Source organism: Winkia sp. C0117E2 (genome assembly GCF_056590455.1).
This window is the reverse complement of record NZ_JBWPWD010000007.1, coordinates 1-96,859: the sequence shown is the minus strand read 5'-3', so window position 1 is coordinate 96,859 and position 96,859 is coordinate 1. Positions and strand designations below refer to the sequence as shown.

General features: G+C 56.2%; 82 protein-coding genes, 2 tRNA genes and 1 pseudogene. 27 read left to right on the top strand and 58 right to left on the bottom strand.

Annotated features, from left to right (window positions below):
* Positions 1-171 precede the first annotated feature (171 nt).
* The 5 genes from AC1EKG_RS09895 to AC1EKG_RS09875 form a co-directional block, all read right to left on the bottom strand.
* Complete coding sequence (locus tag AC1EKG_RS09895) at positions 172-1,086, bottom strand: PDDEXK family nuclease (protein ID WP_141740518.1); 915 nt, start codon at positions 1,084-1,086, stop codon at positions 172-174.
* Between the two features lie 323 nt (positions 1,087-1,409).
* Positions 1,410-2,126, bottom strand: a complete 717-nt coding sequence (gene ispD, locus AC1EKG_RS09890) for a 2-C-methyl-D-erythritol 4-phosphate cytidylyltransferase (protein ID WP_004806938.1) — start codon at positions 2,124-2,126, stop codon at positions 1,410-1,412.
* On the bottom strand, positions 2,126-2,677 hold the full coding sequence (locus AC1EKG_RS09885) for a CarD family transcriptional regulator (protein WP_004806940.1): 552 nt from the start codon (positions 2,675-2,677) through the stop codon (positions 2,126-2,128). The genes ispD and AC1EKG_RS09885 overlap by 1 nt, the downstream gene beginning before the upstream one ends.
* A gap of 110 nt (positions 2,678-2,787) precedes the next feature.
* Positions 2,788-3,492, bottom strand: coding sequence for a response regulator transcription factor (locus AC1EKG_RS09880; protein ID WP_048706610.1), 705 nt, complete (start codon positions 3,490-3,492; stop codon positions 2,788-2,790).
* Between the two features lie 18 nt (positions 3,493-3,510).
* Positions 3,511-4,650, bottom strand: a complete 1,140-nt coding sequence (locus AC1EKG_RS09875; protein ID WP_004806944.1) for a sensor histidine kinase — start codon at positions 4,648-4,650, stop codon at positions 3,511-3,513.
* 137 nt (positions 4,651-4,787) lie between these two features.
* On the opposite strand from AC1EKG_RS09875, the gene phoU reads away from it, so the two are divergent.
* On the top strand, positions 4,788-5,462 hold the full coding sequence (phoU, locus tag AC1EKG_RS09870) for a phosphate signaling complex protein PhoU (RefSeq protein ID WP_004806946.1): 675 nt from the start codon (positions 4,788-4,790) through the stop codon (positions 5,460-5,462).
* A 120-nt stretch (positions 5,463-5,582) separates the two neighbouring features.
* Here phoU and AC1EKG_RS09865 read toward each other — a convergent pair whose 3' ends face one another.
* Together AC1EKG_RS09865 and AC1EKG_RS09860 are read right to left on the bottom strand one after the other, a co-directional pair.
* Positions 5,583-6,320, bottom strand: coding sequence for a phosphoglyceromutase (locus AC1EKG_RS09865; protein WP_004806948.1), 738 nt, complete (start codon positions 6,318-6,320; stop codon positions 5,583-5,585).
* Positions 6,321-6,392: 72 nt separating this feature from the next.
* Positions 6,393-6,716, bottom strand: a complete 324-nt coding sequence (locus AC1EKG_RS09860; protein ID WP_004806950.1) for a histone-like nucleoid-structuring protein Lsr2 — start codon at positions 6,714-6,716, stop codon at positions 6,393-6,395.
* A 312-nt stretch (positions 6,717-7,028) separates the two neighbouring features.
* On the opposite strand from AC1EKG_RS09860, the gene AC1EKG_RS09855 reads away from it, so the two are divergent.
* The 3 genes from AC1EKG_RS09855 (at position 7,029) to AC1EKG_RS09845 (ending at position 10,547) form a co-directional block, all read left to right on the top strand.
* Entirely contained in the window at positions 7,029-7,307 is a 279-nt protein-coding gene (locus tag AC1EKG_RS09855) for an Lrp/AsnC family transcriptional regulator (protein WP_004806952.1), read from the top strand.
* Between the two features lie 104 nt (positions 7,308-7,411).
* Entirely contained in the window at positions 7,412-8,041 is a 630-nt protein-coding gene (locus AC1EKG_RS09850) for a TetR/AcrR family transcriptional regulator (protein ID WP_141740519.1), read from the top strand.
* Between the two features lie 28 nt (positions 8,042-8,069).
* Complete coding sequence (locus AC1EKG_RS09845) at positions 8,070-10,547, top strand: MMPL family transporter (RefSeq protein WP_004806956.1); 2,478 nt, start codon at positions 8,070-8,072, stop codon at positions 10,545-10,547.
* Positions 10,548-10,607: 60 nt separating this feature from the next.
* On the opposite strand, the gene AC1EKG_RS09840 is transcribed toward AC1EKG_RS09845, so the two are convergent.
* Both AC1EKG_RS09840 and AC1EKG_RS09835 read right to left on the bottom strand, forming a co-directional pair.
* Entirely contained in the window at positions 10,608-11,246 is a 639-nt protein-coding gene (locus AC1EKG_RS09840) for a nucleoside/nucleotide kinase family protein (RefSeq protein WP_004806958.1), read from the bottom strand.
* A gap of 24 nt (positions 11,247-11,270) precedes the next feature.
* Positions 11,271-11,837: a YbaK/EbsC family protein gene (locus tag AC1EKG_RS09835; RefSeq protein WP_004806959.1), complete on the bottom strand. Its 567-nt coding sequence runs from the start codon at positions 11,835-11,837 to the stop codon at positions 11,271-11,273.
* Between the two features lie 127 nt (positions 11,838-11,964).
* Here AC1EKG_RS09835 and AC1EKG_RS09830 point away from each other — a divergent pair, with 127 nt between their 5' ends.
* Positions 11,965-12,930 (top strand): acrylyl-CoA reductase family protein, encoded by a 966-nt coding sequence (locus AC1EKG_RS09830; protein WP_004806962.1) that lies wholly within the window; start codon positions 11,965-11,967, stop codon positions 12,928-12,930.
* A gap of 489 nt (positions 12,931-13,419) precedes the next feature.
* Positions 13,420-13,878: a DIP1984 family protein gene (locus tag AC1EKG_RS09825; RefSeq protein WP_040315257.1), complete on the top strand. Its 459-nt coding sequence runs from the start codon at positions 13,420-13,422 to the stop codon at positions 13,876-13,878.
* Positions 13,879-14,164: 286 nt separating this feature from the next.
* Here AC1EKG_RS09825 and AC1EKG_RS09820 read toward each other — a convergent pair whose 3' ends face one another.
* The 5 genes from AC1EKG_RS09820 to tmk form a co-directional block, all read right to left on the bottom strand.
* On the bottom strand, positions 14,165-14,773 hold the full coding sequence (locus tag AC1EKG_RS09820; RefSeq protein ID WP_481067847.1) for a hypothetical protein: 609 nt from the start codon (positions 14,771-14,773) through the stop codon (positions 14,165-14,167).
* Between the two features lie 310 nt (positions 14,774-15,083).
* Positions 15,084-15,159 (bottom strand) — tRNA-Thr (locus AC1EKG_RS09815).
* 55 nt (positions 15,160-15,214) lie between these two features.
* On the bottom strand, positions 15,215-16,780 hold the full coding sequence (locus AC1EKG_RS09810; RefSeq protein ID WP_004806967.1) for an alpha/beta hydrolase: 1,566 nt from the start codon (positions 16,778-16,780) through the stop codon (positions 15,215-15,217).
* Between the two features lie 4 nt (positions 16,781-16,784).
* Complete coding sequence (locus AC1EKG_RS09805) at positions 16,785-17,990, bottom strand: DNA polymerase III subunit delta' (protein ID WP_004806969.1); 1,206 nt, start codon at positions 17,988-17,990, stop codon at positions 16,785-16,787.
* Positions 17,990-18,685, bottom strand: coding sequence for a dTMP kinase (gene tmk, locus AC1EKG_RS09800; RefSeq protein ID WP_004806971.1), 696 nt, complete (start codon positions 18,683-18,685; stop codon positions 17,990-17,992). The genes AC1EKG_RS09805 and tmk overlap by 1 nt, the downstream gene beginning before the upstream one ends.
* 323 nt (positions 18,686-19,008) lie before the next feature.
* Between tmk and topA the strand changes: the two genes are divergently transcribed.
* On the top strand, positions 19,009-21,762 hold the full coding sequence (gene topA, locus AC1EKG_RS09795) for a type I DNA topoisomerase (RefSeq protein WP_004806974.1): 2,754 nt from the start codon (positions 19,009-19,011) through the stop codon (positions 21,760-21,762).
* A gap of 65 nt (positions 21,763-21,827) precedes the next feature.
* Here topA and AC1EKG_RS09790 read toward each other — a convergent pair whose 3' ends face one another.
* From AC1EKG_RS09790 to nrdH, 15 genes are all read right to left on the bottom strand, one after another.
* Positions 21,828-22,121 (bottom strand): hypothetical protein, encoded by a 294-nt coding sequence (locus AC1EKG_RS09790; RefSeq protein WP_040315133.1) that lies wholly within the window; start codon positions 22,119-22,121, stop codon positions 21,828-21,830.
* 678 nt (positions 22,122-22,799) lie between these two features.
* The gene (locus AC1EKG_RS09785; protein ID WP_004806978.1) at positions 22,800-24,290 is read right to left on the bottom strand and encodes a methyltransferase; all 1,491 of its coding nucleotides are present in this window, start codon (positions 24,288-24,290) and stop codon (positions 22,800-22,802) included.
* On the bottom strand, positions 24,287-25,534 hold the full coding sequence (locus tag AC1EKG_RS09780) for a variant leucine-rich repeat-containing protein (RefSeq protein ID WP_004806980.1): 1,248 nt from the start codon (positions 25,532-25,534) through the stop codon (positions 24,287-24,289). Before AC1EKG_RS09780 ends, AC1EKG_RS09785 begins: the two co-directional genes overlap by 4 nt.
* Positions 25,535-25,584: 50 nt before the next feature.
* Positions 25,585-26,289 (bottom strand): SDR family oxidoreductase, encoded by a 705-nt coding sequence (locus AC1EKG_RS09775; protein ID WP_040315134.1) that lies wholly within the window; start codon positions 26,287-26,289, stop codon positions 25,585-25,587.
* Positions 26,290-26,305: 16 nt separating this feature from the next.
* Positions 26,306-26,911, bottom strand: a complete 606-nt coding sequence (locus tag AC1EKG_RS09770; RefSeq protein WP_004806984.1) for a response regulator transcription factor — start codon at positions 26,909-26,911, stop codon at positions 26,306-26,308.
* Complete coding sequence (locus AC1EKG_RS09765) at positions 26,889-28,037, bottom strand: sensor histidine kinase (RefSeq protein WP_004806987.1); 1,149 nt, start codon at positions 28,035-28,037, stop codon at positions 26,889-26,891. Before AC1EKG_RS09765 ends, AC1EKG_RS09770 begins: the two co-directional genes overlap by 23 nt.
* 3 nt (positions 28,038-28,040) lie before the next feature.
* A complete protein-coding gene (locus AC1EKG_RS09760; protein WP_004806988.1) occupies positions 28,041-28,847 on the bottom strand; it encodes an ABC transporter permease in 807 nt (268 codons plus the stop codon).
* Positions 28,844-29,791 carry an ABC transporter ATP-binding protein gene (locus AC1EKG_RS09755; protein WP_004806990.1) on the bottom strand — a complete coding sequence of 316 codons (948 nt, stop codon included), beginning with the start codon at positions 29,789-29,791 and terminating at the stop codon, positions 28,844-28,846. The genes AC1EKG_RS09760 and AC1EKG_RS09755 overlap by 4 nt, the downstream gene beginning before the upstream one ends.
* Before the next feature lie 78 nt (positions 29,792-29,869).
* Entirely contained in the window at positions 29,870-31,771 is a 1,902-nt protein-coding gene (locus AC1EKG_RS09750) for a hypothetical protein (RefSeq protein ID WP_040315135.1), read from the bottom strand.
* Between the two features lie 48 nt (positions 31,772-31,819).
* Positions 31,820-32,125, bottom strand: a complete 306-nt coding sequence (locus AC1EKG_RS09745; protein WP_040315137.1) for a thiamine-binding protein — start codon at positions 32,123-32,125, stop codon at positions 31,820-31,822.
* 122 nt (positions 32,126-32,247) lie between these two features.
* Positions 32,248-34,647 (bottom strand): FtsX-like permease family protein, encoded by a 2,400-nt coding sequence (locus AC1EKG_RS09740; RefSeq protein ID WP_481067846.1) that lies wholly within the window; start codon positions 34,645-34,647, stop codon positions 32,248-32,250.
* Entirely contained in the window at positions 34,644-35,375 is a 732-nt protein-coding gene (locus AC1EKG_RS09735; protein WP_004806997.1) for an ABC transporter ATP-binding protein, read from the bottom strand. The genes AC1EKG_RS09740 and AC1EKG_RS09735 overlap by 4 nt, the downstream gene beginning before the upstream one ends.
* Positions 35,376-35,821: 446 nt before the next feature.
* Entirely contained in the window at positions 35,822-37,978 is a 2,157-nt protein-coding gene (gene nrdE / locus AC1EKG_RS09730; protein ID WP_102201856.1) for a class 1b ribonucleoside-diphosphate reductase subunit alpha, read from the bottom strand.
* Entirely contained in the window at positions 37,963-38,394 is a 432-nt protein-coding gene (gene nrdI, locus AC1EKG_RS09725; protein ID WP_102201854.1) for a class Ib ribonucleoside-diphosphate reductase assembly flavoprotein NrdI, read from the bottom strand. The genes nrdE and nrdI overlap by 16 nt, the downstream gene beginning before the upstream one ends.
* A complete protein-coding gene (gene nrdH, locus AC1EKG_RS09720) occupies positions 38,387-38,641 on the bottom strand; it encodes a glutaredoxin-like protein NrdH (protein ID WP_004807003.1) in 255 nt (84 codons plus the stop codon). The genes nrdI and nrdH overlap by 8 nt, the downstream gene beginning before the upstream one ends.
* 457 nt (positions 38,642-39,098) lie before the next feature.
* On the opposite strand from nrdH, the gene AC1EKG_RS09715 reads away from it, so the two are divergent.
* Positions 39,099-39,545 (top strand): S-ribosylhomocysteine lyase, encoded by a 447-nt coding sequence (locus AC1EKG_RS09715; protein ID WP_004807004.1) that lies wholly within the window; start codon positions 39,099-39,101, stop codon positions 39,543-39,545.
* The gene (mtnN, locus tag AC1EKG_RS09710; protein ID WP_257993938.1) at positions 39,542-40,231 is read left to right on the top strand and encodes a 5'-methylthioadenosine/S-adenosylhomocysteine nucleosidase; all 690 of its coding nucleotides are present in this window, start codon (positions 39,542-39,544) and stop codon (positions 40,229-40,231) included. The genes AC1EKG_RS09715 and mtnN overlap by 4 nt, the downstream gene beginning before the upstream one ends.
* Here mtnN and AC1EKG_RS09705 read toward each other — a convergent pair.
* From AC1EKG_RS09705 to AC1EKG_RS09690, 4 genes are all read right to left on the bottom strand, one after another.
* A complete protein-coding gene (locus tag AC1EKG_RS09705) occupies positions 40,226-41,104 on the bottom strand; it encodes an RNase H family protein (protein ID WP_481067845.1) in 879 nt (292 codons plus the stop codon). The two genes, mtnN and AC1EKG_RS09705, sit on opposite strands and share 6 nt — an antisense overlap.
* A complete protein-coding gene (locus AC1EKG_RS09700; protein WP_481067844.1) occupies positions 41,101-42,189 on the bottom strand; it encodes an ADP-ribosylglycohydrolase family protein in 1,089 nt (362 codons plus the stop codon). Before AC1EKG_RS09700 ends, AC1EKG_RS09705 begins: the two co-directional genes overlap by 4 nt.
* Before the next feature lie 42 nt (positions 42,190-42,231).
* Positions 42,232-43,311 (bottom strand): LLM class flavin-dependent oxidoreductase, encoded by a 1,080-nt coding sequence (locus AC1EKG_RS09695; RefSeq protein WP_481067843.1) that lies wholly within the window; start codon positions 43,309-43,311, stop codon positions 42,232-42,234.
* A 71-nt stretch (positions 43,312-43,382) separates the two neighbouring features.
* Positions 43,383-44,696, bottom strand: a complete 1,314-nt coding sequence (locus tag AC1EKG_RS09690) for a hypothetical protein (protein ID WP_481067842.1) — start codon at positions 44,694-44,696, stop codon at positions 43,383-43,385.
* 150 nt (positions 44,697-44,846) lie between these two features.
* Between AC1EKG_RS09690 and AC1EKG_RS09685 the strand changes: the two genes are divergently transcribed.
* From AC1EKG_RS09685 to pknB, 8 genes are all read left to right on the top strand, one after another.
* Positions 44,847-44,930 (top strand) — tRNA-Leu (locus tag AC1EKG_RS09685).
* A 222-nt stretch (positions 44,931-45,152) separates the two neighbouring features.
* Positions 45,153-45,854: an FhaA domain-containing protein gene (locus AC1EKG_RS09680; protein WP_048706976.1), complete on the top strand. Its 702-nt coding sequence runs from the start codon at positions 45,153-45,155 to the stop codon at positions 45,852-45,854.
* Between the two features lie 3 nt (positions 45,855-45,857).
* Positions 45,858-46,379, top strand: coding sequence for an FHA domain-containing protein FhaB/FipA (locus AC1EKG_RS09675; RefSeq protein ID WP_048706978.1), 522 nt, complete (start codon positions 45,858-45,860; stop codon positions 46,377-46,379).
* Positions 46,376-47,665: a PP2C family protein-serine/threonine phosphatase gene (locus tag AC1EKG_RS09670; protein ID WP_048706980.1), complete on the top strand. Its 1,290-nt coding sequence runs from the start codon at positions 46,376-46,378 to the stop codon at positions 47,663-47,665. The genes AC1EKG_RS09675 and AC1EKG_RS09670 overlap by 4 nt, the downstream gene beginning before the upstream one ends.
* Positions 47,665-49,131: an FtsW/RodA/SpoVE family cell cycle protein gene (locus tag AC1EKG_RS09665; protein WP_048706982.1), complete on the top strand. Its 1,467-nt coding sequence runs from the start codon at positions 47,665-47,667 to the stop codon at positions 49,129-49,131. Before AC1EKG_RS09670 ends, AC1EKG_RS09665 begins: the two co-directional genes overlap by 1 nt.
* Entirely contained in the window at positions 49,128-50,576 is a 1,449-nt protein-coding gene (locus AC1EKG_RS09660; RefSeq protein WP_481067841.1) for a peptidoglycan D,D-transpeptidase FtsI family protein, read from the top strand. The genes AC1EKG_RS09665 and AC1EKG_RS09660 overlap by 4 nt, the downstream gene beginning before the upstream one ends.
* Positions 50,573-52,003 (top strand): serine/threonine-protein kinase, encoded by a 1,431-nt coding sequence (locus AC1EKG_RS09655; RefSeq protein ID WP_004807026.1) that lies wholly within the window; start codon positions 50,573-50,575, stop codon positions 52,001-52,003. The genes AC1EKG_RS09660 and AC1EKG_RS09655 overlap by 4 nt, the downstream gene beginning before the upstream one ends.
* Positions 51,985-53,853, top strand: coding sequence for a Stk1 family PASTA domain-containing Ser/Thr kinase (gene pknB, locus AC1EKG_RS09650; RefSeq protein ID WP_285445111.1), 1,869 nt, complete (start codon positions 51,985-51,987; stop codon positions 53,851-53,853). The genes AC1EKG_RS09655 and pknB overlap by 19 nt, the downstream gene beginning before the upstream one ends.
* A 58-nt stretch (positions 53,854-53,911) precedes the next feature.
* Here pknB and AC1EKG_RS09645 read toward each other — a convergent pair whose 3' ends face one another.
* From AC1EKG_RS09645 to AC1EKG_RS09630, 4 genes are read right to left on the bottom strand one after another with little or no spacing between them, the layout of a single operon-like run.
* Positions 53,912-54,418 (bottom strand): nucleoside/nucleotide kinase family protein, encoded by a 507-nt coding sequence (locus AC1EKG_RS09645; RefSeq protein WP_101485879.1) that lies wholly within the window; start codon positions 54,416-54,418, stop codon positions 53,912-53,914.
* Positions 54,415-55,119 (bottom strand): anthranilate synthase component II, encoded by a 705-nt coding sequence (locus AC1EKG_RS09640; RefSeq protein ID WP_048706984.1) that lies wholly within the window; start codon positions 55,117-55,119, stop codon positions 54,415-54,417. The genes AC1EKG_RS09645 and AC1EKG_RS09640 overlap by 4 nt, the downstream gene beginning before the upstream one ends.
* A gap of 9 nt (positions 55,120-55,128) precedes the next feature.
* Positions 55,129-55,284, bottom strand: coding sequence for a hypothetical protein (locus AC1EKG_RS09635; protein ID WP_004807037.1), 156 nt, complete (start codon positions 55,282-55,284; stop codon positions 55,129-55,131).
* A complete protein-coding gene (locus AC1EKG_RS09630; RefSeq protein ID WP_004807038.1) occupies positions 55,284-56,030 on the bottom strand; it encodes a class E sortase in 747 nt (248 codons plus the stop codon). Before AC1EKG_RS09630 ends, AC1EKG_RS09635 begins: the two co-directional genes overlap by 1 nt.
* A 135-nt stretch (positions 56,031-56,165) precedes the next feature.
* On the opposite strand from AC1EKG_RS09630, the gene AC1EKG_RS09625 reads away from it, so the two are divergent.
* Entirely contained in the window at positions 56,166-56,432 is a 267-nt protein-coding gene (locus AC1EKG_RS09625) for a cell division protein CrgA (RefSeq protein WP_048706985.1), read from the top strand.
* An 89-nt stretch (positions 56,433-56,521) separates the two neighbouring features.
* On the opposite strand, the gene AC1EKG_RS09620 is transcribed toward AC1EKG_RS09625, so the two are convergent.
* Positions 56,522-57,031, bottom strand: a complete 510-nt coding sequence (locus tag AC1EKG_RS09620; protein WP_481067840.1) for a peptidylprolyl isomerase — start codon at positions 57,029-57,031, stop codon at positions 56,522-56,524.
* A gap of 189 nt (positions 57,032-57,220) precedes the next feature.
* Here AC1EKG_RS09620 and AC1EKG_RS09615 point away from each other — a divergent pair, with 189 nt between their 5' ends.
* Positions 57,221-57,982 carry a hypothetical protein gene (locus AC1EKG_RS09615; protein WP_048706986.1) on the top strand — a complete coding sequence of 254 codons (762 nt, stop codon included), beginning with the start codon at positions 57,221-57,223 and terminating at the stop codon, positions 57,980-57,982.
* A gap of 142 nt (positions 57,983-58,124) precedes the next feature.
* A complete protein-coding gene (locus AC1EKG_RS09610; RefSeq protein ID WP_048706987.1) occupies positions 58,125-59,480 on the top strand; it encodes a YkvI family membrane protein in 1,356 nt (451 codons plus the stop codon).
* Positions 59,481-59,561: 81 nt separating this feature from the next.
* On the opposite strand, the gene AC1EKG_RS09605 is transcribed toward AC1EKG_RS09610, so the two are convergent.
* The 14 genes from AC1EKG_RS09605 to AC1EKG_RS09540 form a co-directional block, all read right to left on the bottom strand.
* Positions 59,562-60,452 (bottom strand): hypothetical protein, encoded by an 891-nt coding sequence (locus AC1EKG_RS09605; RefSeq protein ID WP_048706988.1) that lies wholly within the window; start codon positions 60,450-60,452, stop codon positions 59,562-59,564.
* A 211-nt stretch (positions 60,453-60,663) separates the two neighbouring features.
* Positions 60,664-62,178: a putative T7SS-secreted protein gene (locus AC1EKG_RS09600; RefSeq protein WP_481067839.1), complete on the bottom strand. Its 1,515-nt coding sequence runs from the start codon at positions 62,176-62,178 to the stop codon at positions 60,664-60,666.
* 83 nt (positions 62,179-62,261) lie between these two features.
* Positions 62,262-62,594 (bottom strand): hypothetical protein, encoded by a 333-nt coding sequence (locus AC1EKG_RS09595; RefSeq protein WP_048706990.1) that lies wholly within the window; start codon positions 62,592-62,594, stop codon positions 62,262-62,264.
* Positions 62,595-62,666: 72 nt separating this feature from the next.
* Positions 62,667-62,960, bottom strand: coding sequence for a WXG100 family type VII secretion target (locus AC1EKG_RS09590; protein WP_004807054.1), 294 nt, complete (start codon positions 62,958-62,960; stop codon positions 62,667-62,669).
* A 278-nt stretch (positions 62,961-63,238) separates the two neighbouring features.
* Complete coding sequence (locus AC1EKG_RS09585) at positions 63,239-64,480, bottom strand: hypothetical protein (protein WP_481067838.1); 1,242 nt, start codon at positions 64,478-64,480, stop codon at positions 63,239-63,241.
* 122 nt (positions 64,481-64,602) lie between these two features.
* Positions 64,603-66,330: a putative T7SS-secreted protein gene (locus AC1EKG_RS09580; RefSeq protein ID WP_048706724.1), complete on the bottom strand. Its 1,728-nt coding sequence runs from the start codon at positions 66,328-66,330 to the stop codon at positions 64,603-64,605.
* Between the two features lie 15 nt (positions 66,331-66,345).
* Positions 66,346-66,969: a hypothetical protein gene (locus AC1EKG_RS09575; protein ID WP_048706722.1), complete on the bottom strand. Its 624-nt coding sequence runs from the start codon at positions 66,967-66,969 to the stop codon at positions 66,346-66,348.
* On the bottom strand, positions 66,966-67,298 hold the full coding sequence (locus AC1EKG_RS09570) for a hypothetical protein (protein ID WP_048706721.1): 333 nt from the start codon (positions 67,296-67,298) through the stop codon (positions 66,966-66,968). The genes AC1EKG_RS09575 and AC1EKG_RS09570 overlap by 4 nt, the downstream gene beginning before the upstream one ends.
* Positions 67,299-67,365: 67 nt before the next feature.
* The gene (locus tag AC1EKG_RS09565) at positions 67,366-67,659 is read right to left on the bottom strand and encodes a WXG100 family type VII secretion target (RefSeq protein ID WP_004807054.1); all 294 of its coding nucleotides are present in this window, start codon (positions 67,657-67,659) and stop codon (positions 67,366-67,368) included.
* Between the two features lie 219 nt (positions 67,660-67,878).
* A complete protein-coding gene (locus AC1EKG_RS09560) occupies positions 67,879-68,394 on the bottom strand; it encodes an FHA domain-containing protein (RefSeq protein ID WP_048706727.1) in 516 nt (171 codons plus the stop codon).
* The gene (locus AC1EKG_RS09555; protein WP_053086192.1) at positions 68,391-72,896 is read right to left on the bottom strand and encodes an FtsK/SpoIIIE domain-containing protein; all 4,506 of its coding nucleotides are present in this window, start codon (positions 72,894-72,896) and stop codon (positions 68,391-68,393) included. The genes AC1EKG_RS09560 and AC1EKG_RS09555 overlap by 4 nt, the downstream gene beginning before the upstream one ends.
* 9 nt (positions 72,897-72,905) lie before the next feature.
* Positions 72,906-77,540: an Ig-like domain repeat protein gene (locus tag AC1EKG_RS09550; protein WP_102201846.1), complete on the bottom strand. Its 4,635-nt coding sequence runs from the start codon at positions 77,538-77,540 to the stop codon at positions 72,906-72,908.
* Positions 77,540-77,920: a hypothetical protein gene (locus tag AC1EKG_RS09545; protein ID WP_048706730.1), complete on the bottom strand. Its 381-nt coding sequence runs from the start codon at positions 77,918-77,920 to the stop codon at positions 77,540-77,542. The genes AC1EKG_RS09550 and AC1EKG_RS09545 overlap by 1 nt, the downstream gene beginning before the upstream one ends.
* Positions 77,917-79,653 carry a serine/threonine protein kinase gene (locus tag AC1EKG_RS09540; RefSeq protein ID WP_048706732.1) on the bottom strand — a complete coding sequence of 579 codons (1,737 nt, stop codon included), beginning with the start codon at positions 79,651-79,653 and terminating at the stop codon, positions 77,917-77,919. Before AC1EKG_RS09540 ends, AC1EKG_RS09545 begins: the two co-directional genes overlap by 4 nt.
* A gap of 254 nt (positions 79,654-79,907) precedes the next feature.
* Between AC1EKG_RS09540 and AC1EKG_RS09535 the strand changes: the two genes are divergently transcribed.
* Entirely contained in the window at positions 79,908-80,978 is a 1,071-nt protein-coding gene (locus tag AC1EKG_RS09535) for an FHA domain-containing protein (RefSeq protein ID WP_004807077.1), read from the top strand.
* A 35-nt stretch (positions 80,979-81,013) separates the two neighbouring features.
* Here AC1EKG_RS09535 and AC1EKG_RS09530 read toward each other — a convergent pair whose 3' ends face one another.
* The 3 genes from AC1EKG_RS09530 to AC1EKG_RS09520 all read right to left on the bottom strand — a co-directional run bounded on the left by AC1EKG_RS09530 (position 81,014) and on the right by AC1EKG_RS09520 (position 85,666).
* Complete coding sequence (locus tag AC1EKG_RS09530) at positions 81,014-82,345, bottom strand: MFS transporter (RefSeq protein WP_004807080.1); 1,332 nt, start codon at positions 82,343-82,345, stop codon at positions 81,014-81,016.
* Between the two features lie 156 nt (positions 82,346-82,501).
* The gene (gndA, locus tag AC1EKG_RS09525; RefSeq protein WP_004807083.1) at positions 82,502-83,956 is read right to left on the bottom strand and encodes an NADP-dependent phosphogluconate dehydrogenase; all 1,455 of its coding nucleotides are present in this window, start codon (positions 83,954-83,956) and stop codon (positions 82,502-82,504) included.
* A gap of 153 nt (positions 83,957-84,109) precedes the next feature.
* Positions 84,110-85,666 carry a UDP-N-acetylmuramoyl-L-alanyl-D-glutamate--2,6-diaminopimelate ligase gene (locus AC1EKG_RS09520; RefSeq protein WP_004807084.1) on the bottom strand — a complete coding sequence of 519 codons (1,557 nt, stop codon included), beginning with the start codon at positions 85,664-85,666 and terminating at the stop codon, positions 84,110-84,112.
* A gap of 307 nt (positions 85,667-85,973) precedes the next feature.
* On the opposite strand from AC1EKG_RS09520, the gene AC1EKG_RS09515 reads away from it, so the two are divergent.
* The 4 genes from AC1EKG_RS09515 (at position 85,974) to AC1EKG_RS09500 (ending at position 89,018) form a co-directional block, all read left to right on the top strand.
* A complete protein-coding gene (locus AC1EKG_RS09515; protein WP_004807087.1) occupies positions 85,974-86,594 on the top strand; it encodes a DUF4126 domain-containing protein in 621 nt (206 codons plus the stop codon).
* A 192-nt stretch (positions 86,595-86,786) separates the two neighbouring features.
* Entirely contained in the window at positions 86,787-87,476 is a 690-nt protein-coding gene (locus AC1EKG_RS09510; RefSeq protein WP_004807089.1) for a hypothetical protein, read from the top strand.
* A gap of 26 nt (positions 87,477-87,502) precedes the next feature.
* Positions 87,503-88,207 (top strand): hypothetical protein, encoded by a 705-nt coding sequence (locus tag AC1EKG_RS09505; RefSeq protein WP_004807091.1) that lies wholly within the window; start codon positions 87,503-87,505, stop codon positions 88,205-88,207.
* A 97-nt stretch (positions 88,208-88,304) separates the two neighbouring features.
* Positions 88,305-89,018, top strand: coding sequence for a hypothetical protein (locus tag AC1EKG_RS09500; RefSeq protein WP_004807092.1), 714 nt, complete (start codon positions 88,305-88,307; stop codon positions 89,016-89,018).
* Between the two features lie 90 nt (positions 89,019-89,108).
* Here AC1EKG_RS09500 and AC1EKG_RS09495 read toward each other — a convergent pair.
* Together AC1EKG_RS09495 and AC1EKG_RS09490 are read right to left on the bottom strand one after the other, a co-directional pair.
* Positions 89,109-89,915: pseudogene (locus AC1EKG_RS09495) on the bottom strand (hydroxymethylpyrimidine/phosphomethylpyrimidine kinase).
* A 74-nt stretch (positions 89,916-89,989) separates the two neighbouring features.
* A complete protein-coding gene (locus AC1EKG_RS09490) occupies positions 89,990-91,948 on the bottom strand; it encodes a CE1758 family FMN-dependent luciferase-like monooxygenase (protein ID WP_004807098.1) in 1,959 nt (652 codons plus the stop codon).
* A gap of 67 nt (positions 91,949-92,015) precedes the next feature.
* Here AC1EKG_RS09490 and AC1EKG_RS09485 point away from each other — a divergent pair, with 67 nt between their 5' ends.
* Positions 92,016-93,086, top strand: a complete 1,071-nt coding sequence (locus AC1EKG_RS09485) for a hypothetical protein (RefSeq protein ID WP_004807101.1) — start codon at positions 92,016-92,018, stop codon at positions 93,084-93,086.
* Positions 93,087-93,199: 113 nt separating this feature from the next.
* Complete coding sequence (locus AC1EKG_RS09480; protein ID WP_004807104.1) at positions 93,200-95,728, top strand: MMPL family transporter; 2,529 nt, start codon at positions 93,200-93,202, stop codon at positions 95,726-95,728.
* A gap of 400 nt (positions 95,729-96,128) precedes the next feature.
* Here AC1EKG_RS09480 and AC1EKG_RS09475 read toward each other — a convergent pair.
* On the bottom strand, positions 96,129-96,859 hold a 731-nt coding region (locus tag AC1EKG_RS09475), incomplete at its 5' end, for a VaFE repeat-containing surface-anchored protein (protein WP_285444597.1).

The window sequence follows — 96,859 nt, the reverse complement described above, 5'->3', positions numbered from 1 at the left end:
CGATCTTTTCTTTTTTTCCCCCCCCCGAAAGCCTATCGTCTTGCTCGCGGCGCATTGCCCCGCTCAAAGCACATCATTTGGTCCAAAGCACACCCTACGGCGCACTTTTCGATAGGCCGCCAACTGTTCAATGTGCTTTCGACGTGGATGCTATTAGCAGCCCTTAACGCACTACCACGAATGCTCTAGCGCTCTCGTTGCCCGAGTATAGGTATGGCGCAACGGCCGCCCAGATTGCTTGCACAACTGCAGAAAATATCTGGCGTTGGCATTACTATCTTGCAAATCGTTCCAATTCGTCCTGATTACCTTAATGCCACCAGACTGAATCAGATTCTGGCGAGAATGCTCGGCATCAATCGTCTGCTGAGTAGTTCGTTTGCTCAAATCCACATATTTTCCAAAACCGTCAATCTCAATCGCAACCCCATATTTAGGGAAATATAGGTCCAAGTAAAAATGCTTCTGAACTGCCCAGACTTTATGTTGGAGGACATATTCCAGCCCAGACAGGTAGGCACTATAGTGCGCCAAAGATTCAGCAGGCGATTCGCAAAGCGGACTAGCTATAGCAAGCAGCTCCCGCGCTCCCCTAATACCGCGGGTAGAGGCATTCCTATTCAGGATTTCAAAGATACTTTGACGCGCAATTGCCGCGTAGCCATCTACATTGCGAGTGCGGAGCACAGATTGGGGGATATACGTGCGAAGTGCCGCATCCAATATTGCGAGCGCCTGCGCCCCAGACGCATTCATTGCTGCCTGGGCACATGTCTCTTGGAGGCTGGAGGCGCAGAGGCTACCTTCTAACTTCGTAGTAGCTTTCGGTCGACGCCGGTGACCACGAGCAAGCGCACTGCCAAAGACGATGGAATCCCCGCCCTCGGAAACTGCCCGCCCGCCAGGAAGTACCAGATGGGTGCTGAGTCCCGAACTGAAATCTATGTGTGGCAGCGACCCAAATACAGGTAGTTCGTGTAGTAACGCTGCTGCTTTGCCAATAAACACCAGTTCTTTCTTACTTCGCGCCTGGATAGCCAGCATCCGTCCTAGTGCAACAAAATTACGCAGCTGCCAACGTCGCAAGCCTGGCGGTATTCGAAAGCAGAATGATCTGCCCGCATCGACAATACTTCCAGTCTCAATGCTTTTGCTGAGCGCGCGGCGACTTACGGATGACTTGCGCAATAGTTCTGGCAACATTTGAATCCGATCTGAGGAGGAGATCTGCTCAGATTGTCGCCATGTACAGATTTTATTTCCAGGCTACTTCTTACACGCCTGTGGATAGTTTTGCTGAGGATAGCTTCTAGAATGCCGAGAGCACACCATTTTATCCAGGGCATACCTTACTGCACGCATTCCGATACGCCGTCGACCATCCGATAGGCTTTCGACACAAATACTGGTTAGAGGGCGGCTACTGCCTCAGCCAACTGCAAATCTAGCGGAACGGTGATCTTGAAAGACATGGAGTCGCCGGGCACTAGCACCACCTGTTCGCCTACTGCCTGCGCTATTGCCCCATCGTCTGTGAACGCACTGACATCGCCAACTTGCCGGTAAGCCTGACAAATAAAGTCCGCATCGAAACCTTGCGGAGTCTGCATTGCCCTCAGCCCACTTCTATCGACGAGGGCGCCCGCCACCTGGCTTGCCGAATTTTGGCTCCCGTCCGCACCCACCTGGCGAATGGTATCCGTGACCGGGACAGCCGGAAGCACAGCATTAGCCCCGGCCTCTAATCGTTCGATGATCCTCCGGAGCACTTCGGCCGGAGTAAATGGTCTTGCCGCATCGTGAATAAGCAGCATCGCGCCCTCGGCCTGCGTATTCGGCCAGGCTGCATTATCGCTGACCGCTTCGATACCGGCACGCACGGAAGTTTGCCGGTCAGTGCCGCCCGGCACGACCCTTACGCCTGGGCCGACGAGCGCACCAAAACGGTCCACCCATTCGACCGGCGCGGTCACGCAGATGCGCTCTACCTGCGGATCCGCTTTGAAAATGTCGAGCGAGCGGGACAGCATGGACCGCCCCGCTACGTCAACCAGCGCTTTGGGGCCCTCACACCCCAGGCGCACCCCCGATCCGGCGGCAGTGATGACCGCCCAACAGGGCCGCACTACTTCGCCTTTTTGGCTTCCTTGACCTTTTCGGCGGCCTCTTCGGCTTCGGCCTGCAAGGTCGGATCAGATTCTGCCAACACCTTGTCTAGCTGGGCGGTGGCTTCCTCCTCGTCAGTTTCGCGAGCAAGCGCCAGCTCGGAAATCAGAATCTGCCGAGCCTTTGCGAGCATCCGCTTTTCACCTGCAGAAAGGCCCTTCTCGTTGTCGCGGCGGGACAGGTCGCGCACAACTTCAGCTACGCGCACAATGTCACCGGTAGCAATCTTTTCCACGTTGGCCTTGTACCGCCGCGACCAGTTAGTGGGCTCTTCGGTGTTCTGTTCCATAAGGACCTCGTGGACTTCCTTGAGCCCCTTCTGATCCACCACGTCGCGCACTCCCACCATTTCGCAGTTTTCTGCGGGAACTTGGATGGTCAGGTCGCCCTGCGCCACGCGCAAAGTCAGGTAAAGTTTTTCTTCGCCCTTGAGCATGCGAGTCGAGACATCTTCGATAACGGCCGCACCGTGGTGCGGGTATACGACTGTTTCGCCGACTTCAAAGGTCATGTTTTTAGCCCCTTTAACCATAGTTTCAGACTTCCATCCTAACATGCGCTAGGCCCGCAGCCCCGCATATCGCTGCGGGCAAAGACCGCCTGGATAGGCAGAACGCCCTATTAGTTGGCTGGGTGGCTGGTAGCCCGAGGACTGGTGATCTTGTAGCCGAGCCCACGTACCGTTACCAGCAGTTTCGGTTTGGAGGGATTGCCCTCGATGTGCGACCGTACCCTCTTGATGTGCACGTCCAGCGTCTTTGTGTCGCCTATAAAGTTGGCGCCCCACAGCCGATCCAGGATCTGCCCGCGAGTCAAGACGCGATCCCGGTTCCGCAGCAACAGTTCCAGCAATTCGAATTCACGAAGAGGCATGGTTACTTCCTTGCCCCCCACCAACACTTGGTGCCGTTCCACGTCCATGCGGACGTTGCCAACCTCTAGCACTTCGCTGTCTAGGGCGTCTGTGCCACCACGGCGCAACACCGCTTTGATGCGTGCGGCCAGTTCTCGATAGGAGTAGGGCTTCGACACGTAGTCATCCGCTCCAACCTCAAGCCCGACGACGCGGTCTACCACGTCGTCGCGGGCGGTCAACATGATGATTGGTACCGAGGACGTCTTCCGGATCTGCCTGCACACTTCGACTCCGTCCACGCCGGGCAGCATCAGGTCGAGCACCACCAGGTCAACATCGTTGGCGGCAAAGGTCTTGAGGGCGGTTTCCCCGTCCTCGCACCCAATTACTTTGTAGCCGTCCTTTTCGAGGTTGAAGGTTAGCGGTTCCAGAAAGTTTGGTTCGTCCTCGACCACCATGATCGTGACCATGGGCTGCACCCCTCCTTGTTAGTCGTCGTTGCCGCGCAGCTCAGATGCTTCGGGTAATACAAGGGTAAATGTTGATCCTGCTCCTTCGGTAGACCAGCAGGTCACAGTACCTCTATGCTCGGCAGCAATGTGCTTTACGATTGCCAATCCCAGCCCGGTGCCCCCAGTTTGGCGAGACCTGGCTTTGTCGACTCGGTAGAACCGTTCAAAAATACGGTTGCGGGCTTTAGCGGGAATGCCTATGCCGCGATCTACTACGGCTATTCGCACCAGGTCATCTTCAACTTTGGCGGAAACGGATACGGGAGTGTTGGGTTCAGAATAGCGGATCGCGTTGTCGATTAGGTTGCGAACGGCAGTAATGAGTTGGTCGCGATCGCCGTACACGCGGGCATAGCAGGGGTCGCCTACCTTCAGGGTTACCCCGGATTCTTCAGCCAGGATGCGGCAGCGGTCGGTTGCTTCGCGCACCACCGAGTCGACCGTTACGGCTATCCCCTTCGCTAGCGGGTCTTCAACTGACACGCGCGACAGGTCCATGATGTCGCGGACGAGGGCGGAGAGCCGGTCTGCCTCTTTTTCCAAGTTCTTTGAAAAGCGGGCCACGGCTTTGGGATCGTCCGCGTTGTCGCGGATAGTCTCGGTGAGCAGGCGGATGGCTCCGATTGGTGTTTTTAGTTCGTGCGAAACGTTGGCGGTGAAGTCGATGCGCATGTCTTGCACCCGTTCGGCGGCTGAAACATCCTGTACCAGGATGAGCACCAACCCATGTGCCAGTGGGGCTACGCGCACTTGCAGGCGCAGTGGCTTAGGCGGATTTCCGCCCTTGTCGACGATTAGTTTACGTTCGCTGACACGCCCCTGGGAGCGCAGTTCATGCACGTCACGCAGCAGCTCTTGGCTCACTACCTGGTCGTTTTGAATGAAGCCGTAGGCGAGGGCGGAGGCACCGGCGCGCAGCACCCTGTCTTTTTCGTCAAGCACAATGGCGCTACCGGGGATTACCGCAAGCACTGAAAGTAGGTCAGAGGAAAGAACTGGCCGTTCAATTTCGATTGGTTTGCGGCGGGATCTTTCAGAAACGAAGTAAGCCACCATAGATCCCACCCCTACAGTGAGGCCCAGGAGTGCCGCGAGAATGGTTACGCCTAAGCTCATTTTTAAAACATACGCCGAAGTAGGACGCGGTGACTAACGCAACTGTAGGATTAACTCATTGTTCACTTAGATACCGACTTCAGTTCACTGGTGACTGGTTAGATAAAAGCTGCACAACTATTGGTCTAAGGAGCCTCATGCGTCAAGAATTTATTACTCAGATGGACACTCTAGACGAGGACCTTCTGCGCATGTCCCGTTACGTACGCCGCGCTATGGAGCGCGCTGTTGAAGCGATGAATACCTGCGATGTGGTGGTTGCAGAACAGACCATCGACGCCGACGATCGAATCGACGAACTAGCCGATCACGTCGATGACCAGTGCGTGCAACTGCTGGCCTTGCAGGCCCCGGTTGCTACGGACTTGCGCATTGTGATCACCTCGCTGCGCGTGTCGCAGACTTTGGAGCGCATGGGCGATCTGGCCAGGCACGTCGCCCAGATCGTGCGCCAGTCTCACCCGAGCAAGCCAGCCCCGGAACCTATCCAGCAAAAGATCGATCAGATGGCCAAGCTGGTTGTGCAGGCGGCTCACAACGTCGTTGATGCCCTCACTGATAAGGACATTAAGCTGGCCGGTAAGATCCAGGACCAGGACGACGCGATTGACGATCTAGAAATCGAAATAAATAAGCTGGTGCTGGATGAATCTATCGAACTATCCAGGCAGCAGATCGCGAATATCTTGCTATTGGCCCGATTCTTTGAACGCTTTGGCGATCACGCAACCTCTGTAGCTCGCCGGCTCGCATTTCAAATTCAGGGCATTGCCGTAGCACATGCCCACGACTTCCCCGCCGAAGGGAACTAAACGGGAAGCTGGTAGGTGCGCCCTCTTCCGTTTACTAGCGGCGAGGGCGCACCTAGATTTTGCTCGCAAAGCGGGCATAAAAAATGGGGCCGGGATAATTCCCGACCCCATTTTTTAAGGCTACTTGCCCTGGTTTGCTACAGCTTCAATCTTTGCCTGTGCATCCGGATCAAGATAGGTGCCGCCAGCCTTTACGGGCTTCAGAGTTTCCTCGTCTAGTTCGTAGTAGAGCGGTACACCGGTCGGAATGTTCAGACCCGAGATCTCCTCGTCAGAGATGCCATCTAGGTGCTTGACGAGCGCACGCAGCGAGTTGCCGTGGGCTGCCACCAAAACGGTCTTGCCAGTTTTCACTGCGGGAAGGATGGTCTGCTCCCAGTAGGGCAGCATGCGTTCCAGAACGTCCTTCAAGCACTCGGTGGCAGGAATAGGTTCGCCCTGGTAGCGCGGATCCTTGTCTTGGCTGAACTCGGAACCAAGTTCGATCTGCGGCGGCGGATTGTCGTAGGAACGACGCCACTGCATGAACTGCTCTTCGCCGTATTCGTCGCGAATTTCCTTCTTGTTCTTACCTTGGAGGGCGCCGTAGTGACGCTCGTTCAGACGCCAAGAGCGCTCCACCGGAATCCAGTGACGATCGCAAGCGTCCAACGCGAGGTTTGCAGTGGAGATGGCGCGACGCAACATAGAGGTGAACAGCAGGTCAGGAAGAATGCCCTCCTTCTTCAGCAGCTCACCTCCGTGAACTGCCTCTTCGCGGCCAGCTTCGGAAAGCGGCACGTCAACCCAACCAGTAAACAGGTTCTTAGCGTTCCATTCGCTCTGCCCATGGCGGAGCAGTACTAGTTTGTAAGTCATACTTTTATCCTTTCACGCTCACGGCATGCACAAAAGAGGACCAATGGCTTAACTGCCACATTGCAGAGTGAATTAGTCTTCGACTTCCTGAGCGTAGCGCTCACGAATTTCTACCGGAATACGGCCACGATCGGGAACATCAAGCCCCTTTTCCCGTGCCCATTCGCGAATTTCTGCAGCCTTAGTCTTGCTTTTAACTGCGGTACCGGAACGACGCCGTCCACCAGTCCTGCGCCCCGCATCAACCCATGGCTGCATTAGTTCTTGGAATTTCTTAGCATTTTCGTCGCTAAGATCGATTTCATATTGGACGCCCTGGTACCCAAACTGAACTGTGGACGCAGCCTGCGAACCGTCAACGTCGTCTAGCAAAATCGTCTTCACCATCTTGGCCATATTGCGTGCTCCTTATTTATCTTCCTATGTCACCATCACCGTATAACGATTAATTCATTTTCTGCAATAGATAAAGCGTGCAGCATTATTATTTTTCATATTGGAAAAATTTTTGACGCTAGCTCGAACACCCCATACCATTCCAAGGAATTTCTCAGGATTGCAAGCGCTTAAGATTAAAATAGACTAATGTTTGCTACCTTACCTGCGATCCCAACCCTTCAACATATAAGGCAACTGGATACCGGTTTATCGCCGGCGCACTCTCGCACCTCTTTTAAAGGTAAGGTTGGGTGAGCTTTAGGAGGAAAAATGCTTACCGCTATTGTCATGCTCAACATAACGCCCGCCAAGATCACCACCGTGGGAAAAAAGGTGGCCGCTATAGACGGGGTAGCTGAGGTCTACTCCACCACCGGCGAAGCCGACTTGATTGCGATCGTGCGCGTGTCGTCTCACGACGAAATAGCCAAGGTAATTTCTGACCAGATCGCTAAGGTCGAGGGCGTGGAAAAACTGATCACCCACCTAGCTTTCCGCACCTACTCACGCGAAGATCTCGACGCCGCTTTCGACATCGGGTTAGATTAGCACCCTTCCGTAAAGTCGACCCTGCATGCTCAAACATTCAGTAGTGTCATAACTCTCAACTGCGCAATTGCACTCAGTGCAAACGGCGCGTACCATCTTCATACGTGAACGTACGACGCATGCCTCGCACCGCGTCCTCATCCAGGGACGCCATACTCGCAGCCATCGATGCCACCATCGAGGGCGGCGAGTTGAGCGAGCTTACCGCTACTGGACTCGCCCGCAAAGCGGGCGTATCCAGGCGCACGATTTTCAACCACTTTGCCTCGTTGGACGAAGCAGTAGTAGAACACTGCGCACAGGTCTTTTCCGCCCTCGGAAATGCAATCTTGGAGCGGGACACAAATCCCGAAACTGCCACGGTTGCGGACCTTTTTCACAACACAGCTAACGCACTTGTAGAAGCCGATCTACCTGAACAAATTGCCTATTTTGATCAGGTAATTAACAGCTTTTCTAGCAGACAAGAAAAAACTAATCAGCTTTTTGGACAGGTTTTTGGCCAGCTGAGCTACGCGTTCCAGACAGGACTACAACAGAAATATCCCAATATTTCCGTACTCGATATACGTCTCACTGTTGGTTCGCTGTTTCTTGCCGTATCGCTGTGCGCCCGCGAGTGGGTTCCGAAATATTCACCGGTTCCCGGCCATCTCTCTAGGAAGGCTCGCGAGGATTGGCAGGAAAATCTGCAGCATGCATTTGCACGCCTAGAATCCGGCCTCGGCCGCTAAAATAGGCACTTTTACTAAAGGAAGACTTATGGCAAAACTGTTGGAACGACTGGGCCGCTTTTGCGCCCAGCACGCCTGGGCGGTTATCGTTACCTGGGTAGCGATACTTGCCCTATCTTTCGTGGGATTTGGGTTATTCCACGGCCCAATGTCCACAACTATCGACCTACCAAATACTCCCACCTCGAAGGTGGCAGACCAGCTATCGAAGAACTTCAAGAAAGCTTCCGGTGGCAGTAGTCAGATCGTTTTTACGGCGACAGACAAATTTACCCCAGAACAGCGCAAAGGCATCGCCCAGGCGCTGAAGAATGCTGAAAAGGTAAAGGACGTCAAGACTGCCACTGATCCGTTCGCCGCACAGCAAAAGCTGGATAGGGGAATGCAGAAGATGGCTGCCGGCGAGCACAAGCTTGCCGAGGCCGAAGAACGGGCCAAGGCGGGTCAGGCTCAACTAGACCAGGGCAAGAAACAGATCGAGGCCGGACAGGCCCAACTCGATCAAGCCAAGGCAGCCATGCCAGAGGCGGAGGCTCAGCTTGCCCCGCAGCAGGCGGAGCTGGATCAGCAGAAGCAGCTGCTAGAAGAAAAGCAGCGGGAGCTAAATTCCGGCAAAGCAAAATTAGACGCTAAGAAGAAACAACTCACTGACGGCAAGGCCATGGCTGACATGGCCGCCGGAACGCGCATGATCTCGAAAGACGGAACCGCCGCCATCAGTTCCATTTCTTTCGACAAAGAGCTGATGGATGTTTCGATGGATTCCAAGGCCGACTTGATGAAGGCCATCAATGACACCGACATGCACGGCGTCAAGGCCCATTTCGGCACTGACCTGGCACGTACTATGCCGCAAATGGTCGGCCCAGGCGAGATAGCGGGAGTGGTGATCGCAGGCATCGTCCTTTTGCTCATGTTAGGCACCCTGATCGGTGCCGGACTGCCCCTAATCAATGCACTGTTAGGGGTCGGTATCGCTGTAACTACCGCAATGGCCTTCTCAGGCATCGTCGACATGTTCTCGGTAACCCCTGTGCTCGGCTTGATGTTGGGGCTCGCAGTTGGCATCGACTATTCCCTATTCATCTTGAATAGGCACCGAAAGCAGCTACTGCGCGGTATGGGCCTAATCGACTCGATTGGCGTTGCCAACGGCACCTCGGGCGGAGCCGTGGTGTTCGCTGGATCCACCGTCATCATCGCCCTGTTGGCCCTAAACGTTACGGGCATTTCAATTGTTGGCATGATGGGCACCGTCGGAGCTTTCGCGGTTTTGACCGCCATCCTAGTGGCAATTACCCTAACACCCGCCCTCCTAAAGCTAATTGGACTACGCATTCTTCCTAAGAAAGCACGTGAGGGGCTCGGTCAGCATCCAAAACCGCACACCCTTCCTGCGCCCATGGGCACTATGCGGGCTACCGTGACCGTGGTGGCGGGTTTGCTGGTGTTGGCAGCTCTTGCTATTCCGTCTTTGAACATGCGTCTTGGGCTACCTGACGCATCCTCGGAAGCGAAGGAATCTGAGGTTCACCAGACCTACAAGATCATGCAGGATAAATTCGGCGACGGCATGAACGGCCCACTGTTAGCCGTTGCGGAATTGGACAAACCGATCGCCCAAGACGCCGTCACCTCGAAACAGGTAGAAATCGGCAAGCAAATTAACAAACTCGCTGAGGTCGCCGCTGTGGTGCCAGTGGGCGCCTCTGACAATCACAAGCTGATTGCCTACCAAGTAGTACCCAAACACGGCCCGTCGGCCAAGCAGACTGAGACTCTAGTACACCAGCTGCGCGACATGGACCACGGCTACAAGATGGGAGTTGCCGGATCGACCTCGGCAATGATCGACGTTTCGGAAGTTATTTCGGACGCGCTTGTACCGTACCTGCTGATCGTGATCGGGCTGTCTTTCCTGATCTTGATGGTGGTGTTCCGCTCTATCCTGGTGCCGCTGACAGCAACAATCGGGTTCGCCCTGTCCGTGCTGGGCGCATTCGGAGGGGTCACCTGGGTGTTCCAGGAAGGACACTTGGCGTCGCTATTCAACATCACAACCCCCGGTCCGGTTCTGTCATTCCTACCGATCATAATGACGGGCATTCTGTTCGGATTGGCAATGGACTACCAGCTATTCCTAGTCTCGGGCATGAAGGAAGCCCACTCTAAGGGGATCGACGCTCGTACGGCAGTACGTGAAGGATTACATTCTGGCCGCACGGTAGTTATAGCGGCAGCGACCATTATGACCGCAGTCTTCGCCGGGTTTATTTTCAATTCCAACCCGATGATCAAGTCAATTGGCTTCGGTCTGACGCTGGGCATAATCCTGGACGCGTTCATCGTACGTCTACTAGTAATTCCCGCGCTCATGCACCTACTGGGAGACGCGGCCTGGTGGCTGCCAAAGTGGTTGGACAAGATCCTGCCGCACCTAGATGTAGAAGGGGCAAACCTATCTGTCCCAGCATCCGCGAAAGGTGACGGTTCCACGGCAGTTTAGGTAGCGATAGGGCAGAAAAGTGGGGGCCTTTTTGGCTCCCACTTTTGCTGTTAATAGCTGCTAGTCGAAGGGCACCAGCAAGTCTGCACTTTGCGCGTCCTCTTCTATGAGGGCGGCGTTGGCTTCGTCCACTTCCTGCACCCATTCGCGCGCAAACTGGGGTGGCTTGCCGTAGCGCATGTGCCGGTTGACGAGCCGCGATATTCGCAGTTCTGGCGGTGTATCCACAAACCACACCTGGTCAAAAAGTTGGTGGATACGATCCCATTCATCCCTTGCTAGCAGCAGATAATTGCCCTCAGAGATGACTACCTTGGCTTCTACGGGTACTCGCAGACCGGCAGCTATCGGCTGCTCCAGATCGCGGTCAAAAGACGGCACATACACGTCCTCGCGTCCAGCTTTGATCCGTTGCAGGGCCGAAAAATACCCCTCGGTGTCGAAGGTATCCGGCGCTCCTTTTCGGTCCAGGGTGCCGCGGTCGGTTAGCACCGCGTCGGAAAGGTGGAAGCCGTCCATGGGTACCCAGGCGGCTTCGGGAATCCCGTCCAGCAGAAGCTTCGTGAGGGTTGTCTTTCCGGCGCCGGGGCATCCTGCTATGCCTATCAGCACGCGCGAGGACGAATTCGCGCACAGCGCTTCGATACGCGTAAGCAGCTGCACCACTATTTCGGCGCGGCTTCCATCAATGCTCTCCACGACCCAAGTCTACTTTGCAAAGGACTATTTTGGCTCTACGCCAAGCCCTTCAATAATCTCGGCGTCCGGCAATGCCTTTAGCAGTTCACCGGTAATAAAGAGCTTGGAGCTGCGCAGGCCGGAGCCGATGCAAGCCCAACCTTCCGTGCACCTGGTGTCGATCAGCAGCCGCCATTCGGAGGGCAACCCGACCGGCGTGATTCCGCCGTATTCCATTCCCGAGGCCTCCACTGCCTTTTCCTGAGGCCAGAAGGACGCTTTGCGCACGTTCAAGGTTTTCTTCACCACGTGGTTGACGTCGGCGAAGGTGTGAGCGCGCACGAGGCAGGCGGCGACTCGTTCTTCGCCGGCGCGTTTGCCTGCCACCAGAATACAGTTGGCGGACAGCGACAGGTCCATGCCGAATGCTTCGGTCATCGCTTCCGTGTCGGCTAGATCAGGGTCGATTGCCACTGCCAGCGCCTGGTCGGCGAGCTCAGGATTGTCGGCCACCACAGCCTCCAGTGCCTCCGCTACCGGAGCTGCTAGTAGATCAAGGTTGTCCAGGGCGGGTTTCGGTTCAACGCTACCAATGCCAGGAATAGTGCTCACGATTAGGCCTTTCGGGTTAGCTTGTCACTACGCTAGCGCGCGGGCGAGCGGAGTTCATCCCTTAGTCCAAATTCTGAAAGTCCTAAGTCTCTTCCCAGTCCAGGCAACGTTTGCGACAATAGGGCTTATGAAAGCTTTTCTACTTGAAGACAGGGATGGGCGAGCTGCGGGGCGCGTTTGCGAAGTGGGCGAAGACGCTCTTGGGGAGGGCGACGCCCTCATCCGTGTCGAATATTCTTCAGTTAACTACAAGGATGGCTTGGCCGCTTCGGGAAAGGCCCCGATTGCCAGGTCGTTGCCGCTGATTGGTGGTTGCGATGTTACCGGCACGATCGAGCAGCCCGGGCAGACCGGCTTGGCGGTGGGTACTCCCGTGACCGTTACGGGCGCTTCTCTTTCTGAGAAGCATCCGGGCGGATACTGCGAATACGTGCGAGTACCGTCTTCATGGGTCACTCCCCTGCCGCAGAACATGGATACGTGGACCGCTTCGGCTTTGGGCACTGCCGGTTATGCGGCGGCGCTGGCCGTACACAAGTTGCAAGCGGTGGGGTTGCCCGACGGACCGGTTGCGGTTACGGGCGCCAGCGGCGGCGCTGGGCTACTTGCTACCGCACTTCTTGCCAAGGCTGGGCGCGAGGTACACGCGTTCTCGCGTAAAGACAACGTGGCTGAGCTGTTGCAGATGGCGGGGGCAGCCCAGATCGAGTCCTACCCGGACTTTGGGCATCGCCCTCTAGAAAAGTCCCGCTGGGCTGGCGGTGTAGACGTGGTTGGGGGTACCACTTTGGATTGGCTGCTGCGTAGCGCCAGCACGGGTGCCTCCGTAGCTGTCATTGGCAACGCGGCGGGCAACAAGTTGCAGACCAACGTGCTGCCCCTGATTCTGCGTGGCATCAACGTCCTGGGGGTTTCTGTCACGTTCCTTGCTCCGGAATTGCGGGCCCAGCTTTGGCAGAATCTTGCCGAGGGCGTCAGCCCGGATCTGCTGCGGGCACTCGTGCATACTGTCCCCCTTGATGAAGTGGGGACGGCGCTGGATACGATCGCTGAGGCAAATGCGCTGGGAAGAACGGTTGTAAAGGTCAAATAGCCTCTTCGACCGGCCAATTTAGCTTTCCTTAGGAAATTCTAAGGTTTGCTTAACGGTGTGTTCAGAATGGATCTTTACAGTATGTGTTGTGAGGCTGATGAAGCCTCCAATGGGGATAACACAGAATATCTTTTCTGAGATGGGGAACGCAGTAGCGGGACGGCAAGGCCGTCCCGCTACTGTTCTTTCAGCCCGGCTACTTTCGATAGCGCTAGGGACAGGCTGCCGCCTTCACACCAACTCAACGCAATTGCCAGGAAATTCCAAGGTTAGTTTGCTGGTATCCCAAGGTTGACTACCTATAGTGGTAGCCACAAGGAGCTAGAAACTTACTTCTAGATGGGGAACAACTTCATATTCTTTTCTGAGATGGGGAACGCAGTAGCGGGACGGCAAGGCCGTCCCGCTACTGTTTTGTTCACCCCTTTTGTCTTTATGAGGCCGAACATGGCGCCTGAAATACAAGTTAGTATGGCCGGGGAGGAAAACATGAAACTTGCTGAAGCTTTATCCGAGAGGGCCCAGATTCAGGCTCGCCTGACGCACCTGAGCCAGCGCGCCCAGAACGTCATTAGGGTGCAAGAGGGCGAAGACCCAGCCGAGGATCCGGCTCAGCTGATCGAGCAGGCCGAGGCGCTGCACCAGAAGCTGCAAAATTTGATTATGCGCATCAACAGGACTAACTCGGCCACTACTTTTTCCGGGGAGCAGACTATTTCGGATGCGATTGCGGCCCGCGACAACGCCCAGCGCAGGCATATTTTCTTCTCCAATTTGGCAGACAAGGCAGCAGCGCGACAGGATCGTTTCACTCGTATGGAAGTAAAATTCATGCCCGCCTACCCGGTTTCGCAGTTGCGCGATCGTGCCGATGACGCCGCTAAAGAATACCGCCACCTGGATTTGCAACTGCAGGAACTGAATTGGACCACCGAATTGGTTGATTAGTTTTTAGTTGGTAGCCGCTACAGCGAATGCACCCCGGACCTTTTCGGTCCACACATGGCAGCCACTGGGGAATGGCTAGAGTTCAACTCTCTACTTACATTTCACTCCCCGGCACGCCTCACATGGGCACTTGGCACCTTGTACATTTCACTACCGCGCATTGGGTAGACGGCGAGGGTGGGCTCGGGGACTAGAAAGGCTTTAGGGGAGGGACGCGGTGCGTTCCTCCCCTAAAGCCTTAAGCCCATGCGTAGCAGCCGAACTGTCTACTATGTACAGAGAAGTGCTACTTGTCTCCGCCCTGAGCTTTGATTGCTGCATACGCAAGCGCAACGTCAGTATCAGTAATCTTGGCTCCCATAACGGAGCCGGCACCCATAAGATCGCCGCGGCAGGTGTGCTCAAGGCCTATGACATGCCCAATTTCGTGGGCCACGACCATCGGCTGGCTTGCAGCAGGAGTACGGTCGATCATCAGGCGGATCCGCTTGCTGTCCCGCCCCCCATACCCGAGGGCGGACCCTTCCCTCCAGTGTTCGTCAACAATAGTGACCGAACGAGGAGTCGGAGCCGATACCATCTTGAACTTCAGTTTGCCCCCAGTAGCCTGTTCCCACATCTGGGCACCCTTTTTGATAGCGTCATTGTAGGCGCTCTGCGAGTACAACTCCATTGTGTTGTTGTAAACGGTCTGCTTGCTTCCGTACAGAATCCGGTCCATATTTGAGAAACTAGTTTTGCCCTGTTTCACTTCCCTGTGCAGGACGTTGCAAGTTGCGGGAGTCATGGGCAGCTGAGCAGCCTGCGCAGGAGCTGCCACCGACAAACCAGCAGCAACCAAACCTAGGGTGAACATGGAAGCGGTCAATTTCTTTTTTGCGCTAAAAGTTTTCACACCTTCAACCTACCAAATGGTAAGCCACCCTACGTCGGTGTTTTTTTGCACATCAATTAGTGTTCTTTAACTTTCAAGTGCAGTAATTGTTTTCCCGGTAGTGCGCCAAGTCAGGCTATCTGCTCATTATGAGCCGCGTTTGAAACTGCTGCTTGCAGCCCAACTTTTATCTAGGGCACAACGATGGACGCCTCGAAGTACCCACGGAGACCGTCAGCACAGACGTAGAAGACCAAATGGCGAGCATTGAAATTGCCCCTTGGGCACACCCGCTAACGCAGACGCCGGCATATCAAAGCCGCCGTAAAAGTGGAGCCACCTGCGGGAATCGAACCCGCGACCTATTCATTACGAGTGAATCGCTCTACCGACTGAGCTAAGGTGGCGCAGCAGGAAAAAGCTTACCTAAGCTTTCACCTGCAAATCAAACCAATGTGGCCGCTATCGCTCATCTAGCTTGCAGCTGACTTCGCTCGCCGGCTGCTCGCCTTGCAGTAGATACGCCTCGACCGCCTTGTTGACGCACTTCGAAATGCCCGTGTAGCCGCAATGATTCCAAGAATCGAGAGTAACCAACGAAGACCCTGGGATCTGCCTATGCAGCGACTGCGCAAACTTATACGGGGTGGCCGGATCGTTCTTGTTGCCCACGATTACTACTTTAGGAGCATCTTTGAACGTGGGATCGTCCGCAGGCTTAGGCTTGATCGGCGACGCCTGTGCGCCCTGAGGCCCATATTTGAAGGTGCTGCCAATCACTGGTGCCACCTTGTCGAGCTGCGCATCTTGCTGAGCCCACGTCTTAGCGTCGCCCACCACCGGGTAATCCAACTGGTTGATGACGCTCATAGCATCGAAGGAATTGTCAGAGTAAGTGCCGTCGGAATTCCTAGACGCATAAAAATCAGCCAAGTACAGCAACTGCGTGCCGTCGTGCAGCCTAATAGCCCTGTCGAGGGCGTCCACCAGCGTCGGCCACGATTCGTAATTGTAAAGGGGCGCAACAGTGCCTTCGGTAGCTAGGGACTGAGTGAGCGGACGGTTCGAATTCGAGGTCCGCAGCGGGTTTCCTGCCAGCGACTTCAAGAACTTATCGATGTCTTTTAGACGCCCTTCCTTGGTCTTCGATTTTAATGGACAGTTAGCAAACTCCTTGCACTCGTCAGCAAACTTAGCGAGCGACTTTTGGAAATGCTCCGCCTGCCCAAGAGAAAGATCAAACATGTCAGCCTTCGGATCTACCACGCCATCTAGCACGATTCGACCCGACTGTTTCGGGAAATGGTTGACGTAGGTAGATCCCAGTAGGGTGCCATACGAATAGCCAACGTAGGTGAGCTTGTCGTCGCCCACGGCGGCACGCATCACGTCCATGTCTTTCGCGGCAGAGACAGTGTCTAGGTTTTTCGTCAGCTCCGCATCCTTGTCCAGGCACTGCTGCCCAAACTGGGCGGCCTGTTCGCGCACCTGTTTGATGTCAGTTCCCGCATCCCCAGTAGAATCCATGCTGCGCCAAGTATCCTTCTGCTCATCCGAGCTGCACACGATAGGTGCCGACGCGCCCACGCCCCTAGGGTCGAAGCTAACCAAGTCGTAGGCCTTCTGCACGTCTGAGCCGATGGCACCGCTAACTAGCCCCGACAAAGATTCAATGCCAGACTGGCCGGGCCCGCCCGGATTAGTAAACAGGGAACCCTTGGGATTGTTGCCAGCAGCCTTCTGCCTAGCCATCTGCAATTTGATTGTGCGCCCGGCAGGCTTGGAATAGTCCAGGGGTACCTCTATAGTGCCGCACTGTAGATTCTTGTCAGAGGAAACCTTCGGATCACACTTGCCCCACTTCACCCGTTGGTCGTAGAACTTTTGCAGCTGCGGCGAGGGCGCGCTCTGCTTATGGTCTTCCCGTTCCTGCCGCGAGGGCTGGTTACTTTGCCCCATTGAGCACCCAGCTAAGAGCGTCACTAAAGCAAAGCTTGCGGCCAGGATTCTGCCAGTCCGTTTCACCATTCAATTACTCCCAAGGGGTTGGCTGGGCGTGCGGCCTCAATGCTACACACATCGCTTCTATTGCTACCACGGGTGTGACATTGTGCGCGAGCCGACGGCGGGCCACTTCAATTGCATCCATCTTGGCTATCGTAGCCGCAGTATCCATCTGAGAAGCCAGGTCAGAAATCACCTCTACCATATCGTCGTTTACAAAATCGACATCGGCTCCTACCTGGCGGGCGTACACGTCCCGGTATAGCGACATTAGATCCGTCATGGCCCGATCGAGCTGGTCGCGCAAGGCGCGGGTGGCACGCCGTTTTTGTTCCTCTTCCAACTGCCGCACCTGCGCCCGCAGCGCTGGCGGAACCTTCGCGTCGGCATCCAACCCCAGCGCCCTTTTCAACTCTCCTAGCTCTGCCGCATCCTTTGTAGCAGTAATGCGTTCGGCCTCGGCCTTCGCTAGGTCCACCATCTGCCCGGCAGCAAACACCGCGTCGGCTACCGAACGTACCTGTGCGGGGCGCAGCAGGGTTTTGCGCCTCTGTTCGCGCGCCTGCGGATCAGTAGCTAGATACTTCGCCAAGCCAATATGGGACTGGGCGGCACGAGCTGCGGACATTGCCACCTGCGGGTCTACCCCGTCGCGAGCAACGATCAGCTCGGCCACCGCCCGCACCGGCGGCACCCGCAGGTTGAGTGCCCTACAACGGGAGCGGATCGTGGTGATCATGTCCTCGGGACTGGGCGCGCACAGCAACCACACCGTATGCGGCGGCGGCTCTTCAATAGCTTTCAGCAGCACATTCGAGGTGCGCTCTACCATGCGGTCTGCGTCCTCGACAACGATAACGCGCCACTTTCCCTGCGAGGGCGCTTGCGCTGCCACCCCTATAAGTTGGCGCGCCTCCTCGATAGAAATAACTACTTTCTCGGTGCGAAGGTAGCGCACGTCCGGATGAGTGCCCCCCATAGTTTGGGTACACCCCTGACACTTTCCGCACCCCACCGTTTCACCCTCGCATTGCAGCGACGCTGCGAAGGCTTTTGCAGCCAGTGAGCGCCCAGACCCCGGAGGCCCTGTAATAAGCCAGGCGTGCGACATCTGCCTGCCCGTATCATCGTTTCCACTGCCCCGCTGACACACAATTTGCCTGGCAGCAGAAGCAGCCTTCTGCAATACCTGCACCTGCTGTTCTTGGCCGACGAGCTGATCCCAAACGCTCACTACTTCGCCTCCCGCGGTAGCTCAATGCCTCGCTGGACAAACCACGGCAACTGCTCGAGGACGCTAAAGATGTCCTCTTTTACTTCTTCTACCGTTTTAGATCCGTCAATGCGGCAGATCCGCCCGTTCGATTCCTGGGCCATATTTAGGAAAGCGGCACGTACCTGTTTGTGAAAGGCTCGCCCCGCGCCCTCGATCCGGTCCTGGCCCATACCGCGTTCAGCTAAGCGGTGGGCGGCGGTGTCTAGATCTAAGTCAAGAAGGACGGTGATGTCTGGATTTAGGCCGTCCGTAGCCCATTCGCTTAGCTGTCTAATCTCTTGTTCCCCCAGATCGCGGCCCATTCCTTGATAGGCTACCGAAGAATCGATGTACCGATCACAAATAACGACTTTGCCCGCCTGCAGCGCCGGCCTAATCTTGGTGGCCACGTGATAGGCACGGTCGGCGGCGTACAGCAGCGCCTCAGTGCGCGGATCTACATCCTGCGGCCCGTTCATCACCTGCCGGCGCAATTCTTTGCCGAGGGCGCTGTCGCCCGGTTCGAACGTAACTAACACCTGCAATCCGGCTTCAATACACGCTTTCTGCAACAGCCGTACCTGGGTGGATTTGCCGGCAGCTTCGCCGCCCTCAAAGGTAATAAAGAGCCCCCGCGGGGCATCTGAAGCATTTTGCGCAAGATTAGCCGTCATGGCCTCTAGCCTAACTGTTCCCACTGACGGCCACCGCATCCCCACCGGTGCCCGCTAGAAAAACAGGTGACCATCCAGAAGGTGAGGACAGACCAGATAGATCGCTTGTGAATTACACCACTCATTATTGTTTTTGAGGGCGGGGCGGAGACCGCCCTCAAACTAACCCCTCATCTGCGGTTTCATCGGGCATTACGACCGCAGCGCCCCGGCCATTACCCGCCCTTTACGCGACAACCGGCAGATAAGCCGACTCGCTCAAGTGACAGGGGGACATAGTACAGTTCAGGCAGTTGGCTTTAATGCATATATAAGGAGAAGCAGTGTCGCAGGCAGACAAGAACTCGAAGCTAGTAATAGTCGAGTCTCCAGCCAAAGCTAAAACTATTGCTGGCTACTTAGGACCGTCTTTTCATGTGCTGGCATCAGTCGGCCATGTGCGCGACCTGCCTAAACCCTCCGACCTACCTGCCGACATGAAGAAAGGCCCCTACGGCAAGTTCGCAGTGGACGTAGACGACGGCTTCGACCCCTATTACGTTGTCAGCCCGGACAAGAAGAAGACGGTTACTCAGCTGCGCAAAGCTCTAAAAGAGGCCGACGAACTCTATCTGGCAACAGATGAGGACCGCGAAGGTGAAGCGATCGCATGGCACCTACTGCAGGTGCTAAAGCCGAAGGTTCCCGTATACCGCATGGTGTTCCACGAAATCACCAAGGATGCCATTTCCAACGCTCTTGCCAACACCCGCGAGCTCGATACTGACCTGGTGGACGCTCAGGAGACCCGCCGCGTGCTCGACCGCCTGTACGGTTACGAAGTGTCTCCGCTACTGTGGCGCAAGGTCCAGGCTGGCTCTTCCGCTGGGCGCGTTCAGTCTGTGGCGACGCGCATGGTTGTAGACCGCGAACGCGAACGCATCGAATTTGTGCCCGCAACCTACTGGGATATTGCTGCTACTTTAGCGAACGACGAGGGCGAATTCGAAGCCAAGCTGGTAGAACTCGATGGCCATCGCCTGGCTACTGGACGCGACTTTGGCGACGACGGCCAGTTGACAAAGAAGGCCCAGCTGGCCAAGGTGCACGTACTGCAGGCAGAGCAGGCTTCCGCCCTCGGCAAGGCACTGGAAAAAACGTCCCCATACACGGTCCAGAAACTGGACACTAAGCCGTACACGCGCAGGCCGGCGGCGCCCTTTACCACGTCGACGTTGCAGCAGGAGGCTTCCCGCAAGCTGCGCATGTCCTCGCGCCAGACCATGCGGGTTGCCCAGACCTTGTACGAAAACGGTTTCATCACCTACATGCGTACTGACTCCACAGCGCTGTCGTCACAGGCGATTGCTGCGGCCCGCAAACAGGCCAGCGAGCTGTACGGAGCCACCTCGATTCCCGCCAAGCCGCGCTTTTACGCAACCAAATCCAAGGGCGCGCAGGAGGCTCACGAAGCTATCCGCCCAGCGGGTGCCCACTTCCGTTCCCCAGACCAGGTGGCCGGGCAGATCAGCGGTGCGGAATTGCGTCTTTACGACCTGATCTGGAAGCGCACTGTGGCCTCGCAGATGAATGATGCTCGCGGGCAAACAGCTACCGTGCGCATCCAGGCCGACTCTTCCGAGGGTAAAGCCACTTTCTCGGCCTCCGGCACGGTCATTACCGACCGCGGCTTCTTGGCTGCTTACGAAGAGGGCCGGGACAAGGATCGCTACGCCAAATCGGCTGGCGAAAACGTACGTTTGCCGAAGCTTTCCGAGGGCGACACGTTGCAGGTGAAGAAGGTCGACTACGAGGACCGCGAGCACACCACTACCCCGCCTCCGCGGTACACGGAAGCGTCCCTGGTAAAAGCCCTGGAAGAACGCGGTATTGGCCGCCCCTCCACCTACGCCGCTACCATTGGCGTGATTGGAGATCGCGGCTACGTGCTACACCGCGGCCAGGCGCTAATCCCCACCTGGCTGGCCTTCTCGGTCACCCGCCTGTTGGAACAGAACCTGCCTGATCTGGTCGACTACGACTTCACTGCCTCTTTGGAGGAGGACCTGGACAAGATCGCCGCGGGCAATGCTGATCGCAAGCAATGGCTTGGACAGTTCTACTTCGGAGCGGATGGATCTGGCGAGGTCGCCGGCCTCAAGCACGCTGTTTCCTCGCTGGGCGACATTGATGCCCGCACCGTCAACACCATTGATCTGGGCGAGGGCGTGGCGGTACGCGTCGGGCGTTTCGGCCCCTACCTGGAAGATAAGGACGGCAAGCGCGCCTCCATCCCGGACGACGTGGCTCCGGACGAGCTGAGCCCCGAAAAGGTAAAGGAACTGTACGCTGCTGCCGCAGACGACGGCCGCGAACTCGGCGTATACCCCAACACTGGGCGCACTATCGTGGCTAAGAACGGGCGTTTCGGCCCCTATGTCACCGAGGTCATTCCCGAGGAGGAACAGGGCACTGGAAAGAAGAAGATTAAGCCCAAGACTGCTTCGCTACTGAAGACTCAAAACCTTGCGGACATTACTTTCGAGGACGCCTTGCAGCTGCTGTCTCTGCCCCGTGAGGTCGGCACTGATCCGGAATCTGGCGAGGTCATTACCGCCCAGAATGGGCGTTTCGGCCCCTACCTGAAGAAGGGGAAAGATTCGCGTTCCTTAGAGACTGAAGAGCAGATGTTCACCATCACCTTGGAAGAGGCACTGAAGATCTACTCCCAGCCTAAGCAGCGCGGTAGGCGAGCAGCGAAACCGCCCCTTCGCGAGCTAGGCACCGATCCGGCCACTGAAAAACCAGTAGTTATCAAGGATGGCCGCTTCGGACCCTACATTACTGACGGCACCACGAATGTGACCGTGCCGCGCGGCGAAAGCATAGAACACCTAGAGGTGGAACGGGCCTTCCAGTTGCTTGCCGACAAGAGGGCGAAGGGCCCGCGCAAGAAGGCAACTAAGAAGACCACGAAGCGGAGCACAGCCAAGAAAACCACAACAAAGAAAACCACTACGAAAAAGGCTGCAACAAAGAAGACGACGGCAAAGAAACCCGCAGCCAAGAAGACAGCTGCGAAGAAATCATCTAAATAGATAGTCTGCTGGCGAGGCCACCGGCCCCGCCAGCAGACCTGGACTGCATACCGAAGGGTTGAGGCTTACCCCTGAGCTCTGCCTCGGCGGCCGCCGTTTGCTCGTCTGAAGGCGACAACACCAATCACAACGGTAATCACCATAAAAATGCCAATGAAATAATTTAGTGAATGGTGCGTAGCTTGTTTAAATGAATCCCCGAGGCTCCACTGCAATAAAATATTGCCGATCAAAATAACTACTTGCGCAATGAAGCACAGCATATAGAACTTAACCGAAGCAGTGGTCTGCCGCTCCCTTGAGTGCACCACCGCACCTCCAATCACGCCGCCACCGATGCCGCATGCATATCGGGGCATACACCGCCCAGTTTCGGGCGCCGCCCCAGATTAACGCCTTGTCGACACTAATTCAAACCTTAATATTTCATTTTGTTAGAATCCCATGTCGCGCGCATTCGGCAGCACTACCATTAAACCCTAATGAGTATTTACTAACGTTTCGCACAAGCTTTGAGCAACCTTCAGAATGCCGCCCCTATTGATTATTATTCAATGATTTGCGCATGGAAGTTGGGGCTGGCCTGGAAGAATCCATCGTCTCTGTGTCGTGACGCGACTTATCCTCCTATTGAGGTCCACGCAAGAAGGCAACTAAGAAAACCAATGAACGGGCCCCGCCAGCCGGCCTTACCAAGCCGGCAAAGTTAGAAGGCTGAAGCAACAACTACTGCGGATACCACAGAGACTAGTAAGGCCGCCACGCCTGTCACAATAAGCGTGCGTCCAGCCCGGTCAGGATCCGCCCTCAACGTATTCCAAGTGGCAAACGCGCAGGCCGCAAACGAGCTGACTGCAATTGCCCCCCCACACGGGGAAAGCAACCGACCGGGCGCGCACGGCCATAATAATTATCCCGATTAGGCAACCAAACGCGATCCCACACAAGGATGCCCCTGCAGTAAAGGCACCCCTACGCCCCGGAGTGTCAAATGCGCCCTCTAACAAAACAAGTCCCCTAGCTTCAAAATCCTCTACCTAAAACCGCACAGGCGAGTCTGCGGTCTCGCGCAAGAATCCTTGCCAGTACAAATCGCGCACCCGCGGCAACAATTCGCGCTCCAATTCGCCCTTATCCGCGTCTAAAAGCACCGAAAGGGCCCCAATAATCTGCCCAATGGCAAGCTCCCCATCACAGGCGCCCGCCAGCCCTGCCAGAGCGGTATCTACCCTAATTTGGCGACCTACCCCGCCCCCTTGGTGCAACATAATCACTTGTGGATCCTGCGCCCCAGGCGTGTAAAAGCGTTCCTCAGTAACGTCGTGAGGCACAACCAACCGCGCCTCCTTTAAAGCCGTGTCTTCTAATCCTCCTCCGCGTTCTCTAGCGAAAGCCGTTAGCAGATGTGAGGCGAACTCGCTGCCCGGCGCCCGGTCGGTGCCCAACGCGTCCTCAAAACGGCGCACCGGGACGCCCTGCCCCCTATGTAGCAGCACGTAACCAAAACCCACCCCCGTAATGCCGCGGCGATCAAAATCGTCAAGCCACAGCCTTTCCCGCGCAGCGTATTCGGCGGTTCCGGGAATAAGCCCCTCGTCACGTAACCACATTTTGGCGTATGCGGCCGGCGAGGCAACTTCACGCAAGCACACCCAAGCATCCAACGGGCTGTGGGACAACCACGAGTCCCAACGTTCGCGCCACTGCCCCGTAATCTGCCAATTACAAATGAGGGCGGCCACCCCACCTTCGCTAAGGTACTCGGGCAAGGCTGCGACTAGCTCGGCAACCAAATCGTCCCCGTCACGCCCGCCGTCTCGGTAGGTGAACCGCTCGCCCTCGCGCGCCTGCTGCGGGGTGATCACAAAAGGCGGGTTAGAGACGATCAGGTCGAAGCGACGCCCTCGCACCGCCGAAAACATATCGGATTGCAAAAGCTCAACGGACTCACCGGCCAGCTGCGCCGCCACGCCTGCCGCTCCAAGAGCTCGCGGCAAAATATCTACGCCAGTAACCGAATCAGCGTGTGCCGTAGCAGCCAACGCCTGCGCTCCCGATCCGCACCCCAGGTCGAGGACGGTACCGAAGTGTTCCCTGGGCGTCCACGCCAGTAGCGAATTCGTTGCCCCGCCCAAGCCCAGCACGTGGTCTGCCGGAAGCGGCACCCCCGGTACCGAACGCGGATCCGAAGGCACAAACCAGGTATGCTCCTTGCCGTCTATGCTGATTTGCAACGGCGACAGGCGCCAGCGAGCGCGCAGCCTCTGCTGCCCGTCACACAAACAGGTAGCTTCTGGCAAAAACTCTTCTACCTGCCCTTTTGAAACACGATGCCCCGTCACGAACAACGCGATCGCGACGCGCAACGCATTCAACTCACCCAGCTGCAACCATCCAGAAACCGCCCTTTGGGTGGGCGATTCTAACCCACGCGCCCAGTCCTGCCAGGCCTCGTCAAGTTCGGCCGCAAATCCCGAGGGCGAAAAGTTGCACTTTCGCAGTGCCGCGTCTAGCTTGCGCAGGCTCACTGATCGCGGCCGTCCGATCCTCTAGACCAGCCCTGCCGGTTCGCGAAGAATGACTTGCCCGAATCCAGATTCCAGCACTGCACCCCATCCTGAGTAGCAGAACAGGCAACCTTATCTTTGAACGCAGTCTGCCCGTAGTCCAAGGGACGAGTGGAACTAGTCTGGGCATCCGTACCACAGCGCAGCACGGCAGCCGCATCGCCCTCAACAGCTAGAGTTGCCTTGCCGTCCCCACAATTCTCTACGCCCGCGCGCCGGTAATCATTCTGGTAGACAGTGCAACTGACGCCGTCGCCCTCGAGCTTGCAAGCAATATTTCCTGAAGGCATCACGAAGGCGCCAGTTTCCACGTACTGCCCACTGACCGGATAGGGGGCCTTGGCCGGGTCATCCCAGCTTGGGCTGTCACTTTCGGTCGGTTCCGAGCTCTTAGTCTCGGGGGCCGCCTGAGTTGTCTCACTCTGGGTTGGTGTGGCCGCTGGCGCCGGGCGCTTACCCCGGTTTTTAAACAACAAAATTCCCGAGGCCACCAACACAACTAGGGCTAGGGCCAGCAGGGTTGCCAAAATCGGTACTGCTTTCGACTTCTTCTTAGCAGCGGGCGCCGAAGTACCCGACGCAGGAGCCGGCTGATATTCGCGTTTCATCCGCTCCTGCTCAAATTTGGGGATAACCACCGTTTCCTCGGGGTTCTGCCTACCCGACCCATATGCCGAAGTATAAGAAATGCTAGGAGCTTCTTCACCGGTGACTGCGCTGCTGTTCGCAGCAACGTGTTCACCGTGGTGCACCTCTTCCTCACTGTCAGCTTCACCCTGCCCGCTAGAGCCCGCAAGCTCAGCCGCGCTCTGCCCCTCTGGCTGATCATTCTGCTCTTCTATCTGGGGGGACGGCTCGGTGTGCGATTCGTCCTCAGCAGGTGCTTGCGCCTGGTCCGTATCGTCTTCGGCAGGAGTGGCGGGCATGTTCTCTGGTTCCTGTTCCAGAGTAGATTCATCCGGGTCAGGCCCCGCAGGTTCTTCCTGGGCAGTAGCACCCTGTTTTTCAAAAAGACGCCGCCTGCGCAACGCCTTATCCACATCGGCATCCCCCAGGTTCTGTAGCCACTCCAGCAAGGCCGGATAGGCCTGTGGGTGCAAGGCAATCTGCGGGCGCAGCTGCGGGAACTCCCCCGCGATCTGCTGCAACCTTATGGGTGCCAGCTGCGGATCCGAGAGATCCTGTTGGGCTTCTTCAAGGGACATAGCTTCTCCATCTGGATAGGAACTATGTGAAGTTTATCAGGATGCCTCTTTCAGGCGGTGGGGGTTTTTACGACCGGCCTAATTTCTAGGTTTTCGATCGTTGCCTCGGCGGAAGTATCGACTACTGCGCGCACCGCCTTGGCCACCGACTCCGGCGCAACATGGTCGGTGGGTTCGTAGCCGTGTCCGGCCTCCTTTTGGATCTGCACTTGCATGTCGGTGTCTACGCGCCCCGGATGAATCGAGCTGACACGCACCCGCCCCCGTTCCTCTTCGCGAAGAGCATCCGTTAGGGCTCGCAGCGCAAATTTCGAGGCCGAGTACACGGCATTGCCCGCTTTCGAATTGTAGCCGGAGCCCGAATTGATGGCTATAACCTGTCCTTTTGCCGCTCGCAGTGCCGGCAGTAGCTGTCGCACAGTTTCTGCCACCGAGGTGACGTTTAGGGTGAGCGTACGCGTCCACACCTCGGGTTCGACCTCGGCAATGTTGCCGCGGGCAGCAGTGCCAGCAGACAGCACCGCCACATCCAACCGTTCCAAACCGAGCTCCGCCACGGCGCCGGCAATAGAGTTCACGTCTAACAGGTCACATACAAAACCGCGGGCATGCGGGTAGTTGGCGACAGCTTTTTCGACGCGGCACGCGTTGGTACCGCCAATGATCAGTTCGTGGGTGCTTGCCAATTCTGCAGCGATTGCGGCGCCAATGCCGCGGGTGCCGCCGGTAATTAGGGCTATTTTCCGTTCACTCATGTTCCCACTATACGGGTCACAGCCACCCATTGTTGTGAGCGCGGCGGGCAGCATCCATGCGCGAGGATCCACCCGTTTTAGCCATTGCCGAGGTTACGTGGTTGCGCACGGTCCCCTCGGAAAGGCCCACTTGACGGGCTACCTGGGCGCTGGTTCCCCCGCCGAGGGCGGCGCGCAGCACGTCTTTTTCCCTTGCGGTGAGCGGGTTTTGGCCCAGTCCCAGGGAGCGGGCTGCCAGGTCTGGATCGACTACGCGCATTCCCGCATGCACCCGGCGAATCGCTTCAGCTAACTGGGCTGCCTGCTGGTCTTTGACAAGGAAGCCGCTGGCTCCGCCCGCCAAGGCTCGCGTTACCCAGCCAGGCCGGTCAAAAGTGGTGAGCATTAGGATGGCTACCTTGCAGGCAGATCCTCTAATTCGCTCCAGAGCCTCGAGGCCGTCCATTTGCGGCATTTCCACGTCTAACAAGAGGACGTCCAAACCTGGCAACTGTGCAACTTCTATGGCATCTTGCCCAGTTTCGCCCTCCCCTACCACGTGTAGGTCGGATTCCAGGTTTAGCAGCGCAACCAGCCCGGCCCGCACCATGGCCTGATCGTCAACCACGGCAACGTTTATCACTACTTTCCCCCTTCCTCAAGGAAAAGTGTAGACGGAATCCCGCCTGATCTTGGCCCCAGCTCAATTCGCCTACGTCTGCTGCTCGCTCGCGCAGCTTTTGTAGGCCCGTGCCCTGCCGGTGGGATTCCTTCTTTTGTCTGCCGTTGTCAATAATCGACAGTTCGGTGGGGCTGATCTGGATTCGGATGCGCGAGGCCGCAGAATGGTGCACTACGTTCGCTACGCCCTCGCGCAGAACGTGGGCGGCCACGGTGTTTGGCGCCCCCTGCGGCGGGTGGCCGTCGTCTTTAATATCGAGGGCGATGCCGGCAGCCTTAGCGAGCTGCCTTGCGCTTTCCAGCTCCTCATTTATGTCCGCCTGCCTGGTGGCAGCAACAACGGCACGCATGTCCGCGAGCGCCTGGTGGGAAAGGTGTTGCACTTGCTGCAAAAACTGGGTGGCTTCCACCTCTCTGCCCGCCTCGAGCATTTTGGCTCCCACCTGCGCGTTCACGTTTATGGCAGTCAAAGTTTGGCCCAGCACGTCATGCAGGTCGGCGCTGATGCGCGCGCGTTCACCCTCCTTCGACGCTTCTACCCGATCGGCCGCGGCCACCGCCTTCGCCCTGTCTTCTTCTACCCCCTGGCGCGCCTTCGCGGTCATGAAGTAGCCGATAACCGTCACCCCCGGTGCTATCAGCATGTTTACGTCACGCGGCCCGGTGATGTAGGTGCTCACAAGCAGGACCACCATCGCAACCCCCAGCACAATAGAGGATCGCCCTATGTAGGCTCTAGGTAGTTGGAAGGTAATTATTGCTGCTAGATAAGGAAAACAGTAGGCGGCCATGAGCGGAACGCCAGAAATGTAAACCACCACTGCGGCCAGTAGGCATATCAGCGCTATGGTTATTAGCACTGCGCGGTCCACACTCCCCGACACTGGCGCCGAATCCGACCGGACCCAAGTTTGCGCATAAACAGCCGTGAAAGCTATCTGCCACCAGATAGTCCAAAAGAGCTCGGAGGCGGAGGCCACCCCAATTAGGGGAAAGATCCACATGAAGATCAGGTATGGCAGCGCCCACGGCAGTGATTCTAAACGCTCGCGCAAAGGCTGGGTCGCCGCCCTCGACGTAGTAAGCATGATCTACCTTTCTGTGCGCCCCTTGCGGAAGTACAACAGTGCGGCTAGGCCGATAAAGACTGTTGAATAAACCCCGATGTTTACCACCCACGACCAGTTGAACGTATTGGCCCACCCGATTAGCGGCGCCCTGACAAGATTGATAATGCCATACAGCGGTGTATATGGAGCCATATCCTGCACCAGCTTGCCCATCTGCTCCAGCGGCATAAACATGCCCGACAGGAACGAGGAAACCAGCAGGATCATGGTCAGGATGAAGTTTGCCGCCTGCTCGTTTACTACCTGACCTATTGCAAACCCCATTGCCGCCAGCGGAAGACAGCAAACCAGTATGAGCAGGTACGTCGCTCCCCATGCCAAAGCAGTCAAATGTGCCCCCGTGAAGGCCCCGACCACGTAGGTCACAAGCGCGGCAAGGCCAGCCTGGCAGACTGCAGAGACCACCTGTGCACCCAGATAAGCTGGGAAAGACAGCGGCGTGAGCGCCAATGTACGCCACCACCCACTGTTGCGGCCGAGGGCGGTCACACAGGCGCCCCACCCTGCTGTAGTGAGCGCCCCATAGCAGGCCATGCCCACCATGATCGCCGCCTGCACGTTTCCGTTACCCACACTTTCATCCGAATACGGCTGGTCAACCGCAAAGAAAAAATACATTAGCAGCGGAATGCCTATTGCACCGCCAATAAACCAGGGGTTACCTATAGTTTGGCCGTATAAAGAGGCCAAAAAGTGGGTAACAGCGCCCTGGAAAGGTTTGGGCGTTGGAATTGCTTTTATTTCGGCTGTACTAAGAGTATTTCTCATCGGGATTCACCTTTAGAGGACGTTATAGAAGTAAAAATGTCGTCCAAGCTGATGCGGGTCATCTGGAAGCCGCGCACGCCAGGAGTTTGCAAAAGACGCAGGGCCAGAGGTTCTAGATCCATCCCCTGCACTAAAAGGGTGTTGCCGCTTAGAGAAATGTCCCACGCCGCCTGTCCCATACGAGCCAGCTGTTCAGGCAGGTTAGAATCCGCCGGGAGGATGGCGCGCACCTGTGCCCGCCGATCCGCATCAATTAGTTCAGATTTCGGTTTATCCATCGCCACCTTGCCCCTATCCATGATGACTATGCGCCCAGCAATGTCTTCGGCTTCCTGCAGGTAGTGGGTGGCGAAAATAATTGATACCCCCTCGGCGGTAAGGGAGCGCATACCTTCCCAGAACTCCTTCCGACTAGCCACGTCCATACCGACAGTCGGTTCGTCCATGAGTAGCAGGCGGGGCTCAGACAGCAACGCCATTGCCAGGCGAAAACGCTGGCGTTGTCCGCCCGAACATTTACTGAGCCGCCGCCCCGCCAAATCCGCAATACCAGCCCTTTTCAACGCAGCATCTACGCCAATGTGATTCCGGTACGGACTGGCGGCCAGCCGCAGTAGTGAGCGGACAGTACCCGAAGTGGGGAATCCGCCCTCCTGCTGGATGACGCCAACTAGACCGCGGCGGATAGCCTCCCGCGGCTCCAGGCCAAAAAGTAGGGCACGGCCCGCATCGGGGTGCCCCAATCCGAGGGCGATGTCCAGCAGCGTGGTCTTCCCAGCACCATTGCGACCAAGAAGGGCGACCAGTTCGCCCTGGCCGATAGTGAGGTCAACACCGTCTACCGCCTGCACCTTGCCGAAGGCGCGACGGGCGCCCTCGATTTGTAGCGCCGGCGGACAGCCAGTTTGGGTATTTTCTAAAACAGGTCTTGTTTTTGTTTCCATGCCTCCAAGCTATTGGCAAAACAAAACCACCAGCTAGGCCTAGTGCAACGAAAACTCCATTGCAAATGTCATGGGATATTAGTCCTCCACAAAGCGGATGGACTCACCGTCCCATTGGACTTCCCCACTGAACGGGATTGAAGGCGCTACGGCGCAGGCAGCGTTGTCATCATGCTTCACCCCAGACGCCCGAATCGTGTCACCCTGCACCCAGAAACGCTGAATCTCCCCCGCACAAGATTCCCCAGCAAAATCCTCCAACATTCCGTGCTGGACCGCGGTATTCCTTTGCGGATCCCACATCCACAGTGCATACCAGAAATGAATATGGGCCGTGCCCGGGTAATAATTCACCCGCTGGATCGAATCTAAGTAACCGTCGCCGTCAATATCTACGTAGAAGGCAGCTTCTGGGACATACTGCAATTTTGCGGGCACGCCGTTAAACGACTCTTCCTTTACTCCATCTTTCAGATCGTAAGTATTAGAAGCACCATTGCGGCCCACATCCCACGTGGCGTTCGCAAAATCGAAGTTCCGGATGGCATCGCCGGCCGCCCTCGCCCGATTCTGTTCGCTATTTTTCTGCTGCGATTCTTCCGGCAGCGCGCCCTCCGCCCCACTAACAACAATTTCTTCAGCGGTAGCGTCCGACCCAGTTATCAAGCCGCCAGTCATATACTCATCCGCAGAGAATCCCTTCGGAAGTACCCACAGCCGCGTTCCCGTCTTCATCTCTATACCCATGATCGAATCGCTGGATTCGCTCATATGCTCAGAGTCCTGGACAAGTAATCCATCCACCATTCCATAAACCCGGGAGCACAAGTATTGCCTGTCCGTCCCGGTCACAGCAAGATAATCGCCTCCATCAGGTAGGAAAAGTAGCTCATCCCCAGGAATTGGAACTAGCGCACCAAGCCCCCGGCCTAGCGCTTCCCTGAACTTGGCGCTGCTGAGCTTATTAGACGAGGCCGGCATACTAGATTTTGAGACCAAATAGGCGGAAGTACCCAGTATTATTGAGCTCTCGCCCTCACCATTGCCGAACGCCGCGTGAACGATGCGACTGCCAAGCTTTACCTCCCCTTCCTTAGCAGGTACCTGCCAATGATTTCCAGCATCACCCACAAGCCAATACCCGTCAGTCATAGCAATTACGCCGCTAATGGGCATGGTCGCCCCCTTAACATGGGTATTTACAATTTTTCCGGTCTTCAAATAGAGCAGCGAAATATCCGAATCCCGCCCCAATTTCTTTGCGAAAGCTAAAGTCTCGGCAGAAAAAGACTGGAGATGCCCCTGCCCCGACACTGTGAGCGCCGGATCATCATATGCACCGGGAGCGTACGCCCTCACCTCTTCGTCCGCACCCTTCGGGTTAGAAACAATCAGATATGTTCCTGCCACCCCACGCACGACCGAGCCTTTCTGGCCGGGAACAGGGACTTTCTTACCCGTTGCAATGTTCACGCCCTCTTTGTGTCCCCACACGTAATCCCCGAAAGAAACGTGCCCTAAGAACGCGTCAGGATAAACCCGGGTAAATGTCTGAAGGATGTTCTTCTCATTCTCGTCCGCCGCTTTCCACGTCGGTGGGGCAATCTGATATTTAGATAAGACCTTCCCCTGCTGGTCAAAGACCGCAATGTTTACTTTTTCTGTCAAATACGCAATCGCCGCCATGTGATTACTCTTCGCAGAATACTGATACTTAGCTAAAGAGAAATCTGCACCCAGATTCGGCTTCTTAAATCTGCGATATTTCTTTATTCCCCTGGAATAGTTGACAGGCACGCTCAAGGCCTCTTGCCGCTGTTTAGCAGTCATAGTCTTGGCAGCGGGCCCCTTACTTACTGCGGTGGGGGCCGGCCTCAGCAGGAAGTAGCCGATCGTCAAGTTGGCGACAACCACTACTGCCAGGGCAATGCTCAGGCCGATTATTAGCATCTTGCGTTTGGATCCGGCGACAACCATCACTAATCTTCCGTGATTAGATATTTTAAATTCTTATTTTGAAAAACGCAGTTACAGCTTTTCTACCTGCGCGTTCACGCGTTCTACCTTGCCTTCAATTTCCCCGGTATGGCCCGGGCGTAGATCCGCCTTGAGCACTAGGGACACGCGCGGGCTAACCTCTCCCACTGCATCACACGCCTTCTGGATGACCGGCATGCATTCTTCCCAGCTGCCTTCCAAAGTCGTGAACATCGAAGTGGTTTCGTTTGGCAGGCCCGAATCGCGCACAACCTTGATCGCACGAGCTACGGCCGAAGCCATCGAACCATCCGGATCGTCAGTTGTGGAAGGCGCAATTGAAAAAGCAAATAACATGCTCCTATTCTACCCTTGGCCACTTCTCTAAAAACAGAGGTCGGAGCGCAAATGGCCGCCTTTCTTAAAAGGTGGAGGGCGCAGCCCAAGTTGGACTACGCCCTCACGCCTATTCACTTTCTTCAGTCAGCCGTTAGCGCCCGCACGGGAGGCACCTTAGCTGCCTTCCTCCCCGGTACCCAGGAGGCCAAAGCCGCCGCAATCAGAGTGATCACCACTGCCGCCGCGATGTAGGCCCAGGGCATGACCACGATCACGCGGTTCACCTCTAGCGGCAGTGCGTGGATTCCGAGGATGCCAAACCCTATGCCCAGAAGGATGCCAATTGCGGACCCGGTGATCGCGATCAGGACCGCCTCCCACAACAGCATCCGCCTCATCTGCCTCCGCAGCAGTCCGAGGGCGCGCAACAGCCCATTCTCGCGGGTGCGTTCCGCCACCGACAGCGAAAGGGTGTTCGCAACCCCAACGAGGGCGACCAATACGGACACCGCCAACAGCCCGACAACCACCGCGAGCGCCGCGTTGATCATCTTCGAATAGAAGGCCCTCTCGCCAGCACCACCAGTAATTTCCAGACTGTCAGAGATCTGGCCAACATCCTTTATCACCTGTTCGATGTTCGCATTGTCATTCAGGCGAATCACCGCGCGAGCATCCTTCGCATTAGGGGCCAACTGCTTTAGCGTTTCGGCGGCCACATTCACCGAGCCGGCCTCCATCGCCTTATTCTGCTTCACCTGCACGTCCTGACATGTCTGGCCGACGCACAGTCGGGAGGCTCCCGTAGGCAGACCGGAAGCAGCCTCGCCCTCGTTATGAGTAAACAGCTTTTCCTTTGCGCGCGATACCGGGTTTCGGTCCGCAACGCCGTACGCCTTCACGTCCCTATCTCCCAGACGCGCCGGAGCCGCCTTCTCTACCTGCATCTTCGCTATGCCGGCAAGACCGCGCAGCTTAGCCACCTGGCCCGCCTGCAAAGATCCACCACGCGACGTGACTACCAGGTCAATGGGCCGCTCGGTATTCAGAGTATCTTCCAACGATGCGCGCATCGAAGTAGCTCCCACCGACATCATCGTGATCAAAGTGACCCCAATAACGATTGCCGTTCCCGTCGCAGCAGTACGGGCCCGGTTGCGGGTCGTGTTCGCCCTCGCCATCTTGCCAATACCACTGCGAGCAATGGTGCCGACCAGCGAAGTGAGCTTCGGCATGGCGGCACTGGCCAACAAGACCGCCCCGAGGAAAGCGGGGATGCCACCCGCTAGCGCAATGACGAACCCGAGTTCTTCGCCGTGGTGGATACCAATCCCCAGCCCGGCGGCGCCGACCGCAACCAGCAGCAGTCCGAAGACGATTCGCCCCCACCGGGTGCGAGCACTACCGCCCTCCTCTTCACTGAACTGCGACAGGGCCGCAAGGGGCGGAACCTTCGCCACTCGTCCCGCTGGCCGCATACCTACCAAATACGTCAGTACCGTGCCGAGGACGAACACGCCCACCAACAGTAGTGGGTTGACCGCGCCTAACGGGATCTTGCCAATCCGCAATGCAAGGACTGCCAGACCCATGCCGAGGATAATTCCGATAATTGAGGAAATGGCGCCCACCAGTAAGGTTTCCTTGCGCAGTAGAGATCGCACCTGCCGCCCGGTAGCCCCGACCGCGCGCAGTAGGGCCAGTTCACGTCGCCGCTGCTGGTAGACCACCTTGAACGTAGTGGACACTACAATGAACGCAACAACCAGGGCTATTGCCGGAAAAGTGAGTAGCACAGCCATCATGACAGCGCCACCGATGCGCATCTGCTGCAGCATTGTGGTTCTGGCCTCGGAGCCGGTTTGCACCTTGACGTCCTTACCCAACACCTGTTTTACCGTCTTGGCCACGCGCTGCTGTTCAGCCTTATTAGGATTCTTGCTCTGACCAGCGACTTTGAGGTTTGCTGCCATGGAGGCATTCATCTTAGTCATGGTCGCTTCAGTAATCACCGAGCGCACGTTACTTATAGCGCCCTGCTTGATCAGCCCAGAGACTTTGAGTGGGAAGTAGTCGCCGCCCTCGATGTTAGAGCGCGCCTTCACCGTCTGCCCCACTTTCACGTGCAGGGTTTGGGCGGCCTGGGTCGTGAGCATGATTTCGTCCTCGCCTGGCCGTTTCCCTTCGTCAGCCTCACGATGAAAGAAGGGCGCTTTCTGTTCTGCGGCGACAAACGCCGTGGTGTTTTCGCTCCCGGCGCGCATCTGCAATACGCCATAGGCTGTCTGCTGGGCCGCGCCAACACCCGGCGTATTTTGCAGCTTTTTTGCAGCCTGTCGCAGGTCTACGGCACCTTGGGGGGTGGCAAACGCCGCGACTCCCTGAAATTCCTCATCCGCGCTCTGCGTAAGGGATTGTTGCAGCGACTGGGTCATTACCAGGCACGCGAACACGAAGGCCATCGAAATGGCGACGGCTAGCCCGGTGGCTAAATAACGCCGCGCGTACGTGCGCAGGTTGGCTTTTAGAAGTGTGTTCACCGGGCACCACCAATCAGGCTGTGATCGGCAGAGATCTTGCCGTCGCACACTTCCAGAACGCGATCGGCCACAGCGGCACAGTCGGCGTCATGGGTCACCATGATCACGGTTTGCCCAAGGTCAGTTACTGCGCGGCGCAGCATGGACAGGACCTCTCTAGAAGACGCAGAATCCAGATTGCCCGTCGGTTCATCTGCCACGATAACGGCCGGATTCATTACGAGGGCTCGGGCCACAGCTACGCGTTGCTGCTGGCCACCTGACATTTGTGAAGGGCGGTGGTCGAGCCTGCCTTCAATTCCTAGAGTCCTGGTAATCTGGGCGAATTGGTGTTCGTTTACCTTGTGTCCTGCCAGCTGTGCGGGCAGCTTTATGTTGGCGGCCGCATCTAGTGTGGGGACCAGGTTGAAGCTTTGGAATACAAAACCAATCCGGTCGCGGCGCAGCTTGGTCAGGGCGTCATCCTTCAGCTGGGTAATGTCTTTGCCCTCAATAAGAACTTTGCCTGCGGTTGGGGTATCTAGCCCTGCAAGCATGTGCAACATGGTCGATTTGCCCGACCCGGAAGGCCCCATGATCGCGGTGAACTTGCCTGCTTCGAAGCCGACGGACACTTTGTCTAGGGCTCGCACCTGGGCGCCACCAGTACCGTAGATTTTCGAGACGTCGACCAGTTCAACGACGGGCTGCAGGAACGAAGCGGCCGGTGCCGCCGAATTATTCGCCATCACAGGCGACTGAGGAATGCTTGTGTTGTTCATACCTCTACGATCGCAAAAGCGCTGGTGAGGCAGAATCGGGAGGGGAATAGATTTCAGGTAGTGCCAGCCCTACCGACGAATAGGTTCGGGGCAAAGCACAATCACGCACTTGCCTGGCATAAGAATAATTTGCTGAGCAGGCCGGGCCTAGGGGCCACAATCATTCGTGTGGATCCCTGGATCCCTCCCCATGCCGAAAGCACATCATTTCATCTAAAGCACACCTAACTGTGCACATTTCGATGTGCCACCGACCATCCAATGTGCCTTCGATAACCAGATGTGCTTTCACGCCCGGCATCTGCGCGAAGTACGAGGGCGAATCCGCCCTCCCCGAATGTAGCCCCCGGAAAACCGCCTGACATACAAGACCGGGCCGCGCGTGGGGCACGACCCGGTCTTTTCCTGATCAGCTACAGCATGCAGGACACGCAGCCCTGCACCTCAGTGCCTTCCAAGGCCTGCTGGCGGATCCGCATGTAGTACATAGTTTTGATGCCCTTGCGCCAAGCGTAAATGTAAGACTTGTTCACGTCACGGGAAGTAACGGTGTCCGGGTAGAACAGGGTTAGCGACAGGCCCTGATCTACGTGCTGGGTTGCCACGGCGTAGGTGTCGATGATCTTTTCTGGCCCGATCTCGTAAGCATCCTGGTAGTACTCCAGGTTGTCGTTGGTCATGTAGGGAGCTGGGTAGTAGACGCGCCCGATTTTACCTTCCTTACGGATTTCAATCTTGGACACAATCGGATGGATGGAAGAGGTGGAGTAGTTGATGTACGAGATAGAACCGGTGGGCGGGATTGCCTGCAGGTTTTGATTGTACATACCATACTTTGCCACGTCGGCAGCTAGTGCTTTCCAGTCTTCTTGGGTGGGAATGAAAATGGTGGACTTTGCCAGCAGCTGCTTGCACTTGTCGGTCTTGGGCACCCATTCGCCCTCGATGTACTTCTGGAAGAATTTTCCTGACGCGTAGTCAGAATCTTCGAAGCCGACAAACTTCTCGCCGCGCTCCTGCGCAATCTTGCAGGAGGCCTTAATCGCCTGGTAGCACACCGCGTAGAAGTACATGTTGGTGAAGTCCAACGCTTCCTCGCTACCGTAATACACGCCCTCGCGAGCCAGGTAACCGTGCAGGTTCATCTGCCCCAGCCCAATGGCGTGGCTCATGGCGTTACCCCGCTGGATAGACGGAACTGACGCAATGTTGGACAGGTCAGACACGGCAGTCAGACCGCGCACCGCAGTTTCGATGGTCTTGCCGAAGTCCGGCGAATCCATAGTGCGCGCAATGTTCAGCGAGCCCAGGTTGCACGAAATATCTTTGCCCACGTGCTCGTATGTAAGGTCCTCGTTGAAAGTGGAGGGCTCGGACACCTGCAGAATCTCGCTGCACAGGTTGGACATGGTCACGCGCCCCTTGATGGGGTTAGCGCGATTGACCGTGTCTTCAAAAACGATGTACGGGTAGCCAGATTCAAACTGGATTTCGGCCAACGTCTGGAAGAACTTTCGGGCGTTGATCTTCTTCTTGTGGATGCGCCCGTCCTCTACCATTTCGCGGTAGTGCTCGGTGACCGAAATTTCGCTGAAGGCCTTACCGTAGACGCGCTCCACGTCATAGGGGCTAAACAGGTACATGTCTTCGTTGCGCTTGGCCAGTTCGAAGGTTACGTCGGGAATGATCACGCCCAAAGAAAGGGTCTTAATACGGATCTTCTCGTCGGCGTTTTCACGCTTGGTATCCAGGAACTTCAGAATGTCGGGATGGTGGGCATGCAAGTATGCCGCGCCCGCTCCCTGGCGAGCCCCAAGCTGATTGGCGTAGCTGAACGCGTCCTCGAGCATCTTCATAACGGGCACCACCCCAGAGGATTGGTTTTCAATCCGCTTGATCGGTGCACCAGATTCGCGCAGGTTGGTAAGACACAGCGCCACGCCGCCGCCGCGCTTAGACAGCTGCAGGGAGGAGTTGATGCCGCGCGCGATCGACTCCATATTGTCTTCGACGCGCACCAGGAAGCAAGAGACCAGTTCGCCACGCGCAGCCTTACCGGCGTTCAGGAATGTTGGCGTTGCGGGCTGGTAGCGCCCGGAGATGATCTCTTCCATAACGGACATGGCCAGCTCTTCGTTGCCACGGCCCAGGTAGAGGGCGACCATGCACACCCGGTCCTCGTAACGTTCCAGGTAGCGCTTGCCGTCAAAAGTCTTCAACGTGTAAGAGGTGTAGTACTTGAACGCACCCAAGAAGGTGGGGAAACGGAACTTGTGCGCGTACGCCGCCTTGTACAGCTTCTTCACGAATTCCCAATCGTACTGGCGCACTACGTCCTCTTCGTAGTAGCCGTTTTCGATCAGGTATTCCATCTTCTCTTCCAAGTCGTGGAAGTAGACGGTGTTCTGGTTTACGTGCTGCAGGAAGTACTGGCGGGCCGCCTGCTTGTCGGCATCGAACTGGATCTTGCCGTCGGGGGAATACAGGTTCAGCTTCGCGTTGAGGGCGTGGTAGTCCTTATCGGGGCTGAGGGCGGTCTCGGTGCCAGTATCGGTCAGATTTTCTGCCAAAACTCTTCCAATCCTTTACGAACAATGGACACGTCATCTCCGGTGCCCAGGAGCTCAAATTTGTACATGAAGGGAACCTGCAGCTTGGCGGCAATAATATCGCCGGCAATGCAGTAGGCCTTCCCGAAGTTGGTGTTTCCACCCGCAATTACGCCGCGGCACAGTTTGCGGTTGGGTTCATGGTTCAAGAACTTGATGACTTGTTTTGGTACCGCGCCCTTCAGGTTTCCGCCCCCATAGGTGGGAACAATCAGCACGTACGGGCGCTCGGCGTACAAAAACGGATCCTTCGGCCTGAGCGGGATCCTGTCGGAATCCACTTCTAGCCGGTCAACGAAACGTTTCGTGTTGTTCGTTGCCGACGAGAAGTAGATGACGTATGGGGCCGATCCTGCGGCCTCCACAGTGTTAGGCATTTGCCACCTTCTGCGAGCCCATAGCAGCAACCAGGGCCTTGATCTTGTCCGGACGGTAACCGGACCAGTGATCTTCCCCTGCCATTACTACCGGAGCCTGCACGTAACCCAAGGCTTTGACCTGCTCAAGTGCGTCGGCGTCCTGAGTGATGTCGACCTCGGCGAAGGCAACGCCCTTGCGCTTCAATGCACGCTTAGTCGCATCACATTGCACGCACATCGGCTTCGAGTAAACAGTGACGGACATTGAGTAGGCTCCTTACTTGTTGGTCTTACCAGCACGTTTATTACGCGCATGTAACTACATCCATGCAATTTAGTTGTAGGCGCTTTCCGCCCGCTCGTACAAACACTACACCTAGTGGTTACCTTTCGCCACGACCACTAGATAACGTGTTTCACACCTTCTGTGGACAAAGTGGCAAAAGTGGTGGACGAGGCAGTGGATACCCCACTTCACCCCCTTTCTATAGGCGCTCTTTCATTGTTGCTTCCACCCCCGTCAAATGGCGCCAGGGCGGCGTCGACGCCCTCTGTCATCCAGACCTATTTGGACTGTGGAAACTTTTATCCACAGCATCCCCCGCCTGTGGATAAATACTTCGTGCGAAACTCGCCACTATCCACGCTCTGGTACCACGCCGCTCCGCGCCCAACCTTCCACTTGGAAACGAACATGGAACAATGGGCCCATGAGCGAAAAGATGAACGTTGAATCATTCAACCTGGACCACCGAACCGTAAAGGCACCCTTTGTGCGCGTTGCCGATCGCAAGCAGCTGCCGGGCGGCGACACCCTGATCAAGTACGACGTCCGTTTCTGCCAGCCCAACAAGGACCACCTAGAGATGCCAACCGTGCACTCCATCGAACATATGGCTGCAGAGCTGATGCGAAACCACACTGACGCCCTCATCGACTTCGGTCCAATGGGATGCCAGACCGGCTTCTACGCCCAAACCCTGGGTCTGGAAATGGACGAATTTCTGCAGATCCTAGAGGCCACCTGCAAAGACATCCTGCAGGCCGAGGCCGTCCCCGCAGCTAACGAGAAGCAGTGCGGGTGGGGGGCCAACCACTCGCTCGAGGGCGCGCAGGAAGCCGTACGCGCATTCTTGGACAAGCGTTCCGAATGGGAAGAAATCCGATGAGCCTACTAATTCAGGTCGCCATGGACATGGAGGCGGCCCCTTTCTTGGAAGCTCTTCCCGCTAAGGAATCCGTCTCGTGTGGGCGCGCAAAATGCTACCTGCTGGATGCGCCCACCCCGATTTTGCTGGCCACCTCCGCTATTGGGCTGGTCAATGCTGCTTCCTGCCTGACCTGGGTGTTGGACAGCGCTGCAACCCAGCTCGGCGTTGACGCCCCCACCGCGGTAATTGCCGCGGGCACCTGTGGCGGACTCGGTGAAGGCATCGAAGTACGCGACGTGATCGCCGGCTCCGCCTACCGGTATGCGGATGCTGACGCCACCGCATTCGGGTACAAGCCGGGCCAGTTGCCTTCCGAACCCGTATCTTTCCCGGGCGGAAGCCAGCTAGTAGAAAAAGCAGGCAAGCTTGCCGGCGTGCGCGTGGGAGAAGTTGTTTCCGGGAATTCTTTCGTTGCCGCCGACCAGACCCCAGCCATGCGCCAGACCTTCCCGCAGGCTTTGGCTGCTGACATGGAATCCACCGCGCTTGCTCAGGTAAGTGCTGCCCGCGACGTAGCGTTCATTTCCGTGCGCGGGGTATCGGATCTGTGCGGGCCACAGGCGGGCCAAGACTTCCACATTGACGGTTCGGAGGCGGCAGCGGTTTCCGCCCGAACCGTGTTGGAACTAGCTAAGCAGCTATAGCCTGCTGGCCTGGTGATACAGGGCCTCGGGCTGGCCGGCGCGCAACTGCCAAATCGTTGAGTGCAAAGCGGTGCCGCCGGCCTCGCCCACCCTGTAGCACACCAGGTAGAGGCCGGCTCCCAGGTGGGCGCACGCCTTCTTTCCTACCTGCGCATCGGGCGGGACCAAGTTGGTTACGTCGGCTATTGCGTCTGCCGCATTTAACGGGTGGCCACTGCCATCGAACCCTCTAAACCCGGAGGCTAGCAGCCCCTGCAGTTTTTCCTGCGTGCCGGCTCGCAACGCCTCGATCAGTTTGTCTTCGGCCTCCAAAAACAGCTCGTCGTTGCTTTTTTGGGGTTCTTCAGCACTTCGCGCAGGAGGCTCTGTCGCTGCCTCTGCCACCGCGTCGCTAGGTGCGGAGCCTGCGGAAAATCCCGGCCCTTCTTCTACCGGGGTGCCGTCACGCATTGCCGTTGCGGCCCCGCGAGCGCGCGTGTCCGCAGCTTCGTTCATCTGGTGCCCTGCGTGGCCTTTCACCCATTTAAAGGTGACCTTGCGGCCTTCCATTTCCTTGTCGAGGGCGACCATCAGGTCCTTATTTAATACTGGTTTGCCGTCCGCTTTTTTCCAGTTCTTCTTTTTCCACCCGCGGATCCATTTTGTCAGGGCGTTGATCACGTATTGAGAGTCTGCGTATATGACTAGTTCTTGATCCGCCAGGCCGGCTTCTCGGGTAGATTCGAGCAGATTCAGCACGGCGGTTAGTTCGCCTTTGTTGTTGGTGCCGTTTTTCCATCCGCCGGCTTTCCAACAGTTTGCGTTTACGTACCACGCCCATCCCGCCGGGCCTGGGTTGCCTAGGCTGGAACCGTCTGCAGCTGCTGTGATCATGCGTCCCCTTCGAGGTCGATTTCGCCTACCAAGGCTTGAGCCATGGCCTCTTCTCCTACGATGCCGGCTATTGCGATGCCGGCTCCCAAATCATACAGATCTGAGGCGGTTAGCCCCGGCCAACCGTGTACTTTGTTCACCCATTTTTCGGGTATTTGTGGTGCTCCGAGGGCGGCCCCCATAAGTGCGCCAACGGTGGCGGCTACCGTGTCGGTGTCGCCGCCGGCTTGCACGGCTCTAGAGAGGGCCCGTTCGAATGCTTCGGTTGCAGGTACTTCTTCTAGCGCGGTCGCGGCTATGGCTCCGAGAGCTGCCTGGAAGGCCGACACTACATACGTGTTGTCCGAGGGCGGGGCAAAGTACCGCTCTAGCGCGTCGCGGACCCATTCACGCCATTGGGCTTGCCGGTGGAGGGGAAGGAGGTCAATGCCGCCCTCTATGTTTATGCGTCCCGCCCAGGTAGATCCTGGTGGCGAGGTGACCGCGTAGCGGACTGCTTCTGCCCAAAGCACTACGGCGTCGCCGGCAAGGGGGTCTGGGTGTGTCAGGCAAGAAACGGCGCGGGCGGCCTCGGCGGTGAGTTGGCGCGACTCGACGCGGCTGAGCCCTAGCACACCGGCCCGCGGCAATATTCCGTTTCCGGCGGAGCGGCCAGTGCGCTTGTGGAAGTAGGCGGCGGAGGCGGCTAGTTTGTGCGCTGGGCTGCGGGCGCCCTCGTCGTCGAGTGCGCCCTGCAAGATGACGCGAGTTTGCGAATCGACGTCTGTGGCTCCGCCTTTCAGCCATCGCAGCATCCGCTCGGCAATGTTGTCTAAGGAGGCCTTGGCTGCCAAGTTAGCGCCCGTTACCGCTACTTCCGCCAGAGCTACCGCCAATTGGGTGTCGTCAGACCACTCCCCGGCGGCGTACGGGCCCATGCCGCCCCCGCGCATCGAGGGCGTAACTTGCACTTTGGGCGCAAATTCGTAGGGCACTCCCAGCGCGTCCCCGCAGGCGGTACCTATGAGCACGCCTGCTGCCCGGGCGGCTATGTCTACGCGCGTGGCCCGGGGCTTTTGCAAGGAGGAAGTTGGTGGTTTCTTCATCACCATCCAGATTAGCGCCCGGTCCGGCGCTAGGCGGTGCGGCTAGCCGAACCAGGCCTCAGATAGCATGCGCAGCGAGCGCAACCGCAGCTGCGGATCGTAGGCGTAGCAGATGATAATTAGCTCATCTAGGGCAAACTCGTCTACGAAGGCCTGCATCTTTTCGGTCACCTGGTCGGGGGTGCCAATTGCGCTGACCGAGGGAAGATGCCGCACGAGCGAAGCTTCCGCCGCACCCAGCGTGCCCTCTAGGTCGTGAGTTGGGGCGGGCAGCTGTCCCGCCCGGCCTCGGCGAATGCGCGATTGCATCTGCAGGCTGGTGGTGTACAGGAATTCAGCTTCTTCCTGGGTGGGCGCCACCATCACGTTGATTCCAGCCATGACGTAGGGCTTTTCGATCTGTTTGGTAGGAGATTCGTATTCGAAGTCTGCCCGGTAGATAGACAGTGCCGCGTCCATTGCTGCGGGCGCGAAGTGGGAGGCGAACGAGAAGGGCAGTCCGAGTTTGGCCGCCACTTTGGCTCCACCGGTGGAAGAACCGAGCATCCACAGGGGCACCTTGGTTCCCTGCCCTGGGATTGCTCGCACTCTGGTCAGTGGTCGTTCGGGGGCAAACGGCAGTCCGAGTGCTCCGGCCTCTGCGCCGCGCACCTGGGTTGCGTATTCGTTCGGGTAAGCGTCGGCTAAGTAGTTTGCCAACTCTTGCACGTCCCGGCCGAATGAGCGCAGGTCCGCCTGCCCTCGATTCAGCGCGGCTGCTGTTACCGGGTCGGTCCCCGGAGCACGCCCCAACCCCAGGTCGATGCGGTCTGGGTACAGAGTCGCTAAGGTGCCGTAGTATTCAGCCACCATCAGCGGGGTGTGGTTGGGCATCATGACCCCACCGGATCCTAGGCGAATGCGCGAGGTGTGTTCGGCGGCGCGTCCCAGCAGCAGCGAGGTTGCCGAGGCCATGAACGCTAGCGAACCGTGGTGTTCCGCCACCCAGTACCTGTTGTAACCGGTCTGATCAGCAACCTTGGCAACCTCAACCGAGTTGTCCAACGCCTGCTTCCTAGTCATCCCCTCGGATACTGGGACTAGATCCAAAATGCTAAGTGGAACCCTATTTTGTTTTGCCATCATTCACCTCACGTATTGCTTATCTCTACGCTACCCGCAGCAAGGACGCTGCCGCCGGGATTTCCGAATGCTTAGATCCGCCTCCTCAGCCCCAGGAACGCCACCCCGATCCCTGCGAGTGCAAGTGCGGCCCCACCTGCTAATACGGAGGAACTACCCGTCTTGGCTAGCGTCCGTTTTTTCGCTGGCGAGGGCGTAATCTTCGGCTTTGGCTGCACCGCGGTTTCAACCTGCACTGGCCGCACTTCCGGAGTCGGGTTTTCCGTTACTTTCGGCGGCGGAGTCTGCTCCGCTTCAGCCGGTACAGGTTCGGGCGACTCAGGCGGCGTGACCTGCTTCGGTAATGGCGTATCCGCTACTGGCGGAACAGGTGGGGTCTCTTTCGGCACTTTCTTTTCCGGTGGAGTCTTTGCCGGAGGAGTCTGCTTGGGTGGAACCGGCGCTGCCGGAACGTCCACCTTCGCGGTCAGCTCCGAGTCATAGCCCGACAGCATCATGTCTTGCGCCTTGTGGTGTTCCCACACGCGGAAGGTGACTGCCGGAACGCCGCCTGCTTTCAGTTCCAGTAGCGTCTGCTTTCCCTGTTGCCGTTGCGGCTTGATCAGTACCTCTTTGGCGCCGCTCTTAAACGACGCCTTATCCGAGTACCGGATTCCGTTTATTACTAGCGGGGCCTGCCCAGCCACCTGCACCTTCACGCCGATGGGGTTGCCCGCAGCCGAAAGCACCCGCACCCCCAGTGCCTGCCCGTGCCATCGGGTCGCAAAGCGGTAGGGGCCAGCATATTTAGCGGCCTCGGCAAGGTAGCGCTTCGCGTCCTTCTTTACTTGCGCTGGCAGCGGCCCCTTATCTGCCAGGTACTTCCTAGAGTTAGTGGAGCTGTGCACCGCGTCCACTAAGCCTGCTAGCGGACGCCAATTTCCGCCCTCGGCCTTTTGCCCCGCCTCCTTTAGGTGCCGCCAGAGCATGTAGGCGATGAGCGGCTGTTTGTCCGCGTCGACAATGTTGGATCCCGCGTCTCCTAAATAAGAACTGGAAACCTTATAGGGCGATCGCGCTCCTACGGTTACCTCGCGATCAAAAAAGATCGGATGAGCTTTCGCTGCAAAGTTGATCTGCGAATCGGTAGCGCAGATCATGAACTGCCCGTTAGCTGCTTTGTGCGCACCCAATTCCAGGTCGGTTCGCCCAACGATTTTCCACGACTCGATCCCCGGTCCCGCGTTGTCGGCAAGCGCCCCGGGAGCGCACACCCCAAACGTCGCTGTGGTAAGCGCCATAGTTACAATGGCGCGGGAACGAAGCCTGCGACAGACCCGCTCCAGCAATGTCGGTTTCAGTAAAGGCGCTTTTTGCCTGCGCAAAGGCTTGTTTTTCGTTGCCATGACCCCAGTGTCGGAAATTCTCCGCAGCGCCCTCCAGCGGACTTCGCCACGGCTGTGGATTACGAAAATGGAACGAATTGTGGATAACCGCACAAAGGGCCAGCTTGCACCCGACCCTCCGATCGCGCTACTGTATACGAGCTGATGCAAGCTCGAGTGGCGGAATAGGCAGACGCGCACGGTTCAGGTCCGTGTGGTAGAGATACCGTGGGGGTTCAACTCCCCCCTCGAGCACAGGTGGTCCCAAGGCGAAAGCTTTGGGGCTTTTTTGTTTTAACTTTCCAGCTTGCTGCCGCTAAGTAGCTGGGCAAACTAGCTAGCAGTTATCCCGAGGGCGAACCCAGATGTTCGCCCTCGCTGGCGCTAAGGTGCAAGATTCCTACTTAACGCGGCATACTAGGGAAGGTATATGACCATTTTGGGCTTTGCGCCTAATTGCACTACTGGGGGTTGACGGTGAGCGTTTTTGACCGTTTTGAAAATGCCGTTGAGCGTGGCATCTCTGGCGCGTTTTCAAAGGTATTCCGGTCGCAGCTAAAGCCTGTCGATATTTCGGCAGCAGTGCGGCGGTCAATGGAAGACAATACGGCCGCGATCAGCTCCAACCGCACCGTGGTGCCGAACGAATTCACGGTTAGCCTGTCCAAGGCTGACTTCGACAATATTGCCGGTAGCGGCGGTGACGTACTAGCCGAGGAAATGGTAAACGATGCCACCCAGTACGCCACGGAACAGTCCTATTCCTTTGTGGGCCCCGTCGTAGTCACCTTCACTAGGGATTCCACCCAGGAAACCGGCACGGTCCGGGTTACCCCGGCTACGCGCCGAGGCCCTGCAGCCCCAGTTACCTCAAACCAGGCCAGCCCGTCGCATCCTATTTTGGAAATTGACGGCAAACGCTGGATGCTCACCGAACCTGTCACCGTTATCGGACGCGGCACCGAAGCTGACATTGTGTTAGCTGACTCGGGTGTATCCCGCAAACACCTGGAGCTGCGCATCACGCCCACTGGCGTAATTGCCACCGACTTGGGTTCCACAAACGGTTCCTACGTCGAAGGCCACCGCATCGACGCCGCCACACTGTTGGACGGCAACGAACTGACGGTTGGACGCACTCACATATTCTTCTTTACCTCCGAGGATCAGGAGGCGTAGGGTTTGGCTTCTGAACTAGCGGTTACCGTAATCCGCCTGGGTTACCTGGTGCTTTTGTGGCTGTTTGTTGCAGCAGCGCTCGGGGTATTGCGCCGGGACGTGTGGGGCACTGTAGTAACGCCGCGCGGCCGAGGCCGCCACGGGAAGAAGTCCGCAGCCCCTTCGCCCTCGCCAAAAAACGACCGCGATTCCGGAGGGATTCCGCGCAGGCGATCCATTACGGGCGCCTCCAGTTCCCCCACGCAGCTGGTAATTACCGAGGGCGCTCTTACGGGCACCAAGATGCCGCTTGGATCTGCTGCCATTGTCATCGGACGCTCGCCAGCATGCACGCTGGTGGTAGACGACTCCTACGCATCTTCCCAGCACGCTCGCCTATATTTGGCCGGCGGGTCCTGGCATGTCGAGGACATGAATTCTACGAACGGCGTCTTCGTCGATGGGGAACGCATCTCCTCACCGCGCCCCGTGGGGTTGGGAAACCAGATTAGAATTGGGCAAACTACATTGGAGCTAACACGATGAGTCTTACTTTGCGTTTTGCTACCCGCTCTGATGTGGGGTTGGTGCGGAAGTCGAATCAGGATTCCGGTTACGCCGGACCTCACCTGTTGGTGCTTGCCGATGGCATGGGCGGGCCTGCGGGCGGCGACATTGCCTCTTCTATCGCGGTGGCACACCTGGCGGATCTGGACACTGACGCCCACGGCGCCGACGACCTGCTGAACCTGTTGCGCACCCGCATTTCGGACGCGCACGAGGAACTGGTTGACCGTTCTTCCCATGATGCCGATCTGCACGGCCTCGGCACTACTTGCATCGCTGTTTTGCGCAGCGGCAACAAGCTGGCCATGACTCACATTGGCGATTCGAGGGCGTACCTGCTGCGCCAGGGAACGCTTACGCAGGTAACTACCGACCACTCGTTTGTGCAGTACCTGGTACAGTCCGGGCAGCTCACCCCAGAGCAAGCCGAGACCCACCCCCAGCGCAGCGTTCTTCTTCGCGTACTGGGCGATTCGACCTCGGATATTACGTTGGACGAATCCATTAGGGAAGCCGTCGAGGGCGACCGGTGGCTGCTCTGCTCTGACGGCCTGTCTGGTGTGGTTAGTGCCCAGACGATCGGCGAAGTCCTCCACGGGGTCGAAGATCCGGCAGATGCATGCGATCAGCTAATTGCGTTGGCATTGCGCGCGGGTGGGCCCGACAACGTTACCGTCGTAATCGCAGACGTGGTCGATCCGGACCATCTTGGCTTTGAGCCTTCGGCCTCGCCCCAGATTGTGGGAGCAGCGGCTACGAACCGCTTGGACCGCACTAGGGACGCAGATTCGGCGGCAGGTAAAGCAGCCGCTTTGACTGGGCGGGGGGACCCTTCGCGTAGCCCTCGGGACCAAAAAGAGGTCGAAGCTGACGAGGCGGATGCGCGCGCTTCCAAGCGCAAAAAACGTCGCAGCCGGCTTCTTACAGGAGCCATTTCCCTACTCATAGCCGCTGCGGTGGGCGTGGGTGGAACACTCGCCTGGAACTGGTCGCAAAGCCAGTACTACGTTGCCCCTTACAAGGGCACAGTGGCCATCTACCAGGGAATTCCGCAAACTATTGGCCCCTGGCACCTATCCCACCACGTAGAACTGTCCAACTTGCGCATGAGCGAACTGGACCCGTTTGCCCGCGACCGGCTAAACACCCCGATTACCAGGGAATCGCTCACCCGCGCCCGCGAAGTGGTGAAGAACCTCCAAAAGACGCACGTGCGCAAGCAAGAACAGTCTTCAAATTCGAAGCCATCAAAGGCAAATAAGTAATGGCAACAGTCGAGATCAAGCCGGTTTCTTCGGCTCGGCTTCCCGAAATAGCGCTGCTGGTGCTTGCGCTACTAGTCGGGGTAGGCGCATATGTGGCCACGGCAATCACCAAGACTGGTGAACCCCCCGCGGGGCTGTGGCTGCACGTTGGCGCCCTCGTCGTATTTACGGTGGCAACCCACCTGCTGGTACGCCATTTTGCCCCCTACGCTGACCCCGTCATTTTGCCCATCGCGGTGGCACTAAATGGGATCGGGCTGGCAATGATCTACAGGCTCGACATCTCTTATGAAGCCCGTGGCCAGCAGGATCTAGTGGTTGGCTCAAAACAGCTGATCATCACCGTTGCCGGCATCATTTTGATGGCGCTTACCCTAATTGCAGTCCGCGACCACAGGCGGCTGCGCAAGAACTCTTATCTGCTGATGCTGGCAGGCCTGGTACTGCTGGTACTGCCCATCTTCTTCCCCGCGGTGAACGGGGCAAAGATCTGGATCAACCTGGGCTTCATCACCATTCAGCCGGCAGAGCTCACAAAGATCCTCCTAGCTATTTTCTTCGCCGCCTACCTGGTGGAAGGACGCGACAAGCTGTCGGTCGGCGGACCAAAAATTCTTGGCTTGCGCCTGCCCCGACCGCGCGACCTAGGCCCGCTAGTGGTGGTCTGGATAGTCTCTATAGTCGTCCTGGTGGGCCAGCGCGACTTCGGCACTTCCCTACTGCTATTCGGTCTATTCGTAGCCATGATCTACGTGGCCACTGACCGCGTGTCCTGGCTGGTCATTGGCGCACTTTTGATGCTGCCATTCCTGTGGATGGCAACCAAAGTTTCCCACGTCTCCTCGCGCATCGACGGGTGGCTACACGCCCTCGACCCGGCGGTATATAACCGGCCCGGCGGCTCCGGACAGCTGGTGCAAGGGCTGTTCGGCATGGCCACCGGCGGCCTATTCGGCACCGGTTGGGGCTCTGGCTACCCCCAGATCGTGCCCTTCGCCAACTCCGATTTCATCTTCGCTTCCCTAGCGGAAGAACTGGGGCTGACCGGCGTCTTTGCCATCCTCGCCCTGTATTTGATCCTGATCGAACGCGGCATGCGCACCGCTATCGGGGTGCGTGACGGCTTCGGCAAATTGCTAGCCACCGGCCTCAGCTTTGGTATCGCCTTCCAGGTATTCGTAGTGGTAGGCGGCATTACCCGAGTCCTTCCTCTTACCGGCCTTACGCTGCCCTTCCTGGCGGCCGGCGGCTCCTCGCTGATGTCCAGCTGGATCATCGTCGGGCTGCTATTGCGCATCTCCGACGCTGCCCGTCGTCCCGCTCCCACCGGCAACCTCACTACTGCCGAGATAGCGAAGGTAACCAAGGGCAATCCGGCGAAGAAGAACGCCCCCGCCCAAAGTGGGGCCACGCCCTCAAACGACGAAACCCAACTGGTACACCTAAACAAGGGGGAGGCACAGTGAATACGCAAGTGCGACGCCTGACCTTTGTTGTGGTCCTAATGTTCGTGACGCTCATGTGCGCGGCCACTTTCATCCAGTTTGTGAAGGCTCCCGAACTGAACGCGGATTCGCGCAACGCGCGCACCATCTACGCCTCTACCGGGCGCGACCGTGGCTCGATCATTGTGGGCGGCGCACCCGTGGCGTCTTCTAAACCTTCCGGGGACGTGTTCAAGTATCAGCGCCAATACCCCGCAGGCGGGCTCTACGCTCTGTCTACCGGCTACTACGCCACGGCATTCAACACGGCCACAGGCCTGGAGGCCAACCAAAACCAGGTGCTAGATGGCACCTCCGACACGCTCCTGAAGTCGCGCATACAACGCCTGTTCACCGGGGCACAGCCGGTGGGCGGCTCGGTAGAGCTCACCCTCAATCCGGCTGCCCAGCAAGCCGCCGCAGAAGCATTAGGAGATCGCCGCGGAGCCGTTGTGGCACTTGAGCCCAAGACTGGACGGATCCTGGCGCTGTATTCCTCGCCCTCGTACGACCCGAATCCCCTTGCCGCCCATGACGGGAAGACGGCCCAGCAGGCTTACGACGCTTACAATAAAGACACTGAAAAGCCGCTGGACAACAGGGCTTTCGGCGATCACACTTACGCGCCCGGGTCCACGTTCAAGTTGATCACGGCAGCGGCCATGCTCGAGTCCGGTAAGTACAAGCCGAACACGAAGATTGATTCGCCCGTCTCTTTGGATCTACCCCAAACCACGAACAAGATCTCTAACGACGCCGGAGAAACTTGCGGCGACGGCAATCCGACTTTCCAGTACGCACTGGCGAATTCCTGTAACACCACCTTCGCGAAGGCTGGCATGGCCATCGGCCAGGAGGCCCTCTCGAAGCAGGCCGACGCCTTCGGCTTCTCTACCGCCCACCGCATTCCGTTGAGGGCGACGCCCTCGACCTTCCCCAAAGACATGCCACAGGCCCAGACAGCCATGAGCGCAATCGGCCAATACGACGTCCGGGTTACCCCTCTGCAGATGGCTATGGTTTCTGCCGCCATTGGCAATGAGGGCACCGTTATGAAGCCGCAGCTAATATCGCGGATTCTGGACGCCGACCTGGGGGTACAGAAGGAAGAATCTCCCCGGGAATTTGGGCGGGCCATGCAGGCTGACAACGCGGCGCAGCTGACCAAGATGATGGTGGATGCCACCAAGGAGGGCACCGCCACCGCAGCCCAGATTTCTGGCATCGACGTAGCGGGCAAGACCGGCACGGCCGAACGCGGCAACCTGGCAGACGGCTGGTTTACCGGTTTCGCCCCTGCAACCGATCCGAAGGTCGCCGTGGCCGTGGTAGTCGAGGGCGGCCAGGCCGGAGTCGACATTGCTTACGGCGGGCAGGTGGCCGCCCCTATTGCTAAAGCGGTAATGCAGGCGGTGATCAACCAATGAGTGGACGCATTGCTGCTGGTTTCACCCTTGGGGAGCGCTACGTGCTGCTAACCCAGATTGCTGTTGGCGGCATGGGAGAAGTGTGGCAGGCCCGCGATTCGCAGGATGGGAAGATCGTTGCCGCGAAGGTCTTGAAAGAAGAGTTGGAAGGCCAAGGCCAGTTCCTAGCCCGATTCAATGTGGAGGCGCGCAACGCCCAAAAGATTTCGCATCCTGGCGTGGCTCAAACTCTAGATTATGGCGAGGACGACGGCTTGGCCTGGCTCATCATGGAGCTGGTCGACGGCGTCCCGATGACCGAACTACTGCAAGATGGCGCTACTTTGGAGCTGGATCTGCTGCTGTCGATCATGTACCAGACCGCCAATGCTTTGGACGCCGTCCATAGCGCGGGGATTGTTCACCGCGACATCAAACCGGCGAATATTCTGGTGCGTGCGGATGGAGTCGCCAAGCTTACCGATTTCGGCATTTCGTTTAGCCCGCATCAGGAACAGTTGACCGCGGTGGGCATGGTCATGGGAACAGCCCAGTACCTGCCCCCGGAGCAGGCTACGGGCAATCCTGCGACTCCCGCCGGAGACCTGTACGCCCTGGGAATCATCGCTTACGAGGCCCTTGCCGGAAAGCGTCCCTTTACCGGGTCTTCGCAGGTGGATATCGCTTTCGCGCATGTGAACCAGAAGGTTCCACCACTGCCAGAATCCGTGCCCGCCGAACTGCGTGCACTGGTCATGCAGCTGCTCGAAAAGAATCCTGCCCACCGGCCTGCCTCTGCCCGCGACCTGGCCCGAGAATTGGCCCGCGTAAGCCACATTCTCCGCACCGGCGAATCGGAGCCCAAGGCGGCGCCCTCGAAAGAGACATCGCCCAGCCGCATCCCCAAGGCAAAGAAGCGCACTCTTATGCGCCCGTGGCCGCTTCCAGGTGGGACCCACAAGGGGGCGGTGCGAACTTCTATCGAACCGCTGGCTCAAGATTCCGACAGGGTAGAAGAGCTGGACGGTGGCACAGTAGCGGCACCGGACCAGATGCCGCCCGAGTTTGCCCCCAAACACACTTCTGAATCCACCGGTCCGCACCGGAGGATCACTAAGGAATCGCTGGCCGGAGCCATCGAAGCCCTGGGCAAGTGGCGTCCCACCAAACCGCCCGCCTGGCGTCCGCCAGACAGGAATAAGAAGCGAGTGGCCCGGGCTAAGGCCGGTTCTACGGCCAGGCCTCTTGCAGCGCAGACGCAGGGGTATGCGAAGCATCAAGAAGCTGGCACTGACCTGACATACTGGATTCTTCTGGCCGCTTTTGCACTAATTGTCTTTGCCATCGCAATGATGGTCATTTGGAACATAATTGAACCTGCGAGGGCGCATGCCGCCCTCGCGCTAGTAACTGATTTGAAGGGTGTGTCATGGCCGAATCTCTGTTAGCAGGACGCTACGAGGTACGAACACTCATTGGCCGCGGGGGGATGGCGCAAGTCCACCTGGGCTACGATATTCGTCTATCTCGTGTGGTCGCCATCAAGATGCTGCGCACTGACTTGGCTCGAGATTCTATTTTCCAAGCCCGTTTCCGCCGGGAAGCTCAGTCGGCAGCGTCGCTGAACCACCCGAACATTGTGGCGGTGTATGACACCGGCGAGGAAACTGTTACCACTCCCGACGGTTCTACCGTGCAGGTGCCTTACATCATCATGGAATATGTAGAGGGGCATACGGTACGAGACCTGCTCTCTGACGGTTCTCCCGTCCCTATCGACGAGGCAATCGAGATCATGACCGGCGTGCTGCAGGCACTGGAGTACGCGCATTCGCAGGGCCTGGTGCACCGCGATATCAAGCCGGGAAACGTCATGCTCACTACCACCGGCAAGGTCAAGGTCATGGACTTCGGCATTGCCAGGGCGCTTGCGGATTCCTCGGCCACTATGACGCAGACTGATGCCGTTGTTGGCACTGCCCAGTACCTGTCTCCTGAACAGGCGCGCGGCGAAAAGGTGGACAATCGCTCGGACTTGTATTCCGCCGGGTGTCTGCTGTACGAGCTACTTACCGGGCGACCCCCGTTCACCGGCGATACCGCGGTGGCCGTGGCCTACCAGCACGTCTCGAAGGTGCCTACTCCTCCCGCGCAGATCACTCCCGACATTCCGGATGCGTTGAATCGCGTGGTAATGAAGTCCCTGGCTAAAGCCAAGGAGGATCGTTACGGCGATGCCGGGCAGATGCTGCAGGATTTGGTAGCAGCGGGTCGCGGGGCGCGCGTTGGCGCTCCCGGCGTGGATACTTGGGGCGAGGGCGAAACTCAGGTTCTCACTCGCACCGACGAACTGGATCGCACCAGGGCGCTGTCGATTACCCAGCAGCAGTCTCCGATTCAGGATCAGGCTGCATTGCGGCGAGCCCGCCAGGAGGCCAAGCGGGTGCAGGCGCAGAAGGATAAGAAGCGCAGGCGGCGGAACCGCATTATTGGCGTGTTGGTGTCTCTGCTAGCTATTGCGGCGGTTGCGGCCGTTGCCTACCTGTTTATTCACGGGCAGAAGGATCCTAACGAGAACAAGGTGGCGGTGCCCGCGAATATTGTGGGAATGCCCCGCGCTGAGGCCCGTACTGAACTGTCTAATGCGGGTCTTACTATGGTCGAGGGCGAACCGGAGGAATCGGATACGGTCGAGGCCGATCACGTGATTTCTTCGACTCCGGAGCCTGGCACGCAGGTGGATAAGGGGTCCAAGGTTACTGTCATCATTTCTAAGGGTCGAGGCGAGATTCAGGTCCCCGACTTGGCGGGAATGAGCCAGGAGCAGGCCCGTTCTGCCCTTGAGGCTGCCGGTCTGTCCGCGGGGTCGGTGAGCACTCAGGATTCGGGTACCGTTCCGAAGGATCAGGTGATTACTTCTGATCCGGAGGCTGGTACCAAGGTTGCCAAGGGCACCACTATCAACTTGATTGTTGGTTCTGGCATGGTCAATGTGCCGCAGGAGCTGGTTGGTAAGTCTAAGGATGAAGTGGTTAAGTTCCTGCAGGATAATGGCTTGTCCATTACGATTACCGAGGTCGAAACCGGCGCGGTTCCTGCCGGTAACGTCGCGTCTTTGTCTGCGGTGGGCCAGGTAAAGCAGGGCACTTCTATTACGGTGAATGTTGCGAAGGCGCCGCCGTCGCCGTCGCCGAGCCCGTCTCAGTCCACTAAGGAGCCGGGTAATAAGGACAAGGAATCGCCTGATAGTGGCGATACCGGTAATAATCAGAGCCAAGATACTGGCAACGAACATTAGTGGTTAGGCTGAAGTGCCCGCCGGATCGGTCCCGGTGGGCACTTTTCTTTTGCGTGTTTTACAGGTGGAGGGCGGCTAGTTGCCAGGGTTTTTCGGCGCCGTATAGTTTTTCTTCGGCTTTTGCCCAGTCGTGCCAGTGGGGAGCGTAGAGTTCGCCGTCGCGGGCCAGAGCGCGCTTTTTACGCTCGGCGGCGTCTAGTTCTAGCCATACACCTACGGCGCCGGGCGCGCTCACGGAATCGCGGGTGAGGGCGCCGCATCCTTCTACGATCCAGTCTTTAGTTGGGTCCGGGCGCAACCAGTTGCCCCAATCGTCGGCGTACCAGTCCCATAGGTGTACTTGGGTGATGCGGCCGTGCAGTAGATCGGCGCAGGTGTGGGCGGCTTGCTGCAGGCCGTCCCAGCCGGGACACCATTGTTCTACCGCTAGTAGTTCGAGTTCTTCTGTTTCTTGGCTTAGCTGCTGCGCTAAGGACGTCTTGCCTGATCCGGAGCGGCCGTCTATGAGGAGTCGTAGTGGGGCGTCTCCGGCTAGGGTTTTCGCCTTTGTCAGCAGCTGGTTCACCTATGGTCACGCACCTGGCGGAGCCAGTTGGCAAACATTTGGTGTCCGGCGTGGGTGGTGACGGATTCGGGGTGGAATTGGACGCCCCATAGTGGCACTTGCCTGTGTTGGATTCCCATCACGATGCCGTCGTCGGTGGTGGCGGTTACTTCGAGCTCGGTGGGGATGGTAGCGGGGTCGACCGCTAGGGAGTGGTAGCGGGTTATTTGCAGTGGGCTTTCGATGCCTTCGAAAATGCCAGCACGGTTATGGCTGATCATAGATGTTTTTCCGTGCATAAGCTGCGGGGCGCGCACTACTTTGGCGCCACAAATTTCGGCCAGTCCCTGCTCACCTAGGCACACCCCTAGCATCGGCTTGCCCATTTTTTTGCAGGCCCGCAACACTGCGGGGCTTGCTCCGGCTTCCGAGGGCGTGCCCGGTCCGGGGCTAACAAGGATGCCATCGTATGGGGCGATGGCGTCCTCTACAGAGGCCGCGCGGGTTGCCTGTGGGGCTTGCCCGTTTTGGTCCGTGTAGAAACGTCCGCCTATTTTGTCTATATCTACCTGTGCCGGAGCGTTTGCGGCCACGCGATCGTTGCGTACCACCTCAACTGTGGCGCCCAGGGCCCGCAGGTAGCCGACGATGGTCCATACGAAGGAATCGTAGTTATCTACGCACAGTATTTTTAGGCCCTTGCCCACTTGCTGATTTTCCATATGTTTTGCCTAATGAACAGTGTTTCCGGTCAGATTGAAGTACTTTTCCGCCCAGGGGTAGACCCAGGTAAAAAGTACTGCAATGGTACCCATAAGCAGGACTAGGGCTTCTAGCAATTTCACGAATGTGGGTCCGGGCAGTATCCGCCACAGTGCTGCGTACATTATTTTGTTCCTTCTAGTTCTGCGGGGATGCCGGTTTCAGGGGGCACCCAGTGGTCTAGTTTTGCGTGCACTATATAGCGGTGCGTGTTGCCGAATTGTCCGCCCGAAGCGGTCGAGCACGTGGTGAGGGTCATCAGCCGTTCGGTTGGTTGGGCGCCGCTGTCGCTACCGGGGACGGGCGCGATGACGGATCCGTCGTCGGGGGTGGTCAGCTTCTTCTCTGTTACTTTGTAGACCATCCAAGCTTTTTTGGTGCGCACAATAATGTTGCTACCGGCCTCTAATCGATCGATGTAGCGGAAGTTGGATCCGTAGGAGCGGCGGTGGGCGGCTACAGAGAAGTTTCCGACCTCGCCAGGTAGGGCGGTGCGTTCGTAGTGTCCTGCCACTCCCCTGTCCAGGATGTATTGGGCGGATCCTTCTACGACGGGCACAACCATTTTTTCCCAGGAGGGAACGTGCAGACTAGCAAAGGTGGTGTCCCATCCGGGCCGGTCCGTGGCCGGTGGAGCGTCGTAGCGCAGGTCGTTGGAAATTTTCTTGGGCCCGTCGTTCAGCTGCTTGTCGAACTTGCTGAGGGCGGCGTCCTCGGAAGCGGCTACCTGCCAGTCAGTTACATAGACTTGCCAAAATGCGAACAGGCCGATTACCAGGCCTATGGTTATAAGCAGTTCCCCAATAACGCTGATTGGGTCGGCTCCGCGCCGGCGTTTGCTGCGCGGCTGGGGCGTTCTGACGTGGCTCACCCGCTCACCTCCTGGTTTTTGCTAGAAACTATTGTATGAGCATTCACGTTCGTTTTATGCTTCGTGTTGCATTTGTCGCCTGTGAAGCCACTACACTAGGACTCGACCAGAATAGTTTTTACCCCAGGAGTCGCAGTGGCCGAGTCCCGCAAGTCTAGTAAGTCGCATAACATTACCGTCGATGAGTCCGAACTGAACAAGGGCTGGTCCGCGGACATGACCCCGTCGCCACGGTGGTGGGCGCCCGTATCGGTGACCTTGATGATTATCGGCTTGCTCTACATCATCGTTTATTACATTTCTGGCGCTAAGTACCCGATTGGCGCTATTGGTAACTGGAACCTGGGCGTCGGCGTTGGCGTTGCGATGGTCGGGTTCTTGATGCTACTTCGGTGGAAATAAATTTTCCGTCCTTATCGGTAGGCGTCCGCAGCGCTTGTATGGCTGCGGATCGGCACTAACGATAAGGACGGATATTTTTTGAGCGAATACTAGTCGTTGATCTCGACGGATTCGATGACTACATCTTCAAGAGGACGATCCTGAGGGCCGGTGGGCACCTTAGCGATTGCGTCAACTACCTTCTTGGATTCTTCGTCTGCCACCTTGCCTAAGATGGTGTGGTGGTTCTGCAGGTGCGGGGTGGGCGCTACGGTGATGAAGAACTGCGAGCCGTTAGTGCCGGGACCTGCGTTTGCCATTGCAAGCACGTAGGGTTCGCCGAAGGTCAGTTCTGGGTGGAATTCATCTTTGAACTGGTAGCCGGGGCCGCCAGTGCCAGTGCCGAGCGGGTCGCCACCCTGAATCATGAACCCGTCGATGACGCGGTGGAAGATTACGCCCTTGTAGAGCGGTTCCGAGGTGGGCTTACCGTTGGTGGGGTTCAGCCATTCGCGCTCGCCGAGGGCGAGTTCGCGGAAGTTCTTCACGGTTAGCGGGGCGTGATTCGGGAATAGTTCTAGGCGGATGTCGCCTTTGTTTGTATGCATTATTGCTTCCATGGCTCCAATGTTGCCAGGGCGAGGGCGGCGGCGCTAGTTTCGATGCGCATTTTTGCCGCCTTCGGGTGTCGCCATTGGCGAAATTTTTGTTCACTACTTTATAGGTCAAGCAAAAGCTGTGGTTTGTTGGCAGAATAGAAAGGTATACGCCGAAAGTGTTTCGGCGCCGACAATGTGAGGAGCATGTGGATGTTCGGTAAGAAGAAGGAAGCATCGACCGAGGCCATCGAGTCGGTTCGCGACCACGCTCATGGTTGGATTGACGCGGCCGCCGATTACGTGGCCCCCAAGGTTGATCAGGCTTCCAAGGCGATTAGGCCAGTTTACGAGGACGCTCGTGCACGTTTCGAGGACGACATTTTGCCCCGCGTAAATGAGGCAAGCGAGAAGTTGCAGAAGGAAGTTCTGCCTTCGCTCGAGCATAAGGCTCAGGACGCTACTGAGGCTACAAAGAAGTACGGCAAGGCAGCTCAGTCTTCCGCTAAGAAGTACGCGGCAGCGGCAGCCGCTTCTCCTGCAGTAAAGAAGACGCGGGCCGCAGCTGAATCGGCTAAGTCGGCCGCGCTCGACACCCCGGTTCCCTCGAAGCGTGAATTGAAGAAGGCCGCCAAGAAGGCTGCCAAGCAGGCTAAGAAGGCTGCTAAGGACAACAAGAAGGCTTTGGCTAAGGCCCGCAAGTCGAATAGCTCTTCTAAGGGCGGCATCATTGCCCTGTTGATCGCTGCGGCTGTTGGCGCTGCCGGCTATGTGGCTTGGCGCCGCACTAAGCCGGTTGAAGATCCGTGGGCCGAAGAATATTGGGAGGACGTAAAGATGGATCTACCTATCGACGATCAGGAAGTTCCTAACGAGCAGGCCGAGGACGCTGCTACCACCGAGCAGGTGCAGGATCGCACCGAGCAGAAGGTACAGGCGCATGAGGCCGGCTTGGACCAGCACTCTGACAACTAGTTTTTGCTAGCAGTTAGTGGGAGGGGTTTCGACCCCTCCCACTTTTTTGCCCAAATATTGTTTCTCTGAGCGGCAAATAATACGCAGCCGTATTATGGTTTTATAAATTCTTTTATCTTATGTAGTTTTCGAGGGGTGGCACATGGTTAAGCGCGCAATTGGTATTGCTCTCGCGTTCATTGGCCTTGTCGTCGGAGCAGGGTTTGCTTCCGGGCAAGAAATCTCCCAGTACTTCGTGGCTTTTGGTCTTTCTGGTATTTGGGGAGCTGTGATTGCGGGGGTGGTAATGGCTGCCGCCGGTTTGGCCACGCTTGAACTCGGAAGCTACTTTCAGGCTAAGGAACACAGGTTTGTGCTAGATCGGGTGACGCACCCGATCCTGTCGCGTTTCTTTGACGCTTCGATCATGTTCACGTTGTTCTTCACCGGCGTGATTATGATTGCTGGCGCGGGCGCGAACTTGCAGCAGCAGTTTGGGCTGCCCATCATTGTGGGCGCTTTGATCATGGTGGGCATGGTCATTTTGGCGGGGTTCTTGGATGTAGACAAGGTGACTCGGCTGATTGGCGCGATTACCCCGCTGGTTATTATTTTCTTGGTTTCGGTTGCGATCTATTCGATCGTCACCGCTACGGAATCTGTTTCCACACTTACGCCGGTGGCTCACGCAACCGTACATACCTCGTTGCCCCACTGGTCTATTTCGGCATTGAACTATGTGGGCATGGAGTTCATCATTGCCGTGTCCATGGCGATCGTCATGGGCGGCGATTTTGTGGATCCGCGTTCAGCTGGACTGGGCGGACTGCTGGGCGGCATTGTTTTCGGCATCTTGCTAGCCTTGTCCGCCCTCGGGCTGATCTATGCGGTGCGCGATACTGCCGGCTACGACATGCCCACGTTGCAAATGGTTGAACTGGTAAGTCCGAAGCTAGCAGTTGTGGTGGCGCTGATTATTTTCGGCATGATCTTCAATACCGCTATCGGCATGTTTTATGCGTTCGCGAAGAGGGCTTCCTCGTCTAAGCCGGAACGTTTCCGCCCCATCCTGATTGTCACCACGCTGGTTGCTTTTGGCGTCAGCTTCATCGGGTTCAAGAAGCTGATTGCTATCTTCTACCCGATCATTGGTTACATTGGCATCGTTCTAATTGCAGTGATGGTGTACGCATGGTTGCGCCAGCGATCAAAGATTTCCGATGAAGCTGAACGGCGTGGCCGGATCCGCGCGCTGGTTGCCCGCAAGCTCAACCCGGGACTCCGTTTTGGGCGCAAGCATGCTGCAGCTTTGAAGAGGGCGCTCTCTAGGTCACCTATCAAAGACCAGGATCTGTCTGACAGTATCCACGACGAGGTTGCACAGGAATTGGCTTCTGACGATGCGGTTGATTTTTCCGAGGAGGATGCTGCGAAGTATTCCACTGAGGACAAGGACTCTAAGCCAGAAGAGGCTCCGGCTAAGCCTTCTGAGCAGAGCGGCGGTTCCACCGCTCAGTAGCTTCAGTTACACACTGCCCCGCCTTTGGCATGTGCCGAGGGCGGGGCATCTTTTTGTTGTTTGCGCGGGTGACGGCTTGCTTTAGGAAACGATCACTACGGCGAGGGCGAATATTGCGATTAACTCGAAGAACAGTAAGATGCTCACACCGATGGCTGCCTTTTGGGAGTACTTATTGTCTACTAGGTGGAGGGTGCCGTCGACGTCAAACGGGAAGATCAGGAATGCAACTACTAGCAGGACTAGGGTAAGCAGCACCCCTATTAGTTGGCCTTGGTAGAGGGCTCGGCCCGCTAGGACTAGGCCGGCAACTACGGCAATAACCCCGAATAGTTTGAGGCTGGACGTCTTCCTCATGGCATATTGGCACACTAGCGCCAGCACGATCATTATGATGCCTGCTCCAAGCGGCCAGTAGCTCCCAAAAATCGAGGAGTCTGCCGAGAGTTTGACTGGAAGGCTGTGGATCGGATCGTAGAATTCGTTGTTGACTTCACCTGCTACAACTTTTTTGTAGAGCAAGTATTTTCCAAGTTGGCTACCAATGCTTTCTCCTGCTCCCAGGGAAGAGACTGTGCCAAAGAATGCTGCACCTCGTGAATACGTCATCCAGATGCAGAAGGCAGCTGCCACGAGCCCAAACATTGCTGACAATTCGGGGGCCAGCAACAGAGCTAGCGTTAGGAGGAGGGTGTTGCCGTTCTCGCGATCTATTGGCGAGAGCCCTACAAACCACGCATCACCGCTAACATCGCCTGTCCGTACCATGTATACGCTTTGGCACAGGATGCCAACTATGAAGACCGCAAGCAAGCCAACTAGGCAGAGGGCTATATTCCTCCACGTTATTGGGGGCGTCTTCGTCGTCTCGTACCCGGCTCCGTGCATTAAGTAGCGCACCAAGACACCGTTAGGCATCTGCCCACTGCGCTTGCGCTCCCCTGCGTTCTGGCCGGAACTTATAGAACCCATTTACTTGCTTCTCCTAACTACTAATTCGCAATTCCCGCCCTGGGCAGGATGGCTATAAGCTTCGGCAAATAGCGCTGCCGGCGCCATGACGAGGGTAAATTCTCCCGGATGGCAGCAATAATGGGATCGGGGCCTGTTCCAGTCCCCGCGTTTCTTGCTATCTGCGGTACCAATAGAACCACTGGCTCCGATCGGGGCACTTCTCTAGTTGCTACTTGAGCGCGTCCTCAAGCCCCTTTACGTGCCCTGCAGGTTGGAACATCTTGCGGAAGGTGTTATCCAGCGAAATGCCATCTGAGCTCAGTGGATCATTGAGGTTGTTGTACGAGGTCATCGCATCTTTCACTAACGGTTTGAAAGTCTTAAGTACGTCAGCTCCCTTATCGATAACATGTGACTGCAACACCGAGTTACCCGCGTTGCTCAGCTTGTCGAACGCAGAAAGCCCTGCACCGCCACGTTCCATCGCACCCAATTTGCCATAAAGCTGACTGTATTCACCAACATTTTTTCTAGCTATGTTGAAATCAGCAATTTTCTTCTTACTTGGCAATACGTCACCAAAAAGTACCTTCTTGAGGCCGTCGCTGCTCCTCAGGAAAGACTCTTTGCCATGTGTCGCATTGTAGAAAGAGTGTTTCACGGCCCCCTTGATCTCGCTATATGCGCCGTGTTCAATGCCAGAGAGAGGACTTGACCACTTTCCTGTATGAAGGAAGTTCTTTGCCGATTTAGCTATGCCCGCTCGGAAGTTTTTGAACGCTCCGTTCTCCAAAAGTGGAGAGAAGTTTTTCTGGAGCGGCTTCCCCGTCGCAGTCAGTTCTGGAGCGAATGCCTTGGCGGCTTTACCTGCCTTCAGCCCCTTCAAACCAGTGCCAAGGGCCTTTGCGCCAGGGATTATGGTTATTGCGCCAAAAATAGCGTCTATCGCGAACTCTGCTCCACTCTTATCGCCAGCACGCCATTCCATAAATCCATTGAACACTGTTATTAGAGCCGCTGCTCCTAATGCAATTGCGATGGCGCCGCCGCTCGCAAAGCAGGCCACTATTCCAAGAACCACAGACACTACTTTTGCTACTTTGACTAGAGCTTTCCAGGCGTCAGAATATAGAATTCTTTCCCACCCGTTTAGCTTCGGCGCATCGTCTTTTGCGGACTCGATCTTAGCAGCTGTCGTGGCGGCATCGTTATCGTGAGTTCTTTTTATTTCATGAACTTTTTTTGTAGCTTCCGCAATTCGCCCTTTAGCCTCGTTCAACTTATTCCGATACGACGAAACTTGCCTCTGCGCTTCAGCTACTTGCGCCACGTTGCCGCTTATTGTAGCCGACATCCCCGCCGCTACCGCATGACTCATAGCCTGCCGAAGTGAAGCACTAGCCGCGGCTCGGTCTTGCTCTGCCGCTTCTGCCTTTCTTACCTCAACGCGGGCCTTTTCCTGCGAATCCTCAGTTTTTGTCTTCCAGTCGGCAAGGTGGTTGCCGACCGTATTGAAGCTACTAGCAAATTTCCTGAAGTCATTCGGCAGCTCCCCAGATTCCTGTTTTAAAATCTGAGCCCATTTACCTTGCTGATCGCCCACAGAGCTACCGTCAAGATACGCAGCCATTTTCTCGAAGGTGTCACCTAAATCCCGGTAATGCTTAATCATCGTTTCGATTTGCGCACCATCACCACGAATAGGATTACGTAACTCCCCCACCAAATACCAATTCTCACCCATGATTCCCCATAACTACGAAATGCCTAACATTTCGCATAACAAAGCGTGTATTAAATACTAAGATATAACTGTCAGAAGAAACTCTAGCGATCCGCTACCTGCCCGCCTGCGGAGGTTGATATTTTCGGAGTTGCCTCCTGAATAGTTTGCGCCATATCTGAATCCGCGTTGTCAGTATTCTCGATAACTTGATCAATAAAATCAGAAAACCGCTCTACTTTTTTCTGATACTTATTTCTAGTACTTTGTACTTGACGATTAAAGCCGGTTAGCGCAGTAACGACTTTCCAATGCCCTACATTTTCCATTGACGGAGAAATTCTGCCGTCACTCTGTAGACTCAGGGTATTTCGTATGTTGTCAAAATTGCTCTTGAGCTTTTCCAGGTCCTTCTGATTCACTTTAAGATCGGCCACGGCTCACCCCTACCTTCACGAAAGGTTGAGTTCCGAGATCTTAGTTGCTCAGAATCCAACCCAAGCCAACTATTAGTTCAGACCGGATGCCAGCGAGGAGTCCAGCTCAGACATCGACTGCTGCGCCTTGTTCAGGAACTGCGACATACCAGTAAGACCCTGCACCGCAGACTTAGCACCCTGAGTAAACTCGCTGTAAGAAGCCTGGAAAGCACCAGAAGCCTGATCAGTCTGAAAACCAGCCGAAACCAGCTGCTCCACCAAAGACTGCAACTTACCCAAAATACCCTCAAGCTCGCCCTGACCAGACTGCAACTGAGAAGCAACCTGCTGCAGCTCAGCATAAGTAACATTCATGTTCGCCATGGAAATACTCCAAATCAAAATAGTCGGTTTCCCAAAACAGCCGGCAAGATCACCGACCCAAAACCAACCCTAACCACCCCAAAAAACCCACAACAGACCCAAACAACAAATACACCTAAAAACAACCCCCAGTTCACCAACCGTTAACCTGTGAGGTGATAGCATATTTTACATTTTTGAAAAGTCGGTTTAGACCGCTACTTAAATAGAAATAGTAAATAGTTTTCCGAGACAACCAGGATTCGGAAAACTTCAGAAAACATTCACTCCGTCGTAGATCACGCCGTCTCATATAGAGGCAGGACCAATTGGGCATATTCCTTATTACTACCCGTAATCAGGGCCCTGGCTAGATCGCAAGCAAATTGTTTATCCAATAGATTAGTCAGAACTAGAAGCGCCATGTCTGCTGCGAGCTTCTGGTAGGTCTTATACCACTCGAACCTCTCTTCTGGTCCCCAACTCTGCATATTCTCGGTGCCAGTTCGCTCAAAATTCTGCATAGTCAAATGAGGAATGGAAAGAATGCCTCCCCCCATCGCCACCTTCTGCATGGTGAGTAGGTTCTGAATACCAGTGCCGAAATCAGCTTCGTTTCCGCCCTCTTCTAGGCTGGCTTCCACCATCGGCACGTTAGTTCTACTCCCAGCCACCCCGACAGCCTTCGCGTGCACAAAGTCCTTCCCATCCCACGGGAACACCGGGGCGGGAATAATGCCTGTTTCCTCGTCTGAAACGCCAAACTTTTGCTTCGCCCGAAACTGATATGCCCGAATCACCTGGGCAAGTGTGAAAGCATATTGAACAGTCTCCCGATGCATTGGCACGTCCTCGGGAATGGAAATCTCGTTTTCGCCCGACTGCAGCGCATCCCAGTTTTGTTTGAGGGACTCGCTCGAATTAGCCGGCTGCTCCGGGGCATCATCTGTGGACACCCGCTCCCCATTAGCCAGACCGCTGTTCTTGGAAATCCGCTCAAAACGACGCTCGTCTGCGATCTTGGTGAGCTTATCTACCGTCTGCTGATCGAAGGTAACCCCCATATTCGCCAACATCATGTCCAGAAATTCCAAATATTCCCCGGACAGTAACTGCATAGCTGGGAACCACAGCTGGTCATCGTCCTGGCTGTACCTCAATAGCAGGTGAGCCCCCATGCGGCACGTATTATCCACGTGGTCAATGAGCTCCGTAACCGCATCCGATTCTTCGTCCCCGAGCTGTTGCAACCGCCCGCACGCATCCCACAGCAAGGTGAACACCCACCCGGCAATACCGGACTCTTTGGTTCTAGCAATGGCGACGCTCATAATGCCAGGTACACCATCTATGGTCTGCTGATTGCCCTGGGCGCACTCTACAAACATGTACCCGTAGCTATTTTGGCCAAACAGATCAAACCCAGCACTGATCAGCTCATCTCCGGCAGGTTCACCAATTGACGGAGATTGCTCCACTAGCTTTATTAGCTCCTGCACGTCTGCGATGAATTTTTCATCCCCGGTGAAGATCTTTACCACTGCAGTGTCCCTTCAACAACATTGCACATTACATACAATAGCGAATTTTTCTTGTGTCTCATTACGCAGCTTTACTCCCGCACGAGCAGTGCGGGAGTAAAGACCCTGTAGACCTGTTGTAATCACTTAACTAACGCGCTTAGCACACTGCTAAGTAACCCCCATGGACCAAGTAGTTTGTCGGAGAGAGAAAGCAACGAGAAGACCCCACCCGAAAGCGGTTGCGCTGCAAGTCCGCTCTCCCAGGAAGGAACTCCTCCCTGCATGGTTGGGCTAAATAGGCTTCCCCCGTCCGAGGACGTAGCAGCCGCTCCCGTTGAAGCCGAGGTCTCTGCTCCGCCGATATGACCTGAAGAGCTGAAACCACCACTTGCGGAGCCAAAACTGCTCGGTTCAGACATGTAACCGGAGCTGGTGTACCCGTCAGTACCACTGCTCATCAGATTCGCACCGCCGGACGACGCGCTCGCCCCAGCTGTTCCCGCATGAGCTGAGACCAGTGGCTGCGCAGTTGTAGCATTAGCGGGTTGTGCCGCAGCGCCTACTCCGGAATACGCATTTGTTGTTGCCGCCGCGGCTCCGGCTCCGGCAGCGTTACCTGTTGTTGGCGCCGCCGCAGCTCCGGCTCCGGCTGCCCCCATGCCGCCCGTCGCTGCAGGGTGACCGTTAATTATTGCACCGACCTGGCTACCAGCCTCCTGTAACTTCGGTATCACTGACCTCACCCCGTCAGGCGACTGCAAGAACGAATCAGGTCCTTCAACCAAGTTGCGGGCTGACTGCGTTACTGCACCGATCGCATTTTGCGCATCGGCGGGACTAATGTGTGTCAGTGGATTATCCCACTGGCCGGTAGTAAAGAGCTTATTTACCGAATTCCCTATCGCGCCAAGGACATTCTTGACTGAACCACTATCTAAGGCGGGTTTTATGGCGCCCATAAACATCTGTGATACACCTGTGAGCTGAGGAGCGAAGGCCACCATCCAATTGCCACCGCTCACAACCGCCTGGAAGGCTTGCCCCAACACCCCGCCTGCAGCTTGCAATGCCGGCAAGAGGGAGACGCCGATCTTGAGCAAATTATCAATGGTTAGCTGCCCGTTGGCACCCAGACGCATCACTTGGTCTATAGCCTGCAGGCATGATATTACGGCACTCGCAACGGCCACCCAGCCTCCGCCCATAAACATCGCCACAACGCCAAGTACAATGGACACCGCCTTTAGGACCTCCATGAGTCCCTGCCAAAAATCCGAGTACAGCAACTTTTCGATCCCCTTAAGCTTGGGGGTTTCCTCATTTGCTGCCCGGATCTGGCTGACCACTTGCGCCGCGGCTAAGTTGTACTCTTCTTTGACCATCTGTACCTGCGCTTTTGCCTCAGCCAGGTGACTAGCCGCATTTCCAAGCTGGCGTTTATAGCTTTCCAATTGCAAGCTCGCACTAGATGAGCCTTCATGGGAGCGCTCAGCCAGCCCCGTGATCTGGCTAATCGCTCCGCCAATGCAGCGACTATCCGTGTGCGCCTGCTCTGCTTCGTTTAGTGCGTGCTCCGCTCTGTAGCGCAAGGGATCAATGTATCTCTCCCACGACCTCAGTGCCTGTGCCACCTTGTGGAATCCGCCAGCGAACTGGCGGAAGTCCCCCGGAAGTTTCTCGGACTTTTCCTGGATCTTGTTAGCCCACTGCCCCTGCTGTGCGCCGGTAGGACTACCACCAAGTAGCGCCGAAGCGTGTTCGAAAATGTCGCCTAAACGCTGGTACCTCTGGCTGAGCACAGCAATTTCACTGCTATCTCCGGGAATCGGATTAGATGACTCCCCAACAAGATGCCAATTTCGCTCCATCGGATTCTCCAAGTCCTATTTACTCGTGACACGCACAGAGCTGGTGATCAATGCGAACAGCTCGAACAGTGTCTCGGCAACGTCTGTTTGCGGGCTAACCCCGGTCGTGACCAAAACTTGCCCCGCAGTTGGGATAAAAGTACGAAAATGCACGAGCTTCGTATCCGCTGGCCCGTCACCCGTCAAAGACCGCGCAGAGGCAACCGCAGCCGCTTGAATGCCACGCCCCAGTTCCGGCACATCGACAGGTATTAGATCCATAACTTCGTCGTCCGTCAGGGCTTCCTGCTCTTCTAGAAGAGTTTCGGAAATGATCTCTAGCTCTTCATCTATCTCGCCAAACGCGGAAGCCGACGGCATGATCGAAACCATGAACGTAGCCATCAAATTGTCTACGCCCCGCGGATCCGGATTGGTTGTATACGCTAGCCTGACCCCGGAATTCCAGGCCTGCTCGTATGCGTTGGAAAGTCCTTGCCGAACCTTCGGATAGACCTCGTGCCAGTTAGCAACCGTGTTGCGCATGGGATTCAGTACCTTGAATAGCTGCGCGTCACGCCGGTCAGGATCAACGTCAATTCGTTCCCACCCGGCGGGCGGGATGAAAGAAATAGTTAGTTCGTCCTCGGCAGTACTCATCGGCTCCCACCACCTGCATTTGCTGTAGCGCCCTGCGCTTGGGAGCCACCCCTAGCGGCTTGAGCCATTTGTTTGTCTGCCTCGGTAGTGCCCTTAGAGACATTCTCCAGATACTGCGAATAATTTTGTACTTTTTCCTGATACTTATTCCGAGTCTTTTGCACTTCGGTATTAAAATCAGTGAGCTCACGGATAATATCTGGGTGGCCCACATTATGCTTTGTAGGCTCCATATCTTCATTATCCCCAAGGCTCAATACTTGCCTAATATTAGAAAAAGTATTTTGCAATTCGTCCAGCTCTGCCTGGTCAACTTTTAGGTCTGACATTGCCCCTCCGGCACTGTTGTTAGGCCCTGCCCGCTCACCCGGAGGGCAGGGCCAAATACGCCATTAGTTAGTTCAGACCGGATGCCAGCGAGGAGTCCAGCTCAGACATCGACTGCTGCGCCTTGTTCAGGAACTGCGACATACCAGTAAGACCCTGCACCGCAGACTTAGCACCCTGAGTAAACTCGCTGTAAGAAGCCTGGAAAGCACCAGAAGCCTGATCAGTCTGAAAACCAGCCGAAACCAGCTGCTCCACCAAAGACTGCAACTTACCCAAAATACCCTCAAGCTCGCCCTGACCAGACTGCAACTGAGAAGCAACCTGCTGCAGCTCAGCATAAGTAACATTCATGTTCGCCATGGAAATACTCCAAATCAAAATAGTCGGTTTCCCAAAACAGCCGGCAAGATCACCGACCCAAAACCAACCCTAACCACCCCAAAAAACCCACAACAGACCCAAACAACAAATACACCTAAAAACAACCCCCAGTTCACCAACCGTTAACGTTGTTTTCTATATCCGTTCTAATATAGGCGGTATTCATTCCCGCATAAATGGCATTAATGCCGCACGCACTCATAGGGCAGAATTATCAATAACCCTATTTACCACTGCCGACATATTCCCAAACATGATCTGGTCGCGGACGTCCAATCCTACGACGCCTTTGCACCGGTCCTGCCGCCTCCCGCTGGCGTAAACAACATCCGTACCATTAGCGCTACCGGCGTCCTCTATCCATGGAAAACCGTCGCCATCCAACCCGAATATGAAATGCACCCGCGAAACCTGCGGATCCTCCACTCGCACATACTGGTCGTAATCGGCAGTACCCGTCTTTCCTCGACCACAGGCTCCCTTACTAGTAAAGGGCACCACCTGTCCATCAGAAAACTCGAGCACAAATTTGTGCGTCTCAGCCGACTTTGGCGCCTTGGCGGAAGCGGTCTGACTTTTTACCTCCCAGGCCTTAGTTACCCGATTCTCGACCGGGGTTGGCAATCTAGGAATCTCGGCGAACACCCTAGCAGGCCTAGCCACCGGTTTTATCCCCTCAGACTTCTTCTTCCTAAACCAACCGAACCACTTCATGAACGCTTCTCCTTAGTGGTCGCGCCACTAGACGCCACCTGCATGGCCTCATTCAGCCGCCCGATATGCACAAAACCGCGCCCCGCAGGGCCTTCACTGTTTAGCTGCGCCCTCTTCAAGCGAATTCCAATAAGATCCTGGTTCAACACGTCGTCCGGGCGCAGCAGGATGCCCATCTTCAACCCCCGCACGCGCACGCCCCAGGTGTTAAAGCCCATCGGGAATTGTTCAGTGTCACCAGCAACCACAAAGCTGGCTCTAGAATCATCCAAGCGACCAATAATGTCGCGCAGCCAGTCACCAGCTGGGGCCTCCTTCAGCAACTGGGCGTCGTCTATCGCAATAAGCGTGCGCTGGGGGCTGCCGTCGGCGCCGAGGACGTACGGTTCCAAAGCCTCGCGAGTAAAGTCGGTGGGCAGGGTAATCAGCCGTTCCACCCCGGGCCGGTCCGCAAAACGATGCAGCATATTTCTCTTGGGGGCCACAATCACCACTCGGTATCCCGCCCGCAGCCCAGAGTTGATTGCCGTAGCGAGCGCGGTCGTCTTGCCAGCCTGAATAGACCCGTAGATAGGCAGCATGGGGACAGCCACCGGGTCGTAAGAGATGAGCGAGTTGTCGTCTCCGCCGACGCCCAAGCTCAGTCGAGGCCAATTGAGGTCAGCAGGTTCAGGCAGCCCTTCGACCTCTTCGCGTTCCCAAACACGTTCGACAGAAATGTCTGTAGGCAGCTCCTCTACCGCAAAAGGCCGAAGAGACTTGGGCAAATCCAGATACTTCTCGCGGAGCTTGGTGCCCAAAGCACGAATCCGCTCCGACTCCTCGCGACCGCTGAGCTCCTTGCCAATGGTGGCAATCTGCAACTCTGCCAAATCATCAGAGCGGAACCCCCGCCCTTCAGTCATGTTCTCGGGAACTTCGCGCACCTTCATGCCGATCAAGGTGTAGTCAGAAGGCTCCACCAGTTTCAGCAGAATCTTCGTTTCGGCCAACGTAGACATGCGGCCGCTCAGCAGCGCCCTGTCACCCGACACAATAAAGTGAATACCCACTGACGGGGCTTCCCGCATCAAGGATTGAATGCGCGTCAACATGGTGCCCGTGTCGTAAGTTTCGTACGTCGAATGAAAACCTTCCCAAGAATCCAACAGCACAAACACGTGCGGGATCGCGGCCTCGCCCTCGGCTAAATTCTGGTTGTATTCGTCAATATTGGAATAGCCATCCCTAGAAAGCATGGCGGAACGCTTCCCCTGCTCCGCCTCCAACTTGCGCAAGAGCCGATCTATCTTCTGCGTTTCCCCACGGTTAGCTACGGCCCCCACGTGCGGCATAGCCTTCAGCGGCCCCAGTGCACCATTTCCCGCATCAATACAGTAAAAGTGACATTGTGCAGGGGAATACAAGGAAGCGGCAGAAAAGGCGATAGTGCGCAGCGCAGTGGACTTGCCGGTGCGGGAGGTGCCCACTATGTACAGGTTGCCAAACGAGGCCGCATCGATGGACACAGCGTGCTGCTTCTGCGCCTGAGGGTAATCGCCCAATGCAAACGGAATGCGGATCCCCTGCCCACCGACCCGCGGCAAACTGGCCAGCGCAATGTTGTCCTGCAAGGCCGGCAGCCACGGCTCACGCTGCGGTGGAAAATGCAACCGCTCGTTCACCTGAACGATGGCATCCACCAGCATCTTCAAATCCGTAACAGCTACGTCTCCGCGCGCTTTCTTCGCCTCGGGGCGACGCGGCGGGGCGGCCCCCAACTTCACAAACGGAACCGACCGCATGAACGGCGCCTTGGCAGAGTGATCTACCAAGTCCTCAGCCTTTATATACCGCCCTCCAACACGCGCGGACTGGAACGGAATCAACGAGGACGAACCGAGCCTTACTACCGCACGTCCCGGAGTGTTCTTCGAAATAAGGGCGGCATCTTTGGCATCGATTACGTCCTGGCTTTCCTCGGCATCGGTCATGCGCAGGGCAATGCGCAAGTTAGCGTTCGCCCTAATCTCTGGGGACACCACACCGCCCGGCCTCTGGGTGGCTAGCAGCAGGTGAATGCCCAGCGAACGGCCCCTCTGAGCAATATTCACAAGGCCGGTAACGAAGTCTGGCAGCTCGCGAGCCAGCGAGGCAAACTCGTCGATAACGATCAGCAGGCGGGGAATCTCGACGGCTTCGGGCTTCGTAGCCCGCAGGTCGATGTAGTCTTCCAAGTCCTTCGCACCTACTTGTGCCAACATGTGCTCGCGGTAAGTCAATTCGGCGCTAAGGGAAGTCAGCGCGCGCACAACCAGGTGATTATCCAAGTCGGTAACCATGCCCACCGTGTGCGGCAAATGAACACAGTCTTTGAAGGCCGCACCACCCTTGTAGTCAACCAAGACGAAGTTCAGCGCATTCGGGGTGTTAGCCACCGCCAGGGACGCTACCAGGGACTGCAGCAATTCCGACTTACCAGAACCGGTGGTGCCCGCAATCAGGCCGTGAGGGCCATCTTTTGAAATATCTAACCCGAAGGCGCCGTCCACGGACTCGCCGATCACACATGCCGTAGATCTAGGACTCGACGCCCACCTGCCCTCGATCTCGTTTGCAGTAGGCGTTAGCTCCAGAAGATTCAGCAGTCTGGATTGATCAGGGATCGCAAGCTGGGCCGCATCTGGGCTGCCGTCCTCGATGGGAGCTAGAGCTAACGCCACCGAATCCAACCACCTGTCTGAAACCAAGTCAGGCATGACGTCGGTAATATCCTTGCCCAGGTTTGACGCCACAGTCAGGACGCCGCCCTCGGCAGTGACCACAGTTTCACATTCTTCGGGGAGCAGCCGTTCGTCGGCATCCACGCACAGCATGAACATGCCTACCGTCGGCCCCTCCTTGAGCAGCCGAATAGTACCCGGCATCTGGCGGAGCAGGTGCGCGTGCTCCATGATGACCACGATGTGCGAACCCGCCCAAGTGTTCATTGACCGATTGCGCTTTTCCTCAGCGCGCGCATCCAAGATCGACACCAGTTCGGAAATGCGGTGGGCCACCTGCTCGGCGGTAATACCAATCGTGCGCACAGCCCCCTGCCCAAGCTGGGGAATGAAATGGGGAATCCACTGCGCAAAATGCCAATTTATCGAGGGCGTGCCCGCAGCTTCCACCTTCTCGTTTGCCCTGGGTGCAAGCAGGTACAAGCCCAGGTCCCTAGTGGAATGCAGGGCAGCCAGCTGCGCCACCGCCCACTTGAGGACCGGAAAGATAATACTGGTCTGTCCGGTGAAGCCGACACAGCCCGATTCGGTCAAGGATACGGACACGGGGAAGCGCTCCAGCTCCCACTGTTTGACGCGCTCAAAATCTAACTTCGACGGGTCAGTGAGCGTAATGTGCGAATTCACCACGCCGGTGCCCACGCGCAATCGCAGCCATGAATCATCGGCTGGCCTGCGATTCCATAGGTGGGAGGTGTGTCTGGTGCAAATGTCTAACACCTGGGAAGCGTCGGGGAATTCCACCCGCGAGTGCGCTTCTTCGCGAGCCACCGCGTCGCGCGCTTCCTTCTGGGTTTTGGCTTTGGATTCGCGGTATTTTTCCATCTGCCGTTTGAAGGATTTGCGTCTTTGCGAGTTCCCGGTGAAGTAAGAACCAACTATCATCAGGGGGCTCATCAGGCCGAACGCCAAGAAGATGTAGTTGTGCATGAAGTAGGCCAGCCCAAGGCACAGGATTAGGGGTAGCGCGGCTGTCAGCCAGGGCAGCGAAGACTTGTCGGGTTCAACCGGCTTGTTTGGCAGAGAATACTTCTTGTCTTCGATCTTTTGGCGAATCTTTGGAGGCCTGGAATAGAGCCACTTTCCGGGTTTCGAGGTCGTATCTATGGGGACTGGTTCGCCGCGGGTGGTTGTGACTGTCACGATGCAGTCGGGGATCGATATTTCCTGCCCGGGGTCTACTTCGGTGGGTTCGGTGATTTCCTTACCGTCGACTCGTACCCCAGAAGACAGTTCGACCTCTTTTTTCTTTCGCCCGAAACGCTTCTTTTTGGTAGTTATGCGCTTGGCTTTGACGTTAGGGAATACGGATACGCTCCCGTCTGCCCCGATATTCAGCATGAACTCTGAGTCCAGGGAGGCCTCGTCGGGGTCAAGGAAGGAGGAGATGGACAGTGTTCCGCTGCTAACGTCAAACACTTCACCCGTGCGAGCTCCGCTGAGGAACCGCAGTTGCACCGTGCCGTCCTTTTGGTCAGTGCTGGCGTAGGGCATGAGCGCCCGATCACCCTGCGGGTACAGCGAGATCCACGACCCTTCCCGCAGTCCCACTTCGGCAAGGGTTTGCTCGGGCCCAACCGCGTGCCCGTCTACCGCCACCCCGCTTTTTGCAGGTTCGGCCACGCTGATCTTTCCGAAGGCGGGGAACACCTCCTGTATTGGGGTGTCGTCTGCGCAATCCAAGAACACGGTGTAGCGCGCATCAGCGTGCGCGTCGTGGACGGTGATTAGCCCTTTCATGTTTGCCCTCTACATGCCGAAGGGGTTGTGCCGGTAGGCCAGCCTGCGACGGCGGCGCACCAGGGCGACTATCAGTGCAATCAGTCCGATTCCCACCAATGCTGCGCCTACTAGGACACCGGCTAGTAGTAGCGGGTTGGCTAGGAGGTAACGCCAGAAGCTCCTTGCAACTACCACGTTGGAGTAGGCGGCCACCGACTCGTTGCCGGCCTTATCCTGCACTCGCAAGGTGATGTCGTGGGGCTGAGCGTCCGCTGCCAGCCTGTACGCGGGAACGTTCTTGTCCAGCTCGGCGCCGTCCCATGTGCGCACTACCTGTCCGTCGACCTCGATCTGTGCTGCGGACAGCGCCAAGTTGTCTTTCGCATTGACGTCGATGTCCTTGGACTCGTCGTAGTACACCTTGTTGGATTCAAGTGCTCCGGTGCGCACCTGTGGTTTCTGTTTGTCTATGGCAAACTTCAACTCCGCCGTAGCATTGTGCGCTTCGTTCTTCTTGTCCATGGTGTTCTGCGACAGGTTGCCTGCCTTGTCTATGGAAGAGAAGAGCACGCGGTAATAGCCAGCCTTATTGAACAGCTTTGCGGGAATCGTGTATTTGGTGGCGCTCCACCCTGCCTTAGTGGTCTGCCCTATGCGGGAATACGATTCGGGGCTGAGCGTTTGCAGCTGGTCGTTCTTGGCCACCTGCACCTGGGTCAGGTTATTTTCGAGGCCGGATACGTTCACCTCTGTGACTTGGACGTTTTGTGGCGCGTCCAAATATTTGCCGCGCAGGTTGCCGGTATTTCCCTCAAATAGGTAGGTAGAGCCGAACCGGTTTACCGAGAAGGTCTTCATTACCTCCGTGGAGTTGCCGGCCATGTCTGTGACCTTGGCATTTAGCTGGTAGATGTCATCTACCTTGGGGTCGCGATCGAAATCGTCATAGATGATCTCTTCGTGGTTGTCCGATTCCTTTGTCCTGGTTAGCAGGTCGGTAACGGCTCCGCGGTAGTTGCCATTCAGCCTGTATTCGACCCTGGAATGGTCCAGGTTAGTGTCGTCAGCTACCACCACCGGCCGTACCGTTCCGGAATAGGCTGTAAGGTTTTCGACTCCACCGATTTTTATTTCGGGTTTGGTCGTGTCGATGACAAATTCGGGTTCCTTTACTTCGTGCGCCGCATTTCCTGCCATGTCAGTAGCCTTCGCCAGCAGCGCGTAATGGGATTCGCCCGTGAACGGGATGCGCATGCTCCAAGTGTCCTTACCCGTCTTCGCCCAGCCTCCCGAGGGCGCCCCAGTTGGCCTCCCCGCATCGTCTCGGGCCTGCACCACAACCGGGGAATCGGCCTGCGAGAAGTTGCGGTCAACAATCGTCACAGTGGCGGTGCGCGGGTGGTTGTAGTACATGCCGTTGGTTGGATGGTTATTGTCAAAAGTGACTGTCAGCTGGGGCTCTAGCTTGTCGAGGACGAATTCGTCCTCGACCGCATTCGACTTGCGCCCGGCTAGGTCAGTGACTTCCGCGCGTAGCTTCCAGTCACCATCCGCGTCGTAACGGTGCCGGTACACCCACGTCCTCTTGTCACCCGACGGGTTTTCGAACTGCTCTACAGGCACGGTGAAGGCATTGCCGTCGCGGCTGTTGGTAACTACCACCTGCGCCCTGTCTAGCTTGCGCAGCAGGTCAAAGTTAGATTCTTTGACGGTCACCGTGGCTGTTCGGCCAGCTTTGTAATACTTCTGGTTACGCGCATTGTTGTTGTCAAAGGCAACCTCTACTGTTGGAGCCGATTTGTCTACAACAACTCCCACCGGACGCTTGCCTTGCTTGTCAGTGGGCAAATCAGAATCCTTGAATTCTCCAAGGTAACCAGTGTCGGCGGGATTGCCTGCCTTGTCAGTTAGCCCAATAGCGGTCTGATCAAAACGCAGCCTCTGGCTGTCACCACTCATCCGGAAAGTAGCAGTACCAATCATGTCCGCTTTCACGGCTTTGTACTGCAACTTTGGCTTGGGGTTGCGCTCTTGGTCTGCAAGTACGTTAGAAAAACCTAGCGCAGGCTTAGCAGAGTCAGCCATATTAGATTCGTAGTACTTGAATCCGAGTGCTTTATCGTCAATACCAGAGACGGTATCCTCAATTTCCCCCAGCGTTGCTTCGAAAGTCGAAGAAGCGAAAATCCATGGCGCATGGACCACCCCGGTGGGGCTTACCTGCAGCTTCCCTAGTTTCGGGCCGGTGTAATCGATGGTGAAGGACTTTTCGACGTTACCTTCCGTCTTCTCTTCAGCGAATCCGCGGTAGGCCCACTTCAGGTTGTATGCGCCCTCTTTTGGCATCTTCGGGTTATCTTTTGCCCTTGGGAGCTTAATCCCGCCAAGCTGCCACCTGTCGCGTTCTACCTGCACAAATTCGTTAAAGCTAAACTTTTGCGGCACGACCTGGTATCGACTAGCTGGGTCTTTGGGGTGCTCTTTCAGCTCAATTGAAAAGAAACCTGCAGGCAGATCCTCTTGAGTCACATACAACGGGAACCACCGGTCAGAAACGGTGTAGCTGATATTTACGTCGCCGCGGTAATACAGCTCTGGACTCGTCGATTCAGGCGTTCCTTTAGCCTTCTGCACCCTCACCTGCGCACCTTGCACCGAGGTCTCGCGGCGGTCTACCACCAGCACGTCATACTTAACCTTGTCACCAAGGAGCTTTGCCAATGGCACCTCTAGCATGTTGCCGGCGTTGTCAGCAATGTGAACCTTGATCTGATCCATCCTGTACAAACCCTCTGCATTTATCTGGAAGGCCGCCAAGTTGTTCCTGTCGGGCCCCACAAGCTCGCCCCCAGGATTGTCGGGGGTCAATGTCTTTGCAGGACCAATTTCCTTTCCCGTCAAGTCTCTAGGGGCAGGCAGTTCTACCCGCAATGTCGACTTGTTCAGGCCTGAAGTGTTTGGCGTGTCTGAAAATCGTCCGGCCTCATTCTTCTGCTTGGCTGTCAACTGTCCCTCCGGCAGCTCGTCCCAGAAATAGAACGCGTACTGAGTAGACCCAGTCTTTTGCGAAACCACCATGGCAGAAAGGTTCTGGTACGGATTGTCCTTGATTTTCAGCTTGGGGATCTTCGGAATGAACTTATTGTGTCCGGATTGGGACGGCCCACCCTTGAAACTCACCTGCGGTTTCTTCCCGTCAAGGATCACCGAACCAGGGTTGAACAGCCCCAACGGTTCTTCGCTGGTGGGCGAGAAGGTGTATTTACCGTTTCGCTGCTTCATGTCGGTATCGGGGGAATTCACCGATCCAAATATCTTGTCGGGGCATTTGTAGTAAAAGTAACCGTCAGGGTCCCGCGTAGGCAGCTGGGAGTTTCTTTCGAATGGGCACACGTCTACCGGACCAACTACCTCGCCCGGCTCGCCCTCTTCGCGCGTTACCCTAAGCAGATTAATTCTCTTAGACTCCGACTGATGCAGTAGTAGACTGGCGCGCAGCTTTTCAAGCTTTTCCGCAAACTCCTGTTTCCGCGACCGCACGTACACGCTAGAATCGCGGGCAACATAGGTAGGAACGTCCGCCTGATGTGCATCCTTGCCAGCAACTATCTTCCTGTCCACTACTACCTGGACGTCAGATTTTTCCTTCGATCTAATCTGAATAGAACTTGGGAAGGGAAGATCCTTCATATTCCGTTTGCGAATCGTAGCTGCAGTTTTAGTGTTCCAGTTACCCACCTTGTCGGTGGCGGTTATTTTTAGAAGGCCAAGCTCGTACTTGCCCGGCTTGGACAGCACAATGTCGTAGTTGAACGGCTTATGTTTTTCAACACGTAACGGGCTACCGGCATAGCTTGCGGTTATTTTCGGGTCTCTGATCGGATCCTCATCCCCAGTAGCTACTCCTTCAGGCACCTGATCTTCGGCAGCTACCCGAATACTGCGGGGGCCGGTTACACTTACTTCCTGTCCTTCTTCACGAAGCGATTCGTCCCCCGCGACCTGTATATACGCAATGCCCGTAAATTTAGGGGCAACGGTATCTACTACGGCCGTCACAGTTTTATTCGTCTTCTCGTCCCACTCGTCTTGGTTAGCTATCGCCTCAGCGGGCCTAGCCGTAAAGGTCAACTTCGCACCGTGGTTAGGCGGCACCACAAACTTGGCGAGGTGAGTTGCGGAGGTAGCCGGCGTCCAGTAGGTGAGGGCAGGCTCGCCGGGCTTCTTCAGGAAATGTTTAGAGGACAGGGGAATCCACTGTGACACTCCCCCGCCTGACATACCCACCTCAACTACGTCGCGATCTTCCTTATCCCTCTTCTTTTCAAAATCTTGGAAGTATTCGTCTTTTACAGTGGCGCCCACATAGATCTCTTGCTTGCCCTTCAACGTTTTGCCTTCATATGGGCGGATAACCTTACCTTCCTTGGTGTACAAAGACACTCCCAGGACGGGTTTCACCTTTGCAGGCGGATCGGTCGGCTTAGGCGAATCAGGCGAAGTTGGCTCCTTGGTAGTAGACGCCTGCGAGGAAGGTTCAGCACTGTTTCCAGGCGCCGGTTCATCTGCCGCGAGCGCACTAAATCCCAACGCGGCCAGTGATCCTAGTGCGAGCAGAAACGACGTTAAAGCTGCCAGTACAAAGCGGCGAGTCAACAACATTATTCTTCCCTTCCCATTACAGCCGTGGAGCCGGAAGAGGCAAGCGAGGTTACGCCCTCGTCGTCTACTTCCTGGACCAGGCCTTCCCCGGCCAGTGAAGTCTTATCTTCATCGGGGTCAATGGCTGGTTCGTCTACAGAATGAACCTGGATTTGCTGCGGTTTGGGCCGCAGACTGGTTACTTCTTCGGCTGCTACCGCCCAGGTGCCCCGGCGCTGCTTGCGAAGCTTGCTAATCTCCTCGGCCATCCGCTTGCCGTTCCTAGAATCGCGCACCTGCGCAATATCGAGTTTGCGGTATAGGTAGGCGGCTATAAGCGCAAGCACAATGGCTAGCGCAAGAAAAATGCCAGCTACGGTCTGCCACTGTGCGGAGCTCATTTGGCCTCCCCTTTTACGTCCACGAAAGCGTTCTCGATTGCTGCCTTGGTCGGCCCGAATGCCTTCGTCGCCTTCTTCTTCTGCTTATCTAGGTGGTCAGTTGTGGGGGTTACCTTACGGGCCATGGTCTCCACTTTCTTCTCAAGAGACGTCATGTCGCTCATGGCTACCTTGTCTGCCCTGAAGTTGCGCGGGTACACCTGCAAGGCATCCAACACAAAGTTGGCAACCTCGAGCTTTACCACCGAGTTATCTTCTTCCGAAGCGATGTCAACTAGCCGCTGCAAGGACCCGAAGTAGGGCTTGTAATGGCCGGCATCGGATCCCTCGTTGATTAGCGGCACAATCTGGGAGTTGAAATCTGCGATGTCGGCGTACACGGAAGCAATGCGATTGTTTTTGAACATCTTGTCGTCTGCCGCGTAGTGCATCCACTTTGAAGCATTTCGAATTCGCGCATACCGAACCAGCTGCTCGTCATTCATGTTCAGGCCATTAGCCTCATCCCCCAAAAGGGATTGGTCAGCGTAGTAGTACCAGTAGAGTTTTCCGGTATCAAAAGCTAGCTGCGACCAGGACTGTTGATCTTTTTGCAGGGACTTAGAATGTTCGGTTAGGGCAGAGTTATAGGTGCGCTCTTCATCCCCATCAAAACGATTATCCGCGGTAAAGCGGTCCATCAGCGAATAGTAGGGATCGGGATCCGCCGGTTTTACGTCAGCCGCCTTCAAGTAGTACTGCAGCGCTTCATCCTTCTCAGAAATCTGATCGCCCGTTTGCATCAGGGCGTTGAAATCGCGCGAGTTTGCCCAGTACCCAAGCCCCCAACAAATTAGCGCTAGTGCCAAACAGGCCCCAGCCGCAATAAGGGTTCCCAAAAATTTCCACCATCGCCCCGCAAGGCCGCGCTGGTATTCGTCGTCGGCCTCCTTGTAATGCGCGAGGGCGTAAGCCATTTCCGCGCCGTTTTGGTAACGCAGTTGCGGGTCTTTCTGGGTGGCCTTGCCAACGATTCGCTCGAATCCCAGTGTTAGGTCGGGGTCAACTTGCCGTAGCGGAACCAGCCCATCGTTCTTTGGGTGCCTACCAGTGAGCAGGTAGAAAATGGTGGCGCCGAGCGAATAAATGTCGCTACGCGTATCCACGCTCTTAGCATCCTTGAACTGTTCCGGGCTACCAAAGCCGGGGGTGCCCAGTTCCCGGGAATCGCCAAGTAAAGCCTCGCTACTTTCCGGGGAGCCGACCTCTTTAGCAATACCAAAGTCGATGAGTTTTACCGTCCCATCCGGAGTGACCATGATGTTCGACGGTTTGATATCGCGGTAAACTACCGGAGGTTTGCGCCTGTGCAAGTAATCCAACACGTCGCAGAGCTGAATACTGATGTCAGCAACCTGTTCTTCTTCTAAAGGGCCGTCATCCTTCAGGATCTGCGCCAGGGTCCGCCCCTCCACGTAATCCATTACTACGAACAGCGAACCGGATTCCTCGATCAGGTCAACGATGCGCGGGATAGCAGGGTGATCAAATTGCTTGATCATATTCGCTTCCACAGTAAGAGACCTGACCACCATGTCGCGGCGAGTAGCATCCGACATGTTCTTAATCTGCTTTACTGCCCACTGCTTATTCAGCGACGAGTCAATGGCCAAGTAGACCTCGGACATTCCGCCCGAACCAATCTTGGTCAGGATCTTGTAGCGTTTGCCCACTACTGTGTCCGTTGCGACCACAGTGCTCCCCTAGATGTATGTATTTACCTAAGTCCTGCTGGCGCCAGCCGCATGGGTTCAAAAGGCCCAGCGGACATACAGGGGAAAACTACCGTCTTTCGGTTAAGTTAAAGTGAACGGAAGGCGAAAAGTAGCCAGCCGTGAATGTGATGTGCGTCCGCTCGCCTGCACCTGAGAAATCCTTTCTCGCATCTAACCTGACAAGGCGTATACGATGGCGCTGCACACGTTTATTGCATTCTTCGTGAAGACCAATGAAAACAAAGCTGAACACCGATCGTTCTACCGGCACCGTCACTTTCACCGTAACGCTGCCCGCCACCCAGCCCCTAGATCATCTGGCGGCGCAATGGCTAGCAGGAGACCCATCTGATCTGCTCGCCACTTTTCGTTACGAAACTACCGAAAAAGGCAGCTTCCTTTACTACAACGCCACTGACCTGTTACCGCTAAAAGGCATACTGCGGGGCAAACACATCACCGAAGGATTCGCCCGCAACCTCCTCCTCACCGCCTGCGACGCCATTGAACTGTGCACTAACAACCACGTAAACCCCAAAGGCCTCCTGTTCGCCCCTAGGCACGTGTTGATCGCCCCCGATACAAAACTTGCCAGCTTCATCCTGATCACCTCGCTGATCATCGACAAATCTGGGCGCGACAGTCTAGGGCAGCTAATAAACGCACTAATCAAGGCTGTTCCTTCGCACGCCCGCGCCCTGGCGCCACTGCGCGATTACGCGTTCGCCTCGCCTGCGCCCTCGCCTGACAAGATGCGGCAATTCATTTGGCAGGCCTTTTCAGATTCGGCTACCTCTTCTTCCGCCGCCGCACCTGCAACAAAACTTCAGTTACCTGCTGCGACAAAGCCCCAGCAGCCCTCCCCGACGCCGGATGATGCAACCGTCATCCCAGCAGGTGATGCCACAATTTTGAAAGTTCCTCAGGAAAAAGAACCTACCCCTGTTAGCGCTCCCGCTCCAGAACGCACCGCCTTCACCGTCACTCGCATACGCGATGGACGCATGGCAATAGCGCGGATGCGGCAAGCTGTCATAGGCCGCTCCGCCACCTGCGACATCCACATGGGGGGAAATTCGGACGTATCACGAAAGCATGCCCAGATCGACGTGCTACCGGACGGAACCTTCCAAATATCTGATCTAGGTTCCACCAACGGCACGTTTGTGGGGGGCCGCCGCCTGTCCGAGGGCGCCAAAGCGACGCTTCAAAGCAGGGACAAATTTGCCCTATCTAAAGACGTATTCGTCATAGAAACGCTGCAGCAAAAAGGCTCCAGCCCCGCAAAAAATTGGCGGGCGTGAACAGCAACCGTCCACGCCCGCCAATTCAGCAAATACTAGTCCTCGCTGTACAAGGAGGATCCCTGAGTCTCACGACCCAGCCAAGCTGCGGCCGACGCGAGGCACATACCAATAGCAAGCATGATCCACGCAGGCAGCCAGCCGCGGTGACCAGGCTGCACGATTGCAGCAGCAAGCGTAGGAGCAAATCCCACCAGCAACAAACCCACCTGCAAACCAACTGCATATCCGGTGGCGCGCACACGGGTCGGGAAAATTTCGGTAAACAGCGTGCCCTGTACCGAGTTACACACGTTCGCCGCGCACATAACACCAAAGAAGGCTAAAGAAATGTACAGGTAATTGCGAGTTTCAATCGCCGCAAAGAAAACAAAGAACATTGCACCAATAACCAGTACACCAATGCCAAATACCGGCCTGCGGCCAATACGGTCAGACAGGGCTGCCCCAGGAGGACCACATACCAGCGCCGCCACCGACATCGCACTAATAATTGCCAACATCTTCGGCGCAGAGAGTTGCTGATAATCAACCGCATAGCTGACGCTAAATACCGTAGACATGGAACCGGTAAGTGTCATCAAGGTACAGAAAATTACGCGCAACACCGCTTTCCAGTGCTTAGTAAATACCTCAATTAGCTGGGCTTTCGTGGACAATGTAGAAGCTTCGTCCTCGGCGCTTTGATATACCGGAGCGTCGCCAACAGTACGGCGAATATACAGAGTAAATAAAGAAAGGGGGCCAATAATCCAAAACGGAATCCGCCAGCCCCACGAAAGCAAGAATTCTTGCCCGAAAGCGGTAACCGGAACGAAAGCTGCAGATCCCAAAGCAGTGCCAGCCGCAATGCCCAACATAATCCACCCCGAGTACAGGGCGCGCTTGTCGCTAGGTGCATGCTCAGACGCCAAGGTCATGGCCGCAGCCTGCTCACCACCTGCAGAAATGCCCTGCGCAAGGCGCAGGACAACAAGCATAATAGGGGCTGCAATACCAGCAGTCCTTGGGGTGGGCAGACAGCCAATCAAGAAAGTGGCAGCCCCCATCAATGTTAACGTGTAGATCAGTGTTTGGGCGCGCCCATGGCGGTCCCCAAGACTTCCAAAAAGAACGGCACCAACCGGCCGGGCGACGTAGGCTAACCCAAAAGTAGCGAACGATGCGATAGCTGCTCCGCGTTCCCCCATGGATTCAAAGAACAAATGCGAGAAAACCAGCGCCGATGCGGTGGCAAATGCAATTAGATCGAAATATTCAATTGTCGATCCCATAAAGCCCGAAAATGCTGCACGCTTCGCTACGCGCAATTGTTCGGGATCCATTTCGGCAGCAGTCGGCCTTTCTAACTGTTGCGTCGATGACAAGGGAAACCTCCGGAAGTAGACCGCAACAAATACCGCAACCAGTCTAAACCTAAATCCACGGCTGGCTGAAAAATATAACGCATTTCATTTCAGCCAAGCCGTGGAATATATTTAGCCTGTTCAGTTAGCTATTCCGAGCTAATCTCTAAGCTCGACTTACCACTGTTCCTCCGGACGTCCTTCCTCCGCCCACAGAGTGTGGAAGATGCCTTCCTTATCCACACGCTTGTAGGTGTGCGAACCAAAGAAGTCGCGTTGCCCCTGAATAAGAGCAGCTGGTAGCCGTTTCGCACGAATCCCGTCATAGTAAGAAAGGGAGGAAGAGAACACGGGAGCTGGCGCACCATGCAACGCAGCCGCAGCTACCACGCGCCGCCATGCGGGCAAGCACTCCTGAATCTTGTCGTAGAAGTAATCGTCAGCGATCAGCAAGGGCAGATCAGGATTCTTCTGGAACGCCTTAGTAATGTCGTTCAGGAAGCGGGCGCGAATAATGCAGCCACCTCGCCAAATGCGAGCCATGTCCCCATTTTTAATATCCCAGTCATATTCCTTAGCAGCCGCCTGGATCTCGTTGAAGCCCTGCGAGTAGGCCACTATCTTGGAGGCGAATAGCGCTTTACGCACGTCCTCGATGAAGGCATCGCGGTCCTGCACCTGCCATTCCTCTTCATGCCCTGCGAGGCCCTGGGCAGCTTCACGCTGCTCTGGCGAGGACGACAGGCCGCGAGCGAAGGTGGCCTCGCCAATGCCGGTAACGGGTACAGCCAGGTCGAGGGCGGTCTGTACAGTCCACATGCCCGTGCCCTTCTGGCCAGCGGCATCCTGAATCAGGTCTACCAGCGGTTTGCCAGTTTCAGCGTCAACCTGAGTTAGCACCTCTGCAGTGATCTCCATCAGGTAGGAATCCAGGTCGCCCTTGTTCCATTCGCGGAAAATATCGCCAACCTCTGCCGGCGTCAGTCCAAGGGCGCGGCGCAACAGATCGTAAGCTTCACCAATAACCTGCATGTCAGCATACTCAATGCCGTTGTGAACCATCTTCACGAAGTGGCCGGCCCCGTCAGAACCGACATGAGTGCAGCAAGGCTCACCTTCCACATGCGCAGAGATCTTCTCGAACATGGGGCCGAGGCGATCGTAAGCCCACTTGGATCCCCCTGGCATGATGGCCGGCCCTAACAGCGCCCCTTCTTCCCCACCAGAGACACCGGCACCCACGAAATGCAGCCCGGCGGCCTTCAATTCTGCTTCGCGTCGGCGAGTGTCACTAAAGAGGGAGTTACCGCAGTCAACAACAATGTCGCCCTCTTCCATGTACTGCTTGAACTGGTCGATGCAAGCGTCCGTAGCCGAGCCTGCCTTAACCATAATGATTGCGACTCGCGGCTTTTCCAACGAAGCAATGAAATCCTCTACATTCTGGGATAGAATGAAAGTGCCCTCGTCGCCATGGTTTTCGAGAACTCGTTCAGTCCTGGCAGGAGTACGGTTCGTAATCGCCACCTTGTATCCGTTGCGGGCTAGGTTCCGGGCCAAATTTGAGCCCATTACGCCCATGCCCATTACGCCAATGTCGGCCGATCCGGCCTGGGGTGTAGGGATTGCCATTACTTCTCCTTCAACAATCAGGTCAACACGAAGAATACTGTCAACGTTTAATAGCCTACCTAAGGCGGCCCCCCTGGTGGAGACCCCTTCAAAACATGACTTACAAGATAGAGGACGTCACCACACGGCAACGCCCTCTACTTTTTAGAAATCCTATTTTTCTTCGCGACGAGGGTCGCGTTCAAGAATTTCGGCTGCGGTATCGATATCGGAATACGTGTGTTTAATGTTCTCGATATCTTGGTACCACTCAATCCCCTTACCGGTTAACATGACGATGTCTCCCTCAGTGGAGTTGAGGATGGCCTTACGCACCGCATCACGGCGGCAGGTGGTTATCTCGGTGACGTTGTTCATGTCCGGACGGACCCTCTTAACCCCGCGAATCAGGTAGTCACGGATAGACTGGGGATCCTCCGTACGCGGGTTCTCGTCAGTAACCCACAAAATGTCAGCCCTACGGGCAGCTACTTCAGCTAGATCCTCGCGCTTAGAGGGATCCCTATCTCCGTCTGTACCAAAGACGATGACAACTTTGCCCGAGGTCATTTCACGAACCGATTTTAGAGTCCAGTCCAGCCCTTCCGGGGTGTGGGCGTAGTCAGCAATCACTAGCGGTTGCCCCGGAGCAGGAGTCGGATTAACTTTCTGCATCCGCCCGGGCACCTGTTTAGCGCCCTCGACCGCCTTGATGGCGTCCTGGAGGTCGTAGCCCAACTGCACGCCGCACACAATTGTTACCGCGCAATTTTGCACGTTCACTTCGCCTAACACGGGGGAGGCGACCTGGCCGGTTTGCCCCTCCGGGCCAGTGAGGGTGAAGACTGTACGCATAGATTCTTGATCGGCGTGAATGTCGCTTACCTGCCAGTCTGCTTCGCTCTGGCTAAGAGCGGCCACAGTAACCGTAGGAATCTGACTGACCTGAGCCATCTTCTTTCCCCACTTGTCATCAACACACACTACCGCGCGTTTGGCGTGACCCGGGGTGAACAGTTGCGCCTTAGCCGCAAAATACGTATCCATGTCGCCGTAGTAATCCAGATGATCGTGTTGCAGATTCGTAAACCCGGCTACGTCAAAACAGATTCCGTCAACACGGTGCAACGACAAGGCATGCGAGGAAGTCTCGATGACTGCTCCTCCTAGATTTTGTTCGCGCGCGGAGGCCAAGAAACGTTGCAGCACGGGCGCCTCAGCGGTAGTGCGCGAGGCAATAATCTGGTGCTGGCCTACCGAGACCTCGTTGGTACCGCACAGGGCGGCGTGCGGATGATCCACGCCGAGCAGCGCTCTAAGTAAATAGGTAGTCGTAGTTTTCCCGTTTGTGCCGGTAACTGTCGCTGTCACCAGATCTTTTGCAGGGTTCTTATAAATCGCGCACGCAATAGGCGCTACCGCGCTACGAGGATCAGCCACGGTAATTACGGGCACCGGAAAGCCTTCGCCTACTCGAGTTGCGCCCTCGCTGTCGGTAATTATCGCTACCGCTCCATGACGTACCGCCACTGCTGCGTGTTCAATACCGTGATGGGAATAGCCCTTAATCGCAACAAAAACCCAGCCTTTATCAATGTCGTGGGTAGAAACACTAACCCCAGACACCTTGACTTTGCCTGCTTCAGCAGGGCCGTCCCAAGAAAGCCCTTCCAAAACTTCAGACAAACAAACGGGTGTAACTTTCGGACGAATATCGCAGATCTGCTCCATATGTTCGATAGTAGTCCACCACCGCTGTAGTTTTTTTCTACGCGCCGAGGGCGAGCCGCAGCCTCACCGTAGCCGTTCATTCTGCTACACCCCACCAAGCAACGTACGCTAACCGCCCGGTTACGAAACAGCTAGTGAAGGCTAATAAGAGAATGGATGGGCGGCTAAGGCTGGAGTCAGCGTAAACTGGGATCAGGTTTCCTAAAACGTTGTAGCGCCACTTCCTGCGGCGCTACAACTCATTTAGTTCTTTTTGCGTCCTGAATTATTCGGCAGCACAGAGGCTTTCGCCATACAATCTTGTTTGATGGAACTTTTTACCGCCTTAGGGCTTTCTTCAGCGTCAGGACTAAACGCATACATCCCCATGCTGGTGTTCGGGCTTCTGGCCCGCTTCACCTCAGTGATTACTCTGCCACAAGCCTGGCAGTGGCTGTCTGATCCGATCCTACTGGGCATCGTTGCCGTCCTCTTAGTAATAGAGATTGTGGCAGACAAGGTTCCAGCTGTCGACACCATCAACGACGCCATTCAGACGGTTATTCGCCCTACCTCCGGCGGCCTCATGTTTGCTTCCGGCCTCAATTCAGCAACCGGAGAAAACGGCGTCGAGCAGCTCACCACCTCCGAGGCTTTTCGGCAGCCGTCAACTTGGATCGCCCTAGTTGTTGGCTTCGCGGTGGCGCTCGGGATCCACTTTTTTAAGTCTTCTTCACGACCGGTGTGGAACGCGTCTACTGTGGGACTCGCCGCCCCTGTCGTATCTACCGGAGAAGACGCAGTTGCGGCCGCCCTATCCTTCTCGGCAGTACTCGTTCCCGTAGTGGCTCTTTTGCTGGTTGCAGCATTGGTTGGGCTTATTATCTGGTTCTTTGTGAAGGTGCGGAAGCGTTTCGCTCGCAGCTCCTCCGTTGCGCGAGTGGACTAGCGCAGCCAGGGCAATCTCGCCTTTCGCGGCAAGGAACGATAGCGACAAGCGGGCGTTAGCGACCAGGGGCGGCTTTGTGGAATAAGTCCACGTATCCAGTTAGCTCCAGAGGTTTCGAGTAGCGGTTTTTCTGGAAAACCATATGCTAGATACGAAAGTGTATGTTTTTTCACATTTCCTAAGAAGGCTAGGATGCTCATCCCCAAGCTAAGAACTGTCTGCGCTGCAACCGCCATTGCCGCCGCAACACTTTCGCTTTCCGCCTGCACTATCAGCCATCACAATCCGAGCGACGGACTAGCGAGCAAAAAAGCAGTAGCTAAGATCGAAAGACTGCCCTCAGAGCAAGTAAAGGATGCAGTTGAGCAGACCACCTTCGGCGGCACCGGTCTAAAAGTAAGAGATTTTCTAACCGGGGACAGTCCCGAATTAGCCAGGCTTGAGCAAGAAGACAAGTTTGCGGAAAAAGTAGGGGAATCCTTTCCCGCAAAGGATAGGAAGTGCTATCACTCTTTCTTTACTCCCGGCCATGGCAGGTTAGACTACGTGATCAAAGCCGGCAACGGTAAGTACCGACTGTTAGTAGATAAATATGAGGAACTGAACGCCGAGGACGCGATCCGCCATAAGCTGAAGCTAGCTGGCGAATGTCGCGTGTTTACCGCTTTTCAGGATCCACTAACCTTAGACACCAGCAAACTCAATCTTAGATACGCCAAAGTAGCCGCGTTGGACACCTGGGCCTTTACGGAGAGGGACAAAGAGGCAATGTCCACCACAGCTGCTAATGGGACTTTTCTTATCACAGATCATCTCCATAAAGATGAAATTATCGAATCTACCCAAAATTTTTTGAACAAGCTAGCCGAAAAAACCAAATAACACCCCTCAAAGTAGAGAGAAACAAAATGATATCCCGTAAGCTACGCGCCATTTGCAGCATATGCGCAACCGCAGCACTCGCTCTGCCGCTGTCGGCCTGCGCAATCAGTTTCGACGGCTCCGATGGCGATTCTGCAAAGAAAAAAGCGCCAGCAGCAATCGAAAAGTTAACCGTAGATCAGGCTAAAGAAGCGGTTAAAGAATCCGAATTCGCCGGCAAAAAACTGGTCAATGCCACCTCGCTCGTACACTCCGACCCTGACATGCAGTCGATGCTGAAGCAGACACGAGACACGATCAAGTCTGCAAAGGAGCATACAAAACCTGCAAGATGCTTCGAAAGTATGACCACTGCCCCAAACGATTTGGACTACGTTGTTCAGGTAAAGAATGGCAAAAACCGCCTGGTCCAGTTGACTAAGTCCAGAGACATGAACATGACGGATAGGCTCAATAATGCACTCGACCTGGCGGACGAATGCAAGGATGTGCAGATGTGGAGTGCTCGTTTGCGGCACACCATCCAAGAGCTAGATGTTGACAATGCCGAATCCGCAGCATGGGAAACGACTATTACAGAGCAGGACGGAAATAGTTCTAAGGAGCTCCGCGCCGAAGCAACTGTTGGCAGCGTCCAGGCGACAGTCCTCAGCCGTTCTCCTGATAGCAAAGAAGCGATGACTGCAGCACTGCAAGATATCCTGAACAACCTGGCAAAACAAGCGAAATAACCAATCTAGATCGGGCACCGCTAGCCCAATCTAGAGAAACAAATAAGCTCATAAATAGAACCATATGCCGCCCATTTTCACGAGAAGAGGACCTGGAATGCTATCGACCAAACTTCGTTCACTAGGTGCAGTAGGCGCAGCCGCAACATTAGCCCTGTCGCTATCGGCCTGCGCGAACTCATCAGACTCCGCAGACGCCGGGGGTAAGAAGGACGTGTCGGCAGGGGTGCAGAACCTAACCGCACAACAGGTCGAGACGGCCATAAAGAACACCAAAGTAGACGGCAAGAAGTTGAACAAGGTAGTCTCCTTCAAATCTGGTGACCCACAAGTGGAGGCCGCCGAAAAGAAGGCCGAAACCCTCAAATCCGTAAAGGACCTGATTGAACCCCAGAAGTGCTACAAGCTCATAGAAAACGGCATCCCCCACGGCGTGGAATACCTCGTTCAGGCACAAGACGCTCCTGCTCTTCTAGTCCAGGTGGTGAAGGTCAAGGATACTAACATTGAGGACAACATCGACACGACCCTTTCATTGTCTGACGATTGCGCCAAAATCACTCTTAAATCCGGCAAGCACAACACCACGCTCCACAACACTTACAAGAAAATCGATGTTGAAAACGCAAACAAGGCCATTTGGGAAATTAATGAAACTACTCAGGATGGGCAATCCCAATCCACGGTAATGGCACGTGGCGCTAATGGCAGCATGGTCGCTGTTGTGGCAGGCAGCGATGCTGACCAAAAAGACACTATTATCGCCTCTTTGAAAGATTTACTGAACAATCTTGCCAAGCAGGCCAAGTAATTCGCTTAAATAGGGTGGCGCCCACGCAACTCACGTGGGGCGCCACCCTATTTAATAGTCAATCGATAAGACTTATCTTCTTGACCCGGGTTAGTTTGCGCCTTGCCATACTGTATCGAACGGGGTATTGGCACTTACGCGAGCGTTGATACCGCGTGTCACGAATCGTTTTGCAGCTCCCACTGCCTTCGCAATGTCAGCCCCCTTGGCAAGCTCCCCTGTGATCGCAGCAGCAATGGTGCAACCGGCTCCAGATACGCGCTGTTCGCCCACCTTAGGAGCCTCAAAACGGGTTATCTCTTTACCGTCCCACAATACGTCCACTGCCTTGTCGCCAGGTAGTTCCACGCCTCCCTTTGCCACCACGTAGGGCACAGATTCCCCAATGCGTTTGGCTGCTTCTTCTAGCTCTTCAACTGTTGTGATCTGCTCCATTCCAGAGAGGGTCTTGGCTTCGAATACGTTCGGCGTAACTACGGTGGCTAGAGGAAGTATTTTTTCCCGCAGCGCATTATCTGTATCCAGGGCAGCTCCAGGCTCTTGCCCCTTACAAATGAGTACGGGGTCAACAACCACGTTCTTCCATTTGCGCTGCGAAAGCCCTTGAGCAACAGCGTCGATAGTATCGGGGGTACCTAGCATCCCCACCTTAACGGTGTTCATCACTGTCTCGTCAAAGCACGCAAGAGAAACCTCAATCTACTCTTCAATGATGTCACGTGGGATCGGGTGGAAGCGGTGTCCCCAGCTATTCGACGGGTCAAAGGCAACGATGCAGGAAAGCGTGCCCACACCGTAGACGCCCAGCTGCTGGTAGGTTTTTAGATCAACCTGAAATCCGGCGCCGCCAGTTGCTTCCGAACCAGCTATAACGTATGCGACAGGTGGGGTGGACATGGAGCTCCTTTTGTTTGAGTTATGTTGCCCGTTAATCCTAACTGTCTCGCCGAGCGCGGGCCTATTTTAGAGTGCTAGAGCAGCCGCTGTGCTAGCTGGGCCGCACCGCGAGCGATACGGCGCGCTAGTGCCTGTCCACCAGAACCATCCGAGTCAGCTGCTTTGGACCCCCAGTCTTCCGTGGCAGCAAAAATGGCGGTGGGCACCGTCTCGGCGTGCATGTAGGTCAAGACTGGACGTAGGTGATGTTCCAATACGAGGGCGTGGCGCGGCGTACCTCCGGTGCCTCCTAGCAAGACCGGCTTGCCTTCCAAAGCTCCGTCCTCGAGCACATCGAAGAATTGTTTGAATAGTCCTGAGAATGACCCCTGGTAGGTGGGCGTTACTGCCACTAGGGCAGCCGCGCCACTTACGGCAGCCTTTATGCCTTCCAGCTTTTCATTGCCAAATCCGGTCAGAACGTTGTCGGCTAGATCCCGGGCAAGCTTGCGCAAAGCTACCTCGCGAATCTGGATTGAGTGCCCGGCGGCCCCTAGTTTCGCGGCAGCTTCTTTGGCCAGTCGCATTGCTAGTTTTCGCGACGAGGACGCGTCTGACATGCCCGCATGAATTACGACTATGCGACGTTCATTCTTGGTCCACCAGGGAGCTTCCTGGCTTTGTACCGGAGAATCTTCCTGTTCAACAGTGCCACTGCCGGACTTTTGGGACTCTTCCAACCATTTGTCGGCCCTTCCCAAGGCCGCCTCACGGCTAGGAGCTTGCTGATAGAAGGAGGCACCTGTTACCGTGTCGCCGGCTGCGGCGCCGTCGCGAGTGCCCACGCCGTCGTCCGTCTGGGCCCCAGCAGTAAGGTCGATGCTGATTTGATTCCACTCGCGTGGTTCGTTTACCAGGTCTGCATCTGGCGTCTGTTCCTGCCAAATCTTGGCCTCGGAGCGGGCCGGTTCCTTACCGCGAAGACGCAACAGAGATTCGTGGGTGGGAGCGTCCGGCACGTCTTCTTCGGAAAGGGAGGCGAACTCGCGACGCAATACCGGCAGGATCTCGCCAAGGAAGTCGATTTGGTGCAACACCTCGGTGAGTGGCAGCCCAGCGTGGTCAACAAGGAATAGCTGTCGCTGGTAGTCGCCTACCATTTCGCGGAAGCTCAACGTACGATCGATTACTTCCTGTGGGGAACCTACGGTTAGTGGGGTCTGTTCGGTGAACTCTTCCATGGTGGGGCCGCCACCGTAGACGGGCGCATTGTCGAAGTAGGGGCGGAAAGCTTCTTTTGCATCCTGGCTTCGCTTGGCCATGAATACTTGTCCGCCCAAACCGACGATGGCCTTCTTTGCTGGACCGTGCCCGTAATGTTCGAAGCGTTCGCGGTACAGGTTCACCATCTTTGCGGTATGGGAGGCGGGCCAAAAGATGTTGTTGTGGAAGAATCCGTCCCCGTAGTAGGCGGCTTGTTCTGCAATTTCTGGGCTGCGGATAGATCCGTGCCAGACGAATGGCGCTACTCCATCTAGAGGGCGTGGCACCGCGGTGAAGCCTCGTAGTGGAGTGCGATGTTTGCCTTCCCAGTAGACGTCCGTTTCGTCCCAAAGTTTGCGCAGGAGGCCGTAGTTTTCAAAGGACAGTTCGATCCCGTCGCGAATATCTTTCCCGAACCAGGGGTAAACCGGCCCCGTGTTGCCGCGGCCTAGCATCAGGTCCATCCTGCCGCCCGACAGGTGCTGCAGCATGGCGTAGTCTTCGGCCAGTTTCACCGGATCGTTGGTGGTAATTAGAGTGGTGGAGGTAGAAAGAATGATGCGTTCAGTTTTTGCTGCAATGTACCCCAACATGGTGGTGGGGCTAGAGGGCACGAATGGCGGGTTGTGATGCTCACCTTGCGCGAATACGTCGAGGCCTACCTCTTCGGCGTGCACAGCGATCTTGGTCATCGCGTGCAGGCGTTCAGATTCGGTGGGAACCATTCCGCTCGTGGGGTCTATTGTTAGGTCGCCGACGCTGAATACGCCGAATTGCATCTTGTGTGCCACGTGGCCTCCATTTCAGTTTCCATTCCATGTTAGGAAGAATGGGGCCAGTTCATGCAAGGATTGGGGTATGGATGTAACTAACAGCATGTTTGCCCAGGCAAATATTCCCGCCGAGGGCGATTTTGAGCGCGTATATTCCACAGCAACTTTGGTGCTGCGGGCGACCCCCACATTTTTGACGCATTGGGCCCGTGGGGTAAACGTGTATTTTGCCCCTGTTACAGCATTGTTGGGGTTTGGTTTTGGGTGGTTGCCGCAAGATGCCACCCCGGCCCAGTCGGTGCTGCTAGATCATGCAAAGGCGCAGGAAATCGGTGCAGATACGGACGTTTTATTTGAGCGCGCAATGGCAAATGTTGTCACCAAGGCGAAGCAGCAGTTGGCAGCTAGGACTGATGTCTTGGGAGCTCCTATCCCACTGGTGGAAGCTAAGTTGGGCGGAACCGAGGCTGCGCGGATTGCGGGTCCTGGTGACGAGGGCGCAGCGTTCTTGCTGCTATCTGGGGCTCTTGCCAAAACTAGGCAGTGGCTCGTAGATAATCGTGGTTGGAAGAACCCGCTAGTGATGCCGCTGTCGGATCGTCGCATCTGGTTCTTTGACGAGGACGTGGATGCGGTTCAGAGTGCACTTACGATGGCAGTTGGGCGCGGCGTCAGTGAGCACACGATTTGCCCGTTGCCTTTTAGTATTTCTAGAGCTGGCGATCTGAGTGAGTACGCTTTAGAGCAGACTCATCCAGGGTTTTCTACGTGGATGCAGATCAGGTTGGGGCTGCTAGAGGATGCTTACACCCAGCAGGGTAAGGTGTGCGAGGCTTCGCCTGCTGCGTACGGGCAGGTGGCACCCTTCGAGATTGGCGCTGATCCTGCCAGCCCAGAACATCCGGCTTCTTTCACTGCGCTCGTTCCCGCCCCACTTTCTTCCGTGCCGGCGGCTGATTACATCGCTTTCTTGCCTAATTCTGAGCCTGGCGAGGAACCAGATTTTACTGATTCTATTAAGATCTCTTTTGCCCAGGCCAGGCAGGTTTGGCCGGAGGGTTTTCAAATAGATGACTCGGTTTGGCCGCTGCGGTACAAGGTGAATGGTTTCCCTGATGTAGCTACTCAGGCGGAGCTTTCGGCCCGGGCTTTGTAGCGTTCGCCCTTGGCTCACAAGTGCGCTTCTAGAATCCCTCCGTTCTGGTTCTCTTCTGGCATAGTCTGGAAGGGAACTATTCGCCTTATTTTGCGCAAGGGAGCGTGCAGCAGATGTTTGTCCGCCTGGCTCGGTTCGTTTCGAGGCATGCGCGGGCGATTATTATTAGCTGGCTACTGATAATCGCTGCCTGTCTGACTGTTTCCGTTACGGGAGTGGCGGGTGCGCCCATCTGGAAAAGGCTGAATTCTGACATTCCTATGGCCCAGGGTTCCGAGTCCGAGCAGGGCCAACGTATCCTCGATAAGACCACTAAACAGGCCTACCCAATTTCGGCGGTGATTTCCGGGGTAAACGTGGCAGGGAATGCCGATGCTCTGTCGCGGTCTACTGCTAATTTAGCTTCTCGGGTGCGTGTTCTAGAGGGCGTGACTGCAGTTAATTCCCCGTTCTTACCTTTGGATCTGGCCACTGTCCGGCATTTCGCGCCTGAAGAGGAGCGCGATTCCATTGTGGAGCCTAAGGTGGCGGCGCAGAGGGCGAAGGACGGTCTTGCGAAGGCCGAGGCTGCGGCCGAACAGGCTCAGCAGGGTCTGGCTCAGGCCCAGGGTGCATTAGCTCAGCTGCCTCCGCAGATGCAGGCTGAACGAGCCCGGGCACAGCAGGCGCAGCGGCAGGCGTCAGAGGGGCTGCAGAAGGCCGAGGCAGCGAAGAAAAATGCCAAAGAGGGGCTCGCGAAGGCGCAGAAGCTGCAATCGATGAGTACTTGGCAGCGGGTGCGCGCTGCTGATTCTAAGAAGTTGCTCGCTAAAGATGGCAAGGGATTCGTTGTTTCGGTGTCCCTAGATAAGACGAGCGTGTCGGATCCCGATAAAGCTAGGGATCGCGTGGTCTCGGTAATGAACCAGTGGAAACCTCAATTAAAGAAGGTGGCGCCACAGGCAAAAATTGTGGTTTCGGATCAGCAAGCCGTGATGGACGAGTCAGTCGGTCAGGTTCGCTCGGATCTGGCTACTGGCGAGGTCGTGTCGTTGCCGCTAACAGTAGTTGCAATGCTGTTCATTTTTGGCGGATTGATTGCGGCTATGTTGCCTCTTGCGGGTGCTGCGGTGGCGATGGCTGTTTCGCTGGCGGCGCTGCTTGGTCTTACTTATTTGGCCCCGCAGCAGTCCTTTGTCTTGAATATTATTTCGGTACTTTCGCTGGGCCTTTCCATTGATTATTCGCTGCTTATTGTGTCTAGATTCCGTGAAGAACTAGCGCGTCGTATCAACGAACCTAACAGGTACTTGCGCTCTTTGGAAGCTACTTTGCGCACTGCTGGCCGTACGGTATTTTTCAGCGCCTTGACGGTGGCTATTTCGATTTGCGGTTTGATGGTTTTCAAGCCTGAGTTGCTGAAGTCTTTAGGAGCTGGCGGGGTGGCTGTCGTCTTGTCAGCAATGGCTAGCGCGATCACGCTTACTCCCGCAATCCTTATTTTGGCTCGGCGGAAGATGGCACGGCCTTCCCCACTGACGAAGCTCCCTGTGGTTGGGCGGTTTGTCCACACTGAAACGGGGCACTTGCCTGAGCATGGGCTTTTTGCTTCTTTGGCGCGCATTGTCCACTCCCATCCGTGGGTCTTCTTGGTGGGATGCCTTGCCGTGCTGGGTGTCATGGCTTCTCCTATTACCGATATGCACATGCGTAATTCGGGCACCGAGATGATGCCTGCGAAGTTGCAACAGATCCAGACGTTGAAGCATATGAAGAAGCAGTATCCGGCCATTGCGATAGGCGACATCCATGTGGTGGCTAAGACTTCTGCTAAGGATTTGGATCAGTGGATGAAACAGCACGTGTCGCCTATGAAGGATGTTGTTCAGGTTCGAGGGGCGAAGGCGGCCCACGATGGTTGGGTTTCCGCCGAGGCAAGCGTCCGCGGCTCGGATGGCTCTTCGCGTCTTGCGGAGCGGGTAACGAAGGATGTGCGTTCGGCTGCGTCCGATGCGCCTTTCAACGTGCTGGTGGCAGGACAGGGGGCTAACCAGATCGATTTCGTTCATGCGTTAGCCGAGGACGCGCCTTGGGTTGCATTGGTAATTATTGGTGCCACGTTCGTGCTGTTGTTCTTGATGACCGGGTCGATATTGGTTCCTCTGAAGGCCCTCATTATCAACACTTTGTCGCTGGTGTCAGCGTTGGGAGTGGGAGTGTTTGTCTTCCAGAAGGGACATCTTGAAGGCCTGCTAGATTTCGAGTCTTTGGGCGGTCTTGAGTCTTATGTGGTTGCGGTGATCTTCTGTTTCGGCTTCGGGTTGGCTATGGATTATGAAGTGTTCCTGATTAGCCGTATCAAGGAGGTTTGGGATCGCACCGCTGATAACGATCGGGCGGTCGAGGTAGGCATGCAGCAGTCGGGGCGGATTATTACTTCTGCTGCGCTCATCTTGGTGCTGGTCTTTATTGGGTTCCTTATGGGCGACATGATGGTGATCAAACAGGTCGGATTCACTTTGGCTGTGGCCGTGTTTGTTGATGCCACGTTGGTTCGCATGCTTCTGGTTCCTTCCACTATGACTTTGCTGGGTAAGTGGAATTGGTGGGCACCGAAGCCGTTGGTGGCTCTACATAAGAGGATTTCTGCCATTCACAGTTGAGGGCTTTCAGCTTTTGTTCTAGGCAACGTATGGGGTCTTCTTGGCTCTTTCTTAGGCTCGCTTTCTAGAGGGCGTAGGTGGCCCAGGTGCCTATGGTTTGCCATTGGGGTGGATTGTCGCGTGCGCTCTTCTAGTTTTGCGTTTGCCCAGGGTTATCAGCCTTTTATGGCACGGTCTTTGGCAAGCGCTTCGCCCTATTGGTTGTTGAGACCTGACTTCTTTTGGCGTGGACGGTGGGGCTTGGAGTGGCGTCTCCGTTGCGGTGGAGGGTGGGCACCCTATTGGTTTTGTTGTGTGAAGTTTGGTGGTGGCTGGTTAAAGCAGAACTGGGATGCCGCTTTTGCGGCATCCCAGTTGCTGTTTAGGACGCAGTAAGCGGGAGGCTTACTGCGTTCCGTTGTTAGTTCTTCTTGCGACGCTGGCCGAGTACCAGTGCTGCACCGCCGGCTAGTGTCAGGGCAGCAATGCCGCCCACGACGCCAGCGTTGGAGCCGGTCTTGGCTAGGGTCTTGGAAGACTTGATGCACTTGACGATGGTCACGTGCTTCTTCTTGCCGTCCTTGCCGACGATGGTCTTCTTTTCGACCTTGGTCTGGGTTTCGGGCGGGCACTTCGGAACTTCGTGACCGGGCTTGCCGGGCTTGCCAGGCTTGCCTGGCTTGTTCGGCTTCTTCGAGGTCACAGTCTGATCAGCATCATTGAGATCCTTGTGCTCAGCAATCTTGGTCTCTTCAGAAACCTCGTTGCCATCCTTATCAACAACAGCCGAGGTCAAAGTCTCGAACGCAACCGCGCTCTCAACAACACCCTTGACCGAGTCATTTACAACAATCTCAACCTTGGTAGAACCAGAAGCCTGCTCCGGAGTGAACTTAGCAGAACCCTCACCAACAACAGACTCATCAGCCTTGTTAATCAACTGAGCAGAAAGCGTGTACTCCTTACCAGGAATCAAATCCTCGTAAGAAACAGTGTCAACAACCTTCGCACCAGCCTTGACCTGATCACCATCCAAAGAAGCCTTGGTCTTGATAACCGGATTCTTCGGCTCAACCTTCTTCGAGGTCACAGTCTGATCAGCATCATTGAGATCCTTGTGCTCAGCAATCTTGGTCTCTTCAGAAACCTCGT

Coding starts and splice junctions, on each gene's coding strand:
- AC1EKG_RS09875 (WP_004806944.1), bottom strand. CDS start 4,650: ATGAGCTTAGGCGTAACCATTCTCGCGGCACTCCTGGGCCTCACTGTA.
- AC1EKG_RS09695 (WP_481067843.1), bottom strand. CDS start 43,311: ATGGCAAAACAAAATAGGGTTCCACTTAGCATTTTGGATCTAGTCCCA.
- mtnN (WP_257993938.1), top strand. CDS start 39,542: ATGAGCCTACTAATTCAGGTCGCCATGGACATGGAGGCGGCCCCTTTC.
- AC1EKG_RS09535 (WP_004807077.1), top strand. CDS start 79,908: ATGAAAACAAAGCTGAACACCGATCGTTCTACCGGCACCGTCACTTTC.
- AC1EKG_RS09505 (WP_004807091.1), top strand. CDS start 87,503: ATGATATCCCGTAAGCTACGCGCCATTTGCAGCATATGCGCAACCGCA.
- AC1EKG_RS09555 (WP_053086192.1), bottom strand. CDS start 72,896: ATGAAAGGGCTAATCACCGTCCACGACGCGCACGCTGATGCGCGCTAC.
- AC1EKG_RS09865 (WP_004806948.1), bottom strand. CDS start 6,320: ATGACTTACAAACTAGTACTGCTCCGCCATGGGCAGAGCGAATGGAAC.
- AC1EKG_RS09790 (WP_040315133.1), bottom strand. CDS start 22,121: ATGCCCCGATATGCATGCGGCATCGGTGGCGGCGTGATTGGAGGTGCG.
- AC1EKG_RS09575 (WP_048706722.1), bottom strand. CDS start 66,969: ATGAGTACTGCCGAGGACGAACTAACTATTTCTTTCATCCCGCCCGCC.
- AC1EKG_RS09780 (WP_004806980.1), bottom strand. CDS start 25,534: ATGTCCCTTGAAGAAGCCCAACAGGATCTCTCGGATCCGCAGCTGGCA.
- AC1EKG_RS09570 (WP_048706721.1), bottom strand. CDS start 67,298: ATGTCAGACCTAAAAGTTGACCAGGCAGAGCTGGACGAATTGCAAAAT.
- AC1EKG_RS09500 (WP_004807092.1), top strand. CDS start 88,305: ATGCTATCGACCAAACTTCGTTCACTAGGTGCAGTAGGCGCAGCCGCA.
- AC1EKG_RS09620 (WP_481067840.1), bottom strand. CDS start 57,031: ATGGAAGCAATAATGCATACAAACAAAGGCGACATCCGCCTAGAACTA.
- AC1EKG_RS09605 (WP_048706988.1), bottom strand. CDS start 60,452: ATGGGTTCTATAAGTTCCGGCCAGAACGCAGGGGAGCGCAAGCGCAGT.
- AC1EKG_RS09560 (WP_048706727.1), bottom strand. CDS start 68,394: ATGAAGTGGTTCGGTTGGTTTAGGAAGAAGAAGTCTGAGGGGATAAAA.
- AC1EKG_RS09855 (WP_004806952.1), top strand. CDS start 7,029: ATGCTTACCGCTATTGTCATGCTCAACATAACGCCCGCCAAGATCACC.
- AC1EKG_RS09665 (WP_048706982.1), top strand. CDS start 47,665: ATGGCAACAGTCGAGATCAAGCCGGTTTCTTCGGCTCGGCTTCCCGAA.
- AC1EKG_RS09755 (WP_004806990.1), bottom strand. CDS start 29,791: ATGGAAACAAAAACAAGACCTGTTTTAGAAAATACCCAAACTGGCTGT.
- nrdI (WP_102201854.1), bottom strand. CDS start 38,394: ATGCCTAACACTGTGGAGGCCGCAGGATCGGCCCCATACGTCATCTAC.
- phoU (WP_004806946.1), top strand. CDS start 4,788: ATGCGTCAAGAATTTATTACTCAGATGGACACTCTAGACGAGGACCTT.
- AC1EKG_RS09880 (WP_048706610.1), bottom strand. CDS start 3,492: ATGGTCACGATCATGGTGGTCGAGGACGAACCAAACTTTCTGGAACCG.
- AC1EKG_RS09690 (WP_481067842.1), bottom strand. CDS start 44,696: ATGGCAACGAAAAACAAGCCTTTGCGCAGGCAAAAAGCGCCTTTACTG.
- AC1EKG_RS09640 (WP_048706984.1), bottom strand. CDS start 55,119: ATGGAAAATCAGCAAGTGGGCAAGGGCCTAAAAATACTGTGCGTAGAT.
- AC1EKG_RS09830 (WP_004806962.1), top strand. CDS start 11,965: ATGAAAGCTTTTCTACTTGAAGACAGGGATGGGCGAGCTGCGGGGCGC.
- AC1EKG_RS09480 (WP_004807104.1), top strand. CDS start 93,200: ATGTTTGTCCGCCTGGCTCGGTTCGTTTCGAGGCATGCGCGGGCGATT.
- AC1EKG_RS09760 (WP_004806988.1), bottom strand. CDS start 28,847: ATGAGAAATACTCTTAGTACAGCCGAAATAAAAGCAATTCCAACGCCC.
- AC1EKG_RS09610 (WP_048706987.1), top strand. CDS start 58,125: ATGGTTAAGCGCGCAATTGGTATTGCTCTCGCGTTCATTGGCCTTGTC.
- AC1EKG_RS09580 (WP_048706724.1), bottom strand. CDS start 66,330: ATGGAGCGAAATTGGCATCTTGTTGGGGAGTCATCTAATCCGATTCCC.
- AC1EKG_RS09715 (WP_004807004.1), top strand. CDS start 39,099: ATGAACGTTGAATCATTCAACCTGGACCACCGAACCGTAAAGGCACCC.
- AC1EKG_RS09615 (WP_048706986.1), top strand. CDS start 57,221: ATGTTCGGTAAGAAGAAGGAAGCATCGACCGAGGCCATCGAGTCGGTT.
- AC1EKG_RS09510 (WP_004807089.1), top strand. CDS start 86,787: ATGCTCATCCCCAAGCTAAGAACTGTCTGCGCTGCAACCGCCATTGCC.
- AC1EKG_RS09860 (WP_004806950.1), bottom strand. CDS start 6,716: ATGGCCAAGATGGTGAAGACGATTTTGCTAGACGACGTTGACGGTTCG.
- AC1EKG_RS09670 (WP_048706980.1), top strand. CDS start 46,376: ATGAGTCTTACTTTGCGTTTTGCTACCCGCTCTGATGTGGGGTTGGTG.
- AC1EKG_RS09775 (WP_040315134.1), bottom strand. CDS start 26,289: ATGAGTGAACGGAAAATAGCCCTAATTACCGGCGGCACCCGCGGCATT.
- AC1EKG_RS09635 (WP_004807037.1), bottom strand. CDS start 55,284: ATGTACGCAGCACTGTGGCGGATACTGCCCGGACCCACATTCGTGAAA.
- tmk (WP_004806971.1), bottom strand. CDS start 18,685: ATGACGGCTAATCTTGCGCAAAATGCTTCAGATGCCCCGCGGGGGCTC.
- pknB (WP_285445111.1), top strand. CDS start 51,985: ATGGCCGAATCTCTGTTAGCAGGACGCTACGAGGTACGAACACTCATT.
- AC1EKG_RS09825 (WP_040315257.1), top strand. CDS start 13,420: ATGAAACTTGCTGAAGCTTTATCCGAGAGGGCCCAGATTCAGGCTCGC.
- AC1EKG_RS09550 (WP_102201846.1), bottom strand. CDS start 77,540: ATGTTGTTGACTCGCCGCTTTGTACTGGCAGCTTTAACGTCGTTTCTG.
- AC1EKG_RS09705 (WP_481067845.1), bottom strand. CDS start 41,104: ATGATCACAGCAGCTGCAGACGGTTCCAGCCTAGGCAACCCAGGCCCG.
- AC1EKG_RS09810 (WP_004806967.1), bottom strand. CDS start 16,780: ATGGTGAAACGGACTGGCAGAATCCTGGCCGCAAGCTTTGCTTTAGTG.
- AC1EKG_RS09700 (WP_481067844.1), bottom strand. CDS start 42,189: ATGAAGAAACCACCAACTTCCTCCTTGCAAAAGCCCCGGGCCACGCGC.
- AC1EKG_RS09765 (WP_004806987.1), bottom strand. CDS start 28,037: ATGCTTACTACGTCGAGGGCGGCGACCCAGCCTTTGCGCGAGCGTTTA.
- nrdH (WP_004807003.1), bottom strand. CDS start 38,641: ATGTCCGTCACTGTTTACTCGAAGCCGATGTGCGTGCAATGTGATGCG.
- AC1EKG_RS09515 (WP_004807087.1), top strand. CDS start 85,974: ATGGAACTTTTTACCGCCTTAGGGCTTTCTTCAGCGTCAGGACTAAAC.
- AC1EKG_RS09745 (WP_040315137.1), bottom strand. CDS start 32,125: ATGTTATTTGCTTTTTCAATTGCGCCTTCCACAACTGACGATCCGGAT.
- AC1EKG_RS09735 (WP_004806997.1), bottom strand. CDS start 35,375: ATGGCGAATAATTCGGCGGCACCGGCCGCTTCGTTCCTGCAGCCCGTC.
- AC1EKG_RS09655 (WP_004807026.1), top strand. CDS start 50,573: ATGAGTGGACGCATTGCTGCTGGTTTCACCCTTGGGGAGCGCTACGTG.
- gndA (WP_004807083.1), bottom strand. CDS start 83,956: ATGGCAATCCCTACACCCCAGGCCGGATCGGCCGACATTGGCGTAATG.
- AC1EKG_RS09600 (WP_481067839.1), bottom strand. CDS start 62,178: ATGGGTGAGAATTGGTATTTGGTGGGGGAGTTACGTAATCCTATTCGT.
- AC1EKG_RS09845 (WP_004806956.1), top strand. CDS start 8,070: ATGGCAAAACTGTTGGAACGACTGGGCCGCTTTTGCGCCCAGCACGCC.
- AC1EKG_RS09520 (WP_004807084.1), bottom strand. CDS start 85,666: ATGGAGCAGATCTGCGATATTCGTCCGAAAGTTACACCCGTTTGTTTG.
- AC1EKG_RS09885 (WP_004806940.1), bottom strand. CDS start 2,677: ATGACCTTTGAAGTCGGCGAAACAGTCGTATACCCGCACCACGGTGCG.
- AC1EKG_RS09565 (WP_004807054.1), bottom strand. CDS start 67,659: ATGGCGAACATGAATGTTACTTATGCTGAGCTGCAGCAGGTTGCTTCT.
- AC1EKG_RS09485 (WP_004807101.1), top strand. CDS start 92,016: ATGGATGTAACTAACAGCATGTTTGCCCAGGCAAATATTCCCGCCGAG.
- AC1EKG_RS09590 (WP_004807054.1), bottom strand. CDS start 62,960: ATGGCGAACATGAATGTTACTTATGCTGAGCTGCAGCAGGTTGCTTCT.
- AC1EKG_RS09545 (WP_048706730.1), bottom strand. CDS start 77,920: ATGAGCTCCGCACAGTGGCAGACCGTAGCTGGCATTTTTCTTGCGCTA.